Origin of the sequence: Bacillus sp. FSL K6-1012 (assembly GCF_037964915.1) — a bacterium.
GTDB classification, from domain to species: domain Bacteria; phylum Bacillota; class Bacilli; order Bacillales; family Bacillaceae; genus Bacillus; species Bacillus halotolerans.
This window is the reverse complement of sequence record NZ_CP150175.1, coordinates 35001-150343: the sequence shown is the minus strand read 5'-3', so window position 1 is coordinate 150343 and position 115343 is coordinate 35001. Positions and strand designations below refer to the sequence as shown.

General features: G+C 43.6%; 121 protein-coding genes, 11 tRNA genes, 6 rRNA genes, 2 pseudogenes and 2 other annotated features (1 of these 142 only partly in view). Of the genes and pseudogenes, 1 reads left to right on the top strand and 139 read right to left on the bottom strand.

Annotated elements, in window-relative coordinates; all coding sequences use genetic code 11:
• From NSS75_RS00875 to metG, 126 genes and pseudogenes are all read right to left on the bottom strand, one after another.
• Positions 1–360: the 5' end (the start) of an energy-coupling factor ABC transporter ATP-binding protein gene (locus NSS75_RS00875; RefSeq protein WP_339235331.1), read on the bottom strand. It extends 486 nt beyond the left edge of the window; 360 of the gene's 846 nt are visible here — the first part of the coding sequence; it begins with the start codon at positions 358–360; its stop codon lies off the left edge, out of view.
• 129 nt (positions 361–489) lie between these two features.
• Entirely contained in the window at positions 490–852 is a 363-nt protein-coding gene (gene rplQ / locus NSS75_RS00870) for a 50S ribosomal protein L17 (RefSeq protein WP_003225836.1), read from the bottom strand.
• A gap of 77 nt (positions 853–929) precedes the next feature.
• On the bottom strand, positions 930–1874 hold the full coding sequence (locus NSS75_RS00865) for a DNA-directed RNA polymerase subunit alpha (RefSeq protein ID WP_010332783.1): 945 nt from the start codon (positions 1872–1874) through the stop codon (positions 930–932).
• A gap of 176 nt (positions 1875–2050) precedes the next feature.
• Complete coding sequence (gene rpsK, locus NSS75_RS00860; RefSeq protein WP_010332782.1) at positions 2051–2446, bottom strand: 30S ribosomal protein S11; 396 nt, start codon at positions 2444–2446, stop codon at positions 2051–2053.
• A gap of 20 nt (positions 2447–2466) precedes the next feature.
• Positions 2467–2832: a 30S ribosomal protein S13 gene (rpsM, locus tag NSS75_RS00855; protein WP_003156545.1), complete on the bottom strand. Its 366-nt coding sequence runs from the start codon at positions 2830–2832 to the stop codon at positions 2467–2469.
• A 22-nt stretch (positions 2833–2854) separates the two neighbouring features.
• Positions 2855–2968 carry a 50S ribosomal protein L36 gene (gene rpmJ / locus NSS75_RS00850; protein WP_003156543.1) on the bottom strand — a complete coding sequence of 38 codons (114 nt, stop codon included), beginning with the start codon at positions 2966–2968 and terminating at the stop codon, positions 2855–2857.
• A gap of 33 nt (positions 2969–3001) precedes the next feature.
• A complete protein-coding gene (gene infA, locus NSS75_RS00845; RefSeq protein WP_003156508.1) occupies positions 3002–3220 on the bottom strand; it encodes a translation initiation factor IF-1 in 219 nt (72 codons plus the stop codon).
• Positions 3198–3484: pseudogene (locus NSS75_RS00840) on the bottom strand (KOW domain-containing RNA-binding protein). The gene infA and the pseudogene NSS75_RS00840 overlap by 23 nt, the downstream one beginning before the upstream one ends.
• Before the next feature lie 64 nt (positions 3485–3548).
• Entirely contained in the window at positions 3549–4295 is a 747-nt protein-coding gene (map, locus tag NSS75_RS00835) for a type I methionyl aminopeptidase (RefSeq protein WP_044153406.1), read from the bottom strand.
• A complete protein-coding gene (locus tag NSS75_RS00830; RefSeq protein WP_010332780.1) occupies positions 4292–4945 on the bottom strand; it encodes an adenylate kinase in 654 nt (217 codons plus the stop codon). The genes map and NSS75_RS00830 overlap by 4 nt, the downstream gene beginning before the upstream one ends.
• A gap of 54 nt (positions 4946–4999) precedes the next feature.
• Positions 5000–6295, bottom strand: a complete 1296-nt coding sequence (secY, locus tag NSS75_RS00825; protein WP_044153408.1) for a preprotein translocase subunit SecY — start codon at positions 6293–6295, stop codon at positions 5000–5002.
• Position 6296: 1 nt separating this feature from the next.
• A complete protein-coding gene (gene rplO, locus NSS75_RS00820) occupies positions 6297–6737 on the bottom strand; it encodes a 50S ribosomal protein L15 (RefSeq protein ID WP_003225819.1) in 441 nt (146 codons plus the stop codon).
• A 30-nt stretch (positions 6738–6767) separates the two neighbouring features.
• Positions 6768–6947 (bottom strand): 50S ribosomal protein L30, encoded by a 180-nt coding sequence (rpmD, locus tag NSS75_RS00815; protein WP_003156497.1) that lies wholly within the window; start codon positions 6945–6947, stop codon positions 6768–6770.
• Positions 6948–6960: 13 nt separating this feature from the next.
• Positions 6961–7461, bottom strand: a complete 501-nt coding sequence (rpsE, locus tag NSS75_RS00810; protein ID WP_003156493.1) for a 30S ribosomal protein S5 — start codon at positions 7459–7461, stop codon at positions 6961–6963.
• Positions 7462–7485: 24 nt separating this feature from the next.
• Complete coding sequence (gene rplR / locus NSS75_RS00805) at positions 7486–7848, bottom strand: 50S ribosomal protein L18 (protein WP_044153410.1); 363 nt, start codon at positions 7846–7848, stop codon at positions 7486–7488.
• A 32-nt stretch (positions 7849–7880) separates the two neighbouring features.
• Positions 7881–8420: a 50S ribosomal protein L6 gene (rplF, locus tag NSS75_RS00800; RefSeq protein WP_010332777.1), complete on the bottom strand. Its 540-nt coding sequence runs from the start codon at positions 8418–8420 to the stop codon at positions 7881–7883.
• A 29-nt stretch (positions 8421–8449) separates the two neighbouring features.
• The gene (gene rpsH / locus NSS75_RS00795; RefSeq protein WP_010332776.1) at positions 8450–8848 is read right to left on the bottom strand and encodes a 30S ribosomal protein S8; all 399 of its coding nucleotides are present in this window, start codon (positions 8846–8848) and stop codon (positions 8450–8452) included.
• Positions 8849–8879: 31 nt separating this feature from the next.
• Positions 8880–9065 carry a 30S ribosomal protein S14 gene (gene rpsN, locus NSS75_RS00790; protein ID WP_003156488.1) on the bottom strand — a complete coding sequence of 62 codons (186 nt, stop codon included), beginning with the start codon at positions 9063–9065 and terminating at the stop codon, positions 8880–8882.
• 22 nt (positions 9066–9087) lie between these two features.
• Positions 9088–9627 (bottom strand): 50S ribosomal protein L5, encoded by a 540-nt coding sequence (gene rplE / locus NSS75_RS00785; protein ID WP_044153413.1) that lies wholly within the window; start codon positions 9625–9627, stop codon positions 9088–9090.
• A gap of 25 nt (positions 9628–9652) precedes the next feature.
• Positions 9653–9964, bottom strand: coding sequence for a 50S ribosomal protein L24 (gene rplX, locus NSS75_RS00780; protein ID WP_003156486.1), 312 nt, complete (start codon positions 9962–9964; stop codon positions 9653–9655).
• Between the two features lie 36 nt (positions 9965–10000).
• A complete protein-coding gene (gene rplN, locus NSS75_RS00775) occupies positions 10001–10369 on the bottom strand; it encodes a 50S ribosomal protein L14 (RefSeq protein ID WP_003225805.1) in 369 nt (122 codons plus the stop codon).
• A 41-nt stretch (positions 10370–10410) separates the two neighbouring features.
• Positions 10411–10674, bottom strand: coding sequence for a 30S ribosomal protein S17 (rpsQ, locus tag NSS75_RS00770; RefSeq protein WP_003178345.1), 264 nt, complete (start codon positions 10672–10674; stop codon positions 10411–10413).
• 22 nt (positions 10675–10696) lie between these two features.
• Positions 10697–10897 (bottom strand): 50S ribosomal protein L29, encoded by a 201-nt coding sequence (rpmC, locus tag NSS75_RS00765; protein ID WP_003156482.1) that lies wholly within the window; start codon positions 10895–10897, stop codon positions 10697–10699.
• Entirely contained in the window at positions 10887–11321 is a 435-nt protein-coding gene (gene rplP / locus NSS75_RS00760; protein ID WP_003225801.1) for a 50S ribosomal protein L16, read from the bottom strand. The genes rpmC and rplP overlap by 11 nt, the downstream gene beginning before the upstream one ends.
• Position 11322: 1 nt before the next feature.
• Positions 11323–11979: a 30S ribosomal protein S3 gene (gene rpsC / locus NSS75_RS00755; protein WP_010332773.1), complete on the bottom strand. Its 657-nt coding sequence runs from the start codon at positions 11977–11979 to the stop codon at positions 11323–11325.
• A gap of 3 nt (positions 11980–11982) precedes the next feature.
• Positions 11983–12324, bottom strand: coding sequence for a 50S ribosomal protein L22 (rplV, locus tag NSS75_RS00750; protein WP_003156475.1), 342 nt, complete (start codon positions 12322–12324; stop codon positions 11983–11985).
• Positions 12325–12340: 16 nt separating this feature from the next.
• On the bottom strand, positions 12341–12619 hold the full coding sequence (rpsS, locus tag NSS75_RS00745; RefSeq protein WP_003156472.1) for a 30S ribosomal protein S19: 279 nt from the start codon (positions 12617–12619) through the stop codon (positions 12341–12343).
• 57 nt (positions 12620–12676) lie between these two features.
• Entirely contained in the window at positions 12677–13510 is an 834-nt protein-coding gene (gene rplB / locus NSS75_RS00740; protein ID WP_003225795.1) for a 50S ribosomal protein L2, read from the bottom strand.
• A 31-nt stretch (positions 13511–13541) separates the two neighbouring features.
• Positions 13542–13829, bottom strand: coding sequence for a 50S ribosomal protein L23 (gene rplW / locus NSS75_RS00735; RefSeq protein WP_003225793.1), 288 nt, complete (start codon positions 13827–13829; stop codon positions 13542–13544).
• On the bottom strand, positions 13829–14452 hold the full coding sequence (gene rplD / locus NSS75_RS00730) for a 50S ribosomal protein L4 (RefSeq protein WP_003242004.1): 624 nt from the start codon (positions 14450–14452) through the stop codon (positions 13829–13831). Before rplD ends, rplW begins: the two co-directional genes overlap by 1 nt.
• Before the next feature lie 27 nt (positions 14453–14479).
• Positions 14480–15109, bottom strand: a complete 630-nt coding sequence (rplC, locus tag NSS75_RS00725) for a 50S ribosomal protein L3 (protein ID WP_059291697.1) — start codon at positions 15107–15109, stop codon at positions 14480–14482.
• 39 nt (positions 15110–15148) lie between these two features.
• Positions 15149–15457, bottom strand: a complete 309-nt coding sequence (gene rpsJ / locus NSS75_RS00720) for a 30S ribosomal protein S10 (RefSeq protein ID WP_003156464.1) — start codon at positions 15455–15457, stop codon at positions 15149–15151.
• Positions 15458–15716: 259 nt separating this feature from the next.
• The gene (locus NSS75_RS00715) at positions 15717–16655 is read right to left on the bottom strand and encodes an alpha/beta hydrolase (protein WP_286109127.1); all 939 of its coding nucleotides are present in this window, start codon (positions 16653–16655) and stop codon (positions 15717–15719) included.
• A gap of 98 nt (positions 16656–16753) precedes the next feature.
• Positions 16754–17944, bottom strand: a complete 1191-nt coding sequence (tuf, locus tag NSS75_RS00710; RefSeq protein WP_010332768.1) for an elongation factor Tu — start codon at positions 17942–17944, stop codon at positions 16754–16756.
• Between the two features lie 119 nt (positions 17945–18063).
• The gene (gene fusA, locus NSS75_RS00705) at positions 18064–20142 is read right to left on the bottom strand and encodes an elongation factor G (protein ID WP_095714790.1); all 2079 of its coding nucleotides are present in this window, start codon (positions 20140–20142) and stop codon (positions 18064–18066) included.
• 52 nt (positions 20143–20194) lie between these two features.
• Complete coding sequence (gene rpsG / locus NSS75_RS00700) at positions 20195–20665, bottom strand: 30S ribosomal protein S7 (RefSeq protein WP_003225784.1); 471 nt, start codon at positions 20663–20665, stop codon at positions 20195–20197.
• A gap of 41 nt (positions 20666–20706) precedes the next feature.
• Entirely contained in the window at positions 20707–21123 is a 417-nt protein-coding gene (gene rpsL, locus NSS75_RS00695) for a 30S ribosomal protein S12 (RefSeq protein ID WP_003156445.1), read from the bottom strand.
• A gap of 114 nt (positions 21124–21237) precedes the next feature.
• Positions 21238–21486, bottom strand: coding sequence for a 50S ribosomal protein L7ae-like protein (locus NSS75_RS00690; RefSeq protein ID WP_059291694.1), 249 nt, complete (start codon positions 21484–21486; stop codon positions 21238–21240).
• 179 nt (positions 21487–21665) lie between these two features.
• The gene (gene rpoC / locus NSS75_RS00685; protein WP_044153421.1) at positions 21666–25265 is read right to left on the bottom strand and encodes a DNA-directed RNA polymerase subunit beta'; all 3600 of its coding nucleotides are present in this window, start codon (positions 25263–25265) and stop codon (positions 21666–21668) included.
• A gap of 61 nt (positions 25266–25326) precedes the next feature.
• A complete protein-coding gene (rpoB, locus tag NSS75_RS00680) occupies positions 25327–28908 on the bottom strand; it encodes a DNA-directed RNA polymerase subunit beta (protein ID WP_044153423.1) in 3582 nt (1193 codons plus the stop codon).
• 249 nt (positions 28909–29157) lie between these two features.
• Positions 29158–29763 (bottom strand): class I SAM-dependent methyltransferase, encoded by a 606-nt coding sequence (locus NSS75_RS00675; RefSeq protein ID WP_286109126.1) that lies wholly within the window; start codon positions 29761–29763, stop codon positions 29158–29160.
• 90 nt (positions 29764–29853) lie between these two features.
• Positions 29854–30225 carry a 50S ribosomal protein L7/L12 gene (rplL, locus tag NSS75_RS00670; RefSeq protein ID WP_003156436.1) on the bottom strand — a complete coding sequence of 124 codons (372 nt, stop codon included), beginning with the start codon at positions 30223–30225 and terminating at the stop codon, positions 29854–29856.
• A gap of 43 nt (positions 30226–30268) precedes the next feature.
• Entirely contained in the window at positions 30269–30769 is a 501-nt protein-coding gene (gene rplJ, locus NSS75_RS00665) for a 50S ribosomal protein L10 (protein WP_044153425.1), read from the bottom strand.
• A 64-nt stretch (positions 30770–30833) separates the two neighbouring features.
• Positions 30834–30973: a sequence feature (ribosomal protein L10 leader region), on the bottom strand.
• A gap of 47 nt (positions 30974–31020) precedes the next feature.
• Positions 31021–31719: a 50S ribosomal protein L1 gene (gene rplA, locus NSS75_RS00660; protein ID WP_003225765.1), complete on the bottom strand. Its 699-nt coding sequence runs from the start codon at positions 31717–31719 to the stop codon at positions 31021–31023.
• Positions 31720–31813: 94 nt separating this feature from the next.
• On the bottom strand, positions 31814–32239 hold the full coding sequence (rplK, locus tag NSS75_RS00655) for a 50S ribosomal protein L11 (RefSeq protein ID WP_003156430.1): 426 nt from the start codon (positions 32237–32239) through the stop codon (positions 31814–31816).
• Positions 32240–32406: 167 nt separating this feature from the next.
• The gene (nusG, locus tag NSS75_RS00650) at positions 32407–32940 is read right to left on the bottom strand and encodes a transcription termination/antitermination protein NusG (protein WP_010332761.1); all 534 of its coding nucleotides are present in this window, start codon (positions 32938–32940) and stop codon (positions 32407–32409) included.
• Positions 32941–33123: 183 nt separating this feature from the next.
• Positions 33124–33303, bottom strand: a complete 180-nt coding sequence (secE, locus tag NSS75_RS00645) for a preprotein translocase subunit SecE (protein ID WP_010327716.1) — start codon at positions 33301–33303, stop codon at positions 33124–33126.
• Positions 33304–33336: 33 nt separating this feature from the next.
• Entirely contained in the window at positions 33337–33486 is a 150-nt protein-coding gene (gene rpmG / locus NSS75_RS00640) for a 50S ribosomal protein L33 (RefSeq protein ID WP_003156421.1), read from the bottom strand.
• A gap of 92 nt (positions 33487–33578) precedes the next feature.
• Positions 33579–34235 (bottom strand): RNA polymerase sporulation sigma factor SigH, encoded by a 657-nt coding sequence (gene sigH / locus NSS75_RS00635; RefSeq protein WP_003225758.1) that lies wholly within the window; start codon positions 34233–34235, stop codon positions 33579–33581.
• A 62-nt stretch (positions 34236–34297) separates the two neighbouring features.
• A complete protein-coding gene (rae1, locus tag NSS75_RS00630; RefSeq protein ID WP_044153431.1) occupies positions 34298–34810 on the bottom strand; it encodes a ribosome-dependent mRNA decay endonuclease Rae1/YacP in 513 nt (170 codons plus the stop codon).
• 6 nt (positions 34811–34816) lie between these two features.
• The gene (gene rlmB, locus NSS75_RS00625) at positions 34817–35566 is read right to left on the bottom strand and encodes a 23S rRNA (guanosine(2251)-2'-O)-methyltransferase RlmB (protein ID WP_198097890.1); all 750 of its coding nucleotides are present in this window, start codon (positions 35564–35566) and stop codon (positions 34817–34819) included.
• Positions 35550–35982, bottom strand: a pseudogene (locus NSS75_RS00620) (mini-ribonuclease 3). The gene rlmB and the pseudogene NSS75_RS00620 overlap by 17 nt, the downstream one beginning before the upstream one ends.
• Positions 35983–35985: 3 nt before the next feature.
• Positions 35986–37386 carry a cysteine--tRNA ligase gene (gene cysS, locus NSS75_RS00615; protein ID WP_101861386.1) on the bottom strand — a complete coding sequence of 467 codons (1401 nt, stop codon included), beginning with the start codon at positions 37384–37386 and terminating at the stop codon, positions 35986–35988.
• Positions 37383–38036: a serine O-acetyltransferase gene (cysE, locus tag NSS75_RS00610; protein WP_059336716.1), complete on the bottom strand. Its 654-nt coding sequence runs from the start codon at positions 38034–38036 to the stop codon at positions 37383–37385. Before cysE ends, cysS begins: the two co-directional genes overlap by 4 nt.
• 80 nt (positions 38037–38116) lie before the next feature.
• Positions 38117–38347: a binding site (T-box leader), on the bottom strand.
• A gap of 2 nt (positions 38348–38349) precedes the next feature.
• Positions 38350–39801: a glutamate--tRNA ligase gene (gene gltX, locus NSS75_RS00605; RefSeq protein WP_044153440.1), complete on the bottom strand. Its 1452-nt coding sequence runs from the start codon at positions 39799–39801 to the stop codon at positions 38350–38352.
• 88 nt (positions 39802–39889) lie between these two features.
• A complete protein-coding gene (ispF, locus tag NSS75_RS00600) occupies positions 39890–40366 on the bottom strand; it encodes a 2-C-methyl-D-erythritol 2,4-cyclodiphosphate synthase (RefSeq protein ID WP_095714845.1) in 477 nt (158 codons plus the stop codon).
• Positions 40359–41057 carry a 2-C-methyl-D-erythritol 4-phosphate cytidylyltransferase gene (ispD, locus tag NSS75_RS00595; protein WP_268498699.1) on the bottom strand — a complete coding sequence of 233 codons (699 nt, stop codon included), beginning with the start codon at positions 41055–41057 and terminating at the stop codon, positions 40359–40361. The genes ispF and ispD overlap by 8 nt, the downstream gene beginning before the upstream one ends.
• A 14-nt stretch (positions 41058–41071) precedes the next feature.
• Positions 41072–42172: a PIN/TRAM domain-containing protein gene (locus NSS75_RS00590; protein WP_059291688.1), complete on the bottom strand. Its 1101-nt coding sequence runs from the start codon at positions 42170–42172 to the stop codon at positions 41072–41074.
• A 119-nt stretch (positions 42173–42291) separates the two neighbouring features.
• On the bottom strand, positions 42292–43374 hold the full coding sequence (gene disA / locus NSS75_RS00585) for a DNA integrity scanning diadenylate cyclase DisA (RefSeq protein WP_003242042.1): 1083 nt from the start codon (positions 43372–43374) through the stop codon (positions 42292–42294).
• A gap of 3 nt (positions 43375–43377) precedes the next feature.
• On the bottom strand, positions 43378–44754 hold the full coding sequence (radA, locus tag NSS75_RS00580) for a DNA repair protein RadA (RefSeq protein WP_044153447.1): 1377 nt from the start codon (positions 44752–44754) through the stop codon (positions 43378–43380).
• Between the two features lie 91 nt (positions 44755–44845).
• Positions 44846–47278 (bottom strand): ATP-dependent protease ATP-binding subunit ClpC, encoded by a 2433-nt coding sequence (clpC, locus tag NSS75_RS00575; protein ID WP_010332750.1) that lies wholly within the window; start codon positions 47276–47278, stop codon positions 44846–44848.
• Entirely contained in the window at positions 47275–48366 is a 1092-nt protein-coding gene (locus NSS75_RS00570; RefSeq protein ID WP_059291687.1) for a protein arginine kinase, read from the bottom strand. Before NSS75_RS00570 ends, clpC begins: the two co-directional genes overlap by 4 nt.
• On the bottom strand, positions 48366–48923 hold the full coding sequence (mcsA, locus tag NSS75_RS00565; RefSeq protein ID WP_103672506.1) for a protein-arginine kinase activator protein McsA: 558 nt from the start codon (positions 48921–48923) through the stop codon (positions 48366–48368). Before mcsA ends, NSS75_RS00570 begins: the two co-directional genes overlap by 1 nt.
• A gap of 13 nt (positions 48924–48936) precedes the next feature.
• Positions 48937–49401: a transcriptional regulator CtsR gene (gene ctsR, locus NSS75_RS00560; RefSeq protein WP_339235309.1), complete on the bottom strand. Its 465-nt coding sequence runs from the start codon at positions 49399–49401 to the stop codon at positions 48937–48939.
• Positions 49402–49645: 244 nt separating this feature from the next.
• Positions 49646–49761: ribosomal RNA gene (rrf, locus tag NSS75_RS00555) — 5S ribosomal RNA — on the bottom strand.
• 53 nt (positions 49762–49814) lie between these two features.
• Positions 49815–52742, bottom strand: a 23S ribosomal RNA gene (locus NSS75_RS00550).
• 169 nt (positions 52743–52911) lie between these two features.
• Positions 52912–54461 (bottom strand): 16S ribosomal RNA (locus tag NSS75_RS00545).
• A gap of 176 nt (positions 54462–54637) precedes the next feature.
• Positions 54638–54713 (bottom strand) — tRNA-Ala (locus NSS75_RS00540).
• 7 nt (positions 54714–54720) lie between these two features.
• Positions 54721–54797, bottom strand: a tRNA-Pro gene (locus tag NSS75_RS00535).
• 23 nt (positions 54798–54820) lie between these two features.
• Positions 54821–54897: transfer RNA gene (locus NSS75_RS00530), tRNA-Arg, on the bottom strand.
• Positions 54898–54906: 9 nt separating this feature from the next.
• A tRNA-Leu gene (locus NSS75_RS00525) sits at positions 54907–54992 on the bottom strand.
• A gap of 14 nt (positions 54993–55006) precedes the next feature.
• A tRNA-Gly gene (locus tag NSS75_RS00520) sits at positions 55007–55081 on the bottom strand.
• A 40-nt stretch (positions 55082–55121) separates the two neighbouring features.
• Positions 55122–55204: transfer RNA gene (locus tag NSS75_RS00515), tRNA-Leu, on the bottom strand.
• A gap of 7 nt (positions 55205–55211) precedes the next feature.
• A tRNA-Lys gene (locus tag NSS75_RS00510) sits at positions 55212–55287 on the bottom strand.
• A 37-nt stretch (positions 55288–55324) separates the two neighbouring features.
• A tRNA-Thr gene (locus NSS75_RS00505) sits at positions 55325–55400 on the bottom strand.
• A gap of 3 nt (positions 55401–55403) precedes the next feature.
• Positions 55404–55479: transfer RNA gene (locus tag NSS75_RS00500), tRNA-Val, on the bottom strand.
• A 22-nt stretch (positions 55480–55501) separates the two neighbouring features.
• Positions 55502–55617 (bottom strand): 5S ribosomal RNA (gene rrf / locus NSS75_RS00495).
• Positions 55618–55670: 53 nt separating this feature from the next.
• Positions 55671–58598 (bottom strand): 23S ribosomal RNA (locus tag NSS75_RS00490).
• 169 nt (positions 58599–58767) lie between these two features.
• A 16S ribosomal RNA gene (locus NSS75_RS00485) occupies positions 58768–60317 on the bottom strand.
• Together the 16S, 23S and 5S rRNA genes with 9 tRNA genes alongside form the textbook arrangement of a ribosomal RNA operon.
• Before the next feature lie 312 nt (positions 60318–60629).
• Complete coding sequence (gene lysS / locus NSS75_RS00480; protein WP_339235306.1) at positions 60630–62129, bottom strand: lysine--tRNA ligase; 1500 nt, start codon at positions 62127–62129, stop codon at positions 60630–60632.
• Between the two features lie 91 nt (positions 62130–62220).
• On the bottom strand, positions 62221–63222 hold the full coding sequence (gene dusB / locus NSS75_RS00475) for a tRNA dihydrouridine synthase DusB (RefSeq protein ID WP_024123646.1): 1002 nt from the start codon (positions 63220–63222) through the stop codon (positions 62221–62223).
• A 13-nt stretch (positions 63223–63235) separates the two neighbouring features.
• Positions 63236–63454: a helix-turn-helix transcriptional regulator gene (locus tag NSS75_RS00470; protein ID WP_024123645.1), complete on the bottom strand. Its 219-nt coding sequence runs from the start codon at positions 63452–63454 to the stop codon at positions 63236–63238.
• A complete protein-coding gene (gene folK, locus NSS75_RS00465) occupies positions 63406–63909 on the bottom strand; it encodes a 2-amino-4-hydroxy-6-hydroxymethyldihydropteridine diphosphokinase (protein ID WP_339235302.1) in 504 nt (167 codons plus the stop codon). The genes NSS75_RS00470 and folK overlap by 49 nt, the downstream gene beginning before the upstream one ends.
• A complete protein-coding gene (gene folB / locus NSS75_RS00460; protein ID WP_024123643.1) occupies positions 63906–64268 on the bottom strand; it encodes a dihydroneopterin aldolase in 363 nt (120 codons plus the stop codon). Before folB ends, folK begins: the two co-directional genes overlap by 4 nt.
• Positions 64261–65118: a dihydropteroate synthase gene (folP, locus tag NSS75_RS00455; protein WP_101860936.1), complete on the bottom strand. Its 858-nt coding sequence runs from the start codon at positions 65116–65118 to the stop codon at positions 64261–64263. The genes folB and folP overlap by 8 nt, the downstream gene beginning before the upstream one ends.
• Before the next feature lie 14 nt (positions 65119–65132).
• The gene (gene pabC, locus NSS75_RS00450; protein WP_106021683.1) at positions 65133–65981 is read right to left on the bottom strand and encodes an aminodeoxychorismate lyase; all 849 of its coding nucleotides are present in this window, start codon (positions 65979–65981) and stop codon (positions 65133–65135) included.
• A complete protein-coding gene (pabA, locus tag NSS75_RS00445; RefSeq protein ID WP_185848356.1) occupies positions 65981–66565 on the bottom strand; it encodes an aminodeoxychorismate/anthranilate synthase component II in 585 nt (194 codons plus the stop codon). Before pabA ends, pabC begins: the two co-directional genes overlap by 1 nt.
• Before the next feature lie 13 nt (positions 66566–66578).
• Positions 66579–67988, bottom strand: a complete 1410-nt coding sequence (locus NSS75_RS00440) for an anthranilate synthase component I family protein (protein ID WP_095714740.1) — start codon at positions 67986–67988, stop codon at positions 66579–66581.
• Between the two features lie 163 nt (positions 67989–68151).
• Positions 68152–69078, bottom strand: coding sequence for a cysteine synthase A (gene cysK, locus NSS75_RS00435; protein ID WP_024123638.1), 927 nt, complete (start codon positions 69076–69078; stop codon positions 68152–68154).
• A gap of 75 nt (positions 69079–69153) precedes the next feature.
• Positions 69154–70047 (bottom strand): peptidyl-prolyl cis-trans isomerase, encoded by an 894-nt coding sequence (locus NSS75_RS00430; RefSeq protein WP_339235291.1) that lies wholly within the window; start codon positions 70045–70047, stop codon positions 69154–69156.
• A 48-nt stretch (positions 70048–70095) separates the two neighbouring features.
• Positions 70096–70971, bottom strand: a complete 876-nt coding sequence (gene hslO / locus NSS75_RS00425; protein ID WP_024123636.1) for a redox-regulated molecular chaperone HslO — start codon at positions 70969–70971, stop codon at positions 70096–70098.
• Positions 70972–70982: 11 nt separating this feature from the next.
• Positions 70983–71759, bottom strand: a complete 777-nt coding sequence (locus tag NSS75_RS00420; RefSeq protein WP_024123635.1) for a type III pantothenate kinase — start codon at positions 71757–71759, stop codon at positions 70983–70985.
• Between the two features lie 189 nt (positions 71760–71948).
• Positions 71949–73865 carry an ATP-dependent zinc metalloprotease FtsH gene (gene ftsH / locus NSS75_RS00415; protein ID WP_024123634.1) on the bottom strand — a complete coding sequence of 639 codons (1917 nt, stop codon included), beginning with the start codon at positions 73863–73865 and terminating at the stop codon, positions 71949–71951.
• 97 nt (positions 73866–73962) lie between these two features.
• Positions 73963–74505, bottom strand: a complete 543-nt coding sequence (gene hpt, locus NSS75_RS00410; protein ID WP_339235286.1) for a hypoxanthine phosphoribosyltransferase — start codon at positions 74503–74505, stop codon at positions 73963–73965.
• 2 nt (positions 74506–74507) lie between these two features.
• Entirely contained in the window at positions 74508–75920 is a 1413-nt protein-coding gene (gene tilS, locus NSS75_RS00405) for a tRNA lysidine(34) synthetase TilS (protein ID WP_095714738.1), read from the bottom strand.
• 103 nt (positions 75921–76023) lie between these two features.
• On the bottom strand, positions 76024–77046 hold the full coding sequence (locus tag NSS75_RS00400) for a serine/threonine-protein kinase (RefSeq protein WP_106021680.1): 1023 nt from the start codon (positions 77044–77046) through the stop codon (positions 76024–76026).
• Positions 77012–77749, bottom strand: a complete 738-nt coding sequence (locus tag NSS75_RS00395) for a VWA domain-containing protein (RefSeq protein WP_024123631.1) — start codon at positions 77747–77749, stop codon at positions 77012–77014. The genes NSS75_RS00400 and NSS75_RS00395 overlap by 35 nt, the downstream gene beginning before the upstream one ends.
• A gap of 84 nt (positions 77750–77833) precedes the next feature.
• The gene (spoIIE, locus tag NSS75_RS00390) at positions 77834–80317 is read right to left on the bottom strand and encodes a stage II sporulation protein E (protein ID WP_024123630.1); all 2484 of its coding nucleotides are present in this window, start codon (positions 80315–80317) and stop codon (positions 77834–77836) included.
• Positions 80318–80516: 199 nt separating this feature from the next.
• Positions 80517–80588, bottom strand: a tRNA-Glu gene (locus tag NSS75_RS00385).
• A 9-nt stretch (positions 80589–80597) separates the two neighbouring features.
• Positions 80598–80674 (bottom strand) — tRNA-Met (locus NSS75_RS00380).
• Between the two features lie 167 nt (positions 80675–80841).
• Positions 80842–81228, bottom strand: coding sequence for a S1 domain-containing RNA-binding protein (locus NSS75_RS00375; protein WP_003218379.1), 387 nt, complete (start codon positions 81226–81228; stop codon positions 80842–80844).
• An 80-nt stretch (positions 81229–81308) separates the two neighbouring features.
• A complete protein-coding gene (gene divIC, locus NSS75_RS00370; protein WP_010332711.1) occupies positions 81309–81686 on the bottom strand; it encodes a cell division protein DivIC in 378 nt (125 codons plus the stop codon).
• Between the two features lie 17 nt (positions 81687–81703).
• Positions 81704–82339: a spore cortex biosynthesis protein YabQ gene (yabQ, locus tag NSS75_RS00365; RefSeq protein ID WP_024123629.1), complete on the bottom strand. Its 636-nt coding sequence runs from the start codon at positions 82337–82339 to the stop codon at positions 81704–81706.
• Positions 82336–82638, bottom strand: coding sequence for a sporulation protein YabP (gene yabP, locus NSS75_RS00360; RefSeq protein ID WP_024123628.1), 303 nt, complete (start codon positions 82636–82638; stop codon positions 82336–82338). The genes yabQ and yabP overlap by 4 nt, the downstream gene beginning before the upstream one ends.
• Before the next feature lie 78 nt (positions 82639–82716).
• The gene (locus tag NSS75_RS00355) at positions 82717–82977 is read right to left on the bottom strand and encodes an RNA-binding S4 domain-containing protein (RefSeq protein ID WP_024123627.1); all 261 of its coding nucleotides are present in this window, start codon (positions 82975–82977) and stop codon (positions 82717–82719) included.
• 1 nt (position 82978) lies between these two features.
• Complete coding sequence (mazG, locus tag NSS75_RS00350) at positions 82979–84448, bottom strand: nucleoside triphosphate pyrophosphohydrolase (RefSeq protein ID WP_339235279.1); 1470 nt, start codon at positions 84446–84448, stop codon at positions 82979–82981.
• The gene (locus NSS75_RS00345; RefSeq protein ID WP_339235276.1) at positions 84438–86036 is read right to left on the bottom strand and encodes a polysaccharide biosynthesis protein; all 1599 of its coding nucleotides are present in this window, start codon (positions 86034–86036) and stop codon (positions 84438–84440) included. The genes mazG and NSS75_RS00345 overlap by 11 nt, the downstream gene beginning before the upstream one ends.
• 181 nt (positions 86037–86217) lie before the next feature.
• Positions 86218–86754, bottom strand: a complete 537-nt coding sequence (gene spoVT, locus NSS75_RS00340; protein WP_024123624.1) for a stage V sporulation protein T — start codon at positions 86752–86754, stop codon at positions 86218–86220.
• Between the two features lie 135 nt (positions 86755–86889).
• Positions 86890–90423: a transcription-repair coupling factor gene (gene mfd, locus NSS75_RS00335; RefSeq protein WP_339235273.1), complete on the bottom strand. Its 3534-nt coding sequence runs from the start codon at positions 90421–90423 to the stop codon at positions 86890–86892.
• 69 nt (positions 90424–90492) lie between these two features.
• The gene (locus tag NSS75_RS00330) at positions 90493–90723 is read right to left on the bottom strand and encodes an anti-sigma-F factor Fin family protein (RefSeq protein ID WP_024123622.1); all 231 of its coding nucleotides are present in this window, start codon (positions 90721–90723) and stop codon (positions 90493–90495) included.
• A 60-nt stretch (positions 90724–90783) separates the two neighbouring features.
• Entirely contained in the window at positions 90784–91350 is a 567-nt protein-coding gene (gene pth, locus NSS75_RS00325) for an aminoacyl-tRNA hydrolase (RefSeq protein WP_339235271.1), read from the bottom strand.
• 105 nt (positions 91351–91455) lie between these two features.
• The gene (locus NSS75_RS00320; RefSeq protein WP_024123620.1) at positions 91456–92073 is read right to left on the bottom strand and encodes a 50S ribosomal protein L25/general stress protein Ctc; all 618 of its coding nucleotides are present in this window, start codon (positions 92071–92073) and stop codon (positions 91456–91458) included.
• Positions 92074–92157: 84 nt separating this feature from the next.
• Positions 92158–93111: a ribose-phosphate diphosphokinase gene (locus tag NSS75_RS00315; protein ID WP_003218353.1), complete on the bottom strand. Its 954-nt coding sequence runs from the start codon at positions 93109–93111 to the stop codon at positions 92158–92160.
• Positions 93112–93133: 22 nt separating this feature from the next.
• Complete coding sequence (glmU, locus tag NSS75_RS00310; protein WP_024123619.1) at positions 93134–94504, bottom strand: bifunctional UDP-N-acetylglucosamine diphosphorylase/glucosamine-1-phosphate N-acetyltransferase GlmU; 1371 nt, start codon at positions 94502–94504, stop codon at positions 93134–93136.
• Between the two features lie 191 nt (positions 94505–94695).
• Positions 94696–94989, bottom strand: coding sequence for a septation regulator SpoVG (gene spoVG / locus NSS75_RS00305; protein ID WP_003218346.1), 294 nt, complete (start codon positions 94987–94989; stop codon positions 94696–94698).
• A 194-nt stretch (positions 94990–95183) separates the two neighbouring features.
• The gene (gene ridA / locus NSS75_RS00300; protein ID WP_003226738.1) at positions 95184–95561 is read right to left on the bottom strand and encodes a 2-iminobutanoate/2-iminopropanoate deaminase; all 378 of its coding nucleotides are present in this window, start codon (positions 95559–95561) and stop codon (positions 95184–95186) included.
• Positions 95558–96415: a pur operon repressor gene (purR, locus tag NSS75_RS00295; protein WP_024123618.1), complete on the bottom strand. Its 858-nt coding sequence runs from the start codon at positions 96413–96415 to the stop codon at positions 95558–95560. Before purR ends, ridA begins: the two co-directional genes overlap by 4 nt.
• 55 nt (positions 96416–96470) lie before the next feature.
• Positions 96471–97340 carry a 4-(cytidine 5'-diphospho)-2-C-methyl-D-erythritol kinase gene (gene ispE / locus NSS75_RS00290; protein WP_024123617.1) on the bottom strand — a complete coding sequence of 290 codons (870 nt, stop codon included), beginning with the start codon at positions 97338–97340 and terminating at the stop codon, positions 96471–96473.
• A 147-nt stretch (positions 97341–97487) separates the two neighbouring features.
• Complete coding sequence (locus NSS75_RS00285) at positions 97488–97673, bottom strand: small, acid-soluble spore protein, alpha/beta type (protein WP_010332697.1); 186 nt, start codon at positions 97671–97673, stop codon at positions 97488–97490.
• Positions 97674–97834: 161 nt separating this feature from the next.
• Complete coding sequence (locus NSS75_RS00280) at positions 97835–98095, bottom strand: Veg family protein (RefSeq protein ID WP_024123616.1); 261 nt, start codon at positions 98093–98095, stop codon at positions 97835–97837.
• Between the two features lie 201 nt (positions 98096–98296).
• Positions 98297–99169, bottom strand: a complete 873-nt coding sequence (gene prtG / locus NSS75_RS00275; protein WP_024123615.1) for a sporulation-specific protease PrtG — start codon at positions 99167–99169, stop codon at positions 98297–98299.
• Positions 99170–99329: 160 nt separating this feature from the next.
• Positions 99330–100208, bottom strand: a complete 879-nt coding sequence (gene rsmA / locus NSS75_RS00270; protein WP_095714729.1) for a 16S rRNA (adenine(1518)-N(6)/adenine(1519)-N(6))-dimethyltransferase RsmA — start codon at positions 100206–100208, stop codon at positions 99330–99332.
• On the bottom strand, positions 100201–100761 hold the full coding sequence (gene rnmV, locus NSS75_RS00265; RefSeq protein ID WP_044153503.1) for a ribonuclease M5: 561 nt from the start codon (positions 100759–100761) through the stop codon (positions 100201–100203). The genes rsmA and rnmV overlap by 8 nt, the downstream gene beginning before the upstream one ends.
• Positions 100762–100905: 144 nt before the next feature.
• Positions 100906–102129, bottom strand: coding sequence for a G5 and 3D domain-containing protein (locus NSS75_RS00260; RefSeq protein ID WP_024123612.1), 1224 nt, complete (start codon positions 102127–102129; stop codon positions 100906–100908).
• Positions 102130–102374: 245 nt separating this feature from the next.
• Positions 102375–103142: a TatD family hydrolase gene (locus tag NSS75_RS00255; RefSeq protein ID WP_326231374.1), complete on the bottom strand. Its 768-nt coding sequence runs from the start codon at positions 103140–103142 to the stop codon at positions 102375–102377.
• Between the two features lie 78 nt (positions 103143–103220).
• The gene (gene metG, locus NSS75_RS00250; RefSeq protein ID WP_339235265.1) at positions 103221–105215 is read right to left on the bottom strand and encodes a methionine--tRNA ligase; all 1995 of its coding nucleotides are present in this window, start codon (positions 105213–105215) and stop codon (positions 103221–103223) included.
• Between the two features lie 496 nt (positions 105216–105711).
• Here metG and abrB point away from each other — a divergent pair, with 496 nt between their 5' ends.
• On the top strand, positions 105712–106002 hold the full coding sequence (gene abrB, locus NSS75_RS00245) for a transition state genes transcriptional regulator AbrB (protein WP_003226760.1): 291 nt from the start codon (positions 105712–105714) through the stop codon (positions 106000–106002).
• A gap of 49 nt (positions 106003–106051) precedes the next feature.
• Here the strand turns inward: abrB and rsmI are convergent, their stop codons facing one another.
• The 13 genes from rsmI to NSS75_RS00180 all read right to left on the bottom strand — a co-directional run bounded on the left by rsmI (position 106052) and on the right by NSS75_RS00180 (position 115340).
• The gene (rsmI, locus tag NSS75_RS00240; RefSeq protein WP_059334656.1) at positions 106052–106930 is read right to left on the bottom strand and encodes a 16S rRNA (cytidine(1402)-2'-O)-methyltransferase; all 879 of its coding nucleotides are present in this window, start codon (positions 106928–106930) and stop codon (positions 106052–106054) included.
• Complete coding sequence (locus NSS75_RS00235) at positions 106905–107204, bottom strand: GIY-YIG nuclease family protein (protein WP_010332689.1); 300 nt, start codon at positions 107202–107204, stop codon at positions 106905–106907. The genes rsmI and NSS75_RS00235 overlap by 26 nt, the downstream gene beginning before the upstream one ends.
• The gene (locus NSS75_RS00230) at positions 107191–107934 is read right to left on the bottom strand and encodes a tRNA1(Val) (adenine(37)-N6)-methyltransferase (protein ID WP_024123608.1); all 744 of its coding nucleotides are present in this window, start codon (positions 107932–107934) and stop codon (positions 107191–107193) included. The genes NSS75_RS00235 and NSS75_RS00230 overlap by 14 nt, the downstream gene beginning before the upstream one ends.
• Positions 107935–107994: 60 nt before the next feature.
• Positions 107995–108354, bottom strand: coding sequence for a replication initiation-control protein YabA (yabA, locus tag NSS75_RS00225; RefSeq protein WP_010332687.1), 360 nt, complete (start codon positions 108352–108354; stop codon positions 107995–107997).
• Positions 108355–108368: 14 nt separating this feature from the next.
• Positions 108369–109196 (bottom strand): competence/sporulation regulator complex protein RicT, encoded by an 828-nt coding sequence (gene ricT, locus NSS75_RS00220; RefSeq protein WP_010332686.1) that lies wholly within the window; start codon positions 109194–109196, stop codon positions 108369–108371.
• Positions 109197–109198: 2 nt separating this feature from the next.
• Positions 109199–110188, bottom strand: coding sequence for a DNA polymerase III subunit delta' (gene holB, locus NSS75_RS00215; RefSeq protein WP_024123607.1), 990 nt, complete (start codon positions 110186–110188; stop codon positions 109199–109201).
• A gap of 11 nt (positions 110189–110199) precedes the next feature.
• Complete coding sequence (locus tag NSS75_RS00210; protein WP_024123606.1) at positions 110200–110640, bottom strand: YaaR family protein; 441 nt, start codon at positions 110638–110640, stop codon at positions 110200–110202.
• Positions 110641–110652: 12 nt separating this feature from the next.
• On the bottom strand, positions 110653–110982 hold the full coding sequence (gene darA / locus NSS75_RS00205) for a cyclic di-AMP receptor DarA (RefSeq protein WP_003218295.1): 330 nt from the start codon (positions 110980–110982) through the stop codon (positions 110653–110655).
• A gap of 74 nt (positions 110983–111056) precedes the next feature.
• On the bottom strand, positions 111057–111695 hold the full coding sequence (gene tmk / locus NSS75_RS00200; RefSeq protein ID WP_101860946.1) for a dTMP kinase: 639 nt from the start codon (positions 111693–111695) through the stop codon (positions 111057–111059).
• Entirely contained in the window at positions 111692–113131 is a 1440-nt protein-coding gene (locus NSS75_RS00195; RefSeq protein WP_339235255.1) for an aminotransferase class I/II-fold pyridoxal phosphate-dependent enzyme, read from the bottom strand. The genes tmk and NSS75_RS00195 overlap by 4 nt, the downstream gene beginning before the upstream one ends.
• Before the next feature lie 83 nt (positions 113132–113214).
• Positions 113215–114372, bottom strand: a complete 1158-nt coding sequence (locus tag NSS75_RS00190) for a toxic anion resistance protein (protein ID WP_216395008.1) — start codon at positions 114370–114372, stop codon at positions 113215–113217.
• Between the two features lie 17 nt (positions 114373–114389).
• Entirely contained in the window at positions 114390–115004 is a 615-nt protein-coding gene (locus NSS75_RS00185) for a 5-bromo-4-chloroindolyl phosphate hydrolysis family protein (protein WP_339237522.1), read from the bottom strand.
• Between the two features lie 141 nt (positions 115005–115145).
• Entirely contained in the window at positions 115146–115340 is a 195-nt protein-coding gene (locus tag NSS75_RS00180) for a sigma factor G inhibitor Gin (RefSeq protein ID WP_339235251.1), read from the bottom strand.
• Positions 115341–115343 lie beyond the last annotated feature (3 nt).

The window sequence follows — 115343 nt, the reverse complement described above, 5'->3', positions numbered from 1 at the left end:
AATCATTTCTTCCCGCAGTACACCATTGTTTTCTAAACCAAAAGCCACATCATCGCGAACTGTCGTTCCGACAAATTGGTTATCCGGATTTTGAAAGACCATTCCAATCTTCTTACGCACTTCCCACACTGACTCCTCTGTCAGTTGAATTCCAGCAACCTTTATGTCGCCTGATTCAGGAAGGATTAAACCATTCAATGCCCGGGCCAGTGTTGATTTCCCTGAACCGTTATGACCTACAATTGCAAGCCATTCACCCTCATACACCTGCAGGGAGACGCCATCTAGTGCTCGTCTTTCTGCGTCTTTCCGATATCGAAAAACGATATCCTCTACCGATATCAACTGATTTTGATTCACGGACAACCGGCCTCCTCTCAGCTCATACTCTGCTTGTCTCTCTATTGAAAAAGTTGCAGTATCTAAAAAAAGGGCATAGATCCAGTTAGAAACTGTCCCGCCCTTCTTTAGATACACAAAAATATGTGATTAAACCAATTCGATAATTGCCATTGGTGCTCCGTCACCACGGCGAGGACCAAGCTTCATAATACGTGTGTATCCACCTTGGCGCTCCTCGTAACGAGTTGCAATGTCAGAGAATAATTTTTGAAGTGCATCTTGGTTATTTTCTTCGTTAGCAACCTCGTTGCGGATGTATGCAGCAGCTTGACGGCGAGCGTGAAGATCACCGCGTTTGCCAAGCGTGATCATTTTTTCAACTACAGAGCGAAGTTCTTTCGCACGTGTTTCAGTTGTTTCGATTCTTTCGTTGATGATCAAATCAGTTGTAAGATCACGAAGCATAGCCTTACGCTGTGCACTCGTACGTCCTAGTTTTCTGTATGACATGTGATGTCCCCTCCTTTATTGGAATGCTTTTTCTGAATTATAAACACACGAAAATCCTAGTTCACAAGGGAAACTAGTCAATCGTCTTTGCGAAGTCCGAGTCCAAGTTCTTCTAGTTTCGCTTTCACTTCTTCAAGTGATTTACGTCCTAGATTACGAACTTTCATCATATCTTCTTCCGTCTTGTTCGCAAGCTCTTGAACCGTGTTGATACCCGCACGCTTTAAGCAGTTGTAAGAACGAACAGAAAGATCCAATTCTTCAATCGTCATTTCAAGAACTTTCTCTTTTTGATCTTCTTCTTTTTCAACCATGATTTCAGCATGCTGAGCTTCGTCAGTTAAACCAACGAATATATTAAGGTGTTCAGTTAAAATCTTTGAACCAAGCGCAATCGCTTCTTTAGGTCCAGTGCTTCCATCAGTCCAAACATCAAGTGTAAGTTTGTCATAGTTTGCAACCTGGCCTACACGAGTGTTCTCTACTTGATAAGATACACGAGAAACTGGCGTATAGATTGAATCGATCGGAATCACGCCGATAGGCTGATCGTCTCTTTTGTTTGCGTCAGCAGGCGTATACCCACGTCCTCTTTGAGCAGTAAGGCGAACTCGGAAACTCGCATTCTCACCAAGAGTCGCGATATGAAGATCAGGATTTAAGATCTCTACATCACTATCGTGTGTAATATCAGCTGCTGTTACAGTTCCATCACCCTGTACATCAATTTCTAGCGTCTTCTCTTCATCAGAGTAGATTTTCAATGCAAGCTTTTTAATGTTTAAGATAATCGTTGTAACATCTTCCACAACGCCTTCAATTGTCGAGAATTCGTGCAGTACACCATCTATCTGGATTGATGTTACAGCGGCACCAGGGAGTGAGGATAAGAGGATACGACGTAAGGAGTTACCCAGAGTTGTACCATATCCACGCTCAAGTGGCTCTACGACAAACTTACCAAATTTGGCATCGTCGCTGATTTCAACCGTTTCGATTTTTGGTTTTTCAATCTCGATCATTACTTAAAACCCTCCTTCAAAACGTCGAAACCTCGAATAGAATCATATGAGATTCCATCCGAAATTCCCCATTGTTTAGTCCCGTATGTGCTCAGGCAACGAGTCGGTGCATTCGTTTAATAAATAACTGTATCATAACCCATTATTGACAGGGACACAAAATCTATACAAACAAATTACACGCGGCGACGTTTTGGTGGACGGCATCCGTTATGAGGAACAGGAGTTACGTCTCTGATAGCAGTGACTTCTAATCCAGCAGCTTGAAGCGCACGGATAGCAGCTTCACGACCTGAACCAGGGCCTTTTACAGTAACCTCAAGAGTTTTAAGTCCATGTTCGATTGAACCTTTAGCAGCTGTTTCTGCAGCCATTTGTGCAGCAAAAGGAGTAGATTTACGAGAACCTCTGAATCCTAGAGCTCCGGCACTAGACCAAGAAAGAGCATTACCATGAGTGTCAGTGATCGTAACGATCGTGTTATTGAAAGTTGAACGAATATGAGCAATTCCAGACTCAATATTCTTTTTCACGCGACGTTTACGCGTGTTAGATTTACGAGCAGCAGCCATTGTTTAGGTACCTCCCTTACTTATTTTTTCTTGTTAGCTACAGTACGACGCGGACCTTTACGAGTACGCGCATTGTTTTTAGAGTTTTGTCCGCGAACAGGCAAACCTCTGCGATGACGGATTCCGCGGTAGCTTCCGATTTCGATCAGACGCTTAATGTTAAGAGAAACTTCACGGCGAAGGTCACCTTCTACTTTCAGTTTGTCAATAACATCACGGATTTTACCAAGTTCTTCTTCAGTAAGATCACGCACACGAGTATCTTCTGAAACACCAGCCTCTTTCAAGACTTGCTGAGCCGTTGTGCGGCCAATTCCGAAGACATATGTTAAAGAAATAACAACACGTTTGTCACGTGGGATATCTACACCAGCAATACGAGCCATTCTCTGGGCACCTCCTTATAAATTATCCTTGTTTTTGTTTATGCTTTGGATTTTCACAGATCACCATTACTTTTCCTTTTCTGCGAATAACTTTACATTTTTCGCAGATTGGTTTAACTGATGGTCTCACTTTCATGTGTTTCCAACCTCCTTCAGTTTCCGGAGTGCTTTATTTGTAACGGTACGTAATCCTGCCACGAGTTAAGTCATATGGAGATAATTCTACCGTAACTTTGTCTCCAGGTAAAATGCGAATGAAGTGCATGCGGATTTTACCAGATACGTGAGCCAAAACAGTGTGTCCATTTTCGAGTTCAACTTTGAACATCGCGTTTGGCAATGTTTCGACTATCGTACCTTCCACTTCAATTACATCGTCTTTCGCCATTCAAGTGTTCTCCCTTCTTCAAATCAGTAACTTGCTTTCTGACAAATTTCAAAAGAGAAAATCTCAGTTTTCCGTTTGTCACACGCCCTGTTTCGTTTATACTGTTCTGAACTTCCGGAGATACGCAATCATAAAGGGTTAAATGATTGATATTCTATTTCTTAGGAGAATGAAATGTACGCTTTTCTCCGTCTGCTATTAGTACATGATGATTACAATTCCACCGACAACCGACAACGGCAAGATGAATTCGTTCCTGCCAATGTTAAACCGAACCTTCTGCCCTATCAAGCCGGAAAAACATCTGCCTTCGGAATGATGTCATCATCTAGACTTTTGTCAGTATATCAAAACCCGTTTCCGTAATCGCAATTGTATGTTCAAAATGAGCACACTTTTTCCCATCTACCGTTACAACCGTCCAGTTATCAGCCAAAGTTTTCACATAGCGGCTGCCAGCGTTCACCATAGGTTCAATAGCGAGAACCATGCCAGGTTTAAGCCGTGGTCCTTTGTTGGGCGGACCGTAATGAGGAATTTGCGGGTCCTCATGCAAGTCTTGACCAACACCATGTCCGACATACTCCCTAACAACTGAAAACTGCTCATTTTCGACATACGTTTGTATTGCGTGGGAAATATTCGACAAACGTTCACCTGGTTTTGCTTCCTGCAAGCCTTTATATAAAGATTCCTCTGTCACTTCCAGAAGTTTTTTATCATCATCACTGATGTTTCCTACCGGATATGTCCATGCAGAGTCACCATGATAACCATTTAATTTAGCACCGATATCAATACTGATGATGTCACCGTCACGCAGCACCCTGCTGCCAGGAATGCCGTGAACGAGCTCTTCATTCACTGATACGCAAATGCTCCCGCGAAACCCATTATACCCCTTAAAAGATGGGATTGCACCCTGCTTCTTAATAAAACGTTCGGCAATTTGATCCAATTCTTTTGTCGAGATTCCTGGTTTAATGTGCTTTTTTAACTCTTCGTGAGTCAAAGCCACGATTCGCCCTGCTTCCCGCATGATACCAAGTTCACGTGGGGTTTTACAGATAATCATTTTTTTAATCCTCCAAGAAGATCCTTCACATCTGCATAAACATCTTGAATGTCCTGCTGGCCATTCACGTTTACAAGATAACCTTTCTCAGAATAGAAATCGAGTAAAGGCTGAGTCTGCTTCATGTTTACCTCAAGCCGTTTAGAGACTGTTTCCTCATTATCATCTGCCCGTTGATAGAGTTCGCCTCCGTCTTTATCACAAACACCCGGCGTTTTCGGCGGATTAAAGACTAAATGATAGGTTGTGCCGCAAACACTGCAAATTCTGCGTCCAGTCAGACGTTCCATTAAAGAATCTTTATCAACTTTAATGTTAATGACATAATCAATCGGCTTGCCGTATTCTTCAAGAATTTCTTCAAGAGCTTCGGCTTGAGCGACTGTTCGCGGAAATCCGTCCAGAAGAAAACCTCTTTCACAATCATCTTTGCCAAGTCTTTCTTTGACAATTCCAATTGTGACTTCATCAGGTACGAGCTCTCCCTTATCAATATAAGATTTTGCTTCGAGTCCGAGTGATGTTTCCTCTTTCATAGCAGCACGGAACATATCTCCTGTTGAGATGTGAGGTATTCCATAATCCTCAACAATTCGTTCGCCCTGTGTACCTTTACCGGCACCAGGAAGCCCCATTAAGACTAAGTTCATTCGGATTTCCCCCGTCCTCTCTTAATTAAGAGGGAATGGATAAATCCATTTCCTCTAGTTTTTCATAAATCCACGGTAGTTTCGTTTCACCAACTGGCTTTCTAGTTGTTTCATTGTCTCCAAGGCTACCCCGACAACAATTAACAAAGATGTTCCGCCAATTTGTGCACTTTGAGGCAATCCAGCGAATTGAATGAAAAAGATAGGAAGAATGGAAATCACGGCTAAGAATAAAGCACCCACAAACGTAAGTCGATACAAAATGCTCGTAATTCTATCTTGAGTCATTTTCCCTGGACGAACCCCCGGGATATAGCCACCCTGTTTTTTAAGGTTATCAGCCATTTGTTCAGGATTAACCTGGACAAAAGCATAAAAGTACGTAAAGGCAATAATTAACGCAACATATATAGTCATCCCCACCGGATGTGTATTGTCAAAGTTGGCTTGAATCCACTTTGTCACATCGTTTGTTCCAAAGAATGACGCGATCGTACGCGGTGTTATTAAAAACGCAACCGCAAAGATTACTGGAATAACACCGGCAGGATTCACTTTCAATGGAAGGTGAGTAGACTGACCTCCGCCAGCAGGTGAACGACCTGTGCCTTTAGCATATTGAATCGCAATTTTCCGTACAGCTTGCTGAATGAAAATAACTCCAACAATAACTGCTAAAATCGCAATCACAAGAAGAGCGACTTTCACAATATGAATAAACAGCTGATCGTTGCTGCCGACAAATTGAGTCTCATATATTTGTCCAACCGTTTTCGGAATACTAGACACAATCCCCGCGAAGATAATGATCGATATTCCGTTGCCTACTCCATGAGAAGTGATTTGTTCTCCAAGCCACATTAAAAAGGCAGTTCCGCCAGTGAGTACTAAAGCGATAATCAGATATGTGGATACGCCGGATTTTTCAATCAGCAATCCGTTAGCCAAATTGTTAAATCCGTATGACATACCCAACGCTTGGATAAATCCAAGGACAATCGTAAAGTATCTTGTGAACTGAGCCAATTTACGGCGGCCGACTTCACCCTGCTTAGACCACTCAGTAAACTTCGGCACAACATCCATCTGAAGCAGCTGGATGATGATTGAAGCTGTGATATAAGGAGTAATCCCCATTGCGAAAATAGAGAATTGGTAAAGCGCACCGCCGCCAAATGTATTAAGAAGATCAAATACTCCCATTTGAGACTGTGCCTGTAACACATCAGCGTTAACATACGGCACAGGAATAAACGCACCTATGCGAAAGACGATAAGCATGAGTAAAGTGAATATGATTTTATTCCGGATATCACTCACACGCATAAAGTTGGAGATTGTTTTAAACAAGTTAGATCACCTCAGCTGTACCGCCAGCAGCTTCAACAGCTTCTTTCGCAGAAGCAGAGAATTTATTGGCTTTTACAGTTAATTTTTTCTCTAATTTACCGTTGCCAAGAATCTTTACTCCTGCATTAAGTTTGCTTATAACACCAGTCTCAAGAAGAAGTTCAGGAGTGACTTCCGTTCCTTCTGCAAAACCGTTCAATTTGTCTAGGTTGACTACAGCGTATTCCTTACGGTTAATGTTAGTAAAACCGCGTTTAGGAAGACGTTGGAATAAAGGCATTTGTCCCCCCTCGAACCCTGGGCGTACACCGCCGCCAGAACGAGCGTTTTGACCTTTGTGACCTTTACCAGCTGTTTTACCGTTGCCAGAACCAATACCACGACCTACGCGATTACGCGTTTTGCGTGAACCTTCTGAAGGTTTTAATTCATGAAGTTTCATTAGGACACCTCCTTATCCGATCAATTATTTTTATTGTTCTTTAACAGAAACTAAATGAGATACTTTATTAATCATACCACGAATCGCAGCGTTGTCTTCATGAACAACAGTTTGGTTTGTTTTCTTTAAACCAAGTGTTCTCACAGTAACGCGTTGATCTTCCGGGCGACCGATTACACTTCGTTTGAGGGTAATTTCTAATTTAGCCATTAATATTCCCTCCTTATCCTAACAGTTCTTCTACAGATTTTCCACGAAGCTTCGCAACCTCTTCAGCACGCTTAAGTTCACTTAAGCCTTGAAGTGTTGCACGAATCATGTTGATCGGTGTGTTAGAACCTAAAGACTTAGAAAGGATGTCAGCTACACCAGCAAGCTCAAGTACCGCACGTACAGGGCCTCCAGCGATAACTCCAGTACCTTCAGAAGCAGGTTTTAACAAGATGTTACCTGCACCGAAACGTCCGATGATTTCATGTGGAATTGTAGTTCCAACCATTGGTACTTCAATTAAATTCTTTTTCGCATCTTCAACAGCTTTGCGGATCGCTTCTGGTACTTCTTGTGCTTTACCAGTACCGAATCCTACGTGTCCGTTTTTGTCACCGACAACGACTAGAGCTGCGAAGCGGAAACGACGACCACCTTTAACAACTTTCGCTACGCGGTTAACCGTAACTAAGCGTTCTTCTAACTCTAATTTGCTTGGGTCAATACGACGCATAATCATGTGTCCCTCCTTCTTTTATTAAAATTTAAGTCCAGCTTCACGAGCGGCATCAGCCAAAGCTTTTACACGTCCATGGTATAAGTATCCGCCACGGTCAAATACTACGTCAGAAACGCCTTTTTCAGCAGCGCGTTTTGCAACTAATTCTCCAACTTTAGCAGCAGCTGAAGTATCTCCAGTGCTTTCAACGTTCAAGTCTTTATCGAGAGTAGATGCACTAGCAAGTGTTACACCATTTACATCATCGATGATTTGAGCGTAAATGTGCTTGTTTGAACGGAAAACGTTAAGACGCGGTCTTTCAGCAGTACCAGAAAGTTTAGCGCGAACACGAGCGTGTCTTTTAAGACGAGCAGCATTTTTGCTAGTTTTCGTAATCATCTAGGTCACTCCTTTCTTCACTTTAAGCGATCTTACTTAGCAGATTTACCTTCTTTACGGCGAACAACTTCACCTTCGTAGCGGATTCCTTTACCTTTGTAAGGCTCTGGAGAACGGACAGCGCGAATGTTAGCAGCAATAGCTCCTACACGTTCTTTGTCTGTACCTTTAACGACTACTTTAGTTTGAGAAGGAACTTCGATATCGATGCCTTCTTCAGGGACGATCTCAACAGGGTGAGAGTATCCAACGTTTAAAACAAGTTTATTTCCGGATTTAGACGCACGGTAACCGACACCGACTAATTCCAAACCTCTTTCAAATCCTTTAGATACGCCTTCCACCATGTTGCCAAGCAGACTGCGAGTCGTACCATGCAGGGCACGGTGCTCTTTTTGATCAGAAGGACGAGCGACTGTAAGCACATTGTCCTCTATTTTAATCTCCATATCAGGGTGAAACGTACGAGTTAATTCTCCTTTTGGTCCTTTCACAGCTACAGTATTGTTATCGTTTAACGTTACTGTAACATCAGAAGGAATCTCAAGTAGCTTCTTACCTACACGAGACATACCAAACACCTCCATTCATGTTAAACTTTTTACCAAACGTATGCTAATACTTCTCCACCAGCTTGTTTTGCACGGGCTTCTTTGTCCGTTAAAACGCCATGTGATGTAGAAAGAATTGCGATTCCTAGACCGTTAAGTACACGCGGTACTTCATTAGATTTAGCATAAACACGCAAACCAGGTTTGCTGATTCTTTTAAGACCAGTGATTACGCGCTCGTTATTTTGTCCGTATTTCAAGAAAACGCGGATGATACCTTGTTTACTGTCTTCTACGAACTCAACGTCACGAATGAAACCTTCACGCTTTAAAATTTCAGCAATTTCTCTTTTCAATTTAGAAGCAGGAATTTCAAGCTTCTCATGACGTACCATGTTTGCATTACGAATACGAGTCAGCATATCTGCAATTGGATCTGTCATAACCATTATATAATTACCTCCTTCCCTTTCTTGGGGATTACCAGCTGGCTTTTTTCACGCCAGGAATTTGTCCTTTATATGCAAGCTCACGGAAACAAATACGGCAAAGTTTAAATTTACGAATGACTGAATGCGGACGTCCGCAGCGTTCACAGCGAGTGTACTCTTGTACTTTAAACTTTGGTGTACGTTGTTGTTTCGCAATCATTGACTTCTTAGCCACGATTTCGCCTCCCTTTCATTGATTATTTCTGGAACGGCATACCTACTTGAGTTAATAGCTCACGAGCCTCTTCATCAGAATTAGCAGTCGTTACAATAACGATGTCCATTCCGCGAACCTTTGTTACTTTATCGTAGTCAATTTCAGGGAAGATTAACTGTTCTTTGATACCAAGTGTGTAGTTACCGCGACCGTCGAAAGATTTTTTAGAAACCCCGCGGAAGTCACGTACACGCGGTAAAGATACAGAAATAAGTTTATCAAGGAAATCATACATGCGCTCTCCGCGAAGAGTTACTTTCGCACCGATAGGCATTCCTTCACGAAGACGGAATCCAGCAATTGATTTCTTCGCACGAGTAACGACAGGTTTTTGACCTGCGATAAACGTTAATTCTTCAACAGCACTGTCGATTGCTTTTGCGTTTTGAACAGCGTCACCAACACCCATGTTGATTACGATTTTTTCAATTTTAGGCACTTGCATAACTGAGTCATAGTTGAACTTAGTCATTAAAGCAGGTGCAATTTCTTTATTGTACTTTTCTTTAAGGCGGTTCATGAGATAGACCTCCCTTCCTTTAATACTATTTATCTAGAACTTGCCCAGATTTTTTTGCTACACGAACTTTTTTGCCATCTTCCACTTTGTATCCTACGCGAGTCACTTCACCTGTTTTAGGATCGAGCGGCATAACGTTTGATACATGAATTGGCGCCTCTTGATTAGAAATACCGCCTTGAGGGTTAGCTTGAGTTGGTTTAGAGTGTTTCTTTACCATGTTAACACCTTCAACTAAAACGCGGTCCTTTTTAGGGAAAGCAGCAAGGATCGTTCCTTGTTTGCCTTTATCTTTACCAGAGATAACCATAACTTTATCGCCTTTTTTTACATGCATCCTGATCGCACCTCCTTGAATAAGGCATTTATTTCATTAGATAACTTCTGGAGCTAGAGAAACAATTTTCATAAAGTTGTTTTCACGCAATTCACGAGCAACTGGTCCGAAGATACGAGTTCCACGCGGGCTCTTGTCGTCACGGATGATAACACATGCATTCTCATCGAAGCTGATGTATGAACCGTCACTTCTGCGCGCTCCGCTTTTAGTGCGAACGATAACAGCTTTTACGACTTCACCTTTTTTGACAACGCCTCCTGGTGTTGCTTGTTTAACCGTGCAAACAATTACATCACCAATGTTAGCTGTTTTACGACCAGAACCACCAAGAACTTTAATAGTAAGTACTTCACGTGCGCCAGAGTTGTCAGCTACTTTTAAACGAGTCTCTTGTTGAATCATTATTTGTTACCTCCCTTCGGAAAAAAGAATTCCGAACTTTATTAGATAATAACAGCTTCTTCGACAACTTCAACTAGACGGAAACGCTTAGTTGCAGACAATGGACGAGTTTCCATGATCTTTACGATGTCACCGATTTTCGCTTGATTATTTTCATCATGTGCTTTGAATTTCTTTGAGTATTTTACGCGTTTACCGTAAAGTGAATGTTTCTTGTATGTTTCAACAACAACAGTGATGGTTTTATCCATTTTGTCAGAAACAACACGGCCTTGGTAAACTTTGCGTTGGTTACGTTCGCTCATGCTCACGACCTCCCCTCAGTGATTATTTATTAGCAGCAATTTCTCTTTCACGAATCACAGTTTTCATGCGCGCGATAGCTTTGCGCACTTCACGAATGCGAGCAGTATTTTCAAGTTGTCCTGTCGCTAATTGAAAGCGAAGATTGAAAAGTTCTTCTTTAAGAGACTTTACTTTTTGTTCAATTTCAGCAGTGGTAAGGTCACGAATTTCATTAGCTTTCATTTGATTCACCACCAATTTCTTCACGTTTTACGAACTTCGTTTTAATTGGCAATTTGTGAGATGCAAGACGAAGTGCTTCACGAGCAACCTCTTCAGACACACCAGAAATTTCAAATAAAACTTTGCCCGGTTTTACAACAGCTACCCAACCTTCTGGAGCCCCTTTACCGGATCCCATACGTACCTCAAGTGGTTTAGCAGTGTAAGGTTTAGAAGGGAAAATTTTGATCCAAACTTTACCGCCACGTTTCATGTAACGAGTCATCGCAATACGGGCAGCTTCGATTTGACGGTTAGTGATCCAAGAAGCTTCTAGAGCTTGGATACCGAACTCACCGAAATGTACTTCAGTACCGCCTTTCGCACGGCCACGCATTTTTCCGCGATGCTCTCTGCGATATTTAACGCGTTTAGGTAATAACATATTATTTTCCTCCTTCCTCAGTTTTCTTCTTAGTAGGAAGAACCTCTCCACGATAGATCCAGACTTTTACACCAAGCTTACCGTAAGTAGTGTCAGCTTCAGATGTTGCATAGTCAATGTCCGCACGTAATGTGTGCAATGGAACAGTTCCTTCACTGTAGTATTCAGAACGAGCGATATCTGCACCGCCAAGACGACCAGAAACCATTGTTTTCACACCTTGTGCTCCAGCACGCATTGTGCGTTGGATTTGTTGTTTCTGCGCACGGCGGAAAGAAACACGGTTTTCTAATTGACGAGCGATGTTGTCAGCAACTAGCTGTGCATCAAGATCTGCTCTTTTGATTTCAAGAATGTTAATGTGTACACGCTTGCCAGTAAGGCTGTTAAGGGCTTTACGAAGTGCTTCAACTTCAGAACCGCCTTTACCGATAACCATACCAGGCTTAGCTGTGTGGATCGTAATGTTAACACGATTTGCTGCGCGCTCGATTTCAACTTTAGAAACAGAAGCGTCAGAAAGTCGTTTGCTAATGTATTCACGAATTCTTAAATCTTCGTGCAGGAAGTCAGCGTAATCTTTACCAGCGTACCACTTAGATTCCCAATCACGAATGACTCCGATACGAAGACCGACTGGATTTACCTTTTGACCCACTACTTATCCCTCCTTCTTTTCTGATACAACGATTGTAATGTGGCTCGTACGTTTGTTGATTTGGCTCGCACGTCCCATAGCACGTGGGCGGAATCTTTTTAACGTAGGGCCTTCGTCAACGAATGCTTGAGAAATAACCAGGTTATTAGCGTCCATTTCATAGTTATGCTCAGCATTTGCAATAGCGGATTTTAATACTTTCTCGATAATTGGAGAAGCAGCTCTCGGTGTTAGGTTCAAGATTGACACTGCTTCACCTACTTGCTTGCCTCGAATCAGGTCCATTACTAGACGTGCTTTACGAGGAGCAATACGGACTGTTCTTGCAACAGCTTTAGCTTGCATTTAAAAGCCTCCTCTCTTAGCGTCTTGTTTTTTTGTCATCACTAGCATGACCTTTGTACGTACGAGTTGGAGCGAATTCACCCAACTTATGCCCTACCATATCTTCAGAGATGAATACAGGCACGTGTTTACGTCCGTCATAGACTGCGATTGTGTGACCAATAAACTGTGGGAAAATAGTAGAACGACGAGACCAAGTTTTTACGACTTGTTTCTTGTCTGTTTCATTTAATTTCTCGATTTTTGTCATCAAGTGTCCATCGACAAATGGTCCTTTTTTCAAGCTGCGAGCCATTTTGGAACCTCCCTTCGTGATTGCACTACGGTCCGAAGTGAACCGTAGACAACCCCGTTATTTATTTTTGCGACGACGTACGATAAATTTATCAGATTTGTTCTTTTTCTTACGTGTCTTGAATCCAAGAGTTGGTTTGCCCCATGGAGACATTGGTGATTTACGTCCGATTGGCGCACGTCCTTCACCACCACCGTGTGGGTGATCGTTAGGGTTCATTACAGAACCACGAACTGTTGGACGGATGCCTTTCCAGCGAGAACGTCCAGCTTTACCAATGTTGATAAGTTCGTGCTGTTCGTTACCTACTTGACCGATAGAAGCACGGCAAGCAGAAAGAATCATGCGAACTTCTCCAGAGTTAAGACGTACAAGAACGTATTTACCTTCTTTACCAAGAACCTGAGCAGATGTACCAGCTGAACGTACAAGCTGTCCGCCTTTTCCAGGTTTTAATTCAATGTTATGCACAACTGTACCAACAGGGATGTTGATAAGTGGAAGTGCATTACCTACTTTGATGTCAGCTTCTGGACCTGACATGATTTCAGTACCCACTTGAATTCCTTTTGGAGCAAGAATGTAACGTTTTTCTCCGTCTGCATAGTTGATTAGAGCGATGTTAGCTGAACGGTTTGGATCGTATTCAACTGTAGCAACGCGTCCAGGTATACCATCTTTATCGCGTTTGAAGTCGATAACACGGTATTGGCGTTTATGTCCGCCACCTTGGTGACGTACAGTCAATTTACCTTGGTTGTTACGTCCGCCTTTTTTGTGAAGGGGAGCAAGCAAGGATTTTTCCGGCTTGTCAGTCGTGATTTCAGCAAAATCTGAAGTTGTCATGCCACGACGTCCATTAGAGGTCGGTTTATACTTTTTAATCGCCATTTTGAATTTCCCTCCTTCTTTTTACAGATAATTAAGCTTCAAAAATTTCGATTTCTTTGCTGTCTGCAGTAAGTTTTACGATCGCTTTTCTGCGACGGCTAGTCATACCAGTGTAGCGTCCAACACGTTTTGATTTACCTTTGTAGTTCATGATGTTGACTTTGTCAACTTTCACTCCAAAGATGCTTTCAACCGCGTCTTTCACTTCTGTTTTGTTAGCTCTTACATCAACTTCAAAAGTATATTTCTTTTCAGCCATTAAATCAGCAGAACGTTCAGTAATGACGGGGCGCTTTAGAACATCACGAGGATCTTTCATTATGCAAGCACCTCCTCTACTTTTTCAACCGCTGCTTTTGTAATCAGAAGCTTCTCGTGGTTGACAACGTCTAAAACGTTGATTCCGTTAGCTTCAACTACAGTAACTCCAGGAATGTTGCGAGCAGATAAAGCTACTGCTTCGTTAGCATCTGCAGTTACGATTAAAGCTTTTTTCTCAACAGATAATCCTTTAAGGATAGCTGCCATTTCTTTTGTTTTAGCCGTATCAAGAGTAAGATCTTCAAGTACGATGATGTTGTTGTCGTTTACTTTAGAAGACAATACTGATTTGATTGCCAAGCGGCGAACTTTTTTAGGTAATTTATAAGAATAGCTGCGTGGTGTTGGGCCGAATACGACACCACCTCCGCGCCATTGCGGTGAACGGATAGAACCTTGACGGGCACGTCCAGTACCTTTTTGACGCCATGGTTTACGACCTCCGCCGCGTACTTCAGAACGATTTTTTACTTTGTGAGATCCTTGACGTAAGGAAGCTCTTTGCATAAGAATAGCGTCGAATACAACACTTTCATTTGGCTCAATTCCAAATACAGAAGCGTTTAATTCGATGTCACCAGCAGTAGAACCGTTTTGGTTGTATAATGCTACTTTTGGCATGATCAATTTCCTCCTTTCCTAAGAGAGTTATTTAGATTTAACAGCACTTTTAACAGTGATTAAAGATTTTCTCGCACCAGGTACGTTACCTTTGATCAAAAGAAGATTGCGTTCCGCATCAACTTTTACGACTTCAAGGTTTTGAACAGTGATCTGCTCTCCGCCCATACGTCCAGGTAATAATTTACCTTTGAATACACGGTTAGGATCTACAGGTCCCATTGAACCAGGACGACGGTGGTAGCGTGAACCGTGAGACATAGGTCCGCGAGATTGTCCGTGGCGCTTGATCGCACCTTGGAAACCTTTACCTTTAGATACTCCTGTTACATCTACAATTTCTCCAGCAGAGAAAATTTCAACCTTGACTTCCTGACCAACTTCATACGCATCCATTTCCACTCCGCGTAATTCTTTTACGAAGCGCTTAGGAGCAGTTTCCGCTTTAGCAACGTGTCCTTGTTCAGGTTTGTTAGAAAGCTTTTCGCGCTTGTCGTCAAAACCAAGCTGGATTGCTTCGTAGCCGTCGTTTTCAGCTGTTTTCTTTTGGAGAACAACGTTCGGAGCAGCTTCAATAACAGTTACCGGAATAAGATCACCGTTTTCTGCGAATACTTGCGTCATACCAATTTTTCTTCCTAAGATTCCTTTGGTCATTCGTCACACCTCCTATTAAGATCATTCTATATTTTAGAATTAAAGTTTAATTTCGATATCGACACCAGATGGTAAGTCTAATCGCATGAGCGCATCAACAGTTTGTGGTGTTGGGTTCACAATGTCGATTAAACGTTTATGTGTACGCATTTCAAATTGCTCACGAGAATCTTTGTATTTGTGCACCGCACGAAGGATTGTGTAAACTGATTTTTCAGTTGGCAACGGAATCGGACCAGATACGCTGGCACCAGAACGTTTTGCCGTTTCAACAATCTTCTCTGCAGATTGATCAAGGATTCTATGATCATATGCTTTCAAACGAATACGAATTTTTTGTTTTGCCATTATTTTCCCTCCTTTTCGCCTACTTCACGTTAGACAGTTCTCCGTGAGAAAAACCTGAACACCTTGCCATGGCAAAGCGGCCGGGTGTGTCAGCAACCTCTCACTTCATCGCAGTCAAAGACCAACATACACCATTATACAGAAAATAGACGTATGTTGCAAGACTTATTTAGAATATGCATGATTTGCACACTTTTAGTATTATACAGGTGTTTTTCTTATTTATCAAGAAGCGAGTGAATAAGGGAATTTTCTTCTCTCATAAGTGGTACACTGCGTGTTTACTCAGAGTATTGGCAAATAATGAAGGCTCCTCGATATGCGGCGTGTGGGCGGAGTTTTTAAAATAATGCCAGCGCTTTTCAGGAGCATCCACAAACAGATAATACTGTTTCGATGTTTCAGCAGGAACGATCAAATCATGTCTCCCCGAAATAAAAAAGCTCGGTACTTTAATAGAAGAAACTGATTTAAATGCATCAAAACGAAATAAATCATCAGTTAAATACTTTGCGCTGAAAAGCTGTCCTCTGATGAAACGAGAGATGTTTTTTATTCCATACTCATTTCCAGCAAGCAACTGACACAATACTGTAAGAATGTGCCGGCGATGATGAGTGAATCCTCCCCTGCTCAGTTCAATACAGACTCGAAAGATGAAGTGCTGAATTTTCTTGTTCCAAGGTGGAGGGCCGAGTAAGCCTAAGGCTACTGAAAGAAAGCGATTTGTCTTGCGCAGAGAATCATAGGCCGTTTTTTCTTCCATCTGAGTATTAGTGACCTGACTGATTCCATAATAAGCGTGAAAAAGATCCGGCCTCTCTTGCAGAACATGAAGAGCCAGCAGCGAACCCCAAGAATGTCCTGCAAGGTACACTTTTGTTTTTGAGAAATGGTCTAAAAGCCATTCGGTTACTTGAATTGTATCTTTAATGATTTGACTGATTGTCATTGAACTCTGCGGAATCTGTTTAGTATAGGAAAGACCTGAACCCCTTTGATCCCAATTTACAACTGTAAAGTGCTGTTCCAGTTCCTTTTGATAGCTCCTGATAAATCCGATTTGGGATGCTCCGGGTCCACCATGTAAAAAAAGCAGCAATGGGTTCGCTATATCATTTCCATTGATCATGAGCATTTGCTTCGTATTTTCGATCCTCAGTTTTTTCATGAAAGAAATTGATGTGTTTTCACTCATAACCCATAGCTCCTCAAATAAGATAAACCTTATTATACAAGCAAACAAAAAAGTACACAAAAAAACGAGACCCAAAGGATCTCGTTTTCAATATACTATTACTCAGTGATTGTAGAAACAACGCCTGAACCAACAGTACGTCCGCCTTCACGAATAGAGAAACGAGTTCCTTCTTCGATAGCGATTGTAGAGATAAGCTCAACGTTCATTTCAGTGTTGTCTCCAGGCATAACCATTTCTACGCCTTCTGGAAGATGGATGATACCAGTTACGTCAGTTGTACGGAAGTAGAACTGAGGACGGTAGTTAGAGAAGAATGGAGTATGACGTCCACCCTCTTCTTTAGAAAGAACGTAAACTTCAGCTTTGAATTTGCTGTGTGGAGTGATTGTACCTGGTTTAGCAAGTACTTGACCACGTTGGATATCTTCACGAGCTACACCGCGAAGAAGGGCTCCAATGTTGTCTCCAGCTTCAGCGTAATCAAGAAGCTTACGGAACATTTCAACACCAGTAACAGTTGTTTTGCTGTTTTCTTCTTGAAGACCGATGATTTCAACTTCGTCACCGACTTTAACTTGTCCACGCTCAACACGTCCAGTAGCAACTGTACCACGACCAGTGATTGAGAATACGTCCTCAACTGGCATCATGAATGGTTTTTCAGTGTCACGTTCTGGAGTTGGGATGTACTCATCAACTGCATCCATAAGTTCGAAGATTTTAGCTTCGTACTCAGCATCTCCTTCAAGAGCTTTAAGAGCAGAACCTTTGATAACTGGTACATCATCACCAGGGAAGTCGTATTCGCTAAGAAGATCGCGAACTTCCATTTCAACTAGTTCAAGAAGCTCTTCGTCGTCTACCATGTCGCATTTGTTTAAGAATACAACGATGTATGGTACACCAACGTTTTTAGAAAGAAGGATGTGCTCACGAGTTTGTGGCATTGGGCCATCAGCAGCAGATACTACTAGGATAGCTCCGTCCATTTGCGCAGCACCAGTGATCATGTTTTTAACATAGTCAGCGTGTCCTGGGCAGTCAACGTGTGCATAGTGACGAGTTTCAGTTTCATACTCAACGTGTGCAGTAGAGATTGTGATACCGCGCTCACGTTCTTCTGGTGCACCATCAATTTGATCGTACGCCATAGCTGTACCTTTACCAGATTTCTTATGAAGTACTGTTGTGATAGCAGCAGTTAAAGTTGTTTTACCATGGTCAACGTGTCCAATTGTACCGATATTGGCATGTGATTTGGAACGGTCGAATTTTTCTTTAGCCATTCTAAAATCCTCCTTAAGAGCTTTTAATTAATAATGTATAGAGTGATAGGAAGTGAAAGAAAGCTTTCACTTCCTCATCTTACAATAGTAGTTATACTTGAGTTAAGAGGCAAAATCAATTATTCGCCTTTATTTTTTTTGATAATTTCTTCAGCAATGCTCTTCGGCACTTCTTCGTAGTGATCCATGTGCATAGTGAACGTACCGCGACCTTGCGTGTTAGAACGAAGGGCAGTAGCGTAACCGAACATTTCAGCAAGAGGAACCATCGCACGAACAACTTGCGCGTTACCGCGAGCTTCCATACCTTCTACGCGTCCGCGACGAGAAGTAACATCACCCATGATATCTCCCATGTATTCTTCAGGAATAACCACTTCTACTTTCATGATTGGTTCAAGAAGAACTGGGTTACATTTGCTGACTGCATTTTTCAATGCCATAGAAGCAGCAACTTTAAATGCCATTTCGTTTGAGTCAACATCATGGTAAGATCCATCAAAAAGTTTTGCTTTAATGTCGATAAGCGGGAATCCAGCTAATACACCATTTTCAAGTGAATCTTCTAGACCTGCTTGAACAGCTGGGATGTATTCACGAGGAACAACCCCACCGACAATCGCATTTTCGAATTCAAAGCCAGCGCCTTCTTCGTTTGGTTCGAATTCAATCCAAACGTGACCGAACTGACCGCGTCCACCAGACTGACGTACGAATTTACCTTCAACTTTTGCACCGGAACGGAATGTTTCACGGTACGCAACTTGAGGAGCACCAACGTTAGCTTCTACTTTGAATTCACGCTTCATACGATCAACAATGATATCAAGGTGAAGCTCACCCATACCAGAGATGATTGTCTGACCAGTTTCCGGGTTTGTTTGAGTACGGAATGTTGGATCCTCTTCAGCAAGTTTTGCTAAAGCGATACCCATTTTATCTTGGTCAGCTTTTGATTTAGGCTCAATTGCAACGTCGATAACTGGTTCTGGGAATTCCATTGATTCAAGGATAACTAGATCCTTTTCATCACATAGAGTATCTCCAGTAGAAGTATCTTTTAGACCTACAGCAGCTGCGATATCTCCTGCATATACAGTAGAGATTTCTTCACGGCTGTTGGCGTGCATTTGAAGGATACGTCCAACACGCTCACGTTTGCCTTTAGTTGAGTTTTTCACGTATGAACCAGAATCAAGTGTTCCAGAGTACACACGGAAGAACGTCAGCTTACCAACGTAAGGGTCAGTCATAACTTTAAATGCTAATGCAGAGAATGGCTCGTCATCAGAAGAATGACGCTCAATCTCTTCATTTGTATCAGGACGTATACCTTTGATTGCAGCAACGTCTGTTGGTGCAGGAAGGTAGTCAAGAACAGCATCAAGTACTAATTGAACACCTTTGTTTTTGAAGGCAGAACCCACAAGAACTGGGTAGAATTCAACATTTAAAGTACCTTTACGGATACCTGCTTTTAACTCGTCAATAGTGATCTCTTCACCCTCAAGGTATTTGTCCATAAGCTCTTCATCAAGCTCACATACAGCTTCAATGAGGCTGTTGCGAAGCTCTTCAGCTTGCTCTTTGTACTCTTCAGGGATTTCTTTCGCATCAGAACGAGTTCCGAGATCATCTTCGTAGAAATACGCAACGTTTTCTACTAGGTCAATGATACCTTCGAAGTTGTCTTCAGCACCGATCGGCAATTGAATTGCATGAGCGTTAGCTTGAAGACGATCTCTTAAAGTTCCTACAGAGTAAAGGAAGTCTGCACCGATTTTGTCCATTTTGTTGACGAAAACGATACGCGGTACTCCGTAAGTTGTTGCTTGACGCCAAACAGTTTCTGTTTGAGGCTCAACGCCAGACTGTGCGTCAAGTACAGCAACAGCACCATCAAGTACACGAAGAGAACGTTCAACTTCAACTGTGAAGTCTACGTGTCCTGGAGTATCGATGATGTTTACGCGGTATCCTTTCCACTGTGCAGTTGTCGCAGCGGAAGTGATTGTGATACCACGTTCTTGTTCCTGCTCCATCCAGTCCATTTGTGAAGCTCCTTCATGAGTTTCACCAATTTTGTGGATACGACCAGTATAGAACAAGATACGTTCTGTAGTAGTCGTTTTACCGGCATCAATGTGAGCCATGATCCCGATATTACGAGTTTTGTCTAAGGAGAACTCTCTTGCCATTGGGTAATTTCTCCTTCCTTATTGGGAAATTGTGTTTTTTAGTATATAAATCCTACCAACGATAGTGAGCAAATGCTTTGTTTGCTTCAGCCATCTTATGAGTATCTTCACGTTTCTTAACAGCAGCTCCAGTGTTGTTAGCTGCGTCAAGGATTTCGTTAGCTAAACGCTCTTCCATCGTTTTTTCTCCGCGAAGACGAGCATAGTTAACTAACCAGCGAAGTCCAAGAGTAGTACGACGTTCAGGACGAACTTCTACAGGAACTTGGTAGTTCGCACCACCTACACGGCGTGCTTTTACTTCAAGTACAGGCATGATGTTTTTCAATGCTTGTTCGAAAACCTCCATTGCATCATTGCCAGTACGTTCTTTAATGATATCGAATGACTTGTATAGGATTGTTTGAGACTTACCTTTTTTACCGTCGATCATCATTTTGTTGATTAGACGAGATACAAGCTTAGAGTTGTAAATCGGATCAGGTAAAACGTCTCTTTTTGCTACAGGACCTTTACGTGGCATCTGAATATCCTCCCTTCATCAATTATACGTTTATACGTTTATTATTTTGCTTTAGGACGTTTAGTACCGTATTTAGAACGGCCTTGCGCACGGTTTTCAACTCCAGCAGTGTCAAGCGCACCACGAACGATGTGGTAACGTACCCCTGGTAAGTCTTTTACACGTCCGCCGCGGATAAGTACAACACTGTGCTCTTGCAGGTTGTGACCGATACCAGGAATGTAAGCAGTAACCTCAATTCCGTTAGTCAAACGAACACGAGCATATTTACGAAGTGCTGAGTTCGGTTTTTTCGGTGTCATTGTACCAACACGAGTACATACCCCGCGTTTTTGTGGAGAAGATACATTAGTGTGCTCTTTTTTAAAGCTGTTGTATCCTTTGTTAAGTGCAGGAGACTTTGAGTTTTCTACTTTACTCACGCGTCCTTTGCGAATTAGCTGATTAATTGTAGGCATGTTTTGTTCCTCCCTTCATTACGTTTTATAACCCACATACCCAGGTGGTTCATCAATAGGCAAAAAACAATGTCTTTACACGAGAATAAATCTCACGCAAAAACAAAAAGTACGTTATAACATAATGGCAACAGCTGCTGCTCCTACTTCAATTCCGCAGGCTTTGCCGAGCTTTTTCATGGATTCAACCATTGAGACAGCAATCCCATTATCTTTCGCAAGTGTTATCACACTTGACGTAAGAATAGGATCCGCGTCTTTTGCAACGACTACTTCCTTTACTGAACCTCGTTTTAGAGCTTTCACTGTTTGCTTCGTACCAATAATAATTGATTTGGCCTGTGATACTTTATCATAAGACATAAACATATCCTCCAAAGTAACAGGTTTATTTCGAGCACCTTGGTTATATTATCATTCTAGGAGACGAATGTCAACAAGGTATGACATTTTTTAGTTTCTATCTTCTCATAGAGTGATTTTTTTATTTAAATATGACTGCTGAAAGACTGTTTTGCAGTCTCTCAGCAGCATGATATCAGTTATTCAACCGGAACCATGTCCTCAGTCGGCTGAACATTTGAAACAGGTTTTACTTTTCGGTATTTCATCATTCCAGTACCAGCCGGAACAAGCTTACCGATGATAACATTCTCTTTCAGGCCGAGAAGTTCGTCACGCTTACCTTTGATCGCAGCGTCTGTAAGGACACGTGTTGTTTCCTGGAAGGAAGCAGCAGATAAGAATGAATCAGTTTCAAGAGAAGCTTTGGTAATACCGAGTAAGACAGGACGGCCTGTAGCAGGACGTTTGCCTTCCAGCAATACCTTTTTGTTCGCTTCAGTAAATTGGTGAATATCAAGTAATGAGCCAGGAAGCACATCAGTCTCACCGGCATCAATCACACGTACTTTGCGAAGCATTTGGCGAACCATTACTTCTACGTGTTTATCGCCAATTTCAACACCCTGCATACGGTAAACCTTTTGAACCTCATGAAGAAGATACTCTTGAACAGTAGTCAGGTCAGTCACTTTAAGAAGTTCTTTCGGATCGATTGAACCTTCTGTCAACACTTGGCCTCGAGTAATTTTATCTCCTTCCGCTACTTTTAAGCGGGAGTTATATGGTGCCGTATAAGAGCGTGTTTCAACTGCGCCTTGAACCACAATTTCCTGCTGTTTGTCGCGAACTTCATTAATTTCAACGACTGTACCGTCGATTTCGGTAATTGTTGCCTGACCTTTTGGATTACGCGCTTCGAAAAGCTCTTGGATACGCGGAAGACCCTGTGTGATATCGTCTCCTGCAACCCCGCCTGTATGGAATGTACGCATTGTTAACTGTGTACCAGGCTCACCGATTGATTGGGCAGCGATGATTCCAACTGCTTCTCCGACTTCTACATCGGTACCAGTCGCAAGGTTTCGGCCATAGCATCGTTTACATACACCATGAGGCGTATTACATGTGAAGGCAGAACGGATCCACACTTCTTCAATGCCGGCTTCAACGATTTCAATCGCTTTATCTTCATCGATCAGTTCGTTTTCGTTTACAAGCACTTCACCTGTTTCAGGGTGTTTCACTTGTTTTCTTGCAAAACGGCCGATTAAGCGTTCTTCTAAGCGCTCAATGATTTCAGTGCCTTCTCTAAGCGGTTGAGCAAGGATGCCACGGTCAGTTCCGCAATCAGTTTCACGGATGATAACATCCTGTGCAACGTCAACAAGACGGCGTGTAAGGTAACCTGAGTCAGCAGTTTTAAGGGCGGTATCGGCAAGACCTTTACGCGCACCGTGAGTGGAGATAAAGTACTCCAATACTGTCAGACCTTCACGGAAACTAGATTTGATCGGTAACTCAATGATACGTCCAGCCGGGTTGGCCATCAGACCGCGCATTCCGGCAAGCTGAGTAAAGTTAGACGCGTTACCACGGGCACCAGAGTCACTCATCATGTAGATCGGGTTGAGCTCATCAAGTGATTTCATCAGTTTGCCTTGGATAACGTCTTTTGCAGAACTCCAGATAGAGATAACTCTCTCATAGCGTTCTTCTTCAGTGATCAGACCGCGGCGGAACTGCTTCATAACGTTATCAACTTTGCCTTGTGCTTCTTCAAGAATTTCTTGTTTATCATCGAGAACGACGATATCAGAAACCCCAACTGTAATACCAGCTTTTGTTGAATATCTGAAACCTAGGTTTTTCATGCGGTCAAGCATTTTAGACGTTTCCGTAATGTGGAATCGTTTAAAGATTTCCGCGATGATTTTACCCAGAATACCTTTTTTAAACGGTGCATTGATTGGCTGCTGTGCGATGGCAGCTTTTACATCGGCACCTTTTTCTAAGAAGAAACGGTCTGGTGTTTTCTCTTCAATGTTGCTCTTCGTTGGTTCATTCATGTAAGGGAATGATTCTGGAAGAATTTCATTGAAGACCAATTTACCGACAGTTGTAATTAACAATTTTGAGCGCTGTTCTTCGGTAAATGTCACGTTCTTAAGGGAGTTCGCTGCAACAGCCACTCTCGTATGAAGGTGAACATATCCGTTTTGATAAGCAAGAAGTGCTTCATCCGTATTCTTGAAGACCATACCCTCACCAACAGCACCAGCACGTTCCAGAGTCAGGTAATAGTTACCCAGTACCATATCCTGAGACGGTGTTACAACTGGTTTACCATCTTTAGGGTTCAAGATGTTTTGAGCGGCAAGCATCAAGATGCGTGCTTCAGCTTGAGCTTCTGCAGATAATGGTACGTGAACCGCCATTTGGTCACCGTCAAAGTCAGCGTTATAAGCTGTACATACGAGCGGGTGAAGACGGATTGCGCGTCCTTCAACAAGTGTCGGTTCAAACGCTTGGATACCTAATCTGTGAAGCGTAGGGGCACGGTTCAGAAGGACCGGGTGCTCCTTGATAACTGATTCTAGTACATCCCATACTTCAGGCTGTACGCGCTCAATTTTACGTTTCGCACTCTTAATGTTGTGAGCAAGACCCTTTTCAACAAGCTCTTTCATAACGAAAGGTTTGAAAAGTTCGAGCGCCATTTCCTTCGGTAATCCGCATTGGTACATTTTCAGATGAGGACCAACGACGATTACAGAACGTCCGGAGTAATCGACACGTTTACCAAGAAGGTTTTGACGGAAACGGCCTTGCTTCCCTTTCAGCATGTGAGAAAGAGATTTTAATGGTCTGTTACCAGGACCTGTTACAGGGCGTCCGCGACGGCCGTTGTCAATTAAAGCATCGACAGCCTCTTGAAGCATACGCTTTTCGTTTTGAACGATAATGCTAGGCGCACCAAGGTCTAAAAGGCGTTTCAAACGATTGTTACGGTTGATGACACGACGATAAAGGTCGTTCAAATCAGAAGTCGCAAAACGTCCGCCATCAAGCTGAACCATCGGTCTGAGCTCAGGAGGAATAACAGGAAGCACATCAAGGATCATCCAAGAAGGCTTGTTTCCTGAGTTACGGAAGGCTTCCAAAACTTCAAGGCGTTTGATCGCACGAGTACGACGCTGTCCTTGAGATGTTTTCAGCTCTTCTTTTAACATATCAACTTCTTTTACAAGATCGATATCTTGAAGAAGTTTATGAATCGCTTCCGCACCCATAGATGCTTGGAACTTATTACCGTACTTATCAAGATACGCACGGTATTCCTTTTCTGATAGAAGCTGTTTCTTTTCAAGCGGTGTGTTTGCCGGATCAGTTACAACGTAAGAAGCAAAGTAAATAACTTCTTCCAGTGCACGAGGCGACATATCTAACACTAGACCCATACGACTTGGGATACCTTTGAAATACCAAATGTGGGAAACTGGGGCAGCCAGTTCAATGTGCCCCATTCTCTCACGACGGACTTTAGCCCGTGTTACTTCAACTCCGCAGCGGTCACAAACTACGCCTTTATAACGAACTCGCTTGTACTTCCCGCAATGACATTCCCAGTCCTTAGTCGGTCCGAAAATGCGTTCGCAGAATAGACCGTCCTTTTCAGGTTTTAACGTACGATAGTTTATCGTTTCAGGCTTTTTCACTTCACCAAAAGACCATGAACGGATTTTATCCGGTGAAGCAAGACCGATGTTCATATACTCAAAATTGTTCACATCTAGCAAGGGGCCTACCTCCCTTTTTATCTTCGGATTAACCGATGTCACTTGCCTTTATAACTAGAGATTATTCTTTTGTTACTACATCGCGTTCAACGTCTGCAGATGCTGTTTCTTCCGGCTCTTCATCACCTGATAACGCCAGGCCGTCAGCTTGTTTTGCATCTTCTTCGTCTTCTAAATCTCTCATTTCTATTTCTTCTTCATCGCTAGAAAGGATTTTCACATCCATACCTAAACTTTGAAGTTCTTTAATTAATACTTTGAATGATTCCGGAACACCAGGTTCAGGAACGTTGTCGCCTTTAACGATGGCTTCGTATGTTTTCACACGTCCAACCACGTCATCAGACTTAACAGTCAGAATCTCTTGAAGAGTGTAAGCTGCACCGTAAGCTTCAAGTGCCCAAACCTCCATCTCACCAAAACGCTGTCCGCCAAATTGAGCTTTACCGCCAAGAGGCTGCTGCGTAACAAGTGAGTAAGGACCTGTAGAGCGTGCATGAAGTTTATCGTCAACCATGTGAGCCAGTTTAATCATGTACATGATACCGACAGATACACGGTTATCAAACGGCTCTCCGGTACGTCCGTCGTAAAGAACGGTTTTAGCGTCACGAGACATTCCGGCTTCTTCAAGTGTTTCCCAAACATCCTCTTCACGCGCTCCGTCAAATACCGGTGACGCAATGTGGATGCCGAGGTAACGAGCGGCCATACCCATGTGAAGCTCTAATACCTGCCCGATGTTCATACGTGATGGTACGCCAAGCGGGTTAAGCATGATATCAATTGGTGTGCCGTCAGGAAGATAAGGCATATCCTCTTCAGGAAGAATCTTAGAAATAACACCTTTGTTACCGTGACGACCGGCCATTTTATCCCCTTCAGAAATTTTACGCTTCTGAACGATATATACGCGTACTAACTGGTTCACACCTGGAGGAAGTTCGTCTCCGTCCTCACGGTTGAAGACTTTAACATCGTGAATAATTCCGCCGCCGCCGTGAGGCACACGAAGAGAAGTATCACGAACCTCGCGGGCTTTTTCACCAAAGATGGCGTGAAGAAGGCGTTCTTCTGCAGTAAGTTCTGTTACACCCTTAGGCGTTACTTTACCAACGAGAAGATCTCCGTCTTTTACTTCTGCCCCGATACGGATAATTCCGCGGTCATCAAGATTGCGAAGCGCATCTTCACCGACGTTCGGAATATCGCGAGTGATTTCTTCAGGCCCGAGTTTAGTATCACGTGCTTCTGATTCATATTCTTCAATGTGAATAGATGTATAAACATCATCTTTCACAAGACGTTCACTCATGATGATGGCATCCTCATAGTTGTAGCCATCCCATGTCATGAAGCCGACCATTACGTTACGGCCAAGTGCAAGTTCACCAAGCTCCATAGAAGGACCGTCAGCAAGGATTTCTCCTTTTACCACTTCATCGCCGACACTTACGATCGGACGCTGGTTGTAGCAAGTACCTTGGTTAGAGCGGACAAATTTCAGCAAGCTGTATTTATCCAGGTTGCCTTTTACTTTTTGACCGTCTACTTCTTCATAGCGGCGAACCCAAACGTTTTTCGCTTCTACACGTTCAACGATACCAGGGTGTTTACAAATCACAGCGGCACCAGAGTCTTTACCTGATACGTATTCCATACCAGTTCCTACAAATGGCGCTTCCGGCTGCATCAAAGGCACAGCCTGACGCTGCATGTTCGCTCCCATTAGGGCACGGTTCGAGTCATCGTTTTCTAAGAACGGGATACATGCTGTCGCAGCAGATACTACCTGCTTAGGCGATACATCCATGTAATCAACACGGTTTCTAGGAACAACGGTGTTCTCACCGCGGAAACGGGCTACAATGCTGTCATCCACAAATGCACCTTCGTCATCGAGTCGTGCATTTGCCTGAGCGACAACGTAGTTATCTTCTTCATCAGCAGTTAAGTAATCGATTCTCGGCGTCACTTTTCCTGTTTCAGGATCAACGCGGCGATATGGCGTTTCAATAAAGCCAAAACGGTTTACTTTTGCATATGATGATAGTGAGTTGATCAAACCGATGTTCGGTCCCTCCGGCGTTTCAATCGGACACATACGGCCATAGTGGGAGTAGTGAACGTCACGCACTTCCATTCCGGCACGCTCACGTGTCAATCCGCCCGGTCCAAGAGCCGACAGACGGCGCTTATGTGTTAATTCAGCAAGCGGGTTCGTCTGGTCCATGAATTGAGAAAGCTGAGAGCTTCCAAAGAACTCTTTAATGGACGCAATAACAGGACGAATATTGATCAGCTGCTGAGGTGTAATTGTATTCGTATCTTGAATTGACATTCTCTCACGAACCACACGCTCCATACGGCTTAAACCGATACGGAATTGGTTCTGGAGAAGTTCACCTACAGAACGTAAACGGCGGTTTCCAAGATGGTCAATATCATCTGTGTCGCCTACTCCGTGCAGCAAGTTGAAGAAGTAGCTGATAGAAGAAATAATATCAGCAGGAGTAATGTTTTTAATCTCTTCTTCAACGTAAGCATTGCCGATGACATTAATAACCTGTTCTCCTTCTTGATCAGTAGGAGCAAAGATTTTAATGGATTGAAGCGTTACTTCATCCTCAACAACACCGCCGTTCGGATACAGCTTTCTGAAACCGATTCCGTTTTCTAAGTATGGCAGTACTTTATCAAGAGTTCTTCTATCAAGAATCTGACCTTTTTCAGCCAGGATTTCTCCTGTTTCAGGATCAACAAGCGTTTCAGCAAGTCTCTGATTAAAGAGGCGATTTTTAATATGAAGCTTTTTATTAATTTTATAGCGTCCTACATTGGCAAGATCGTATCGTTTCGGATCAAAGAAACGAGAATCAAGCAAGCTTTTCGCATTTTCCACTGTAGGCGGCTCTCCAGGACGGAGGCGCTCGTAGATTTCGAGCAGCGCTTTATCGCTGTTTTCTGTGTTATCTTTATCAAGCGTATTTCGCAGGTATTCGTTTTCTCCTACAAGATCAAGAATCTCTTGATCGGAGCCGAAGCCGAGAGCACGCAAAAGAACCGTAACCGGCAACTTACGTGTGCGATCAATGCGTACATAAACAACATCTTTCGCATCAGTTTCGTATTCTAACCATGCGCCACGGTTTGGAATGACAGTTGCGGTAAAACCTTTTTTACCGTTTTTGTCTACTTTACCACTGAAATATACACTTGGAGACCGAACAAGCTGGGAAACGATAACGCGTTCCGCACCGTTTATGATAAAAGTACCTGTATCTGTCATAATAGGGAAATCACCCATGAAGACATCTTGGTCTTTTACCTCTCCAGTTTCTTTGTTAATTAAACGAACCTTCACTCTTAGCGGAGCTGAGTAAGTCACATCACGTTCTTTTGATTCCTCTACAGGATATTTAGGCTCCCCTAAACTGTAATCAATGAACTCAAGAGAGAGGTTACCAGTGAAATCCTCAATTGGCGATATGTCTTGAAACATCTCTCTAAGACCCTCATCAAGAAACCACTGATAAGAAGAGGTTTGAATTTCAATGAGATTTGGTAATTCTAACACTTCGCTAATGCGAGCATAGCTTCTGCGCTGGCGGTGTCGTCCATACTGAACTAGTTGACCTGTCAACTGATTCACCCCTCAAATCATGCGTATTATATGTGTAATAAGCATTTCTTCCAAAGAAAGAAAGAAAACACTTTTACAAGACAAAAGAAAAAAGGGTTTCTAATTAAGAAAACCACATCCAAAAACAAATACCGATTTTATTAGCATTTCCATACTTGTATAATTTATACATAGATATTGACATTTCATCATATCAATCTAAATATATACATTGGCATTTTATAATATTAACATAGCCAAAATACCGAGTCAAACTTTTTTTGCTTTTATGATATAATAGCCTTTCTTTTTTTGAACGACAGAAACTTCTTCGAACAGTTCCTCAAGCTTTTCAATGGCAGAAGGCGCACCTTGTTTTTTCTGTATGACGATCCACAATTCACCTGAAGCTTTTAAGTGTTCAGCGCTTTTCTCAAAGATAGCATGGACAACTTTTTTTCCGGCTCGGATTGGGGGATTTGTAAGAATAGAAGCAAATGTTTGAGCAGAGTCAACGTTTGAAAACAAATCGCTTTGGTAAATCTCAACATTTGTTATTCCGTTTCGTTCTGCATTTTCATTTGATAACTCTACGGCTCTTTCATTAACATCAATCATGTGGATGGTCCGGTCTTTAAAGTCGCTGGCCAGCGATAATCCAATCGGGCCATAGCCGCAGCCTACATCTAGAAAGCCGCCCTCAACTTCAGGCTCTTCAAAAGATTCGACCAGCAGGCGCGAGCCAAAATCGACTTCCTTTTTAGAAAAAACACCGCTGTCGCTGGTAAACGTAAACTCCTTGTTTCGAAGCCTAAAAGACCATGTTTGTTTGTTGCTTTTTACTGAAGGTTTTTCTGAATAATAGTGCTCACTCATTATTAGAACCTCCTTTTTTTCATAACTTAAAGAATGGCAAAGAAAAAGCCCGCCTCATAAAAGCGAGCTTCCCCTACAGGCAAGTGAAGATTACTTAACTTCTACAGAAGCGCCAACTTCTTCAAGTTTAGCTTTAAGCTCTTCAGCTTCTTCTTTAGCAATACCTTCTTTAAGTGGTTTTGGAGTGTTGTCAACAAGTTCTTTAGCTTCTTTCAAGCCAAGACCAGTGATTTCACGTACAACTTTGATAACTTTGATTTTTTGAGAACCTGCACCAGCAAGGATAAGGTCGAATTCGCTTTGCTCTTCAGCAGCTCCGCCTGCAGCAGCTCCGCCAGCTACAGCTACAGGAGCAGCAGCAGTTACGCCAAATTCTTCTTCGATTGCTTTTACTAGGTCGTTCAATTCAAGTACAGTTGCTTCTTTAACGGAAGCAATGATTTCTTCGATATTTAAAGCCATTTGTAATTCCTCCATTTGTTTTGATTTTTAAAAACTGATTAGATTAAGCGCCTTGTTCTTCCTTTTGATCTGCCACAGCTTTTGCAGCAAGAGCAAGGTTGCGAACTGGAGCTTGAAGTACGCTAAGCAACATAGAAAGCAAGCCTTCGCGTGATGGAAGTTCAGCAAGAGCTTTCACTTCTTCAACAGTAGAAACTTTACCTTCGATAACGCCAGCTTTGATTTCAAGAGCTTCATGCTGTTTAGCAAACTCGTTAAGAACTTTAGCTGGAGCGACAACATCCTCAGTACTGAATGCAATTGCATTCGGTCCAGTTAAGACATCATTCAAACCATCAAGTTCAGCTTGTTCAACCGCACGGCGAGTCATTGTGTTTTTGTAAACTTTGAACTCAACGTTAGCTTCACGAAGCTGTTTACGAAGTTCTGTTACTTCAGAAACGTTAAGTCCGCGGTAATCAACGATGATCGTTGATTTGCTTTCTTTTAATTTAGAAGCAATTTCTTCAACAACAACTTTTTTTGTTTCAATTGCGCTGCTCATGGTTACACCTCCTGTAGATTCTTGTGTAACACTTATACCGTCAGGTGATCACGACTGAGAAACGGATTCCATATAAAAAGCCTCCATGAGACATGGAGGCTGTATATACAAGCATACGTAACGTAATAGCTGTGATAATATACACCTCGGTAGGATATTAAGCTGTTAAGCCCCTACTGTCTACGGTATAAATGATATATTATATTTTACAACATTTTGAATCATATCAGAATGTTGAATTCATGTCAATATTATTTTACGTTGAAAGTTGAAGCATCTACTTTGACACCAGGTCCCATAGTAGAAGTTACAGCAACGTTTTTCACGTAAACACCTTTTGCTGCAGCAGGTTTTGCTTTCAGGATTGTATCATACATTGTTGTGAAGTTCTCAACAAGTTTTTCATCCTCGAAAGAAACTTTACCGATAGGAACATGGATGTTTCCAGCTTTATCAACGCGGTATTCAACTTTACCAGCTTTGATTTCGCCGATTGCTTTTTCAACTTCGAAAGTAACTGTACCAGTTTTAGGGTTTGGCATTAAACCTTTTGGTCCAAGTACACGACCGATTTTACCAACTTCACCCATCATGTCAGGTGTAGCTACGATTACATCGAAATCGAACCAGCCTTGTTGAATTTTGTTGATGTAGTCAGTATCTCCAACGTAATCTGCACCAGCAGCTTCAGCTTCTTTCGCTTTTTCGCCTTTTGCGAAAACGAGAACGCGCTGAGTTTTACCAGTTCCGTTTGGAAGCACAACTGCTCCGCGGATTTGCTGGTCGTTTTTACGAGGGTCAACCCCTAGACGGAATGCAACTTCAACTGTAGCGTCGAATTTAGCTGTGTTTGTTTTTTTAACGAGAGCTACTGCTTCAGAAACATCGTAAGCTTTCGCACGATCTACAAGCTTAGCAGCTTCTGCGTACTTTTTACCTTTTTTAGCCATTTTAAAATTTCCTCCTTATGTGGTTATAGCGGAATAACCTCCCACGAATAAGGGTTGCGAACTTGTGAAAACTCGCAACCCGACAAGAAACAAATTAATCCTCGATTACAATACCCATACTGCGTGCAGTACCTTCAACCATGCGCATTGCCGCTTCAACGTCTGCTGCGTTTAAGTCAGGCATTTTCGTTTCAGCGATTTCGCGTACTTTATCGCGCTTAACGGTTGCCACTTTATTACGGTTTGGTTCACCAGAACCAGACTCAATTCCAGCTGCTTTTTTAAGCAATACTGCAGCAGGTGGAGTTTTTGTAATAAATGTAAATGAACGGTCTTCGTAAACCGAAATTTCAACAGGAATGATTAAACCAGCTTGGTCAGCTGTACGAGCGTTAAACTCCTTACAGAATCCCATGATATTAACACCGGCTTGACCTAGTGCAGGTCCAACTGGCGGCGCTGGGTTAGCTTTTCCAGCAGGAATTTGCAATTTTACAACTTTTACTACTTTTTTAGCCACGAGACACACCTCCTTAAGTCCGTGATGTGGTAATAGGGTAAACCCTCCCACTCAAGGTTTCATTCTTTATATGAATGATGAAATATCAAGCTAGCTGCCTTGGATAAGTCCAAGACGTACCTTTGCTATATTATCATTTATATATAGCAATTTCAAGTTTTTTCACATTACAATTTGTCGATCTGGGTAAATTCCAGCTCAACCGGCGTTTCACGGCCGAACATATTAACGAAAACTTTAACCTTGCTTTTATCGTAGTCAATCTCTTCAATTGATCCCGTAAAGTTGGCAAAAGGTCCGTCTATCACTTTCACTGTCTCTTTTAATTCAAAGTCAATGTCAGTTTTGCGTTCGTCCATACCCATTCTCTTCAGAATGGTTTCTGCTTCGCCAGGAAGAAGCGCCGTCGGTTTTGAACCAGAGCCGGCAGAACCTACGAATCCAGTAACACCAGGTGTGTTGCGGACAACATACCAAGAATCATCCGTCATGACGATTTCAACAAGGACATAACCAGGGAATACTTTCTTTTTGACGACTTTTTTCTTGCCGTTTTTGATATCCGTCTCTTCTTCTTCAGGTACGACTACACGAAAAATCTTATCCTGCATCCCCATTGATTCAACACGTTTTTCCAAGTTGGCTTTTACTTTGTTCTCATAACCAGAGTACGTGTGAACAACATACCAATTCTTTTCCATTCTCTTCAGGACTGTCCAGTCCTTCCCTCCCCGCATTTGGTTTTAGTGTACTACCATAACGCTTCATGCAATAAATAGGCGGTAAGCCTATGATAACTTTCATTTTTAACCCACAATAAAAAACCCGCTGAACGGGTTTTGGCAAGTGATATTATGATCTATTATAGCACGTATTGCTGATCATTATTCAACTATTAAACGAATTAATTGAGAAATTCCTGTGTCAAGGAGGGCAAAAAAGATAATAAAAAAGATAACTGTTGAAATAACCGTGATGGTATAGCGAGTTAACTCTTTTCCTTTAGGCCAGCTTACCTTTTTCATTTCTTTCCCAACATCTTTAAAGAATCTCATAATACGCATGTAAAAGACCTCCACAATTTAAAAGCGCAAACACTATTTTGTTTCAAGATGAGCTGTATGTGAATTGCAAGTACTGCAGTATTTCTTTACTTCTAATCGCTCAGCCGCTGATGCAGAGCTCTTCATTGTCGTATAGTTACGGTTTCCGCATGTCTTGCATGCTAACGTAATCTTTTTTCTCATGTCATTACACCTTTTTCTAAATAGACATTAGTTCTTATCTTAAGTAACATATCATAGTCAGAAAAATACTGTCAATATACCATAAATCCCTATTACAAACTGATCTCGCGAATTTCCAGGTACTTCTCCAGCTTGCGTTTGACTCGCTGAAGGGCGTTATCGATCGATTTGACATGGCGGTTCAGCTCATCTGAAATCTCTTGGTAGCTTCTTCCGTCTAGATATAATACAAGTACTTTTCTCTCTAAATCACTTAAAAGTTCTCCCATTTTCATTTCAATATCATCAAATTCTTCCTGATTGATAATCATTTCTTCTGGGTTTAACGTTTTCGCTCCCGAAATGACATCAAGCAGCGTTCGATCTGATTCTTCATCAAAAATCGGTTTATCTAATGAGACGTAGGAATTCAAAGGAATGTGTTTCTGGCGAGTAGCTGTCTTTATTGCGGTAATAATTTGGCGGGTAATACATAATTCTGCGAAAGCTTTGAAAGAGGTAAGCTTGTCCTCTTTGAAGTCACGAATAGACTTATAGAGGCCTATCATTCCTTCCTGAACAATATCTTCTCTGTCCGCACCTATTAAAAAATAGGATCTTGCTTTTGCACGAACAAAGTTTCGGTACTTCGTAATCAAGTAATCTAACGCATCACTGTCCCCAACATGAACCTTTTCAATGACCTGCTCGTCCTCCAACTGGCAAAACTGCTCTTTGTTGAATTTTCCCTTGTTGTTCTGTAGATTCACTCCGATCCCCCCGGCGCACGTAGATAGAAATATTATACATTACTGGACAAAAAAGCGTCAACTTAATCTAAGTCGCCCCTCCGCCATTTTTCAAACGTTTTCAAAACCTCTTCCGATAAAGCAATTTTACCCGCTGGCTTTTCGGAAGTGATCTTTCTTACCCGCCTTTCGATTCGCCTTTCTATCGCTTCTACCTCTCTCAAGAGCTCCCGGGCCGATTTTCGCAATGCCCCTTGTCCGAAAATCGCCCACTGCTCAGTGTAGTCAGAGGTCGCAACATGAATTTGAGTCGCAATGTTATTCAGATCCTGTGCCAGCTTTTCTATCCGCTCATCCGCAGTCTCATTTTCTTTTGTGAAAATCACTTCAACTCTGTGGTTAGTCTGTTTTTTCTCAATTCCCTTCACAAGATGCGCGTCAAATACGACAATAACCCTGTTTCCTGTATACGATTGATATTCCGCCATTTTCTGAATCAGTACGTCTCTCGCCTCTTCAAAACTATTCGCTTTTAAATCCTTCAGCTGCGGCCAGGCTCCAATCATGTTGTATCCGTCTACTAACAGGATATCCATTGATCATTATTCTCCCAGAGGGTTTCGCTTCCGGTAGACTTCATACATCAAAAGCCCCGCCGCTACAGATGCATTGAGTGAAGTAACTTTACCTGCCATCGGGAGTTTAATAAGAAAATCACATTTTTCTTTAATCAGGCGTCCCATTCCTTTTCCTTCACTTCCGATGACGAGAGCCAAAGGCATGCTGCCGTCCATTGTGCGGTAATCCTCCCGCGCGGATGCATCCGTTCCGACAACCCAGATTCCCCGCTCTTTCATTTCCTCTAGCGTTCGCGCCAAATTGGTGACCTTCGCCACTGGAATATGCTCAATTGCGCCTGTTGAAGCTTTTGCCACTGTAGTTGTCAGACCGACAGCTCTGCGTTTTGGAATGACAATGCCATGGGCGCCGACTGCATCAGCTGTTCTCATAATTGAACCGAGATTATGAGGGTCCTCAAGCTCGTCCAGAATGAGAAAGAAAGGCTGTTCATTTCTTCCCTCTGCCGCTTTATATAAGTCGTCCAGTTCCGCGTACTCATACGCTGCGACCTGCGCCACTACACCTTGGTGCTGCCCCGTCACCATTTGGTCGAGTTTTTTTCTAGGGACGTATTGAATGGTGATGCCCTGCTTTTTCGCAAGCTCAATCACCTGCTGTGCTTGTCCCTTTACGGTGTTTTCCGCCATCCACAGCTTATACAGCTTGCGATCTGATTTTAACGTCTCGATCACTGCATTTTTTCCTATGACGTAATCATGTTGCTGACTCATTTGTTTTCCTCCCTGACCGTTCCGAATTGTATAGCTTCAGCAACAAGCTGATTCAGTCTTTCTTCTTTTTTCTCAAGAAAAAGATAGCCCAGCAGTGCTTCAAATGCTGTACTATAGCGGTACGTCTGCACATCTGTATTTTTAGGAATCGTTCCCGACTTGGCATTTCTGCCTCTTTTCAGCACCGCTTCCTCTTCTTCCGTGAAAAATGATTGATTCCGCAGAAAGAAAAGGATCTCAGCCTGTGACTTTGCCGATACGATCCGGCTTGATTTCTTGTGAAGATCATTTGGTTTGGTAAATCCCTGCTTAAGCAGGTGATGCCTCACATAAACTTCAAAAATGGCATCACCTATATAAGCAAGCGCAAGGCCGTTAAGCTGCTTTGAATCTTTTATCGTTTCAAAATCAAGCATCCGTTATTCTCCCCGTTTCCAGCGAGTGCCTTGAGCCGTATCTTCAAGAATGATATTCATGCTTTTCAGCTGGTCGCGGATCTGATCAGACAGAGCAAAATCACGATTGCGTCGCGCTTCATTTCTTTTTTCAATCAAATCTTCAATCTCTTGATCCAGAAGCTCCTGCTCACCCAGTGAGAAACCGAGGACAGAAACAATTCGGTCAAACATGTCAATAAACGCTGTAATAACGTGATCTGCCGTATGATCTTCCTGAAGATAATAGTTCGCATTCTTCGCCAAATCGAATAAAACAGAAATGGCATTCGCTGTATTAAAATCATCATCCATTGCTTCTTCAAATGCTGTTCGATGTTCTTCAATCTTTGCAAGCCATTTATCATCATCTTCTGTTAAATTCGTGCTGCTGTTTAAACGGTGCTGAAGGTTGCTGTACGCTGTTTTCAACCGGTTAAACGCGCTCTTTGTGTTCTCCAGAAGCTCTTCTGAATAGTTAATTGGGTGACGATAGTGAACAGACAGCATAAAGAATCTGAGCAGCTGCGGATCATGCTGTTTAATAATGTCATGCACAAGCACAAAGTTGCCGAGTGATTTTGACATTTTTTCATTATCGATATTGATATAGCCGTTATGAAGCCAGTATTTCGCAAATGTTTTGCCAGTCAGCGCTTCTGATTGAGCAATTTCATTTTCATGGTGAGGGAATGTTAAATCCTGGCCGCCTGCATGGATATCAATTTGATCACCTAAGTACTTTTTCACCATCGCAGAGCATTCAATGTGCCAGCCCGGACGTCCTTTCCCCCAAGGGCTTTCCCAAGAGATTTCTCCTTCTTTAGCCGCTTTCCACAGAGCGAAATCAAGAGCATCTTCTTTTTTCTCGCCAACTCGGATGCGTGCGCCAGATCTCAATTCATCAATCGATTGCTGCGAGAGCTTTCCGTATCCCTCAAATGCTCTTGTTTTGAAATAAACATCTCCTTCAGATTCATAAGCATAGCCCTTTTTCACCAGCTGATCTATGAAATCAATAATCGCATCCATGTTTTCCATGACGCGCGGATGAAGGTCCGCTTTTCTGCAGCCAAGAGCGCCCACATCTTCAAAGTATGCCTTAATAAAACGCTCAGAAATGGTCGGAACATCTTCACCAAGTTCATTTGCCGCTTTAATTAATTTATCATCTACATCTGTGAAGTTAGAGACATATTGGACATCGTAGCCTTTATACTCCAAATAGTTTCGAACCGTGTCATAAACGATGGCCGGACGGGCATTTCCAATATGAATATAATTGTAAACCGTCGGTCCGCACACGTACATTTTTACTTTTCCCTCTTCAAGAGGAACGAACGTTTCCTTCTGTCTAGTCAATGTATTATAAAGAGTGATTGTCATTTTTGATTAATCCTTTCTTTTCTGTCTTCAAGTTCCGTCTTCAGCTCTAAAATCTGCTGTTCCAAAGACTTAAACCGGTCAGCAACCGGATCGGGTAAATCCTGATGGTTTAAATCCCGTTTGATTTTCTTGCCGTTTTGCACGACAACCCTTCCCGGGATGCCGACAACTGTAGAGTAGTCCGGAACATCGTGTAGCACAACTGAACCAGCCCCTATTTTAGAGCCTTCACCGACAGTTATTGAACCGAGCACTTTAGCACCTGTCGCTATCAAAGCGTCATCTTTAATTGTCGGATGCCTTTTGCCCCTTTCTTTCCCCGTTCCTCCAAGAGTAACCCCCTGAAAAACGGTTACGTTATTGCCGATTTCACATGTCTCCCCAATGACAACCCCCATCCCATGGTCTATGAAAAATCTTCTTCCGATCGTAGCCCCTGGGTGGATTTCAATTCCTGTAAAAAATCGGCTCACCTGAGATATAAGGCGTGCAAGGAAATAAAATTTTCGTTTATATAAAGCATGTGCAATCCGATGCGCCCATATAGCATGTAAACCGGAATAAGTTAAAATCACTTCAAAATAACTTCGTGCTGCAGGATCTTGATCGAACACCGTATCAATGTCTTCTTTGAGCATTTTAAAAAACACATGCTTCCCCCCATTCTACCCGCTATCATCTATCTATTTCCTCTAGACCCAATAAAAAAAGCGCCTCTGCATGTAAACATGACAGAGACGCTTTGACCGCGCGGTTCCACTCTGTTTGAAAAGCAGACTCCTGCTCTCCCAACTTCAGCCTGTAACGGCGGCGGCCGCCTTTGAATACTGGTTTCGAAAAACGTTCTTCAAAGGTCTTAAGGGCGCACTTCTAAAACCCGACTCCTGGATCTCTCTCAGCCAATGAAGATCCTTTCTGTATTGGTCTAAAGCTTTATACTCTTCCCTGTCAACAATCATCTATTTAGATATTTTTCAACCGCTGAATTGCAGATTCTTTTCCGATCAGTTCAATTGATTGCGGAAGCTCAGGACCGTGAGTTTGGCCTGTTACAGCAACACGGATCGGCATAAACAGTTTTTTCCCTTTATGACCTGTTTCTTTCTGCACTGCTTTGATAGAAGCTTTGATCTGGTCCGGAGTGAACTCCTCCAGCTCTTCAAGCTTCGCAGCGAATGTGCTGAGTACTTCAGGCACCTGTTCTTCTTCTAGAACAGCTTTTGCTTCTTGATTATACTCGATCTCATCCGTAAAGAACAAATCAGTCAGCTCAACAATTTCCGCACCGTAGCTCAATTGCTCATGATATAGAGAAATCAGTTTGCGAACCCATTCTTGTTCTTCAGGAGATAGTTCATTGCCAACTTTGCCGGCTTTTTGAAGATGCGGGAGCGTAAGCTCAACAACCTGATCAAGATCCAATTTTTTCACATATTGGTTGTTGACCCATTTCAGCTTATGCATATCAAACAGAGCTGGTGATTTAGATAAACGATTTACATCAAAAATTTCAATAAACTCTTCTTTTGTGAAAAGCTCTTCTTCTCCCACCGGCGACCAGCCCAGCAGGCCGATAAAGTTGAACAGCGCCTCCGGCAAGTAGCCAAGCTCTTTATATTGCTCAATGAATTGAATAATCGATTCATCACGTTTGCTGAGCTTTTTACGGCTTTCATTTACAATCAACGTCATGTGGCCGAACTGAGGAATATCCCAGCCGAACGCTTGAAAGATCATGATCTGTTTTGGTGTATTCGAAATATGGTCCTCACCGCGCAGCACGTGCGTCATTTTCATTAGATAGTCATCCACAGCTACTGCAAAGTTATAAGTCGGCGTTCCGTCTTTTTTCACAATAACAAAGTCGCCGATGCCATCAGATTCGAAAGAAATTTCACCTTTTACAATATCATTAAACGCAATGATTTTTCCTTCAGGGACACGGAAACGAATACTCGGCTTTCTGCCCTCTGCAAGGAATTTTTCCTGTTCTTCCTGAGTCAGATCTCTGTGCTTTCCGGAATAACGCGGCATCTCTCCGCGGGCAATCTGCTCTTCACGTTCTTTTTCAAGTTCTTCTTCTGTACAGAAACATTTATAAGCAAGCCCTTTTTCAAGCAGCTCTTCATAGTAAACCTTATAGATATCGTTACGCTCGGACTGACGGTATGGGCCGTACTCTCCGCCGACATCCACACTCTCATCCCAGTCGATGCCAAGCCATTTTAAATAGTTGAGCTGGCTTTGTTCTCCGCCCTCAATGTTGCGTTTTTTATCAGTGTCCTCAACACGAATAATAAACTTGCCGCCTTGGTTGCGGGCAAATAAATAATTAAAAAGCGCCGTTCTGGCATTTCCAATATGCAAATGTCCTGTTGGACTCGGTGCATAACGGACGCGTACTTCGTTTCCCATTTCATATACTTCCTTTCATCTCATGTATGGCCTCAGGCTAAATATATGCATCTATTCTACCACCAAATAGACCGGGCATCAAAACAAGTTAGCCTTTTTGTATCAGCACTGTGGCTTGAGCCGCTATTCCTTCCGCTCTTCCTGTAAATCCAAGCTTTTCGGTCGTGGTCGCTTTAACATTCACTTGGGAAACCTCTGCCTCAAGCCCTTCAGCGATTCTTTTTCTCATGTCTTCTATGTACGGCGCCATCTTCGGCTTCTGTGCAATGATCGTACAGTCAATATTTCCAAGTACATACCCTTTCTGTTTCACAATCCCCCAGACATGCTGAAGTAATTTAAACGAATCAGCATCCTTGAACTCCGGATCTGTATCAGGGAAATGCTTGCCGATGTCGCCCTCCCCGACAGCTCCGAGACATGCATCAGCAACGGTGTGCAATAATACATCCGCGTCAGAATGTCCGAGCAATCCTTTTTCATACGGGATTTCAACTCCGCCGATAATGAGAGGCCGGCCCTCTACTAATTGGTGCACATCAAAACCTTGTCCGATTCTAAACATGATTATTCCCACTTTCTGCTTCCATGATAGCTTCAGCTGACGTTAAATCATCAGGAGTCGTCAGCTTAATATTTGTATAGTTACCTTCTACAACACGAACCGAACGGCCCTCCAGCTGTTCGACGAGACTGGCGTCATCCGTTCCTAAAAACCCTCTGCGCTCTGCCTCAGCGTGAGCCTCCATCAATAAAGAAAGACGAAAAGCTTGTGGCGTTTGGACAGCCCACAAGCTTGAACGTTCAATCGTCTCACTGACTTCTAAATCTTGAACGCGTTTAATCGTATCTTTTACCGGAACAGCCAGGATGGCCGCTCCGGTCTGCTCCGCTTCAACAATCAGTTCATCAATCTGGTCATGCTTTATAAAAGGACGAGCGCCGTCGTGAACGAGGACAATCTTTTCTTGTTTAACGGCTTTGAGCCCTTTATAAACACTGTGCTGGCGTTCATCTCCGCCTGCTACAAGCTCGATAGCGGTTTGAAACGGATATTGGTTCAGCAATTGCTGAAAGTCGTCCCGTTCGCGCTCGTTAATCACCAAAATGATTCTGCCGCACGGACGATGGCTGTCAAACACCCTTAAAGTGTGAATGATAACCGGGTCTCCTTTCAGCTCGATAAACAGTTTATTTCTCCCTGCCTTCATCCGTTTCCCCTGTCCGGCCGCAAGAATTACCACATCATAATTCATTGTTCTTTCTCCCTTTACAGCGCCTTCTCCAACAGCTTAGGCTTGGCAAAAATCATTCGTCCCGCTGCTGTCTGCAGCACGCTTGTGACGAGAACATCAATGTGTTTGCCGATATAATTCCGTCCTTCTTCAACGACAATCATAGTGCCGTCATCCAAGTAAGCGACTCCCTGATTATGCTCTTTGCCGTCTTTAATGACCTGAACATTCATTTCCTCACCCGGAAGCACAACAGGCTTGACCGCGTTGGCAAGGTCATTAATGTTTAACACTGCTACCTTCTGAAGCTCGCACACTTTATTTAAATTAAAATCATTCGTCACAACGACTCCGGATGTCAGTTTAGCGAGTTTGACCAGCTTGCTGTCAACCTCCTGGATATCTTCAAAGTCACCTTCATAAATTTCAACTTTAATATCTAATTCTTTTTGAATGCGGTTCAGGATATCAAGACCGCGGCGCCCTCTGTTGCGTTTTAACACATCTGAGGAGTCAGCGATATGCTGCAATTCCTCAAGGACAAACTGCGGAATCACGATAATTCCCTCTAAAAAACCAGTCTGACAAATATCTGCAATTCTCCCATCAATAATAACACTTGTGTCCAGGATTTTCAGCTTTTTGTCTTGGACCTCGTGCTCTTCATCAGCTGTTCCTTTTTTCTTTTGCATTCTGGCGGAAATGGAGAATAGGCTGATCAATTCATCCTTTTTCTTAAAGCCCACCTGAAAGCCAAGATAACCGAGAAAGAAAGCTAAAAACACAGGGATGATTGTGCTGAGTATGCGGTAAGGTATATTGTCTAAAGGAATAACGTTTACGATAAGATAAGCAATTATAAGTCCAAATACTAAGCCAAGACTTCCAAATAACAAATCTGGGACCGGCGCTTTTAATAATGAATCCTCTATCCACTTAACCCAGTTCACAACGTAATCTGTACCCCATATACTGATGAGAAAAAAGATAATTGCACCTATTGCCGCAGACGTATATGCGTTTGTTATTAAAGGTATGTCCTGTAAACTTAACAGTACAAACAATTCAGGTATTAAAAATATACCAACAACGCCGCCGAAGATAATGAAGAACGCCTGAACTATTCGTTTTAACATACCCCCACCTCCTTTAAAGAAAATTATTGTATTTCACAAGATTTTACGCAACCTACGAATATCAGAATAAACAAAAACCAACAATAATATACCCGTAAAGATATGGTTTTAACCGAAAATCATAGCTGTCTGTCTAAATAATGCTTCTCTTGAAGGCGTTTTAAGCCCTTTTTGATTTTTTGGGCTCGTACTTCACCGATACCCTCTACTTCATCTAATTCTTCTGCGCTGGCCTCAATAATTCTCGGCAGTACGCCAAATGCCTCCACCACATTCTCCACAATCGGCATCGGAAGGCGCGGAATCTTATTTAGCAGCCTGTATCCTCTAGGCAGAACATAGTCATCAAGATTTGTAGAAGCCGGATAACCAAGCAGCTTATAAACAATGGAATCATCAAGCAAATCGTAGCTGGACATATCCTGCAGTTCTTTTAAAAGGACAAATGGATCTTTAATCTTTTCTTTCACATAATCCTTAATAAATAAAGCAGCCTCTTCTTCCATATCAGTAATCAGTTCGATGACCTGCAGTTTAATCAAATGACCTTCTGTTCCCAGTTCCCTGATATACATGTTGATTTCATTTTTGATTCGCAGCACCATTTCATAACGGTGCATCACAGACAGAACATCGCTGAATGTAACGAGTTCCTCAAACTCTAATGCGTTTAGTGCATTAATCGTTTTGTCCAGAATTGTTTTATATTTTTCTAGAGTTTGAATGGCTTGGTTCGCTTTTGTTAAAATAAATCCTATGTCTTTAAGTGTATACTTCATACTTTCCTGATATAACGTTATGACATTTCTTCTCTCAGAAATTGCGATAACGAGACAGCCGGTTTGCTTAGCTACTCTTTCGGCGGTGCGGTGCCGCATTCCTGTTTCTGACGAAGAAATTGTGGCTTCAGGCATCAATTGTGTATTGGCATATAGGATTTTTTGACCAGAATCACTTAAAATAATCGCACCATCCATTTTAGCCAGTTCATATAAATGCGCCGGAGAAAAAGCAGTGTTAATGTGGAAACCGCCATCCACCACTTCTTTTACTTTATCATTATATCCAACAACAATCAGACCGCCTGTATTTGCTCTCAGTACATTTTCTATCCCCGCTCTGAGCGGTGTTCCAGGAGCAACAAACTGCAAAATAGAAGACAGGTCTAACTCATGTTTCGCCCCTTTTTTCTCTTTTTCCATCTATTATCCTCCTAATGAAGTACGAAGTGCCTCTGCAACATTTGCTACTCCGATGACCTCAATCCCTTTTGGTTTCGTCCATCCATCCAGATTTGCCGCAGGTATGATCATGCGTTTAAAACCAAGCTTTGCCGCTTCTTTTACACGCTGTTCAATTCTTGATACCCGGCGGACTTCTCCTGTTAATCCCACTTCTCCTATAAAGCAATCTGCAGGATTTGGAGGTGTGTCTCTAAAGCTTGATGCGATACTGACCGCTATAGCAAGATCAATCGCAGGTTCATCAAGTTTGACGCCGCCCGCTACCTTCAAATATGCATCCTGATTTTGCAGCAGCAGCCCTACTCTTTTTTCTAACACAGCCATTAACAGTGACACCCTGTTATGATCTATCCCTGTTGCCATGCGCCGCGGATTGCCAAAGCTTGTTGGCGAGATGAGTGCCTGAATTTCTACAAGAATCGGCCTTGTACCTTCCATAGAAGCCGTTATGCTCGACCCCGCAGATCCCGCCGAACGCTCTTCTAAGAAGATTTCCGAAGGATTCAGTACCTCAGTAAGCCCTTCTTCCCGCATTTCAAAAATACCCATTTCGTTTGTAGAACCAAAGCGGTTTTTTACAGCCCGTAAGATTCGGAAAGTATGGTGACGTTCTCCTTCAAAGTATAAAACAGTGTCAACCATATGCTCCAGCAGTCTCGGCCCCGCGATGGATCCTTCTTTCGTTACGTGACCTACAATAAATATCGGAATACCTTTTGTCTTTGCAATTTTCATCAGCTCGGCTGTACATTCTCTTACCTGTGACACACTGCCGGGAGCCGATGTAATATCGCTTTGATAGACCGTTTGAATAGAGTCAACAACCACAAACGCTGGATTCATCTCTTCTATAGCAGACGAAATATACTCCATATCGGTTTCGGATAAAACATGCAGTGAGGGATTATTTATGCCCAGACGGTCTGCTCTTAATTTAGTTTGTTTTACCGATTCTTCTCCTGAAATGTACAGAACATGACGTGTTGAACCAGATAACTGAGCGGATACTTGCAGTAATAAGGTCGATTTTCCGATGCCGGGGTCCCCGCCAATTAAAACAAGTGAGCCCTTCACCACACCGCCGCCGAGCACTCTGTTAAACTCGCCGAGCTGTGTTTTAACCCGGGGTTCTTCTGATGTTTCGATTGATGTTATGGGGGAAGGTTTCTGTACGGTTTGAACAGAATGAGAAAAAGCCGCTCTCCGATTGGCCGGTGCTTTTTTAATCATTTCTTCCACCATTGTATTCCAAGCACCGCAGCCCGGACATTTCCCCATCCATTTTGGAGACTCGTAGCCGCAGGATTGGCAGATGAATTTGGATTTTGTTTTAGCCATAAATAGTGTAAGACCTCTCCCTTGTTCTATTTCTTGATACGAAATTGAGGCATACACTTACATGCTGTATGCCTCATTTTCGTCTTCTATATTAATTCGTTTTAGCAGTCGTTTTTACGACAAATTCGCCATCTTCTACATCAAGAACGATATGGTGTCCTTTATGAATGTTACCTCTGAGCAGCTCTTCAGATAAACGATCCTCCACATGTTTTTGAATGGCTCTTCTGAGCGGGCGGGCACCATATTCAAGGTCCACGCCCTCTTCTGCGACTTTTGCTTTCGCAGCTTCCGTCAATTCAATAGAAAGATCCTGTTCTTTAAGACGTTTCGTTAATTGATCAGACATCAATGACACGATTTCAGCCAGATGTTTTTTCTCGAGTGAATGGAAGACGATAATTTCATCAATACGGTTGATGAATTCCGGTCTGAACGCACGTTTCAGCTCACCCATCACTTTATCCTTCATGTCTTTATGATTTTGCGTCTCATCCTGAACGTTGAAGCCGACATATTTGTTGCGTTTCAGCTCACTTGCTCCGACGTTTGACGTCATGATCAGAATCGTGTTGCGGAAATCAACTGTACGGCCTTTAGAATCAGTCAATCGTCCGTCCTCAAGTACTTGAAGGAGGATATTGAAGACGTCAGGGTGCGCTTTCTCAATCTCATCAAGAAGCACAACAGAGTATGGTTTTCTTCTTACCTTCTCTGTTAATTGGCCGCCCTCATCGTATCCCACATACCCTGGAGGTGAACCTACAAGTCTAGAAGTCGAGTGTTTTTCCATGTATTCAGACATATCAATTCTGATCATGGCTTCTTCATCACCGAAGATAGACTCAGCAAGTGCCCGTGCAAGCTCCGTTTTACCTACACCTGTAGGGCCTAAGAAAATGAATGAGCCGATTGGGCGTTTAGGGTCTTTTAGCCCTGCTCTTGCACGTCTGACCGCTTTAGCAACGGCTACAACAGCTTCATCTTGGCCGATGACACGGGAATGAAGAATGCTCTCCATATTAAGAAGCTTATCAGTTTCAGTTTGAGCGATTTTTGATACAGGCACCCCAGTCCAGCTGGATACAACCATCGCAATATCATCCACAGAAACCTCTGAGTTTTCCTGTCCCTGCTTCTCTTTCCATGATTTTTTCGTATCTTCCACTTGTTCACGCAAACGCTGTTCCGTATCACGCAAGGAAGCCGCTTTTTCAAATTCTTGGCTTTGCACCGCAGCATCCTTCTCTTTACGAACTTCATCAAGTTTCTGTTCAAGCTCTTTTAAATTAGGAGGCGTTGTAAAGGAACGCAATCTGACCTTTGAACCCGCTTCATCGATCAAGTCAATAGCTTTATCCGGAAGGAAACGGTCAGAGATATATCTGTCAGAAAGCTTAACCGCAGCCTCAATGGCTTCGTCAGTGATAGAAACGCGGTGGTGGGCTTCATATCGGTCACGCAAGCCTTTTAGGATTTGAATGCTTTCGTCTACAGACGGCTGATCAACCTGGATTGGCTGAAAACGGCGTTCCAGAGCTGCATCTTTTTCAATATATTTACGGTACTCATCAAGAGTTGTCGCACCAATGCACTGAAGTTCTCCGCGAGCAAGTGAAGGTTTCAAAATGTTGGATGCATCAATGGCACCTTCTGCTCCGCCCGCTCCGATTAGTGTATGGAGCTCATCAATGAATAGAATGATATTTCCTGCCTGACGGATTTCATCCATCACTTTTTTCAAGCGGTCCTCAAATTCACCGCGATATTTTGTACCGGCAACCACTGTTCCCATGTCTAATGTCATAACGCGTTTATCCCGTAAAATTTCGGGAACTTCATTATTGATAATTTGCTGTGCAAGACCTTCTGCGATAGCCGTTTTCCCTACGCCCGGTTCCCCAATCAGAACAGGATTGTTTTTCGTTCTGCGGCTCAGCACTTCAATGACACGCTGAATTTCTTTGCTTCTGCCGATAACCGGATCAAGGCTGTCTTCCTTCGCAATCGCTGTTAAATCTCTTGCCAGGCTATCTAGTGTAGGCGTATTCGCATTGCTGTTTGTTCCAGCCGCTGATGAACCTGTTTCATTACTTCCAAGAAGCTGAAGCACTTGCTGTCTTGCTTTATTTAAGCTGACTCCGAGATTGTTAAGCACTCTCGCAGCCACACCTTCACCTTCGCGAATAAGTCCAAGAAGAATATGCTCTGTTCCCACATAAGAATGGCCGAGTTTTCTGGCCTCATCCATTGATAGCTCAATGACTTTTTTAGCTCTCGGAGTATAATGAATCGTTTGAGACATTTCCTGTCCGCGCCCAATTAAGCTCTCAACTTCTTTTTGGATTTTATCTGAACCAAGTCCAAGCGCTTGAAGTGCTTTAGCAGCGATACCCTCTCCTTCTCGCACCAGTCCTAATAAAATATGCTCAGTGCCGATATTATTATGACCTAAACGAAGTGCTTCTTCCTGTGCAAGCGCCAGTACCTTTTGAGCTCGTTCTGTAAATCTTCCAAACATCATATCGATTCATCCTCCTGTCTATTCCCATTCATTTCTAAGTGAAGCCGTTCTCTGATAAGAGCCGCTCTTCGTATATCTCTTTCGTTCGGACGCAAAGCGCCTCCCGAGTACTGCTGTAAAAATCCCGGCTGTGTTAAAATCATCAGTTCATTAAGTATATTGCTTGAAAGTCCTTTTATAATGCCTAGGTCTATACCCAACCGAACATCTGAAAGACACTTTGCAGTTTCTTTCGATTCTATCATTCGGCAATTGGACAAGACTCCATAGGATCGATACACACGATCCTCAAGCTCAATCTTAGAGGTTTGGTAAAGCGCTTCTCGGGCAGATCGTTCCTGTTCAATCAGTTGGGCAGCTACGCTGTTAAGGTCATCGACAATATCCTGCTCCGACTTTCCAAGCGTGATTTGATTTGAAATTTGAAAGATATTTCCTACTGCTTCGCTGCCTTCCCCATAAATTCCTCTAACAACTAAGCCTAATTGATTAATAGCCGGTATAATTCGATTTATTTGCCTAGTTAAAACCAGTGCCGGAAGATGCATCATGACTGAAGCCCTTAAGCCCGTACCTACATTTGTAGGACAGCTGGTTAAGTAACCTCTTTGCTCACTAAATGCATAATCAACCTTTTCCTCAATCCAGTCATCAACTTGGTTTGCGGCTTTCATTGCTTGCGGAAGCTGAAATCCTGGGAAAAGACACTGAATTCTTATGTGGTCCTCCTCATTCAACATGACGCTTACTTCCTCATTTTCAGAAAGCAAACAGCCGCCAAAAGGAGACTCTGTCAAATTAGGGCTGATGAGATGCTTTTCAACAAGCACCCGTTTTTCTAAAGGCTGTGCGTCGTTCATTCTGATCAAAAGGAATTTGCCGACACCGGGAATTTCTTGTTCTGAAAACTGTTCTTCAAACTGTTGTAAGATGGATGAGGCTTCTTCATTGGAATATCGCGTAGGGAACCGAATATTTTCAAAGTTCCTAGCTAAACGTATGCGGCTGCTGAGTACAATGTCACTTTCAGGGCCTTTCTGCTTCATCCAACTGCTTAATGCGTCCTGAATAAAATGCTTTAGCGACATTACCCCTGTTCCTCCTCACTATCTGTACTTTTGAGTGACTGTTCTAATGAACGAATTTGATCTCTCACATGGGCTGCATTTTCAAATTCTTCTTGTTGTATTAAAGCTTCTAATTCTTTTTTCAGCATATCGATCTGTCGTCTGACATGCAGGTTGCCGCCTATACGTTTCGGTATTTTCCCGCCATGCACAGTGTTTCCGCTGTGAACTTTGCGTAAGATCGGTGTAATGTTGCTATGAAATGTTTTATAACATTCGGCACAGCCAAATCGGCCGGTTTTTCTAAATTGCTGAAATGTCATTCCGCACTTCGGACAAGCAGATATTTGCTCGGAATGGCTGAACATTTGAGTTCCAGCATTCTGAAATGAAGAATCCATGTTCAGTAAACCTGATAGTAAATTATGAATAGAGAAACCATGACTTGCACTTATACCATATGAATCGCTATGTTCTTTTGCACATTGTTCGCAGATGTGAACCTCTTTTTTCTCTCCGTTAACAACCTTTGTAAAGTGAAAAGTGGCTGGTCTCTCATTGCACTCTTGACAAATCAATCTTTTCACCCGCTTATTTTAATTTTAAAGCGGTCAGCATAGCTTTCATCATTCTCGCTCTTAATTCATCACGTTCAGGCAAATCAATGTACAGTACTGAGCGATCCATCACGCTGACCATCATTTTTGCTTCTCTTTCAGAGATCACCTTGGCTTCTAATAGCCTTAAAATAATGTCATCAGAGGCTGCTTGAGACAAATGGGTATTAATTTGAGAAATAATATTATTGATTAGGACAACTTCATTATTCATTTTAATTTTAATGATTCTGATGTAACCGCCGCCCCCGCGTTTGCTCTCAACAATATATCCCCTCTCGCTTGTAAATCTGGTGTTGATGACATAATTTATTTGGGAAGGAACACATTGAAATTTATCTGCAATTTCACTACGTTTAATTTCTAAAATTTCCTTGCCATTTTGATCTAACACTTGTTTCAAGTACTGTTCAATGATGTCAGAAATATTATGTCCCACTCAACCCCCTCCTTTATTGACTTTGACTATATTTGACTTTAATCTTACTATAAGGTGTTTTTCGAGAATTTTCAACTTTCTCGCTCTATCTTAAGTATTTCCATTTTCTAAATCCATAAAACCTGATTATTCACTTAAAATTTCTCTGTGAAGTTATTATATTATATAACTAAATGAACTTTTATGATACCAATAAGCAGAACGCAAAAAAGGGCAGCTCATATGAGCTGCCCTTTTGTTAATTGCTTGGCGGCGTCCTACTCTCACAGGGGGAAACCCCCGACTACCATCGGCGCTGAAGAGCTTAACTTCCGTGTTCGGCATGGGAACGGGTGTGACCTCTTCGCTATCGCCACCAAACAATTGAGAGTGTTCTCTCAAAACTAGATAACAGGTGTGACATCATTAGAAATTAGGTTAAGTCCTCGATCGATTAGTATCTGTCAGCTCCATGTGTCGCCACACTTCCACCTCAGACCTATCAACCTGATCATCTTTCAGGGATCTTACTTCCTTGCGGAATGGGAAATCTCATCTTGAGGGGGGCTTCATGCTTAGATGCTTTCAGCACTTATCCCGTCCGCACATAGCTACCCAGCGATGCCCTTGGCAGAACAACTGGTACACCAGCGGTGCGTCCATCCCGGTCCTCTCGTACTAAGGACAGCTCCTCTCAAATTTCCTGCGCCCGCGACGGATAGGGACCGAACTGTCTCACGACGTTCTGAACCCAGCTCGCGTACCGCTTTAATGGGCGAACAGCCCAACCCTTGGGACCGACTACAGCCCCAGGATGCGATGAGCCGACATCGAGGTGCCAAACCTCCCCGTCGATGTGGACTCTTGGGGGAGATAAGCCTGTTATCCCCGGGGTAGCTTTTATCCGTTGAGCGATGGCCCTTCCATGCGGAACCACCGGATCACTAAGCCCGACTTTCGTCCCTGCTCGACTTGTAGGTCTCGCAGTCAAGCTCCCTTGTGCCTTTACACTCTGCGAATGATTTCCAACCATTCTGAGGGAACCTTTGGGCGCCTCCGTTACCTTTTAGGAGGCGACCGCCCCAGTCAAACTGCCCACCTGACACTGTCTCCCCGCCCGATAAGGGCGGCGGGTTAGAAGGTCAATACAGCCAGGGTAGTATCCCACCGATGCCTCCACCGAAGCTGGCGCTCCGGTTTCCAAGGCTCCTACCTATCCTGTACAAGCTGTACCAACATTCAATATCAGGCTGCAGTAAAGCTCCACGGGGTCTTTCCGTCCTGTCGCGGGTAACCTGCATCTTCACAGGTACTATAATTTCACCGAGTCTCTCGTTGAGACAGTGCCCAGATCGTTGCGCCTTTCGTGCGGGTCGGAACTTACCCGACAAGGAATTTCGCTACCTTAGGACCGTTATAGTTACGGCCGCCGTTTACTGGGGCTTCAATTCGCACCTTCGCTTACGCTAAGCGCTCCTCTTAACCTTCCAGCACCGGGCAGGCGTCAGCCCCTATACTTCGCCTTACGGCTTCGCAGAGACCTGTGTTTTTGCTAAACAGTCGCCTGGGCCTATTCACTGCGGCTCTCTCGGGCTTGCACCCTAACAGAGCACCCCTTCTCCCGAAGTTACGGGGTCATTTTGCCGAGTTCCTTAACGAGAGTTCTCTCGATCACCTTAGGATTCTCTCCTCGCCTACCTGTGTCGGTTTGCGGTACGGGCACCTCTCACCTCGCTAGAGGCTTTTCTTGGCAGTGTGGAATCAGGAACTTCGCTACTATATTTCGCTCGCCATCACAGCTCAGCCTTATGGGAAACGGATTTGCCTATTTCCCAGCCTAACTGCTTGGACGCGGATATCCAATACCGCGCTTACCCTATCCTCCTGCGTCCCCCCATTGCTCAAATGGTGAGGAGGTGGTACAGGAATATCAACCTGTTGTCCATCGCCTACGCCTTTCGGCCTCGGCTTAGGTCCCGACTAACCCTGAGCGGACGAGCCTTCCTCAGGAAACCTTAGGCATTCGGTGGAGGGGATTCTCACCCCTCTTTCGCTACTCATACCGGCATTCTCACTTCTAAGCGCTCCACCAGTCCTTCCGGTCTGGCTTCACAGCCCTTAGAACGCTCTCCTACCACTGTTCGAAGAACAGTCCGCAGCTTCGGTGATACGTTTAGCCCCGGTACATTTTCGGCGCAGAGTCACTCGACCAGTGAGCTATTACGCACTCTTTAAATGGTGGCTGCTTCTAAGCCAACATCCTGGTTGTCTAAGCAACTCCACATCCTTTTCCACTTAACGTATACTTTGGGACCTTAGCTGGCGGTCTGGGCTGTTTCCCTTTCGACTACGGATCTTATCACTCGCAGTCTGACTCCCAAGGATAAGTCATTGGCATTCGGAGTTTGACTGAATTCGGTAACCCGGTAGGGGCCCCTAGTCCAATCAGTGCTCTACCTCCAAGACTCTTACCTTGAGGCTAGCCCTAAAGCTATTTCGGAGAGAACCAGCTATCTCCAGGTTCGATTGGCATTTCACCCCTACCCACACCTCATCCCCGCACTTTTCAACGTGCGTGGGTTCGGGCCTCCATTCAGTGTTACCTGAACTTCACCCTGGACATGGGTAGATCACCTGGTTTCGGGTCTACGACCACGTACTCATGCGCCCTATTCAGACTCGCTTTCGCTGCGGCTCCGCATCTTCTGCTTAACCTTGCACGGGATCGTAACTCGCCGGTTCATTCTACAAAAGGCACGCCATCACCCGTTAACGGGCTCTGACTACTTGTAGGCACACGGTTTCAGGATCTCTTTCACTCCCCTTCCGGGGTGCTTTTCACCTTTCCCTCACGGTACTGGTTCACTATCGGTCACTAGGGAGTATTTAGCCTTGGGAGATGGTCCTCCCGGATTCCGACGGAATTTCACGTGTTCCGCCGTACTCAGGATCCACTCTGGAGAGAACAAAGTTTTGACTACAGGGCTGTTACCTCCTATGGCGGGCCTTTCCAGACCTCTTCATCTACCTCGTTCCTTTGTAACTCCGTATAGAGTGTCCTACAACCCCAAGAGGCAAGCCTCTTGGTTTGGGCTAATCCCGTTTCGCTCGCCGCTACTCAGGGAATCGCATTTGCTTTCTCTTCCTCCGGGTACTTAGATGTTTCAGTTCCCCGGGTCTGCCTTCTCATATCCTATGAATTCAGATATGGATACCACTCCATTACGAGTGGTGGGTTTCCCCATTCGGAAATCTCCGGATCAAAGCTTGCTTACAGCTCCCCGAAGCATATCGGTGTTCGTCCCGTCCTTCATCGGCTCCTAGTGCCAAGGCATCCACCGTGCGCCCTTTCTAACTTAACCGTTAAAAAGAATCACTATGTGATATCTTGTGTTACTAATTGAATGTGATGTCTACTGTTATCTAGTTTTCAAAGAACACGTTTCGAAGGAATGATCCTTCAAAACTAAACAAGACAGGGAACGTTCTGTTTATAAGACCCAAGGTCTTATATTCCGTAAATATCCTTAGAAAGGAGGTGATCCAGCCGCACCTTCCGATACGGCTACCTTGTTACGACTTCACCCCAATCATCTGTCCCACCTTCGGCGGCTGGCTCCATAAAGGTTACCTCACCGACTTCGGGTGTTACAAACTCTCGTGGTGTGACGGGCGGTGTGTACAAGGCCCGGGAACGTATTCACCGCGGCATGCTGATCCGCGATTACTAGCGATTCCAGCTTCACGCAGTCGAGTTGCAGACTGCGATCCGAACTGAGAACAGATTTGTGGGATTGGCTTAACCTCGCGGTTTCGCTGCCCTTTGTTCTGTCCATTGTAGCACGTGTGTAGCCCAGGTCATAAGGGGCATGATGATTTGACGTCATCCCCACCTTCCTCCGGTTTGTCACCGGCAGTCACCTTAGAGTGCCCAACTGAATGCTGGCAACTAAGATCAAGGGTTGCGCTCGTTGCGGGACTTAACCCAACATCTCACGACACGAGCTGACGACAACCATGCACCACCTGTCACTCTGCCCCCGAAGGGGACGTCCTATCTCTAGGATTGTCAGAGGATGTCAAGACCTGGTAAGGTTCTTCGCGTTGCTTCGAATTAAACCACATGCTCCACCGCTTGTGCGGGCCCCCGTCAATTCCTTTGAGTTTCAGTCTTGCGACCGTACTCCCCAGGCGGAGTGCTTAATGCGTTAGCTGCAGCACTAAGGGGCGGAAACCCCCTAACACTTAGCACTCATCGTTTACGGCGTGGACTACCAGGGTATCTAATCCTGTTCGCTCCCCACGCTTTCGCTCCTCAGCGTCAGTTACAGACCAGAGAGTCGCCTTCGCCACTGGTGTTCCTCCACATCTCTACGCATTTCACCGCTACACGTGGAATTCCACTCTCCTCTTCTGCACTCAAGTTCCCCAGTTTCCAATGACCCTCCCCGGTTGAGCCGGGGGCTTTCACATCAGACTTAAGGAACCGCCTGCGAGCCCTTTACGCCCAATAATTCCGGACAACGCTTGCCACCTACGTATTACCGCGGCTGCTGGCACGTAGTTAGCCGTGGCTTTCTGGTTAGGTACCGTCAAGGTACCGCCCTATTCGAACGGTACTTGTTCTTCCCTAACAACAGAGCTTTACGATCCGAAAACCTTCATCACTCACGCGGCGTTGCTCCGTCAGACTTTCGTCCATTGCGGAAGATTCCCTACTGCTGCCTCCCGTAGGAGTCTGGGCCGTGTCTCAGTCCCAGTGTGGCCGATCACCCTCTCAGGTCGGCTACGCATCGTTGCCTTGGTGAGCCATTACCTCACCAACTAGCTAATGCGCCGCGGGTCCATCTGTAAGTGGTAGCCGAAGCCACCTTTTATGTTTGAACCATGCGGTTCAAACAAGCATCCGGTATTAGCCCCGGTTTCCCGGAGTTATCCCAGTCTTACAGGCAGGTTACCCACGTGTTACTCACCCGTCCGCCGCTAACATCAGGGAGCAAGCTCCCATCTGTCCGCTCGACTTGCATGTATTAGGCACGCCGCCAGCGTTCGTCCTGAGCCAGGATCAAACTCTCCGATAAAGTAGTTTGACTGACTACGCACATCACTGTGCGATTTTATAATAAAACTTGAATTAACAGGTACGTTTTGTCTTGTTTAGTTTTCAAAGATCATTTTGTTATCGCTTTGTTAAAGCAACTTTATTAGTATACAATGTCGCTTTTTCAAAGTCAACAACATTTTTTAAATCTTTTTTTGGTGGAGCCTAGCGGGATCGAACCGCTGACCTCCTGCGTGCAAAGCAGGCGCTCTCCCAGCTGAGCTAAGGCCCCGTAAAAATGGTCGGGAAGACAGGATTCGAACCTGCGACCCCATGGTCCCAAACCATGTGCTCTACCAAGCTGAGCTACTTCCCGATTTCCCATATTGATAAAATATATGGCGCGCCCGAGAGGAGTCGAACCCCTAACCTTTTGATCCGTAGTCAAACGCTCTATCCAATTGAGCTACGGGCGCAAATTATAATGCCGAGGGCCGGACTTGAACCGGCACGGTAGTCACCTACCGCAGGATTTTAAGTCCTGTGTGTCTGCCAATTCCACCACCCCGGCGTGGATGGTATAGTTGGAGCGGAAGACGGGATTCGAACCCGCGACCCCCACCTTGGCAAGGTGGTGTTCTACCACTGAACTACTTCCGCAGACAGGATGTCCAGTTTTTATAAATGTCATCCTATATAATGCGGGTGAAGGGACTTGAACCCCCACGTCATAAAGACACTAGATCCTAAGTCTAGCGCGTCTGCCAATTCCGCCACACCCGCTTGAAAATGGTGAGCCATGAAGGACTCGAACCTTCGACCCTCTGATTAAAAGTCAGATGCTCTACCAACTGAGCTAATGGCTCTTCTTACAAGAGACTTGAATATTATATCATATAAAAGTGGTGCCGGCAAGAGGACTTGAACCCCCAACCTACTGATTACAAGTCAGTTGCTCTACCAATTGAGCTACACCGGCAAATGGTGGAGGATGACGGGCTCGAACCGCCGACCCTCTGCTTGTAAGGCAGATGCTCTCCCAGCTGAGCTAATCCTCCATAATTGCACTAACGTGCAATTGCTTGGCGGCGTCCTACTCTCACAGGGGGAAACCCCCGACTACCATCGGCGCTGAAGAGCTTAACTTCCGTGTTCGGCATGGGAACGGGTGTGACCTCTTCGCTATCGCCACCAAACAATTGAGAGTGTTCTCTCAAAACTAGATAACAGGTGTGACATCATTAGAAATTAGGTTAAGTCCTCGATCGATTAGTATCTGTCAGCTCCATGTGTCGCCACACTTCCACCTCAGACCTATCAACCTGATCATCTTTCAGGGATCTTACTTCCTTGCGGAATGGGAAATCTCATCTTGAGGGGGGCTTCATGCTTAGATGCTTTCAGCACTTATCCCGTCCGCACATAGCTACCCAGCGATGCCCTTGGCAGAACAACTGGTACACCAGCGGTGCGTCCATCCCGGTCCTCTCGTACTAAGGACAGCTCCTCTCAAATTTCCTGCGCCCGCGACGGATAGGGACCGAACTGTCTCACGACGTTCTGAACCCAGCTCGCGTACCGCTTTAATGGGCGAACAGCCCAACCCTTGGGACCGACTACAGCCCCAGGATGCGATGAGCCGACATCGAGGTGCCAAACCTCCCCGTCGATGTGGACTCTTGGGGGAGATAAGCCTGTTATCCCCGGGGTAGCTTTTATCCGTTGAGCGATGGCCCTTCCATGCGGAACCACCGGATCACTAAGCCCGACTTTCGTCCCTGCTCGACTTGTAGGTCTCGCAGTCAAGCTCCCTTGTGCCTTTACACTCTGCGAATGATTTCCAACCATTCTGAGGGAACCTTTGGGCGCCTCCGTTACCTTTTAGGAGGCGACCGCCCCAGTCAAACTGCCCACCTGACACTGTCTCCCCGCCCGATAAGGGCGGCGGGTTAGAAGGTCAATACAGCCAGGGTAGTATCCCACCGATGCCTCCACCGAAGCTGGCGCTCCGGTTTCCAAGGCTCCTACCTATCCTGTACAAGCTGTACCAACATTCAATATCAGGCTGCAGTAAAGCTCCACGGGGTCTTTCCGTCCTGTCGCGGGTAACCTGCATCTTCACAGGTACTATAATTTCACCGAGTCTCTCGTTGAGACAGTGCCCAGATCGTTGCGCCTTTCGTGCGGGTCGGAACTTACCCGACAAGGAATTTCGCTACCTTAGGACCGTTATAGTTACGGCCGCCGTTTACTGGGGCTTCAATTCGCACCTTCGCTTACGCTAAGCGCTCCTCTTAACCTTCCAGCACCGGGCAGGCGTCAGCCCCTATACTTCGCCTTACGGCTTCGCAGAGACCTGTGTTTTTGCTAAACAGTCGCCTGGGCCTATTCACTGCGGCTCTCTCGGGCTTGCACCCTAACAGAGCACCCCTTCTCCCGAAGTTACGGGGTCATTTTGCCGAGTTCCTTAACGAGAGTTCTCTCGATCACCTTAGGATTCTCTCCTCGCCTACCTGTGTCGGTTTGCGGTACGGGCACCTCTCACCTCGCTAGAGGCTTTTCTTGGCAGTGTGGAATCAGGAACTTCGCTACTATATTTCGCTCGCCATCACAGCTCAGCCTTATGGGAAACGGATTTGCCTATTTCCCAGCCTAACTGCTTGGACGCGGATATCCAATACCGCGCTTACCCTATCCTCCTGCGTCCCCCCATTGCTCAAATGGTGAGGAGGTGGTACAGGAATATCAACCTGTTGTCCATCGCCTACGCCTTTCGGCCTCGGCTTAGGTCCCGACTAACCCTGAGCGGACGAGCCTTCCTCAGGAAACCTTAGGCATTCGGTGGAGGGGATTCTCACCCCTCTTTCGCTACTCATACCGGCATTCTCACTTCTAAGCGCTCCACCAGTCCTTCCGGTCTGGCTTCACAGCCCTTAGAACGCTCTCCTACCACTGTTCGAAGAACAGTCCGCAGCTTCGGTGATACGTTTAGCCCCGGTACATTTTCGGCGCAGAGTCACTCGACCAGTGAGCTATTACGCACTCTTTAAATGGTGGCTGCTTCTAAGCCAACATCCTGGTTGTCTAAGCAACTCCACATCCTTTTCCACTTAACGTATACTTTGGGACCTTAGCTGGCGGTCTGGGCTGTTTCCCTTTCGACTACGGATCTTATCACTCGCAGTCTGACTCCCAAGGATAAGTCATTGGCATTCGGAGTTTGACTGAATTCGGTAACCCGGTAGGGGCCCCTAGTCCAATCAGTGCTCTACCTCCAAGACTCTTACCTTGAGGCTAGCCCTAAAGCTATTTCGGAGAGAACCAGCTATCTCCAGGTTCGATTGGCATTTCACCCCTACCCACACCTCATCCCCGCACTTTTCAACGTGCGTGGGTTCGGGCCTCCATTCAGTGTTACCTGAACTTCACCCTGGACATGGGTAGATCACCTGGTTTCGGGTCTACGACCACGTACTCATGCGCCCTATTCAGACTCGCTTTCGCTGCGGCTCCGCATCTTCTGCTTAACCTTGCACGGGATCGTAACTCGCCGGTTCATTCTACAAAAGGCACGCCATCACCCGTTAACGGGCTCTGACTACTTGTAGGCACACGGTTTCAGGATCTCTTTCACTCCCCTTCCGGGGTGCTTTTCACCTTTCCCTCACGGTACTGGTTCACTATCGGTCACTAGGGAGTATTTAGCCTTGGGAGATGGTCCTCCCGGATTCCGACGGAATTTCACGTGTTCCGCCGTACTCAGGATCCACTCTGGAGAGAACAAAGTTTTGACTACAGGGCTGTTACCTCCTATGGCGGGCCTTTCCAGACCTCTTCATCTACCTCGTTCCTTTGTAACTCCGTATAGAGTGTCCTACAACCCCAAGAGGCAAGCCTCTTGGTTTGGGCTAATCCCGTTTCGCTCGCCGCTACTCAGGGAATCGCATTTGCTTTCTCTTCCTCCGGGTACTTAGATGTTTCAGTTCCCCGGGTCTGCCTTCTCATATCCTATGAATTCAGATATGGATACCACTCCATTACGAGTGGTGGGTTTCCCCATTCGGAAATCTCCGGATCAAAGCTTGCTTACAGCTCCCCGAAGCATATCGGTGTTCGTCCCGTCCTTCATCGGCTCCTAGTGCCAAGGCATCCACCGTGCGCCCTTTCTAACTTAACCGTTAAAAAGAATCACTATGTGATATCTTGTGTTACTAATTGAATGTGATGTCTACTGTTATCTAGTTTTCAAAGAACACGTTTCGAAGGAATGATCCTTCAAAACTAAACAAGACAGGGAACGTTCTGTTTATAAGACCCAAGGTCTTATATTCCGTAAATATCCTTAGAAAGGAGGTGATCCAGCCGCACCTTCCGATACGGCTACCTTGTTACGACTTCACCCCAATCATCTGTCCCACCTTCGGCGGCTGGCTCCATAAAGGTTACCTCACCGACTTCGGGTGTTACAAACTCTCGTGGTGTGACGGGCGGTGTGTACAAGGCCCGGGAACGTATTCACCGCGGCATGCTGATCCGCGATTACTAGCGATTCCAGCTTCACGCAGTCGAGTTGCAGACTGCGATCCGAACTGAGAACAGATTTGTGGGATTGGCTTAACCTCGCGGTTTCGCTGCCCTTTGTTCTGTCCATTGTAGCACGTGTGTAGCCCAGGTCATAAGGGGCATGATGATTTGACGTCATCCCCACCTTCCTCCGGTTTGTCACCGGCAGTCACCTTAGAGTGCCCAACTGAATGCTGGCAACTAAGATCAAGGGTTGCGCTCGTTGCGGGACTTAACCCAACATCTCACGACACGAGCTGACGACAACCATGCACCACCTGTCACTCTGCCCCCGAAGGGGACGTCCTATCTCTAGGATTGTCAGAGGATGTCAAGACCTGGTAAGGTTCTTCGCGTTGCTTCGAATTAAACCACATGCTCCACCGCTTGTGCGGGCCCCCGTCAATTCCTTTGAGTTTCAGTCTTGCGACCGTACTCCCCAGGCGGAGTGCTTAATGCGTTAGCTGCAGCACTAAGGGGCGGAAACCCCCTAACACTTAGCACTCATCGTTTACGGCGTGGACTACCAGGGTATCTAATCCTGTTCGCTCCCCACGCTTTCGCTCCTCAGCGTCAGTTACAGACCAGAGAGTCGCCTTCGCCACTGGTGTTCCTCCACATCTCTACGCATTTCACCGCTACACGTGGAATTCCACTCTCCTCTTCTGCACTCAAGTTCCCCAGTTTCCAATGACCCTCCCCGGTTGAGCCGGGGGCTTTCACATCAGACTTAAGGAACCGCCTGCGAGCCCTTTACGCCCAATAATTCCGGACAACGCTTGCCACCTACGTATTACCGCGGCTGCTGGCACGTAGTTAGCCGTGGCTTTCTGGTTAGGTACCGTCAAGGTACCGCCCTATTCGAACGGTACTTGTTCTTCCCTAACAACAGAGCTTTACGATCCGAAAACCTTCATCACTCACGCGGCGTTGCTCCGTCAGACTTTCGTCCATTGCGGAAGATTCCCTACTGCTGCCTCCCGTAGGAGTCTGGGCCGTGTCTCAGTCCCAGTGTGGCCGATCACCCTCTCAGGTCGGCTACGCATCGTTGCCTTGGTGAGCCATTACCTCACCAACTAGCTAATGCGCCGCGGGTCCATCTGTAAGTGGTAGCCGAAGCCACCTTTTATGTTTGAACCATGCGGTTCAAACAAGCATCCGGTATTAGCCCCGGTTTCCCGGAGTTATCCCAGTCTTACAGGCAGGTTACCCACGTGTTACTCACCCGTCCGCCGCTAACATCAGGGAGCAAGCTCCCATCTGTCCGCTCGACTTGCATGTATTAGGCACGCCGCCAGCGTTCGTCCTGAGCCAGGATCAAACTCTCCGATAAAGTAGTTTGACTGACTACGCACATCACTGTGCGATTTTATAATAAAACTTGAATTAACAGGTACGTTTTGTCTTGTTTAGTTTTCAAAGATCATTTTGTCACTTCGTTTAAGCGACTTTATTATTATAACTCGTTGACTTATTGAAGTCAATAACTTTTTTTGAAGTTGTTTTTTTGTCATCGCCTTGTTTAGCGGCAACGAATAATAATATACCACCTTGTAAATAATAGTGCAATAGTTTTTTGAAGAAAAAACTAAGGAATTATAAAAGAGCGTCATCCTTCTATTAGAAAGGTTGACGCTCTTTTAAATTAGCGCTGTCTCATTTGCGGGAATAACAGTACATCTCGGATCGAAGGAGCATTCGTAAGCAGCATGACCAGGCGATCGATCCCGATGCCTAAGCCTCCTGTTGGCGGCATGCCATACTCCAGGGCTTCAACGAAGTCTTCATCCATTAAATGAGCTTCATCATTACCCTCTTCTCGTTCTTTTAATTGGGCTTCAAAGCGTTCTCTTTGATCAATAGGATCATTTAGCTCTGTGAATGCATTTGCGTGCTCACGGCCTACGATAAACAGTTCAAAACGGTCTGTGAAGCGCGGATCCTCTGGATTTTTCTTAGCAAGAGGAGAAATTTCTACTGGATGTCCATAAATAAACGTTGGCTGGATAAGCGTTTCCTCGATTTTTTGTTCGAAGAATTCGTTTATAATATGGCCCACTGTCATAGAGTCTTTAATCTCTACACTATGCTCTTTTGCATATTCACGGGCTTGCTCAACAGTTACATCTTCCCAGAAGTCAACGCCTGTCGCTTCTTTGACTGCGTCAACCATATGGATTCTTTTCCACTCAGGTTTCAGTTCGATTTGCTCTTCCCCGTATTGGATTGTCGTCGTGCCAAGCACCTCTTGTGCGATATGAGCGACAAGGTTTTCAGTTAAACTCATGATATCTTTATAGTCAGCATACGCTTCATATAATTCAATCATTGTAAATTCAGGGTTATGGCGTGTAGAGACGCCTTCATTACGGAAAACACGGCCGATTTCATATACTTTTTCTAAACCGCCGACAATCAAGCGTTTCAGATGCAGTTCAATCGCAATACGCATGTAGAGCGGAATATCTAAAGCATTATGATGGGTAATGAACGGACGCGCGGAGGCTCCCCCTGGAATGCTGTGCATAGTTGGTGTTTCTACTTCTAAGTATCCATGATCATCAAGGTATCTTCTCATCGCTTGAATGATCTTGCTGCGTGTGATGAACGTATGTTTGCTTTCTGGATTTACGATAAGATCCAAGTAACGTTGACGGTAGCGCTGCTCAACGTCTTTTAAACCATGGTATTTATCCGGCAGCGGACGAAGCGCTTTTGTCAGCAAATCAAATGATGTTGCTTTTACAGACAGTTCGCCTACATTTGTTTTGAACACTTTTCCGGTTACGCCAATAAGGTCGCCAAGGTCGGAAGATTTGAAGATTTCATATTGGTTGTCACCGACACTGTCTTTTCTTACGTAGATTTGAATTTGACCTTCTAAATCCTGAAGGTGCGCGAAGCCGGCTTTTCCTTTGCCGCGTTTTGTCATCATACGGCCTGCGATTGTCACTTCAATCGCTTTTTCTTCTAACTCTTCTTTCGTTAGATTTTGATATGCCGCAATAATTTGCTCAGATTGATGAGTTCTTTCAAAACGTGCGCCGAATGGATCTATACCGTTTTCTCTCATCTGATTCATTTTGTCGCGTCTGACTTGCAGCTGGTCGTTCAATTCTTCATGATTATGCTCTTCTTGACTCATTGTTATCACTCCATTACAGATATTGTTTCATGAAAAAAGCAGAAAAACTGCCAGCGTAAAACTGGCAGTGAGCAGCAAATAGAGGTGAATGTTATCCTACTTTTGCGTCTTGAAGCTCTTTTGCCTCAACTTCAACAGTAAATGCATCTAAAAGCTGTACAAGCTCTTCTCTTGTCTCGCAATGATTGATTCCATTACGAACCTCCGCATTGCCTCTTATGCCTTTCAGATACCATGCAGCGTGTTTTCTCATTTCTCTTACCGCTACATTTTCACCTTTTAAGTTAATCAGGCGGTCAAGATGCAGTTTGCATACCGCCATTTTTTCGCGTACTTGCGGCTCTTCTTTTAATTCACCTGTTTCAAGGTATTGAACCGTACGGTAAATCATCCACGGATTGCCTAACGCGGCACGGCCGATCATGACCCCGTCTACTCCTGTTTCATCAAGCATACGCTTAGCATCCTGCGGCGTCTTGACATCGCCGTTCCCGATAACCGGAATCGATACAGATTGTTTTACTTCTTTGATAATATCCCAGTTTGCAGTTCCTTCGTACATCTGCACTCTTGTACGGCCGTGAAGCGCAACTGCTTTTCCGCCCGCACGCTCGACAGCCTGTGCGTTTTTCACCGCGAAAATATGGTCTTCATCCCAGCCCATTCTCATTTTCACTGTGACTGGTTTATCGACGGCATCCACTACTGCAGAAACCATTTCATAAATCTTATCGGGATCGAGAAGCCATTTTGCTCCCGCATCACATTTTGTAATCTTTGGTACTGGGCATCCCATGTTAATATCAATGATATCAGCAGTTGTGTTCTGGTCTACAAACTTCGCCGCTTCCACAAGGGTTTCCTTTTTTCCTCCGAAGATTTGAAGGCTGAGCGGTTTTTCACGTTCATCAATGTAAAGCATACCCATTGTTTTGGCATTGTTGTAAAGGATCGCTTTGTCACTGATCATTTCAGCGCAGACCAATCCGGCTCCGAATTCCTTTACAGTCAATCTGAATGCTGAGTTGCAGACACCAGCCATAGGGGCCAGCACAACCCGGTTTTTTAATTGAATATCACCGATTTTAAACATTTTTCCCCTCCTTTCATTTGTTATTATTTTCTGGCGGCGCTAATTCGTCCGCGCTTATATTTAAAACATCTGCTGCACTTTGAATGATGGCAGCTGACGGCAATCGGTTTCCGCGTTCAATTTCGCCGAGAATAGAAACTGATATACCTAACGCTTTCGCAAATCCTTCTTGAGTATAACCTTTCAGCTTTCTGAATGCACGAATTCGTCTACCCCAGATTTCTGCTTCCATACTCTTACACCTTCTTGGTCGGTTTCCGCGCTTTTTGCCTCTTTTTCAACCCGCGTGCATATTTCCGCAAGCGGCGCGAGGACAAATAAACGCTCATACATTCTCGGATGCGGAACAATTAGTTGCTCTGTTTCAATATTTTCACGATTAAACAGTAAAATGTCAAGGTCTGCCGTCCGCGGACCCCATCTGACTTCTCTCGTCCTGCCTAATTCATTTTCTATATGCTGCGTGAGCTCCAGGAGCTGAAACGGATTCAGCGACGTCTCGATTTCAACTGCCACATTTAAAAATTCATCTTGAGCTTCGTATCCGACTGGGTCTGTTTCGTAAATAGAAGACACTTTTGTGACTGTCACTGCCTCATGTTGATGCAGCATCGCCACCGCTCGCCGTAAATACGTTTCTCTATCTCCAATATTAGATCCAAGTGCTATATAAGCTGTATTGTTCATGATTTTTTTCTCGTGATTTCTATTGCTACTGATTTATAGTGGCCGGGAATTGGCGGATCTGGCTTAATCACTTTTACAGTACATTGCTGCACCTGATGAAATTTCTTCAGGACAGTGTCCGCAATACGTTCTGCCAGTGTTTCCACTAGTTTCACAGGCTCACCTTCGACGATATCTTTACATACGTGGTAAAGCTCGGCATAGTTAATGGTTTTCTCAAGGTCGTCTGTTTGTCCGGCTTTGCTTAAATCCAATTCTGCGGTTAAATCGACTTTAAAACGCTGTCCGAGCTTGTTCTCCTCTTTTAACACACCGTGATAGCCGTAAAACTCCATGCCTTCTACGTAGACTTTATCCATGATGCATCCCTCCCTTGTTCAGCATTGCATCCATCATTTTCGCCATTCTGGCTATTTGTTTTACATCATGGACTCTCACAATGTCACAGCCTTTTTGAATGCCTAGACACACGGTTGCGCCTGTGCCCTCAGCCCGCTCCTCAGGCGGAAGATCCAGGACACGGCCGATAAATCTTTTTCGGGAGGTTGCAAGAAGAACCGGATAGCCAAGTCCGCTGAAAACTTCGAGTTTGTTCATGACTGCCAGATTATCGTGATAGTCCTTCGCAAAACCAATACCGGGATCGAGGATAATGTTCTTTTCCTCTACACCTGCTTCAACAGCAATCTTTACACTTTCCATTAAGTCCGACAGCATATCCGGTATTAAGTCGTTGTAGTTTCTCTCTTTGCGGTTATGCATGAGAACGATCGGCACATTGTGTTCAGCTGCCACAGAAGCCATTTTCGGGTCATACTTTGCTCCCCAAATATCATTGATGATTGAAGCGCCGGCTTTAACAGCTTCATCTGCGACAGAAGCCTTGTACGTATCTACAGAGATCGGCACTGCGAGCTCTTTTGTAATCCGCTCAATCACAGGAATCACTCTGGACATTTCTTCGTCCTCGGACACATATTCGGCGCCGGGTCTTGTCGATTCGCCTCCGATATCAATGATATGCGCACCGTCATCAATCATCTCTTTCGCATGCAACAGGGCATTGTCCAGGCTGTCATATTTTCCGCCATCCGAGAAAGAGTCAGGCGTTACGTTTAAAATACCCATCACCAGCGTCTTTTCTCGATATGATAATGCGCTGGGTTTGGTATGGATTACTTGTGTTTGGTCTATCGTTTGCCGCGCCATTCTCTTCCTCCCTGTCATGAATTCATGTTCTTTATTTCTTGGTGGTATAGCGTTTGTAAAGCGGAAGTTATTTCTCCGTTTTGGCCCGGATAGTTCACTTCTTCTATTTTAGAAAACGGAATGATCTCAAGAACCGAGTTGGTCATCCATGCTTCATCTGCCGTCAAAAGGGCTTCAAGCTGGTAGCGGCCTGTTTTGACATCCATCCCTATTTTCTTTGCGTTCTCCATGACAAAACGTCTCGTGACGCCGTCAAGAATTCCGGTATCAAGTGATGGTGTATAGATAGAGCTGCCTTTTCTCCAGAAGACATTTGAAATGATGCCCTCTGCTACAGCGCAATCCTCCGTTAAAAAGATCCCTTCAAACCGCGGATCATTTCCGATCTCCCGTTTCGCATACATATTATTTAAATAGTGATGTGATTTTAACCGGAACGGCCCCTCCGGTGTGTTTCTCCGTATCGATAAAACCTTTCCTTCCTTTTGCAAAGGAAGACTTTCTGGTTTTAGCTGGTTAACAAAACATAAGACAGTCGGGTTATCGTAAGTTTGAGCAGCGAAACCTTTATCACTGATGCCGGCTGATATGTTCAGCCTGACGCGGGCATTGCCGTCTTTGATATCATTCAGCCCGAGCAGCTTGTCCAGCATTTCAATCATCTCTTGTTTTGTCACAGTGTATTCGATTTGCAGATCCTTAAGTGCGCGTTCAAGCCGTTCTATATGCCAATCAAGCAGGAACGGCCGGCCTTCATAAAGCCTGAAGGTCTCAAAAACACCGATCCCATATAAAAAACCATGGTCAAAAGGAGAAAGAACTGCATCTTTCTCCTCTATAAATCGGCCGTTTACATATATCATCACGCAATGACTTCCTTGCGGTACGTTTCAATAAAATTTCTGAGCATTTCTTTTCCAAAGGAAGTCATAATAGACTCTGGATGAAATTGAACGCCTTCTATCGGAAGATCATTGTGCCGAATAGCCATGATTTCTCCTTCTTTTGTTTGTGCGGTTACTGTGAAACAGCTTGGCAGCGTCTCAGGTTTTACGATCAGTGAGTGGTATCGTGTCGCCACAAGCGGGTTTTGCAAACCTTTAAAGATCGTCTTGCCGTCATGCTCGATTTCTGAGGTTTTTCCGTGCATCAGCCGCTCTGCTCTGACCACGTCTCCGCCAAACACCTGTGCGATAGACTGATGTCCGAGACACACGCCAAAAATGGGAATTTTGCCTGCGAAGTATTTAATTGCTTCAAGGCTGATTCCAGCTTCATCAGGACTGCACGGTCCGGGTGAAATCATTAAGAAATCCGGTGACAGTTCTTCAATTTGCTCTATTGTGATATCGTCATTGCGTTTTACAATCAGCTCTTCTCCAAGCTCGCCCAAATACTGTACTAAGTTGTACGTGAAAGAATCATAGTTATCAATCATTAAAATCATTTCTCCGCTCACCTCATCTAATTTTTGTCTCTGCTTCGCTCAGCTCTAACGCCTTTTGCATCGCAAAAGCTTTTTTGAATGATTCTCTGTATTCATGCTTAGGTACAGAATCAATCACAACCCCTGCTCCGGATTGCATAAACGCCTGCCCTCCGGCTGCATAAATGGTTCGGATCACGATATTAAACTGAAGATCCTGATTATACCCAAACCACCCTATAGATCCAGTATAAAGCCCACGGCGTGTCGGCTCAAGTTCTTCTATAATTTCCATTGTCCTTACTTTAGGAGCACCTGTAATCGTTCCTCCAGGAAATACAGCATGAATAATATCTACAGCGTCGTATCCATCCTGCAGTTCACCTTGGACATTAGACACAATGTGCATGACGTGGGAGTATTTTTCAATTGCCATGAATTCATTAACCCGCACTGATCCGTAACGGGAAACTCTGCCGAGATCATTTCGTTCTAGATCAACCAGCATGACATGCTCAGCGCGTTCTTTTTCATTATGGATTAATTCATTTGCGAGCGCTTCGTCTTCCTCATCCGTTTTCCCTCTGGAACGAGTGCCCGCGATCGGTCTTGTCTCTAACAGTTTGCCCTTTTTGCTGACAAGAAGTTCAGGAGATCCGCAAATAATTTGGAAATCTGGTGTTTCTAAATATGCCATATATGGAGAAGGATTCACTTCTCTCAGCTTTTTGTAGATCTCATACGGGTGAGCAGACAGCGGCTGCGACTGCCTGATCGATAGATTGACTTGAAAAACATCTCCGCTGGCAATGTATTGCTTGATTTTCTCTACAGCCTGAGAAAAGCCTTCTTCAGTAAAAGGCGCTGCAAAGGAACCGTCAGCTGTATATGTCATCTCTTGTAACGGCTCACCGGGAAGCTCAGTCAGCCACATATGTTCGAGCTGGGACAGCTTTTCGTCCGCTGATTCGTTCTCATCATTCACATGAGTGACCAGCCAAAGAGCCTGTTCTTCATGGTCATAGACGGCGATATCATCAAAGACAAGAAAATAGATATCAGGTGTCTCCAGGTCATCTAATGAGAGCATTTTAAAATTTTCAATGTAGCGTGCGTAATCATAGCTAAGAAAGCCGATTGCTCCCCCTTGAAAATCAGGCAATTCTTCATCCGTTTCTGTTTCCAGCGTTTTAAACCAACTGTGGAAGGCGCGTAATGGGTCACCCTCTTTAAACAGTGTCTCATCCCCATGCTTAATGGTTGTAATTCCGTCTTTTCCCTTGACAGCCGCAATTGGATCAAGACCGGCTATACTGTATCTGCCGCCTCTTGCACTTTCAAGAAGCACGTGCTGTTTTCTGGATTGTGAAAGTTTCTCATATTGTTGCAAGAATGAATCTTTTTGAAAAGGTACTTTTCTGCCTGCCGGTCTGCGTTGTGCCATTTATATCATTCCTCTGTTTTCTTTTTCTGCTTTTTTTATTGTAAAGCAATATCATGAGTGAAAAAAGTGAATTTCTCTTCCAAGGATAAGATTCGTCGCGGACACGGCATATTTGATGCACAAATAAAAAAACTCCCGTGCACCGGGAGTTTTTTCGAGCTTTTTAATCGAATTGATACAGCGGCGTACTCAAATAACGTTCGCCGTTACTCGGAATGATAGCTAATACTTTTTTGCCCTTTCCGAGTTTTTTCGCTACTTCAATAGCAGCATAAATGGCCGCACCTGATGAGATGCCTCCGAGAATTCCTTCTTCACGTGCAGCTCTGCGTGCATATTCAAATGCTTCTTCATTCTTCACAGGGAAAATTTCATCGTATACTTCAGTGTTTAAGATGTCGGGCACAAAGCCAGCTCCGATTCCCTGAATTTTATGAGGGCCTGGTTTTCCTCCTGAAAGCACTGGGGAATCTGACGGTTCAACAGCGTAGATTTTGACGGAAGGATATGCTTCCTTCAGGACTTCACCCGCTCCTGTAATCGTTCCGCCTGTTCCGATTCCGGCTACAAATGCATCAAGCTGGTCATCACCGAATTGCTCAACGATTTCTTTACCTGTTGTTTGGCGATGGATTTCAGGGTTCGATGGATTGTTAAACTGCTGCGGCACGAAGTATCCGTGTTTTTCAGCAAGCTCCTCCGCTTTCTTAATGGCGCCTTTCATGCCTTCCGCACCCGGAGTCAGCACAAGCTCAGCACCATATGCGCGAAGAAGGTTGCGGCGCTCCATGCTCATTGTGTCAGGCATAACCAAAATCGCTTTTAAACCTTTAGCAGCAGCAACCATTGCCAGCCCGATTCCTGTATTTCCGCTTGTCGGTTCAATGATTGTATCGCCAGCTTTTAATTTCCCTTCTTTTTCAGCCGCTTCAATCATCGCTAAACCGATACGGTCTTTTACACTGCTTCCAGGGTTCATGTATTCAAGCTTCAAATATACATCCGCACTGTTTTCATCAACAAGGCGATTTAATTTAACGATTGGCGTATTCCCAATTAATTCAGTAATGGAGTTTGCTACACGTACCATTCTCGACACCTCAATTTCCGACTATTTGTATTGGTATTATGTATATAATCTATCAATTTCAAAATTTTTTGTCAATCATTTAGTACTTTTTTCCCCATAGAACCAAGACACGTCAGCTTCTTTCCAAAGCGATTTTACAGTTGCTTTATCACCTAACTGGTCCATTGCGATCTGGCGTTTAATCTGATTCTTCACTTCATCATATGAGAACGTTCTCGCATTTAACTTTTCTTTCAGTTGTATAATTGCATAACCGTTGTTTACCTTTATCGGTTCGTTTGACCATTTATCTTGTTTTAGTGTCTTTGCTTCTTCAATGTATGATGACGGAATGTTGTCTGATGCCTCGGTGACAAACCCTAAATCTCCCCCGTACGGTGACGTATACCTGTCTGTGGACCGTTCCGCCGCAACAGCTTCAAAGCTCGAGCCGCCTTCAAGCTCTTTTAAAACTTGTTTGGCTTCCTCTTCATCCTTTACAACAATATGCCGAATACGATACGAATCATCAAACTGATACAGTTCTTTATTTTGATTATAAAATGATTTCATTTCTGTCTTTGAAATATCAATATCCTTTGTTAATAATTCCTCAAGAAGAATATTATAGCGAATTTGGTCTTTCCACTCTTTTTCAGTTGTATGCTCGTCTTCGTAAAATGAATTATTCACCGCCTTAATCAGCAGAAATTCCCGATCAATTTCACTTTTAGATACTTTGAGATTGTTCTTTTTGGCAAGCTGCTCTACCACTCGGACATTGATCATATCTTCAAGTGTTGATTTTCCGTATTCATCTTCCATTTCCTTCAGCCATTCTTCTCTTGTGACGCTTTTGCCTCCAATAGTAGCAATGGACTCGTCGGACGGGGAAGCACTGGCTTGAGATTTCGTCAGTGTATATGCCACTGCGATACAGCATACCAGCAGCGCGCCCCAAATGATTGTCCAGATTGTTCTTGATTTCAAATTTACTGTCAGCCCCTTTTCTTAAATTCAAAAAACCCGCTAAAGAGCTTAGCGGGTCGTTTGATCTCGAAGCTCTTCCAGCTCTTCTTTTGTAAATAAGTACTTTTCATTACAAAAATGGCATACTGCTTCGGCTTGTCCATCTTCTTCTATCATATCTTGAATTTCTTTTTTGCCTAGTCCTAAAACGGCTGTTTCAAAACGCTCTTTTGAACAAGGGCAATGGAATTTAACAGGCATGGTTTCCAAAATCTCAGGCTTTTCTCCTAAGACTTCTTCCAAAATTTCTTCCGGTGCAAGCCCTTTTTGAATCAGTTTAGAAATAGGTTCTACTACAGATAAACGCTGTTCAATTTTTGTAATGGTTTCATCATCTGTTCCCGGAAGGAGCTGAAGAATGAAACCTCCTGCCGCCAAAATGGTGTTGTCTGGGTTAACAAGCACGCCGACACCTACAGAAGAAGGAACCTGCTCCGATGATACAAGATAGTACGTAAAATCTTCCCCCAGTTCTCCGGAAACGATTTCTACTTGCCCTGTGAAGAACTCGCGCAGGCCTAAATCTTTTACAACACTTAATGTTCCATCTGTTCCAACAGCTCGTCTGACATCCAGCTTGCCGTGTTCATTCAAGTCAAAATGAACATGCGGGTTTGAGACATATGCCCTGACTTCCCCTTTAGCATTCGCATCAGCAACAATCGCGCCGATTGGCCCGCCGCCTTCCACTTTCACTGTCAGCTTATCATCACCTTTCAGCATAGAACCAAGCATTAGTGAAGCTGTCATTGTACGGCCCAGTGCAGCGGATGCTGTCGGCCATGTATCATGCCGTCTCTGTCCTTCATTCACCATATCTGTCGTTTTTGCAGCATATGCGCGAACTTTTCCGTCATACGCCAGCGCTTTTACTAAATAATCCATTGCAAAACCTCCTATACACTTCCCACGCGGTTTCGTTCATAAATCAATTCCAGCCCTTTTAGGGTTAAGAATGGATCAACGATGTCTATACAATCTGATTCGTTTGCGATTAATGGCGCAAGACCGCCTGTCGCAATGACTTTCGGTTCTTGTTTTGCCTGCCATTTCATTCGTTTTACGATTCCTTCCACTTGGCCAACATAGCCAAATAAAATCCCTGATTGCATCGCGCTTACAGTGCTTTTTCCGATAATATTGTCAGGCCGGGCGATTTCAATACGCGGAAGCTTCGCCGCACGCGAGTACAGCGCCTCAGTCGAAATTGTAATTCCAGGCGCAATCGCTCCGCCCATATATTGTTTGTTTTCATCGATATAACAGTACGTTGTGGCTGTACCGAAATCAACAACAATCAAAGGATTGCCGTACAAGTGAATGGCCGCAACAGCATTTACGATTCTGTCAGCGCCTACTTCTTTCGGATTGTCGTACTTTATATTTAAACCGGTTTTCATACCAGGACCGACAATTTGCGGTTCGATATGAAAGTATTTTGTGCACATTCTCTCTAACGCAAACATGATTGGCGGCACAACTGAAGAAATAATAATGCCTTCTATTTGTTCAAACATGAGACCTGAATGATCAAATAAAGAGCGCAGAATCATCCCAAACTCATCTTCTGTTTTATGCCTGCTTGTTTCTATACGCCAGTGATATTCTAATTCACCCTCATGATATACACCAAGTACAGTATTGGTGTTCCCCACATCAATAACAAGTAACAACCTCTATCACCACTTTTGAATAGTTTCTCTATCATTACTTTTACAAACATTCTACAATACCATACACGATCGGCGGCTCATTTGTAAACAAATCGATACCATAATTGGATGATTGAAAAGAGGAGCAGCAGAGGCGGGATTCACATAAAAAAACTGCCAGCGTCAGCCGGCAGTTTTTATCAGAAAGCGTTACTCTTTCGTATCGTCTTTCTTTTCTTCTTCTGTTTTTGACAGAATGTTTACTTTGACATCATCGTTCTTCTCATCATCAGAGAACTTACGCTCAGGCAATGTTCCGTGATCGACAAGATGTTTGATTTGTTCAGCATCCAGTGTTTCAACTTCCAGAAGCGTCTGAGCAATCAATTCAAGCTTGTCACGATTTTCTGTCAGGATTGTTTTCGCACGCTCGTAACACTCTTTGATAATGCGCTGAATTTCCTGATCAATTTCGTAGGCAATTTGATCACTGTAGTTTTGTTCGTTGTTGAAATCACGGCCTAAGAATACCTGGCCACCCTGAGACTGTCCAAATTGCAGCGGTCCCAGTTTTTCTGACATACCGAATTCTGTAACCATTCGTCTTGCAATATTTGTCGCACGCTGGAAGTCATTGTGCGCTCCTGTGCTGACTTCGCCAAAGATAATTTCTTCAGCAACACGCCCGCCCAAGAGACCAACAATTTTATCAAGCAGCTCCGGCTTTGTCTGGAAGTAACGGTCTTCTCTTGGAAGCATAACTGCATAACCGCCAGCCTGGCCCCGAGGAACAATCGTTACTTTATGAACCATATCAGCCTCATCTAAAACGAGTCCGATAACGGTGTGTCCGCCTTCGTGATATGCCACGATATTACGTTCTTTCTTGGAGATGACGCGGCTTTTCTTAGCTGGTCCGGCAATAACACGGTCCGTAGCTTCATCAATGTCGCGAGCATCGATTTTTTTCTTGTTTTGACGAGCCGCCACAAGAGCAGCTTCATTCAATAGGTTTTCTAAGTCAGCGCCTGAGAAACCAGGTGTTCTCATGGCAATCGATTTCAGATTTACCGTTTCATCCAGCGGTTTATTTCTCGCATGGACTTTCAATACAGCTTCACGTCCAATTACATCTGGGCGGTCCACTGTGATTTGACGGTCAAAACGTCCCGGACGAAGTAAGGCTGGGTCCAAGATGTCCGCACGGTTCGTTGCGGCAATGATGATAATTCCTTCATTGGCACTGAATCCGTCCATTTCAACAAGCAATTGGTTGAGCGTCTGTTCACGTTCATCGTGTCCGCCGCCGAGACCCGCTCCACGCTGGCGTCCGACTGCGTCAATTTCATCAATGAAGATCAAACAAGGCGCATTCTTTTTCGCGTTTTCGAACAAGTCACGCACACGGGAAGCACCGACACCTACAAACATTTCAACGAAATCAGATCCGCTGATGCTGAAGAATGGTACACCTGCTTCACCGGCTGATGCTCTTGCAAGAAGTGTTTTACCGGTACCCGGAGGTCCGACTAAAAGCACACCTTTAGGGATTCTTGCGCCAAGCTCGGCAAACTTGCGGGGATCTTTCAGAAATTCAACAACTTCCACAAGTTCTTGTTTCTCCTCGTCTGCCCCTGCAACGTCTTTAAATTTGACGCGTTTCTTTTCCTCTGTATATAGCTTCGCCTTACTCTTACCAAAGTTCATGACACGGCTGCCGCCGCCTTGAGCTTGATTGAGCAGGAAGAAGAACAGAATAAAGATAATGACAAATGGGATGATGGTCGTCAGGAACGTCACCCATCCGCTTGTTTCTTGAGCGGGATCAACCTTTACATCTGTCTTTTTTATAGCATTAAAGATCTGGTCTGCTCCCTTTCCTTCAGGAACATGAGTCAAAAAGTATTGATCCTTGTCGTAATTTTTCAGCTGTCCTTTTACCTCATAAACACCTCTGACAGGCTGAACCGACACGCTATCAACTTTCCCGTCATCCAGGTTTTTGATGAACGTGCTGTACGACATATTTTCTGTTTTCGGATTTGAGGTCTGGAAGTAGCTCACAACCCCGATTACTACTAATAAAATAAGTAAATAAAAAATGGTATTACGGAAGACCCGATTCATTCCTTACCTCCTCCCACAGTAAGCACAACTATGTTCAATAGTACCATAGAAAATCATTCCAATACAACCAATAACCATCTCGGAAGCAGGCTGCCGATCAGCTTTCATAAACTGCCGGTTTTAACACTCCGATATAAGGCAGATTGCGATAGCGCTCAGCATAATCAAGTCCGTAACCCACTACAAACGCGTCAGGAACTTTAAAGCCGACGAAGTCTGCTTTAATGTCCGCTTTTCTTCCGCTTGGTTTATCCAAAAGGGTAACAATCTTAATTGATTTTGCTTTACGGTATCGGAAGAGCTCTACTAGATAACTTAAGGTTAACCCACTGTCGATGATATCTTCAATAATTAAGATGTCCCGGCCCTCTACAGATGTATCCAAATCTTTAATGATTTTTACTTCTCCAGATGAAACCGTAGATTTTCCGTAGCTTGATACATCCATGAAATCCATTTCCAAATATGTATCAATATACTTGATAAGATCCGCCATAAAAGGAAGAGCTCCTTTTAACACACCGATTGCCAACGGAAATTTATCTTGATACTCGCTTGTTAAGTCTGCACCTAACTCTTTTACTTTCTCTTGTATCTCTTCCTCTGAGATCAGAACTGTTTCAATATCATGTTTCATCATGATTATGCTTGCCCCCTACACTTTTCATGCTGTCTATATTGTAATACAATGCGGTCACTGTTTGGAATCACAAGATCTTCAAAAATGGATTTTTTCAAGCCCGGTATCCAGATAATTTCACCGCTTGCATCCGTCACAACCGGCCAGTTGTCTCTTTCTTGCAGAGGCAATTTCTTATCAATAAATATATCCTTTACCTTTTTCGAGCCGTTCATCCCTTTTAGTTTTATCCGATCGCCGGCTTTTCTTGTCCGGATCGTCAAGGGAAATCTCACCTTATCTTGACTTGTAATAAAAACAGAATTCCCATGACCTTCAAGAGATTCCGCGTTACGCTTTGCCTCTATCAGAAATCCGTTTGGGAGCACTGCCGTCTCATCGGCAGCTCCGCTTATTTGATATTCAAAGGGAACATTTTTGCACTGCCATTGTTCAAATGTAAACAAACATGTCTGATATGATTTGACCACCTTCAGTCCTTTCGGAAAGTCCAGTACTCCTGAAGGACCGCCCTTATCCGCCCAATCTAAAAACTGCTGAATATGATGAGCTGAAAAGGATGATGGAACGTTTTCATAAAGATAGTTTAATATTAGTTGAACTCCTCTTCTTTGTAAAGGCATCGGGAGGGCAAGCAATTGAGAGGAATTGATTTCAACTGATATTTTAGACTGGCTTGTGATTACTTTATTCATTTCTTCTTTCGTTAATGACTGTAAGAATTGCTCATCTTCAGTCAGTGCTTCGCTTACTTTCTGAAACCTTTTATGCACATCCGGTGATTCCTGTTTCAAAAAAGGGAGCACTGCTTTTCTGAATCTGTTTCTAGTGTAATCATCTTTGGCGTTGCTTTCGTCCGTCCGGTAGCTCAAAGCGTTTTCATGGCAATAATGAAGAATCTCTTCTTTTGTAATGGCTAGAAATGGTCTGATCATCTGTCCCGTTTCAAACCGTCTTACCGGCTGCATGCCGGCAAGTCCAGCTCCGAGTATGCCTTTGGCCAGTCTCATAAGCATTGTTTCAACCTGATCATCTCCATGATGAGCAAGTGCAAGATAATCCGCTTGATGCTTGGACATCACTTCCTTAAAAAACTGATATCGGCAATCACGGGCAGCTGCCTGCTTGTTGAGACCGTTTTTCTCAGCATACGCAGTTACATTGATTTGAGCCGTTTCACATTTGATCTGTTCAGCCTCACAATATGCTTGGACAAAACGCATGTCTTCCTCAGATTGTGCCCCTCTGAACCGGTGGTCTACGTGAGCCGCAATCACATTGGCTGAACGGCCGTATAACGCATGAAGCGCGTGAAGGAGAGCCATCGAATCCGGACCGCCGGAAACGCCTACAATAATTGTCGCCCCTTTTAACGTAAGATTGTGTTTGATAAAAAAATCTTTGACACTGTTCACAATGTCCTCCTCACAATGAGCAGGTATTTTAAAGATATTCATATCCTATCACTTTCAATCCTTCCAAGCAAAGAAGAAGCATGGGTATTGCAGATTGCGGCTGTCAAATAAGGAAAAAGATAATGTAAGCGAAATAAAGCGCCAAAACACTGATTACGATAAGAGCGGTTTCGAATAACCCTCCGGACTTAGCGCCCTTCTTTTTAGGTGCATATCTCGTCTGTGTTACTTTTCCCTGGCGCATTTTTTGCTGTCTTTGTCTTGAGATAGGTTGCGCCGAAGTTGGCGTTTTTCCGGCCTGTTTTCTTTGCGCTGCCTTTTGCCCTGCTGCGAGCATCTCTCTTTTCATCTCGTCAGCGGAATCATAATGGCCATTTAAAGCAGAAATAAGCACTTTTTTATACTTTTGCAACACCGGACTGCCTTCGATTAAAGATCGCAGCTGTTCCTTTGGCTGGCTTGTTTTTTTGAATTCCTTTTTATGTACACAGTTGATCATAATCATAGCAACCGCAAACAAGTCGTAAGAGGGCTCTGCTTTTCTTGTCCCATACCCCCAATATCCTCTGTCGTAAAACTCGGTATACTCTTTTATCGCTCGGCCCTCCTTGGTTGTTCCGCCTACATCTATGCAGCGGATTCTGGCTGGCGGACCGGTGACAATCAGATTATCCGGCTTAAGGTCGCCGAATATCCACCCTTGCTGATGAAGCACGGATAAGCTGGTTAACAGCTGAATCATCAAGACCGGAATCCATTCTGCTCCTTTGTCACTGACGAATTGTAAAAGCAACGGGCCTTTTATGTATTCCATTGCATAAAATGAAACCTTTGTATTAGCACTGGGAATAAAGGCATCATCAGTGTCAAAAAAAGAAGGCCCCATCGTTACGGACTGGGCCTTAGAAAAAGATTTTAAGACATTCACTTCAGAAGTAATAGACAGGCTGTCATCACTTACCTTTAAGGCAACATGTCCATCTGATGCTTCTGCCAAATACACAATTCCATTGGCCCCTTTTCCAAGCTGTTTACGCAGTGTGTAAGTATTTCCATTCCACTTACCCTTTACTCTCGTTCCCGGCTTGAGGCTACATGCCAAACTCGTCAAAGTGTCGTTCATCATCTGCCAGCATGCTCCTTCTTGAGCGGATTTTTTCGAATTGCTGTGTCGCTTCACGAATCGCCGGACCTGTCGGCGTGATGCCGCCTGTCGATAGCTTCGCAAAGAGTGTGGAAAGAGATTGCAACTTCGGTGTCCAATTTAGCACAAGCTCGACCTCCTGTTTTTTCCCGGGAAATATACACATCGCAAATTCGTTATTCCCTATTCGGGAGTTAAGACTCACGGACAAGTCAATCAGCGCTTCTTTCACTGTAGGCAGCTTTGGCGCCATACTCGCGCTTGTATCAACGAGAACCAAAACCTGAAGATGCACCGTCTCTCCCAGTTCATCCACCACTTCCATGACTTCGCCGCGTTTTTCCGGAGAAAGCTCCTCCATTTCCACATTCTTTCCCAGGATTTGCTTCAGTTCTTGATTTACCACCCCTTGCAGGGTTTGCGTCATTGCTTTTTTCGTTACCATTTGAACCGTTTGCGAAAGCTGTGATGCGTAAACGACCTGATGCACGCCGCCTCCAGCAAGCGCAATCCCTTCGACTTCTTTCATAGCCTCGTGGTCAATTTTGTTTTCTTCCATTATACCTATGACATTTACTGTAATCCCTTGCTCTTTAGCAAAAGCAGCCATAGCAAGCGGATCTTCACCATGATTTGAGCAGCCATCCGTTATCAGCAGAATTTGATTTAAACGTCCGTTGTTCACATTCATTCCTCCTGGAGAATACGATGATTCTCAGATTCATATAGTTCCATCTTCGCCAGAAGAAAATTGATTTATACGGAAGCGTTATGAAATTTCTTGTTTGCTTTGAAAGATGGCCGGAACGGGAATAGACGCCCACTTTGGTGTATTGTGATCAATTCGGACGACAACAACCGTCATATCATCATCAATTTGGCCTGATCTTGTGCGAATCACTTCCTCCATGAGTAAGTCAGCAATTTCCTGCGGATCATCTGTTTTTAACCCTTTCATTTTGCGCTTCATCCATAAATCATGATTTTCCACGTGTTTAGGGCCTTCGAAAATACCGTCACTCATCATGATCAGGAGGTCTCCCGCCTTCAGCTGCTCACTCACAACCTCAACGTCGAATTCGTTAATAATGCCGATTGGCAGATTGCTCGCTTGGACTTTCATCACCTGCTCACCCCGTTTGATAAAGCTCGGTGTTGATCCAACCTTTAAAAACTTACAGCTCGCATCCTGAAGGTCGATAATAGAAAGATCGAGCGTGGAATATATTTCATCCGTTGTCCGCAGAGACAGTATGCTGTTGATCGTTTTGATTGCTATTTTTTCATCAATTCCTGATTCAAGGATCTTTTCAAGAAGTTTAATCGTTTCATTGCTTTCAAAGTGAGCCCTCGCGCCATTGCCCATGCCGTCGCTGATAGCAGCTGCATATTTTCTTGCGCCCAGCTCCATCATGCTGTAGCTGTCGCCGGAGACAAGGCCGCCGCCCTTCGCTGCATGAGCCGCACCCGTAGACACTCTGTACGATTTTGTTGATCCAAACGCGACATGGCTGTATCCATTTGGATGCGGCGAATGCTGCTCGGCTTTCACGAGAACTTGCTCTTCCAAAATGTCAGAAAGCATAGGCGCTATGATTTTTTCACTTTCTCCATGCCCGCTGAATGGGATTGTCATTTCAATATCAATGTTCCCCTGTTCAAGGCTGTAAATTTCCACCTGCTGAATCTCTATTCCAAAATGCTGAAGAGCCTCAATAATTTGTTCTTCTTGGATAAAGTGCTGTTCCCTCTCCCTTTTTATTTCCCGAGAAAAGTCTGCCATGACCTCTGAAACACCCAAGAGCTGTTCAGCCACAAGCCGCCTGCTGTCCTGCACTTTTTTCTTAAGGGTTAAATGCGCATGATGATAGGCAAGTTCATCCTCTATCAACTCTTCAACCTGACGTGATTTAGAGCAGTACTGGTGAAACTCTTTTTTCAGCCTTCGGTTTGAAGCATACTCTTTTTCCTCTGTTTCAAGCATAACTTGTTTCATTAAATCATATGTTTTATCAAAGTTCTGAACCCAGCACCTGTTTTTCTTGTAGCACGTTTGACAGGAATGCTCCGTAATTTTACTTAAAAACAGATCGACTTCGCTGTCATCTGTTTGTTCGTCAGACGCTTGATAAAAGGTTGCAAAGCTTTCTGACAATGCATGAAATACATTGGAGAACTGATCCACCTTTTGAGCAGTGACATCTCTGATTTTTCTCGCGTATTGCTGCTGCTCCTGAAGATGTTCCACAGTACCCGGAATATATCTCGCCACTTTTCTTGTGATGGACTGAGGCGTAAGCAGAAACAGGCCGACTGCTATCAATGACTCATAGAGCGTTGTCATCAGACCGGCAGAGCCTTCTCCATATAAAGAAATAAGAAGCGATCCGATAATCAGCCCGATTGCCGCACCTGCTTTTTTTCCTTCTTTCAGCAAGCCGCCTAATAAGCCAGAAAATGCGAGCAGACTCATTTGATAGAGATTTCCGATATTGGCTAAGCCGAGAATCAGGCCTGTCACGACACCCACTGTACAGCCGATGCTTGCACCGCCGATGAAGGAAAAGCTTAATACAACATAACGGGCCAGGATATGTTCTGCCTGCATCCCTTGATAGGACAAGCCTGCAAGTCCAGTCAGCACCGAAGCAATCAGAATCATAAAACAAATGATTTCTTCTATTTTTAAGGATTGTTTTACTTTCTTCACTGTGAAAATCGGAAGGCTTTGGAGGAAAATCAGCGTTAAAATAAAGGACAGCCCCGCTTCTACAACAGCCATCACATAATCATAGGTTGTAAACGCGCCATTCTGAGCGTAAACAAAACCCGCTCTTGCCGCCGCCATGGAGAAGAACACGACAATCGGAAGGGCTTTCACACGATCATCTGTGATGAAGGATGCTACTTTAGAAAACACGAAGAATGCAAGCAACGCCGCTAATATGAGTAATGAGTGCTTCGGAGAAATTGTCATTGCACCTGCAAGCACAGCCAGCACTGCATACAGCGCCTTGTCTCTTCTGATCAGAAGCATTGCCCCAAAGAAAGGAAGGGCGAAAGGAAGGACCTCGGATAATATGAAAGCTCGTCCAAGCAAAAACCCGATGACGACATAAATGAATCCTTTATAGAAAAACAGTGAATGCAAATGATGAGTCACCAGCTTCGCTCCCCTGTTAAAAAACGATTGGAGTTTTTCAAAAGCTTGTCCCGCCATTGGCCCGTTCACTCTTCTTTCTGCTTTTTCCATTTCTCTCATCTCCCACCTGTTATATTCGTTGCCTGTCATTATAGCGAAAGCACAGATAGGATTTTGTCAAAAGAAGGTAACTATACCAAAGAAGTCTTCGACGGTTTCTGCCCTGAAATTCGTTTATGCGGAGAATTTCCAGAAAGATGTCTAAAAATGAAAAAAATCGGTTTCTGTTACAGAAACCGATTTTTCAGTATGACCCGTACGGGATTCGAACCCGTGTTACCGCCGTGAAAGGGCGGTGTCTTAACCGCTTGACCAACGGGCCTAACAAATATGGTAGCGGCGGAGGGGATCGAACCCCCGACCTCACGGGTATGAACCGTACGCTCTAGCCAGCTGAGCTACACCGCCATATTGTTTTGTGCTTCTAAGCACAAGTTATATAATACAAAGGTTTGTCCTTTTCGTCAACAGAAACTTTAATGTTATAATTTTCTGACTCTTACCTTGAGAGAGCATATAAAAAAAGCACCCGTTGGGACGAACGGATGCTTCATTTATTTATAGAAAGCAGCAAGTTATCCTCTTCTTGCTCCGCGCCCTCCACGTTTTGATTCCGTATTGCGTTTTAAAGATGACAAGCGATCTTCGCTATCTTTTAAAAATTTGTTCATTTTCTGTTCAAAAGATTCTTTCGGACGGAAATCATTTCTAGGTCTGGCTTGCGGACGGTCTTTAGCTTTTTTAATAGATAAACCAATTTTCCCGTCTTTTTCAACGTTGATGACTTTCACTTCAACTTGGTCGCCGACTTTTAAGTGATCATTAATGTCTTTAACATAATTATCGGCTACCTCACTGATATGAACGAGACCGGTTGAGCCTCCAGGCAATTCAACAAATGCTCCAAAATTTGTAATACCTGTAATTTTCCCTTGCAACTTGCTGCCCACTTCAATCGACATAAAAAAAGTGCTCCTCCTTAGGCTTATAAAAAGATCGTTTGCTTAATTATACCTAAATAAAAATTTAAGTGTCAACAAGGCTACTTGTTCTTCTTCTCCACATTAAAGATTATTTCACCGTCTCCAGACATGAATAAGTCTCTTCTGGCAAGCTCTGTGACGTAATCTTCATCTTTTAATTTGGATATTTCTTCTTTTAAATCCGTTTGCTTTGTCTTTAAATTCTTCAGTTCTTTTTCAAGCTGTTCTTTCTTTTCTTCTTTTGCACTAAGGGAAGATGTTTGGCTCCATACAGAGCTTGCCAGTACAATTGCCGTCAGAAATACGAGGGCGCCGAATACAGTCAACCGTCTGTACAGCCCTTTTCTTCTTCTTTTCTTCAGCTGATTTTGCCGCTCTACTTTTTCTTTATAGTCGTTTTGTATTTCAGTTATCGTTCGTTCCCTGGAAAAATTCAAATCAGACGGTCCTCCTTTCATCTCTTCAAAAAACGTGTAATGGTCGTTCTTATGGTTACCAATAGTTTCTTCTTCTTTTTTAGAAATCCTGCACCTTTTTGAAAATATCGTCTGAAAGTTAGACGCAGTTTTTCAGGAAGAAGTTTCATACATTGTTTCACGATAAAGCGGATCGGAAAACACAGAACCATGACTATTTTATAAAGACATAACATGAGAAAACCGATCAGGCGGTATGTTCTCTGAAAGAGAAACGTGACCAGCCAGATGATGACTCCGCATGTCCACACAATAGGACGAAATAACACGTGCTGAATGAGCTTTTTTAAGAATTGATAAACAGAAACAACAAGATAAATGACGAATTTCAGTATTTTTATATAGATTCGTTTGCAAAGGCTTTGATACGTCGCAACGCCCAGCAGAACCGCCAAAAAAATGTACAGCCTGAATTCTCCCTCATTTACATGAAGCAAGACATAAAAGAAGAGCAGCCCCTGCAAAATCCAGAAAAGAATATCATGAATAAATAAAAGCCATCTGGCTGTTCTGGCACGGATGACAAAGAGCCTGTACGTATCAAGCGACGCGCCAAGCCAGAGGCCCATACCGGACATCGCCAGCATTGTATAGAATTGTGTCGTCAGCGTCATTTAAACAACTTGCTAAAAAACCCTTTAGCTTTATCCCCTTGTTGCTCGTCTAAATACACTAAATCAAATACCCTGCCTTTGATCGAAACAATCCCTTTTTCTACATCAAGATTTTTCATTTGAAGGTTTTCGCCTCTGACTGAGAGCATTCCCATCACTGTTTCCAGCAGGAATTCTTCGTTATCAAAGCTTTCAACTTGCTTAACCCCAGAAATATCTAAATGTTTCCGGCCTTTCATTGTCACATCGTGCTGTTCCGGAACAGAAGAAGAACCTTTTTGTTCATAATATGAATTCATCTATTCAGCCCCCATATCCTCGATACTTTTAGCATTATTACTGCATTGTATGAGGCGGGGGATTCTTTTAGAACAAGCCTATTCGCCGAGTTTTTCTTCCTTTAGCACCGTATACATATTTGCGGCTTCTTCTTTTTTCGTCGTGTCTTTGAGCTCATTCACTTGTACCGTTACAAGCTTTTGGCCGAAGCGGACCGTTAATTCATCTCCAGGTTTTACGTCTGAGCTTGCTTTAGCCTGATTTCCGTTAATGGAGATTCTGCCTTGATCAGCTACTTCCTTCGCTAGTGTACGTCGTTTAATCAGCCGTGATACTTTTAAAAATTTATCTAATCTCATATTATGATCTCCTCTCAGTTTCTTTTGCTTCATTCCACAGGTTGTCCATGTCCTCAAGAGACATATTAGCCAGCTCGATTCCCTTTTCCTTCGCTGTTTGCTCAATATAAGAGAAACGTCTCCGGAATTTATCGTTTGTCATCGCCAATGCTTCCTCCGGTTCTATTTTGTAGAAGCGGGCTACATTTACCAAGGCGAAGAGAACGTCGCCAAATTCGGCCTTGAGATTGTGTTCATGAGGGTCTTCAGAAACCTCCGAAGAAAATTCCTCCATCTCCTCATTCACCTTTTCCCAAATATCACTCACATCTTCCCAGTCAAAACCGACTTTTGCCGCTTTTTTCTGAAGTTTAGCAGCTTTAGAAAGAGCAGGAAGGGTTTTCGGGACGTTGTCTAACAAGGATTCTTCAGATGTATGTTTTTCTGCTTTTTTAATATCTTCCCAATTTGCCAAAACATCGTTTTCATCCTGAACCTTAACATCTTTAAACACATGGGGATGTCTTCGGACCATTTTTTCACTGATCCCTTTAATCACATCATCTATTGTGAAATAACCATCATCTTCACCGATTTGCGCGTGAAGCAGGACCTGAAGCAAAACGTCGCCAAGCTCTTCGATCATATGGTCTGTGTCTTCTTCGTCAATTGCTTCGAGAAGTTCATAACACTCTTCAATCATGTATTGTTTTAATGACTGATGAGTCTGCTTTTTATCCCACGGACAGCCGTTAGGCCCGCGAAGCTCTCTGATAATGCGCCGAAACGCGGAGAACTCCCGGTACAGCAGCTTCTCTTCTTTAATCGGCGGAATATACACACTTGTTAAGTTATTCATGGCGACATTACGGTCCAGTTCAAATAAAGGCACTCTCCGAATATCCTCATCCCGGCTTCCGGCTGCAGTTACAATCACAACTTCATAATCATCCGGCAGCTTCTCCATTAATGTCAGCTTCACTTCGGATGCAGTCATTTGGTCGTAAACCTGACAAATGATCAGGTGATGTCTGAGCTCAAGCTCATCCGCGCTCAATGTGCCGGCATCCACAAATTGAAAGCCTTCAATGGGATCAATTTGCAAGGCATTAAAAGTGGCATCAAGAAAACTTTGCCCTCCCGCGACTTTCACCTGAATGTTTTTTTCTTCCTGCCGCTCCGTCAGCAGCTGTACTGTTTTTTCTGCTACAAATGGATGCCCCGGAACCGCATAAACAACGTCCTGATGCTTCGCTTCTCCAAAGAGAATGTCAGCAATTTCTTCGTATACCGCATCAAACTGGTCGTGCTTCTCATATATATCATCAAAATAACGAATGTTCTTCGTTTCGCTTTCTAGCTCCTGAATTAAAGGATGGTCTTTTGTTCTGACAAACAGAGTGTCCACCTTTGTCAGCAGCTTATGTATGCCAATTGTCAACTGGTCCATGTCTCCGGCGCCAAGCCCGACGACTGTAATGTTACCTGCCATTTTGTTCTCTCCTTCTTGTGAGTTTGCTTAACTTGCTGCCAAAAGGCACACTGTTGAGCTCTTCATCCGTAAATATTCCCAATTTCATCATACAATAAATAAACACCGCGCCTCCAATGGCGACAGCAGAAAGACTTTCAACCGCCGCATATCCTCTTCCTTCCGCATCAAACAGAAAAGACCAAAGGCGTAAATAAGCAAGCAAGACAGCAGACATCAATAAAGCGGACCCAATAATCGGAAGCATAACGCCTCTCATCTTGTCCAGCCATTCTTTTTGCCGCAGGCGATATAAATTAAGGCCGGCGACAGCCGCAAAGGTAGCCGCTGTCGCAAATGAAGCCCCTTCAATTCCATAACTCGGAACCAAAAAGGTATTTAACACCCATTTCACAGCCACGCCTGCGCCTACCGCTATTGCAGGAAATACCGTGTTTCCCGTTCCCTGTAAGACAGCAGCAGCCGTGACCGCCAAGGACGCAAACAAAATGGAGCAGCTAAATATCTGTAACGCAGCTGTTCCTTCACCATTTTGAAACAGCATAATGTTGACCGGTTCGAGGATGCAGATGAGACCAGCAGACGCCGCAACGCCAATCGCAAGACACAGCTTTAAGGAAGACGTCACTCTTTGTTTCATCACCAGCACTTGATTGTCCTTTACCGCCCTTGAAATCAACGGTACGAGTGAGGTCCCGATGCTCATTGCGAAAACAGAACCGAGCTGCAAAAGAGGCTGCCCCCGGTCATAAATTCCTTTCAGCCGCTTTGCTTCTTCACTCACCTCACCGCCAGACAGCAAAGAATATAAATTCAGCGCATCGACAAGCTGAATAAACAAAAGCAGCAGGCTGCTTACACAGATCGTTACCGAATATAAAAGCAGTTTCTTAATTAATTGATTTGTTGTAATGTGATTTTCTTTTTCTATTTCCGCTTTTTCAGGCTTTTTCGTTTTGAACCAAAAAAAGACGAGGATGATAAGCGCAATCAAACTTCCGGCAAGAGAACCAGAAGCAGCTGCCGCTCCCGCAGTATAAAGCGAGGCACCCTTTTTGATGAGCCAAAAAGATAACCCTAAAAGCACCGCTACCCGCAGAAACTGTTCCATGATTTGCGATAAAGCGGATGGCAGCATATTGTGCCTCCCTTGAAAAACGCCCCTGAGCAGCGCGACAAATGGAAACAGAAGAAACGCATATGCAGTTACTTGAATTAACTGGGCGAGATGCGAGTCACCCATAAACAGAGCGATCGGAACAGCTCCCATATATAAACACAGAAATAAAAAAACACCTATTACCGATAAAACCAGCGCTGAAATTTTCATTATGGTGTTATGGTTTTTTTCACTATAATCATTCATCAGTTTAGAAATAATCACCGGAAATCCTGATGTTGAAAGCATGACGGCAATACCAAGAAAAGGGTATACCTGCTGATATATATAAAATCCAACATCGCCGACAATGTTTTGAAATGGGACTCTGTAAACGGCGCTTAATATTTTTGAAATAACGCCTGCCAGAATTAAAACAAAAGCCCCCTGCCACATCCAATGCCGTTTGACGCGTATTGAATCATCCATCCAAAAGCTCCTTCCCAACGTCAGGGGCCATGCAGAGTTCGCAATGACCTTGGCACAAATAAAAACGAGGTTATTATACCATACCCCAACCCTTGGAATCCTTTTTCAGCCTGCACAAAAAAGAACAGCGTCCCAAGGAGAGCTGTTCTTTCTATACCTATTTTGATAATTGTAATAAGACCTACTGTTCCATTTGACGAGCCAAAAACCCAGCTGCTGTTTCAACGGCTTTATGCTCTACTTCGCCCATCGTCTGATCCTTTGAAAAAATCACAACAGCACCTATCGGGTCGCCATTCGCCACAATCGGGCCGACAGTATACGAACTCATATCTTCATCAATGCCATTCACAAGCTGCACGGATTTTGCATCGCTCTCAAGCACGGAACTTCTCTGATCCATTGTTTTTTCCAGCATTTCGCTGATCGGCTTGTTTAAGTAGTCTTTTTTGGAACTTCCGGAGACGGCAATGTAGACATCACGGTCACAGATAAGCACTGAATGGCCAAGACTGTCATAAAGCGCGTCTGCATACTCCTTTGCAAAGTCTCCAAGCTCACTTATCGGAGAGTATTTTTTCAAAATAACTTCTCCGTCACGATCTACAAAAATCTCAAGCGGATCGCCTTCCCTGATTCTCAGCGTTCTGCGAATTTCTTTAGGAATCACGACCCGTCCTAAGTCATCAATACGACGTACGATACCGGTTGCTTTCATCTCTGGTGCCTCTCTTTCATTTGATGGTTATACAATGTGGGAAAGACCTAAAGCAGTTACTTTATGTACCTTCCGCCTCGCTTGAAATTAGTATCCGTCACATCAAATGTAATATACACCAGAGAGTAACAAAATTTACGTTGATGAAATGGTTTGTTTTTTCACATCTTTAAGGCCCTTCAGCATGCCCAGCACGGTTTCGAGCCATTCATCCGCAGTCTTGCCTTTCGTTTGAACGGAAATTTTGAGTTTTTTTCCTTCCATTCCCAGTCCGATTTGTCTGCCGTATTTGTTGCCAAGCTCAAACAGTTTCTGGCCGTCAATATCAGCACTAGCCTCTTCAGAAATGGTCAGCCTGACTGCATCTTTATCTTGCTTAATCAATTCGACCCGTTCATTTTTCGCATAAACCTTCATTTCAGCTACGGTAAACAAGTATTCAACTTCTTTTGGATAATTTCCAAACCTGTCAATCATCTCATCTTGAAGTTCATTTTTCTCTTCAATTGAAGCCACAGATCTGAAGCGTTTATACATATCAATTTTCTGTTTGCCGTCTTGAATGTAAGTTTCCGGAATGTACGCATCTAGCTCAAGATCAATTTCTGTTTCAAAATGCTCCGTTTTCGCTGTATCGCCTTTCCGCTCTTCTATGGCCTCTTTTAGCATTTGCGAATAGAGGTCAAATCCAACCGAATCGATAAAGCCGTGCTGCTGAGCGCCAAGGAGGTTTCCGGCTCCGCGAATCGTTAAGTCGCGCATGGCGATTTTAAAACCAGATCCCAGCTCCGTAAATTCTTTAATCGCCTGCAGTCTTTTTTCAGCTACTTCAGTAAGCACTTTATCCCGGCGATACGTGAAATACGCATACGCTACACGGTTAGAACGGCCGACACGTCCACGCAGCTGATAAAGCTGGGAAAGACCCATCTTGTCGGCGTCAAACACGATCAGCGTATTCACGTTTGGAATATCTACACCCGTTTCAATGATTGTTGTGCTGACGAGAACGTCTGATTCCCCTTCCAGGAAACTCAGCATGACAGCTTCTAATTCATTTTCTGTCATTTTCCCGTGGGCATACGCAACCTTCGCGTCAGGGACAAGCATTGAAATCTCATCTGCTTTCCGTTCGATATCCTCTACCCTGTTGTATAAGAAATAGACTTGGCCTCCGCGCGCAAGCTCGCGCTCAATCGCCTCTCTGACAAGGGCACCATTGTATTCCACAACATATGTCTGTACAGGGAAGCGGTTTTCCGGCGGCGTCTCGATCACCGAGAGATCCCTTACGCCAAGCATAGACATATGCAGCGTACGCGGAATCGGCGTCGCTGTTAATGTTAATACATCCACATTGGCTTTAATCTGTTTGATCTTTTCTTTATGGGTGACACCAAAACGCTGCTCCTCATCAATGATGAGCAGCCCTAAGTCTTTATAAACAACATCTTTTGATAACAGTCGGTGTGTCCCAATGACGATATCAACCGTTCCGTTTTTCAATCCTTTGATCGTTTCGTTTGCTTCTTTTCTTGTTCTGAATCGGCTAAGCAGGCCGATATTCATCGGGTAGTCCTGAAAGCGCTCTGTAATGGTCTCATAGTGCTGCTGAGCCAAAATGGTTGTCGGGACAAGCAGTGCGACCTGTTTTCCATCAGCGATTGCCTTAAACGCCGCACGGATGGCAACCTCTGTTTTCCCGTAACCCACGTCTCCGCAAAGCAGTCGATCCATCGGCCGCTCTCTTTCCATGTCTTTTTTGATTTCGTGAATAGAGCGGAGCTGATCTTCTGTCTCTTGATAAGGGAACGCCGATTCAAATTCACGCTGCATTTCATGATCAGGAGAAAATGCGTAGCCCTTGCTCGCTTCCCTTTCGGCATACAGTTTAATTAAGTCATCAGCGATGTCTTGAACGGATGTTTCTACTTTTTTCTTAACCCGCTTCCATTCGCTGCCGCCTAACTTATACAGCTTCGGTTCTTTTCCTTCTGATCCGACATACTTCTGTACCTGGTCAATTTGTTCAACCGGCACATAAAGCTTGTCGCTTCCCTGATAGTGAATGTTCAAATAGTCTTTGTGAATTCCATTGATCTCAAGGGTTTCGATCCCTAAATACTTTCCGATCCCGTGATTAATATGAACGACATAATCACCAATTTGAAGCTCAGAATAGCTCTTAATGCGCTCTGCATTCGTAAGCTTCTGTTTTCGAGGTTTCTTTTTCACGCGGTTTTTAAACAATTCTTCTTCAGTAATGACAGCAAGCTTCATTAACGGCAGCTCAAATCCTGATTGAAGCTCGCCTTCCATGATATAAACCTGTCCCTGAACAAGCGCCTTTTTGCTGTCAGTCATCGCCGCTTCGATTTCATAATCGGCCAAAACAGAAGACAGTCTTTGTGTACGTTCCTTATTTGCTCCCAAAAACACAACGGTGAAGTTTGATTTTTTAAACCGCTCCATTTCACCGGCAAGTACATTCATTTGCCCGTGGAAGCTCTGCATTTGTCTGCTGGATACATTTACGATATTTTGCGGGCTCGTATGCTGAACATGGCGTAAAAACAAAGAGTAGTACAGCAAAGGCCGTCTTTGTTCAGCAGCTATTTTTTGGAAGCTGAATGACAGACTGATGTCATGCAAAATTTTCCCTTCCTCCAGCAGATTTGTGACAAACTCCGCTTCTTCCTTTTGAAGCTGCTCTTCCATTTCATGAATCCGGCTGACTTCGTCCAAAATAAGCAGCGTGTTATCAGGTGTATAATCTAGCAAACTAGCAGGTTTTTCATAAAAATATGAAAGGTACTTCACCAGTTCTTGATCTGTCTGGCCTTCAGATAAACGCTCTTTATCATGAGAAATATTCATATGCAGGATTTCTTTTTGCTTGTCGAGCTTTAATTTTTTCAAGCTGTCGGCAAGGCCTTTATCCATCTTTTCTATTGCACGTGCTTTTTCTTCAGCTCTGATAATCAGTTCCTTTGCCGGACCGATACTGATGGAGGTCAAGGTTTCAATTGACCGCTGATCATCGGAGTTAAAGCTGCGGATGGAATCAACCTCGGTGTCGAATAATTCGATTCTGACCGGATGCTCAGAGGTCAGCGGATAAATGTCGATAATTCCGCCGCGAATACTGAATTCACCGGGTGCAGAAACCATATCAGACCGCTCGTATCCCACCTCTACCAGTCGGGTTGCCAGCTGATCCGGTTCGATATCATGACCCACCTGAATGATCATTTGGCTGTTTTTCCACACCTCTACCGGCGGCAGCATTCTTCTGACAGCCGCCACCGGAGCAACAACTATAGGCGTTTCTCCGTTTGTTAATCTATTAATGACATCTAAGCGCTGCGCCCGCAGTTCAGGGCTAGCCACCGCGATTTCTGATGATATGAGTTCATTGACGGGGTACAGAAGGACAGACCGATCTCCAAGAAGTGAAGTCAGATCATCCGTTACTTTCTGAGCTTGGTATAAATTATGGGTGATTAGAAAGATAGGCTTATTCGTTTCATTAGCCAGAGCAGAAGTAAAAACAGAACGCGCGGAACCTGAAATACCCGCGAGCAGTTGTTCCTTCAGCCCCTCGTTTAAACCGTTGACGATGGATTTGAAGTCATCGCTTTCTTTAATAAAGGTTTGAATGTTGTCCATATGGCCCCTCCTCTCTGTTTTCTGCAAGAACAGAAAAACGCTTTGGTCTAGTGTCTACACCAAAGCTTTTTATTGAATAAATGTGTGATGTTCGTGGTAATGCGGATTTCGTTCAAGCGCCTCTTGGCAATCTTCACATATTGTAAGAACATGGACATCTCCATTGTCTTTATATGAAATCATATCGTTTCTTTCCTCGTTTGTTAAGTGCTCAAATCCAAGTGAGTTTGTCGATACCATGGAAGATTCCAGACTTCCAACTTTTACTCCGCAATGACGACAATAATAATGCAAAGCCATACAAGGGACCCTCCTGATGAAAAAGTCATTTTGGTGTAGTATGGACTTTGATTATGTATTTTATACCTTCGCGTTGAATTCGTTCATAACCTCTAAAAATGGTTTGCTGAGAGAAGCCTCACAAGCCTTAACGGACCTTTCAATCGCTTCCTCAATTGCTGGTGTTTCATCCTTTGTAAAAGCGCCTAAAACATAATCAACCACCTTCATCCCGTTCGCTGGCCGCCCGATTCCGATGCGGATGCGATCAAACTCAGGCGTTCCGAGATGCTGGATCAGTGATTTGATGCCATTATGCCCGCCGGCACTGCCTTTCGTTCTTAGACGGATCTTGCCAGTCGGCAGATCAAGGTCGTCGTAAATGACTTTTAAATCTTCGTTGTCTACATCATAATAATCCATTAAAGGCCGCAAACATTCTCCTGATAAATTCATATATGTAAGCGGTTTAACAAGTAGAACCTTTTTGCCGGAAACAAATCCGGTTCCGTATAATCCGTTAAATTTGCTCTGGTTCAGCTCAATGTTCCATTCCTTCGAAAGCTGGTCTATTGCCATAAATCCGACATTATGCCTTGTATTTTCATAGTTCTTTCCCGGGTTTCCGAGGCCAGCAATTACAAGCATGGCAAATCCTCCCTTAGTCACATAAGCTCCCGCTCTAACACGGGCTATAATTCTTCTCATTCTAGCACAAAAGACGTAACCGCGGGAGGGTTACGCCTTAAGCTATTATTGATCTTCGTTTTCACCTTCAGGCTGAGCATCGGCAGTTTCCTCAGCGTCTGTTTCTGCAGCATCCTGCTGCTGCGGAGGAAGAATAGAAGCCACAACTTCATCTGATTCGTGATTATAGGAGTAGTCACCGCCGGCAGGCAAGTCCTCAATCGTGAGTACATCATTTACATCAAGACCAGAAATGTCTGCCTCGATCGATTGCGGAATTGCTTTTGGCTTCGCCTTCACGGTTAGAGCGTAAAGCGGCTGTTGCAATACGCCTCCATTTTTCACTCCAATTGCTTCTCCGGTCAGATGAATCGGCACTTCCACTTCAATTTCTTCACTCATATTGACTACTTGGAAGTCAGCATGAGTGACCTCATTTTTCAGCGGGTCCGTTTGCAGCTCTGTTACCATGACAGCGTGCTTCTCTCCGTTGACGTCGAGTGTAATGACTGTATTCTTGCCTTCATCCCTCAGTGTTTTGATAAGTTCCACACTGTCTAAGGATACCGGTTTGTTTGCCGTGTCTTTTCCATAAATGATACCTGGAACATGTCCTGAAGTACGGATATCCCGAAGAGACGAACGGGTGAAACCTGTTCTTTCTTTTGCCGTTAACGTTGCCATATTCAGCACCATCCTATTATCGTTTTATTGTCCTATTAGAAACAATACCCAAAACGATAAAGGTTTAAACCTTTCAAAATCGGTTTAGCTGAACAGGTAGCTGACAGATTGCTGCTCATGAACGCGAATAATCGCTTCAGCCAGAAGCGGTCCGACTGAAAGCTGCTTAAACCGTTCAATTTTCTTTTCTTCAGGAAGCTTGATGCTGTTTGTCACAACAAGCTCTTTAATTGTTGAGTTATTAATCCGTTCAACAGCAGGTCCTGATAGTACCGGATGTGTACAGCATGCATAAACTTCTTTTGCTCCGTTTTCAACGAGCGCATTAGCTGCAAGTGTAATGGTGCCGGCAGTATCAATGATATCATCGATAAGGATAGCGGTCTTCCCTTCGATATTACCTACAATATTCATGACTTCTGCCACATTCGGTCTCGGACGGCGCTTATCAATGATCGCAATCGGCGCTTTTAGTCTGTCAGCCAGTTTGCGGGCACGTGTCACACCGCCGTGGTCTGGTGAAACAATGACGATATCTTCAAGGTTTTTGCCTTCAAAATATTCTCCTAAAATCGGAACACCCATTAAGTGGTCAATCGGTATATCAAAGAATCCTTGAATTTGCGGTGCATGCAGATCAAGCGCAATGACACGAGTCGCACCGGCAGTTTCAAGCAGGTTTGCGAAAAGCTTTGCTGTGATTGGCTCACGGGATCTAGCTTTTCTGTCTTGACGCGCATAACCGTAATAAGGAATAACAATGTTAATGGTTTTTGCAGAAGCGCGTTTCAACGCATCTACCATAATCAACAGTTCCATAATATGCTCGTTAACGGGGTCACTTGTAGACTGGATGATGTAACAGTCACATCCGCGAATACTTTCTTCGATATTAATTTGGACTTCCCCATCACTAAATCTTGTGACAGAACACTTCCCTAATTGAACTCCAACTATATCTGCGATTTCTTTTGCAAGCTCTGGATTAGAATTCAAAGAAAAAATCTTTAAATTCTTATCTCCGTATTGATTAGACATGGATAAACCTCCGAATTTAGGATTATTTTTTATGAATATTTTTCACATAATCGTCTTTATTTACTTGTCTCGCTCTGGCAATAGCAAGTGCTTTTCCAGGTACATCTTCCGTAACAGTTGAGCCTGCCGCTACATAAGCGCCTTCTCCGACTGTGACAGGGGCAACCAAATTGGAGTTGCAGCCGATAAATGCGCCGTCTTCAATTTTCGTCAAATATTTATTCTTTCCATCATAATTGACAGTAATTGAACCGCAGCCCAAGTTGACGTCTGTGCCTACTTCAGCATCCCCGACATAGCTTAAATGAGAAGCCTTGCTTCGGTCTCCGAATTGCGTCTTTTTGATTTCAACAAAATTCCCGATCTTCACTTCATTCCCGATGACAGAATCAGGCCTGATGTGAGCAAAAGGTCCTATGTTTACATCATTCCCCACTTTACTGTTATTGACTACCGATTGTTTAATCACCGTACGGCTGCCAATTGAACTATTCATAATCTCAGTATGAGGGCCGATAATCGTATCTTCTCCGATTTGCACCTCACCTTTAATCACAGTTCCAGGATAAATCACAGTATCGCTTCCGATGACAGCTTCAGGAGAAATATACGTATTCATCGGGTCAATCAGCGTAACGCCATTTTGCATATGCCGTTTATTAATCCGCTCTTTCATAAACAATTCAGCCTGAGAAAGAGCAACTCTATCATTAACTCCGAGCGTTTCTTGGAAGTTACCAGTCTGGTAAGCGGCAACAGTTTCGCCTTCATTTTTGAGGATCTCTATCACATCCGGCAAATAATACTCGCCTTGAACATTATCGTTCGATACTTGGTCAATGGCCCGGAATAGAGCTTCATTATCAAAACAATACGTTCCAGTATTGATTTCAGTCACAAGACGTTCTTCCTCTGAAGCGTCCTTGTGCTCCACGATTTTTTGAACCGCTCCGCTCTCACCGCGAATGATTCGGCCGTATCCAGTCGGATCTTCTGCAACTGCAGTCAAGATCGTAGCTTTTGCTTCTTTTTGTGTATGTTCTTTCAGCATCGCTTCCATTGTCTCCGCTGTTAAAAGCGGCGTATCTCCGCAAATGACAATCGTTACACCTTTTTCGTCAGCAAGAAATGGCTGTGCCTGTTTTACAGCATGAGCAGTGCCAAGCTGTTCTGCTTGAAGCGCATACTCGCTTTTATCACCAAGCTGCTTTTTCACTTCTTCCGCACCATGTCCGACAATCGTGACAAGCTTCGTTAAAGATAACTTTAAGGCTTCGTCTACGACGTGCTCTACCATAGGCTTACCGCAAACTGGATGAAGGACTTTGTAAAGCTTTGATTTCATTCTTGTTCCTTGTCCAGCCGCTAAAACAACTGCAAACCGCTTATCCATTTAATGGCCTCCAATATCCCTTTTATCCATAGAAAAATATATCCTAAATATCAGTTGATTTCAAGGAGACTTCATGAAGTGCAAGAATTTTCTATGGGTGCATTTTAGTTAGAAAAATCAGAATTAAAAAAGGACTGCCGGAAAAAGGCTTGTCTCAGCCCTATCAGCAGTCCTTGCTTTTTGGTTATTTTTTAAGAAGCTCCAGCTTCTTCGAATTCTAATGCTTCAGTGTCACCCAGACGATGATACTCATTTAACACGGCATCTTGAATCTTTCCTCGCGTGCTTGAATTAATAGGATGAGCAATATCGCGGAACTCTCCATCAGGGGTGCGTTTACTCGGCATCGCAACGAAAAGACCATTGTTTCCATCAATCACACGAATATCATGAACAACAAATTCGTGATCCAGCGTGATGGATGCAATCGCTCTCATGCGACCATCGGTATTCACGCGGCGTAATCTTACGTCAGTAACTTCCACAGTAGTTCACCACCTTTTCCCTATATAAAAGCATTAGTGTATCAATTCCACGATTTTTTCTGAATTCCTGCTGTTTTTTAAAATATTTTTTGAAAAAATAGGATATACATACACAATTAGGTCATAACGCTTTTATTTCGGACATAAGGTAAATAAAAAAGTGATTCCGAGTTTACCCAGAATCACTTTTCTTATTATTTTACTAACGCAATCACTTCGATTTCGACTAATGCATCCTTTGGAAGTCTCGCAACTTCAACGCAAGATCTCGCCGGTTTGTGCGTGTCAAAATATTGTCCGTACACTTCGTTCACTTCCGCAAACTGTTCCATGTCCGCGATAAATACAGTTGCCTTTACAACTGTTTCAAAAGAAGCACCCGCTTCTTCCAACACCGCTTTTAAGTTGCTGAATACTTGATGCGTCTGCTCCTTAATATCACCGTTTACCATCTCGCCTGAAGGCGTCAAAGGAATTTGGCCTGAGCTGTAAAACATATTATTGACGATGATCCCTTGTGAGTAAGGTCCAATTGCCGCTGGGGCATGTTTTGTGTGGACTGCTTTTGTCATGATTCTGTCTCTCCATTCTTCAAAAGATTGTCTTTAAAAAAACGCAGAAAATTGCCATTCTGAATTTCAATGGACTTATCTTTCATGTTGATCGTTGAAAGAGTTAGAAGTGACATATATTCATCAACAAGACGTTCATCTACTCCTTCGGCTTCGACCAAGACGCCGATCCCCGCGACATTCGCATTAAACTCATCCAACAGGTTAATCATACCATTAATTGTTCCGCCTGCTTTCATAAAGTCATCAATAATGAGTACGTTTGAACCCGTTTTCATGCTTCTTTTTGCAAGTGACATCGTTTGAATGCGGTTTGAGGAGCCCGACACGTAATTAATGCTCACCGTGGAGCCCTCAGTTACCTTGTTATCCTTGCGCACAATGACGACAGGCACATTCAGATAACTCGCAGCTGCATACGCAAGAGGGATGCCTTTCGTGGCAACGGTCATGACAACGTCAATTTCGCGGTCCGCAAATACAGAAGCAAACAGCTTTCCAACCTTGGAGAGAACAGATGGCTTTCCTAAGATATCCGTTAAATACACATAACCGCCCGGAAGGATACGCTCAGGATTTGCCAATGACTGTCCAAGTGTCTGAACGAATTCTTCAGCTTCAGCCTGCTTCATCTTCGGAATATATTTGACACCTCCGGCAGCACCGGGAACAGTAAGCAAGGTACCAATCCCCTGCTGCTCAAAGGTTTGCTTTATAATTGTTAAATCTTCACTGATCGATGATTTTGCAGATTCATACCGCTCAGAAAAAAAGGTTAACGGTATTAACTCGTGCGGATGGGTTAACAAATAATTTGTTAAGTCCACCAATCTGCCGCTGCGACGAAACTTCATGAACTTACCCCCAAAATCCGAATATTTTAAGATCAATATAACTTAACATACGGATTTAATCAAGAGCGTTCTGTTCGCCGATCATTCTCACCGCATATACCTGATCGCAGAAGCCTCTTAACCCGTTATAAATCCTCTGTACCTTAGACTCATACTGAACCAGTCCAAACACAGTCGGACCGCTTCCGCTCATTAACACAGCATCTGCACCAAAGCGTTTCATCTGGTTTTTGATCATCGCAACTTCAGGATGCATATCAAGCGTGACAGACTCAAGCACATTGCCTAAACGGCTGCACATCTTTTGAAAGCTCTTTTCCTCAATCGCGTCAATCATACCGTTTACATCCGGGTGTTCCACCTCATCAAGCTTCAGCTGTCTGTAGACCTCGGCCGTGGAAACGCCGATTGTCGGCTTCGCCAAAATGACCCAGCAATGCGGAGGCGGGCTGATGTGTTTGATCTTTTCACCGCGTCCGGTGGCAAGCGCAGTTCCGCCATAGACGCAAAACGAGACGTCTGAGCCAATTTCCGCGCCCAGCTCCGCCAGCGTTTCTGCAGAAAGATTTAAATTCCACAGTCTGTTCAGTCCTCTGAGTGTTGCCGCCGCATCACTGCTTCCGCCAGCAAGGCCTGCAGCCACCGGGATCACCTTAGTGATCATGATGGAAACTCCCTTTTTCACGTTGTATCTGTCTTTGACGAGCTTGGCAGCCTGATAAGCTAAGTTTCTTTGGTCATCGGGCACAAAGCGGTTGTGGGATGAAACCCTCACTACATCTTCTGCCAGCTCCGTCAATTCAATCCGATCCGCTAAATCAATTGTCGTCATAATCATTTCGACTTCATGATAACCATCCGGGCGTTTTCGGGTAACGTCGAGTGACAGATTGATCTTGGCTGGCGCTTTTTCTAAAATACGCATAGCTTTCACCTACTTCTCCATCTAAACATAAGTATGAACATTGTATCACATTTGAAGTACGGGATGAACATATCCATATTGGAGCTATTATGTATTTACATCCAAAATCAAAAACCGGGGAACCATACGTCCCCCGGGTCACATTCCTTATCGGTTATTCTGATTCTGAGCCATTTGCTGTTCGGCGATTTCAATTGCCCGTTTTACCATGTTACCGGCATCGCGGGCACGAATGCCGCCCCAACCTTCATTTTTTACAGTGTCGTAAAAACCAAGGTCCTTAGCCAGCTCATATTTAAACTCATCTGACATAACTCCACGACGTCTGCCCAAACGAAACAACCCCTTTTTTAGAGATGATAACGATTCGTGCACGTCACGATAAAATGTGACCGTTTATATCTTTTGTTTAATGACAGTGAAAATATCGAGAGAATTAATGGAAACCAAAAAAAGGCAAAACAAAAAGCAGTAAACAAAAAGTTCACTGCCCGTTAAAATGCTACTGAACTTGCCGCGTCATCATTAAATGTCAGCTCAACAGTCTCAGTCAAAATATCAGCATAACTGTATGAAACTCTTTCAAACGAGTTCTCGTCTTGATCTAGTTGTATCACAAAAACAGCAGGGTACGTCTCAGCTAAAATGCCCGAGCGCTCAATCGTTTTTCGGCGGCCACCGTTTGCTTTTAACGTCAGCCTTTTACCTAAATTTCCATCAAGCGACCTTTTAATATCGGACAACGTCTTCGCCATTGCATCCACCTCACTACATTTATTGTACAACACGAGCCCATTTTTGTCAAATAAAATTTAAATTATATCAACGTTAATAAGACGTTGTCAACAAAATTATTTTGACAAAATTCTATGATTCCTCAAATATTTTCCGCAAGTTTCGGTAAATTATGTATCATTATGCAAAATAAAAACCCCGAATAAATCATCTATCCGGGGTTAATTGGACTTATAAGGCATTCCGACCCTCAGTACTCCTCTTGTTTCAATGCCTCCAAGTCCTTTCTCTCTTGTCAGTGTATTCCGAAGCACTTCCCATACATTGATTCGTTCCATAAAAGGCGTAAAGCTGATTTTCGCTACGATATATACAGGATCAAGAGCGTGAATGTTTACTCTTGAAGGAGAACTCGCGAAATTCGCCCCCGCTCTTATTAGTGATTCAAAGTGGGATTGGCAAGCCCCCGCAAAAATAACAAGCTGATCTAAGTGAGGGATTTTTTTTCGGGCTTTATGAACTGTTTCGACAAAGTGTTTTGAATGTCTGTATGCGCTCAAATCATCAATGCCGCCCTTTTGCTTGGAGTATGCATCATGCCCGGTAATCACCAGGATGTCAGGTCGATATTTGTCGAGCAATTCTTCTATAGAAGCAGACATTTTCTTTTCGTGGCAATGAATGCCGTAAACCGGCACACCGATTTTTTTATAGACACTCAGGCATTTTTTTAAATACGCCTCATCACCATCCATATGAAGCACCTTGCCCGGCATATGAAAATAGTGCTCCTGATGCTGATACTGGCTTGTTGCATAGTACTCCTGTTTCTCTCTCAGCAGTTTATAATCCTGACGGAGCAACTCAAGTGATTCATTCATTCTGCTTTCATCTTTCTTTTTTCGCATCAGCTGCTCATCTTTTTGCACGGCCACCAAATCAGAAAAATACGCATCAGCAATCAGCCTGACTTCGTCACCATGCAAAATGGCGATTGAATTCCCTGTACTTGTTTGCTCTATCCCTATAATGCGAAACAAAACATCCATTTGATAGGATTTTCTGGCTACCATATCCCCTATTTGAAATTGCACGTTCCTCACTCCACACATAGACTAAGCCTCATCATGAAAGAAAGAGCCTTGAGAAAAGCGCCTTTTTTCGCTGAGTGCAAGTTTTTCTTATCATTGAATTTTAAGTCCTTCTCTAGCCTATGTAGCGGCAGTCCATGTGGTGCGAAAACAAAAAGCCCTTTTAAAAAAGGGCTTTGTACAATCCGTTAGACAGCGCAGCGAACTCCTCAATAGACAAGGATTCACCTCGGCGCTTGCCGTCAATATTCGTTTCTTCCAGCACTTGCTCGATCGTTGGTTTTTTTGCTTTTCCATCAGGCAGATTGTTCACTAAGTTATTAAGCAATGTTTTACGGCGCTGAGCAAAACTCGCCTTAATTAACTGAAAGAAAAAGGCTTCGTTTTCTACATCCACTGCCGGGCCGTCGCGGCGAATCAGCCGAATGACTGCAGAATCTACATTAGGCTGAGGAACAAATACCGTTTTCGGAACGATCATCACCGTTTTGGCCTCTGTATAAAATTGCACAGCAATAGAAAGTGAACCGTATTCCTTAGATGAAGGATCAGCTGCCATACGTTCGGCCACTTCCTTTTGCAGCATAACGACAATCCCCTTCAGCGGAAGGTTTTCTTCAAGCAGCTTCATGATAATCGGCGTTGTCACATAATAAGGAAGGTTGGCTACAACCATCACCTCATCACAGTCCTTAAATTGCTCTTCAATGACCGATTTGACGTCAGCCTTAAGCACATCTTGATGAATGACAGTGACATTGTCATAAGGGGAGAGCGTGTCTTTAAGGATCGGCAATAAACGCTGATCAATTTCAAATGCCACGACCTTTTTCGCCCGCTTGGCAAGCTGTTCAGTCAAAGCCCCGATTCCCGGGCCGATTTCAATGACACCGGTTTTCTCTGTCACTTCGGCGTGGTCGACAATTCTGTCTAAAATGTTCGTATCGATTAAGAAATTCTGTCCCAAACTCTTTTTAAAAGAAAAACCGTATTTCTTCAGTATCTCTTTCGTTCTATTCGGTGTCGCAATATCTTTATTCATTCTGTTCCTCCCGCATGACGGTATCGAGCGCACTCATAAAATCACTTTTTTTAATTTGAAACATTTGCAGCCGTTTTTGAAGCTGTTTGCCATTTGTATATCCGATTTTCAGCAAATCACCAAGACGTTCACGGCGGCGCTTTGCTTCAGATCCGCCAATCAGCCCGGCGTGAATCAGGTCTTCAGCAGAAATTTCACTCGGCTGTGCTTCCATTTCTTCGTGCACGTTTTCTAAACATGCCCTGATGCTTTCAATCGATGCGTGTTCTACGCCAATTCCCCGTTTGTTCTTAGGTTTCGCAAGATGCTTTGGCAAAAATGCATGCTTACAGCCAGGTACAGCCTCGGAAATGGTTTTTCGTATTTTTTCTCCCGGGAAATCCGGATCCGTTAAGATAATGACTCCTCTGGTTTCCTGAGCCAAACGGATTTGTTCAATCACATGATCACCGATGGCTGAACCATTTGTTTCAATTGTGTCTGCATCAACAGCCAATTTGATGCGGGCCGTATCGTCACGCCCCTCGACCACAATGATCTCTTTAATTTTCATTATTTCCTCCAAGACAAAATAAAAACTTTTGTATATTGATGAAACTTTTTCATATTTCGAGCGTCTAATAAGCAGAAAATACACTTCGTCTATTATAACGAAAAAAACAGAGGGCGCAAAACCCTCTGTATAGATAAGTATATATTAATTCAAGATTTTAATTTTAACTGTTTTATTTCCCCATCGGTAAGCCGATGATTTCTCAGGGAAAAAGACATCTATTTTATTGCCTTTAATCGCTGAGCCCGTATCAGCAGCAACAGCGTATCCATATCCTTCAACGTGGACTTTTGAGCCTAGCGGAATGACATTTGGATCTACTGCGATGACTTTTGCATTAGGATTATTTTTCAGATTAACGCCTGTAGCCGTATGTCCTGAACATCCGCTGCAACTTGCCGTATAAGCCGTAGATGATACTGTCATGACTTTGCCGGTTGATTCATTGCTCCGAGACACAACTGGTTTTGAATCGCCAGAAGCACTGACCTTTTCAATCTTCGGACTGCTTTGCTTTGTGCCGATCGCAACCACTTTATCTTTGCTTTGCTCGGCTGTTTCTTCTTTTACAAGCTCTCTGGAAACTTCTTCGCCGTTTTCCTTTACGACTTCATAATGTTTTTTGAGCTTGCCTTCTTTTCCTTTTTGGACGACCTTTTCTTGCCCTTTTTCAAGAGAAGCGTCTTCTTGTTTTTTCACATCAAACGCTATTTTCTCTTCAACTACATCGGTGACCTTTTCGATACGAGTTATTGTAATATCAGCCTTTCCTTTCGTTAGCTTTTCGTCTAACGCAGGCTTGATTTTATCTTCGTCTTTTATGTTCATCTTTTGCTGTTTTAAAAAGTCAGCGACCGTAGTCGAAGTCGTCCAGATCTTCTTTTCTTTCCCCGCATCGTTCACAGTGACTTGGAACGCAGGTTCTATGTTAATTTTCATGTCTTTCGAAACTTCTGTATCTATTGCAGGATCAATTTGATCGTGTTCTTTCACATCAACATCTTGTTCGTCCAGTAATGCACCGACCGTTTTTGCTGTTGACCATAATGTCTTTTCTTCCCCGTTTAAAGTAAGCTTCACAGGTTTTGCAGCCTCATACACAACATTCATATCTGCTGTTATCTGTGTCTTTTTAGCAGGTGTGATCTTATCTTCGTCTCTTGTCTTTATATCGAGTGTTTCTAAAAGATCACCGACTGTTTTTGCATGTGTGCGTATATTTTTCTTTTTGCCGTTGATAGAAACTGAGACTGATTGTTTCGTCAGCTCATGAGCTGCGTACGCAGTCCCGCTTCCCGCCAGCAGCAAACAAGCAGCAACCAGAATGACTTTGCTTTTGCTAAGCTTTACGGAAAACAGCTTTTTCATTTTTTGTGTGATGAAAAACGCCTCCTTCTCCTCGGAGAGATTATATAGAGTATCTAAAAGGCTGTCAACCCTCCCTTCTCCTTCTCCTAAAAGCTCAGTGTCTTCTTCATTATCCTGAAACACACCGAGAAACGGAAGAAAGACTTGTCGACAAACCTATCCTATGAGGAGAAGAAAGCATGTAGAACTTTTATGGAAAAACGCCGGAACGGACAAGCTCTTACAAAACCTGCTAGCGTTTTTTGTCAGTTTATACGGAAAAGTCTTTTTGCATTTTCAGTCGTGATTGATGCAATTTCTTCAAAGGTTGTTCCTCTTAATTCAGCAATCTGCTCCGCCACATATTTTACATAGCTTGGCTCATTTCTTTTCCCTCGAAAAGGAGTTGGTGTAAGAAACGGACAGTCAGTTTCAATCAGCAGCCTATCATTCGGAATTTCCTTTACAACTTCCTTCGGTTTCTTCGCATTTTTGAAGGTGACAGGACCGCCAAATGACAAATAAAAATTCATCTTCATACATTCTCTTGCAACTTCGATACTGCCCGTAAAGCAGTGCATGATGCCGCCGACTTCGTCTGCGCCTTCCTCTTTCAAAATGGCAACAACATCCTCTGTCGCATCACGGTTGTGAATAATAATAGGAAGATTGACCTCTTTCGCCAAGGCAATTTGTTTTCTGAATACTTCTTTTTGAACATCTTTAGGAGATTTATCCCAATGATAATCCAGGCCCATTTCTCCTATCGCTACCACTTTTTCATGAGCAGAAAGCTCTTTAATCCAAGCCAAATCTTCCTCTGTCATGTCAATGGCATCAACTGGGTGCCAGCCGATGGCAGCATAAATAAAATCATATTCCTCAATCATTTCCATCGCCCGGGTAATGGTCGGCCGGTCAAAACCGACGACTACAATACGGTCCACTTTTTCAGCTTTCGCCCGCTCAATAACCTCATCTAGATCTGTGTTGTATTGTTCTGCATTTAAATGCGCATGTGTGTCAAATAACATAAATGAAAAACTCCTTTCTTGTCGAAACACAAAAGGTGTTCGACGAATTGTTACACGTGAAACACCTTTTGTTTATCATTATTTAATTCTTGTGCCTTTTGGTAAGGACTGATCGATGGATACGACTTTTAATACGCCGTCTGCTTCTCCTGCAAGGATCATTCCTTGAGAAAGCTCTCCTCTCAGCTTAACCGGTTTTAGATTTGTTACACATACGAGTTTTGTTCCAATAAGCTGCTCAGGCTTATAATGTTTTGCAATGCCGGATACGACTTGGCGTTTCTCAAAGCCTAGATCAAGCTGGAGCTTCAGTAAGCGGTCTGCTTTTTTCACTGGCTCTGCTTCGATGACCTCTGCCACACGAAGTTCTACATTCATGAACTGATCGATCGTAATTTCAGGTAAACGGTCTACCTCTTGCGGCTCTTCTTCTTTTTTCTCTTCTTTAGCTGGAGCTGAGCCTTGCATTTTCCCTTTGATGTACGCAATTTCTTCTTCTGCCTCTAAACGCGGGAATAACGGTTCGCCTTTTTGCACTCTTGTATCTTTAAGCTGGCCGAAAGCAGTAATGCTGTCCCAGGCTTTTAAAGCATCATCCGTGATGCCCAGCTGCTCAAACATTTTTACCGGTGTTTTTGTCAGGAACGGCTGAAGCAGTACGGCTGAAATACGCAATGATTCAGCAAGGTGATACATAACCGACTGCAGTTCTTTTTCTTTTTCAGGATCTTTGGCAAGAACCCATGGAGCCGTTTCGTCAATGTATTTATTTGTACGGCTGATCAACTGCCATAACGTTGAAAGAGCCACCGAGAATTCCATATTTTCCATTGCTTTTTCATATGATTTCACTGTTTCCTCAGCCACAGAAGAAAGCGTCTGGTCAAATTCCGTTACGGCACCTTTATAAGAACCGATTTGCCCGTCAAAATATTTATTGATCATAGCAACAGTACGATTCAAAAGGTTACCTAAATCATTCGCTAAGTCATAGTTAATCCGTTCAACAAAACCTTCCGGCGTGAAGACACCGTCAGATCCAAATGGCACTTCGCGAAGCAGGTAATAACGAAGCTCGTCTAAACCGTAGCGTTCGATGAGTGTGACTGGATCAACAACATTGCCTTTGGATTTCGACATTTTTCCGTCTTTCATCAAAAGCCAGCCATGCGCAAATACTTGCTTCGGCAGCGGAAGATCCAGAGCCATCAGCATAATCGGCCAATAAATGGTATGGAATCGCACAATTTCCTTACCAACTAAATGAACATCGGCAGGCCAATATTTTTGATATAGCTCATCATTTTCTGTATCATAACCGAGTGCTGTTAAATAGTTGAATAGTGCGTCGATCCAAACATACACAACATGTTTTGGATTTTCCGGCACCTTCACACCCCAGTCAAATGTGGTGCGTGAAACAGCTAAATCCTCAAGGCCGGGTTTGATGAAGTTGTTAATCATCTCGTTTTTACGTGACTCCGGCTGAATGAAGGTTGGGTTTTCTTCATAGAATTTTAAAAGACGGTCAGCATATTTCCCCATACGGAAGAAATAGGATTCCTCTTTGATCAATTCAACAGGGTGCCCGCTGTCAGGGCTTTTCCCGCCAATAACCTCACCCTTTTCATTTCGTTCAATATCCACAAGCTGAGTTTCCGTATAGAATGTTTCATCAGGGATACTGTACCAGCCCTCGTATTCATCAAGATAGATGTCCCCGTTATCAAGAAGCTTTTGAAACACCTTTTCTATGACGACTTTATGCCGTTTTTCAGTTGTGCGGATAAAGTCATCATTTGAGATTTCAAGTTGTTTCCACAGTTTCTGAATATCTGCCGCTGCGCGATCCACATACTCCTGAGGCGTAATGTTTTCCTGTTCAGCTTTTTGCTGAATCTTCTGCCCATGCTCGTCCGTTCCCGTTAAATAGCGAACATCAAAGCCTTTTAATCGTTTGTAGCGAGCCATTGCGTCACCCGCGACTGTCGTATACGCATGGCCGATATGTAATTTTCCGCTCGGATAATAAATCGGTGTTGTAATGTAAAATGTATTGTTTTCTTGCGGCATCTTGAAACCTCCCAATCAGAATGTCAAAAAGCTCCCGCCCAAAGGACGAGAGCGGCGATAAGTGCAAATCATATATGATTACCTATTTTTATATTTATCCTTTATCTATGATACCATCTTAGCCTTTAAGATCAAGGATATATACGTATGCCCCTAAAAAGAATAATTAAAATTAAAAATGTTTAATGAAAATAAAAAAAGTCTGTTCATGTCGAATTTTGTCGTATATAATCTTACGGTATAAAAAACCTTGGTTCGAAAGTCTTGATTTAAAAGGATTTTTCATAGGATAATAGCTTTATTAGAAAATTATAAAATGCTGTTATTCCGGTATTTTCAAAGCCATTACTGACTATAAGAACTAAATCTTACAATCAATAGTAAACAAAAGGATTGACGATTATTGGAAACCTTGTTATGCTATGAAGGTAAGGATTTTGTCGAATAATGACGAAGAAAAATATAATTTAAACAATAATTATCTCTTGGGAGGAGAATGTTTATGAAATCTACTGGTATTGTACGTAAAGTTGATGAATTAGGACGTGTAGTGATTCCTATCGAACTGCGTCGTACTCTTGGAATCGCAGAAAAAGATGCTCTTGAAATTTATGTTGATGATGAAAAAATCATCCTTAAAAAATATAAACCAAACATGACTTGCCAAGTAACTGGTGAAGTTTCTGACGATAACCTTAAACTTGCTGGCGGCAAATTGGTACTAAGCAAAGAAGGCGCTGAGCAAATCATCAGCGAAATCCAAAACCAGCTTCAAAACCTTAAATAATCATTTTTTACACAAAAAACGTTCTTGTTATGACACAAGAACGTTTTTTTTATTGCTGAATATGGTATGCATCATACATTTCACGTTTTGGGACGTTACGATCTACAGCCGCTTTTTTAATGGCTTCTTTTGATGTCGCTCCCTTTGAGATGTAATGCTCGACATGTTCTTTTGCAGATAGGTTCTCCCACCAATGTGTTTCTTCATCTGCTTCCTCAGCTTTATTGCCTTCGACCACAAGACAAAACTCACCGCGGATCTGATCCTCATTTGCCCAGTCTATCACTTCGGATATTGTTCCTCTTATAAACTCTTCATATTTCTTAGTAAGTTCACGCGTCACCGCAATGTCCCGATCTCCTAATATGTCTAACATCACAGACAGGGTTTCCTTCAATCGGTGAGGTGCTTCATAAAAAATAATCGTTTCTTGCCGTTTTTTGAGGACATCGAGTTCTTTCTTCTTTTCTTTTTTCTGCCTGTTGAGAAATCCGTAGAAAAAGAAAGGCTGCGGTACAATTCCTGAAGCGATCAGCGCTGTTAATGCGGCATTGGCTCCCGGCAGAGGAACAACATAACCGCCCATTTCCGTAAAGTCCTTGACGATTTCCGCTCCAGGATCAGAAATTGTCGGCAGTCCGGCGTCACTGACCAGCGCTATGTTTTTCCCGGACTTCAGCCATTCAATGATTTTGTGGCCGCTGCTTTCTTTATTGTGTTCGTGATAACTGACAAGCGGTGTTTCAATTTCATATACATGGCAAAGCTTTTTTGTTTGCCTCGTATCCTCTGCAGCGATCGCATCCACTGATTTCAGCGTTTCGATCGCTCGAAACGTCATATCCTCTAAATTTCCGATAGGTGTCGGAACCAAATAAAGAATCCCCATATCCGACTTACCATTAAAGCTCATCTGGCGCCTTAACATATACAGCCTCCTTGCTGTTCCGTTTTTCTTCTATATAAAGCTCTTTTTTTCTGCGGGTCAGTTTTTTAAAGTAATATTCCGCCTGCATGGCTTCCCGCTTCGTTGCAAATGCCTCAGCAAAAATTAAATCAACCGGGCGTCTCGCTTTTGTATACTTTGCGCCCTTTCCATCGTTGTGAGTTTTCAGCCGTTTCTGCAGATCGTTGGTATACCCTGCATACCAGCTGTTGTCTTTGCACTGTACAACATAAAAGAAATGGTTATTTGTCTCCATATAAAATGGTCCTGATTTCTTTTGTGTATTCGTTTTGTTCGTTATACACGAACAGCGGAGGAAGTATTTTCAAATCTGGCCGCCCGCCTTTTATGCCTTCAACCAAAATGGTATTGGCTTCTTTCCCTTGTTTCGGATAGACAAACTGAACACGCTTCGGCTCAATTTGATAAGCCTTCATCAATTCAAAAATTTCGAGAAGCCGGCCCGGACGGTGAACAAGCGCCGCCTTTCCTCCTTGCTTTAGCAATTTACTGCTGACTGAAATGACATCCTCCAATGTACAGTGAATTTCATGTCGTGCGATACGGAGATGTTCATTCAAATTTTGTTCGGCCTGTTTCGGTGTTTTAAAATAAGGCGGGTTGCAGGTAACAACATCATATCTATTATGCCCCAGCTTTTCAGGCATGTTTTTCAGATCATCATGTATGATTTGAATTTGATCCTGCAGCTCATTATACGCCACACTGCGGACAGCCATATCATGGAGTCTTTCCTGAATTTCAACTCCAAGAATGTCGGCTTTTGACCTTGTACTCAGCAGCAGCGGCACAATACCGTTGCCAGTGCACAGATCAACAATTTTCCCTTTTTGAATCGGAACATACGCAAATTTGGAGAGAAGCACAGCGTCCAATGAAAAAGCAAACACCGTTGGACTTTGTATAATCTTCATATCCTCTGCCAGCAAATAATCTAATCTTTCATCGTCATGTAATGAAACCATTTTCTTATCCTTTCCAGCACCTTTGAAAAAGGCTTCCGTCTGATGCGGAAGCCTTTTTCCTTATTTTTTATTTAAGAATGACAGACAGAAAAGACAATCTTCTTTTCTGACGCTTCCATAGTGGACGTTACAGATATGGAATCCTTCCTGATACAGACGTGCCAGATTATCATATCCTTCCCCTATATCAGCTTGCTCTGTTTTCTGTGTTTTTGATTCTTTTTTATCAGCTTTAAACTTTTCAATCTGCTGCGTCGTATCGTCCAGCCGTTTACGCAAATGCTTATTTTCAAGCTGTAAATGATGATTTTCTTCAATCATCTCACCGATATGCTGCTTTAAATCCCCCAGCTGCCGGTAAAGCGAGCCGATTTGTTCTTCTAAGTTAATGACGGTATCAAATAACTCTTTTTTATCCAAGGTTCCACACCTCGTTAATCTGTGGTTTGTGCGGATACGACGCCCTCTTCCAAGAGCTCTTCCCAAGTATATTCTATCACTTTTTCACGGTTCATCAGTTCCACCTGAAGCACCCGTTCCAGAATATTCAGCCCGACGACTTTTGCAGGCCCGTTTGCTGTCGTAATCATTTCCCCTATATCCGGAAGCTGTTCCTTTGCAGTCTCATACTCATCGTTTTCGTATTTCAGACAGCACATCAGACGTCCGCAAAGACCAGAAATCTTTGTTGGATTTAAGGATAGGTTCTGATCCTTCGCCATCTTAATGGACACAGGTTCAAAATCTCCGAGGAATGTTGAACAGCAAAGCATTCTGCCGCAAGGGCCGATTCCTCCGAGCATTTTTGCCTCATCTCTCACCCCAATCTGGCGAAGCTCAATCCTTGTTTTAAAGATGGAGGCTAAATCCTTTACAAGTTCTCTGAAGTCTACTCGGCCGTCAGCAGTGAAGTAAAAAATCACTTTATTACGGTCGAACGTAAACTCCACATCGACCAGCTTCATATCCAAGCCGTGATCTATCACTTTCTTTTGGCATATTTCAAATGCTGATAAAGCTTCTTGTTTGTTTTCTTCTACAATAAGAAGATCGCGCTCGTCAGCCACGCGTATCACTTTACGGAGCGGAAGCACAACATCATGCTCATCCACCTGTTTATTCGCGACAACAACCTGGCCGTACTCAACGCCTCTGACAGTTTCTACAATTACGCAGCTGTCTTGTTCTATATGAAATCCATTCGGATCGAAATAATATATTTTACCCGCTTTTTTAAAGCGGACGCCAATTACATTGTACAAGCTTATCCCTCCTGCAACATTAACACCAAGTGCTCCATTAATCCCTGCACATTCACATTGGAATGAAGCCGTTTCTTTGCTTCTAAAACAGCAAGTATCTGGTTCGTAACGCTTTGCTGTGTTGATTGTAGCGCATGCTGTTTTATTGATTGGAATAAGTCTTGATAAATCAATTTATCTTCATTTCCTATTTGGATGGACAACACATCGCGATATATCAATAAGAGCATATCAAGACCCATTTCTTGATGGGTTTTTTCTTTGAAAAAGGGCATCCATTGATCTTGAATAAAGAAAAAGGCATGTCCTTTCCGCTGGTGTAAGACTTCATACAATTTTATCACTTTCGCTCTAGACTCTGCAAACTCATCATTTCGACTTAATTCGACTGCTTCTGCTACATTGTTGGTCATGTTCGCCAGGAGCCTCGCCATATGAGGCAAGACATCCTGTTCTATCAGTCGGTCTTCAATTGCTTTGGGCTGCAAAGGCTGAAAAGGAAGGGTTTGGCATCTTGAAATGATGGTATCCAATAACCTTTGAGGCTGCTCAGTGATAAGGATGGCCATTGTGTCTCTGTTCGGTTCCTCTAAAAACTTCAGCAGGCTGTTTGCCGCATTAGCCGTCATTTGATCTGCATGGGATATGATGTACAGCTTTTTATGCGATTCAAGCCCTGTTTTAGAAAACTCTTCTTGCAGCGCTTGAATTTGCGCCTTTTTAATCGATAACCCATCAGGCTGGACCAGATGGAGATCAGGGTGGTTCCCCGACTCAATCCGCTTACAATTTCTGCAGTTCTCACAAGGCTCTGCTTCGTCTTCCAGACAAAAAAAGCTTTTCGCAAGAAGCATTGCGGCCTCCAGCTTGCCTGTTCCTTTTTTGCCCTCAAATAAATAAGCGTGTGATAGTCTGTCCTTCTCAATACTATTATATAAAAGCTTCATTACTCTGGGCTGAAGCTCGGTCATTTCCTTCCAGGATATTGCCATTGTATCACTCTCTATGTGTAAAGGTTAATCAATAAACCTTTTATTTCGCCAATACGCTCCAGCAAATCAATTGCCGGTTTTTCCTGATCCATCATCTCTTCAGTAAGCTTTATCAATTTCTCGTCTATTTCTTTCACAAGTCCCAGCGTTCTGCTGTTTCCGTAAAGATCAAAGCTTTTCGACGTTTCATGTGAAAGGCCGCTGTCAACAGCTTCTTTGACAAAACGTTTCACAAGCCCTTTAAATCTTGCCAAGTCTTTAAAATTCCGTGATTTCGTCAGTCTTTTCCCAAATGCTTCTATGTCCGTTAACATCCTGGTCAGCTGATCAAACTTCAATTTGCTGCTTTGGTTCTCCATTGATGTTTTAAAAGATGCTGAAATCTCAGCTGTTTTCATAGAAGGAAGCTGCTTATTATCTATAAATGTGCGTATATCTTTATTAATTTTCACAGTTTCAAATCCTTAAAATTGATGAAATTCATCGACTGGAAGGACAAACACTGTCGCTCCGCCAACTTCGACTTCGACTGGATAAGGGACATATGAATCAGCATTTCCGCCCATTGGAGATACAGGAGCAATCATCTGATCACGTTTCTGTCCGTTTTCTTTAATGAGGCTCAATGCTTTATCGACCCGAATATCCTCGACACCAATCATAAACGTTGTATTGCCTGATTTAAGAAATCCTCCCGTCGTCGCAAGCTTTGTGACTCTAAAGTTGTGATCTGTTAAAGTTTTCAAAAGTCTGTTGCTGTCCTGATCTTGTACAACTGCCACTATTAATTTCATCTGTAAAGGCCTCCTTTAGATTGGAAACAACAATGATCTCGTTTACATTATTATATCAACTAATGAGAAACAGGTCACAATTGAATTTTTTTCAACGCTTCTTTGATAACCTTTAGAACGTCCTGAACAACGAGGTCTTTCGATTGTGCTGCATCAACTGAATGAAATCTTTCTGGAAAACGTTTCATCAGCTCCCGATAACCTTCCTGAACCTTTGTATGGAAGCTCAACTTTTCCAGATCGAGCCGGTTTTTCTCCCGAGAGCCGTTCGCATCAATACGCTTCAGGCCCTCTTCCGGATCAATTGAAAAATAAATTGTGACATGAGGCATCATATCCCCAATGGCGAATTGGTTAATCGAAAGAACCTCATCAATCCCAAGGCCTCTTGCATATCCTTGGTATGCGAGTGAACTGTCTATGAATCTGTCACAAAGTACAATATGCCCCTGCTCTAAAGCAGGTGTTACTTTTTCAACTAAATGCTGACGTCTTGCAGCTGCATATAAGAGAGCTTCTGTTTTCGGATCCATTAACGTGTTGTTTTCGTTTAGAATAACTTCTCGAATTTGTTCTGCGATATCTATGCCGCCTGGTTCCCGTGTTGCTGTAACCTGAAGGCCTTCTGCTGCCAGTATCTTTTTTATTTCCTGCAATACAGTCGTTTTTCCCGCGCCTTCAGGACCTTCAAATGTAATAAATAAACCGCTCATGATCTCTCCTCTTCTATATAAACAAGTAATTGCTTCTCATTGATTTTCATATTCCCTTGAACATGCGTTTTCATGCTGATCAAGCGGCTGAGCTTTTGCACGCTTTCCCTTGTGATTCTTTCGCCTGCCATAATCATCGGAATTCCCGGCGGATAAGGTATAACATCCTCTGCATTCAGCCGGCCTGCCGCTTTATCAAAACCCACATATTCTTTCTGTAACGTGTTTAAAACCTTTTTTGAATAAGGCATTACAGTAATAGGCTGTGCTCCCCATTCTGCAGAAACATTCATCTGGTCCGATGGAGTCTTTTCGATCTCTTGATCGATTTTCTTAATCGTTTCAGCAGTAATTCTTCTTTTTCCTCCCAAGGGAAGAACAAGCAACACCTGATTTTCATCGGCAAGCTCTGTGAATATGTTGACACGCTCTAATATTTTTTGCAGTGTAAAACCTGAATGGCCGCATTTGGAACGAATGGTGAGCTTCAGCGGATCCGTTGTAATCCGTTGATTGGCCGGTTCAACCGCTTCAGCATATGCAAGTGAATCAAACGTTTGTTTAATCGATTGAATATGCTGCAGAACGTCAGAAAGCTTTTGTTCCTCTATCATATGCTGCAGATAAGCGCGGGCAAGATCCAATGAAGCCATTATCGGATAAGACGGGCTGCTGCTTTGTAAACGATTCAAGTAATCCGCTACCCGGTTCCGTTCAATCCTGTTGCTATTGAGGTGCAAATAAGACCCCATCGTCATGGCAGGCAGCGTTTTGTGCGCCGACTGAACAACAATATCCGCTCCCATTTGCAACGCTGAAGCCGGGAAAGGCTTCCCTAAAACAAAGTGCGCGCCATGCGCTTCATCCACCAGCACAGGAATCCCGTATTGATGGGCCTCTGAAATGATTTCAGTCAAATCTGCGCTATGTCCATAGTATGTGGGATTGGTCAGCACCAACCCCTTCGCATTTGGATATGCCTTTAGAGCTTCTTTTATCGTATCAAGCGAAACATGCGTAGGCACATGCATTATTTCATCAATGTCAGGTGCGAGATAAACCGGCTCAGCTCCAGCCAAATCAACAGCATGAAAGACAGATTTATGGCAGTTTCTTTGGATCAGGATCGTATCTCCAGGATCACAAACTGATAAAATCATCGCTAAGTTTCCGACAGTCGTGCCGTTCACAAGAAAAAAACTTTCTGCCGATCCATACAATTGGCTGACAAGATCTTGGGCTTCCTTAATCACACCTGAAGGATGATGCAAATCATCAAGCCCGGATAGTTCAGTCAGGTCAATTGTAAGAAGCGGGTTGTATATGGTCTTAGCCTCATCAAAAAAGACATCTCCATTGTGATGTCCCGGAACGTGAAATGAATGAGAATTCCTTCTCGCATGTTGAATCAGTGCATGATATAAAGGTGTGTTCATTAAAACAATCCCTTGAATGTGTATTCTTACTCTTTATTATATCGTTCCTATGACAGAACTTAAAGCTAAGACTTACTGGTAAACTACCTTTCCTTTATCGCGAGCAGCTTTTGCTTCAAATCGCCTTCCATCATCATGAGCTCTTCTTCAGCCTGTCGGCGTTTGAGCCGCCCTTCTTCTTGAATCGTCAGCGTTTCTTCAAGCGTACTGATTAAGCTTTCCTGCACCTTCTTTAACGTATCAATATCAACAATCCCTCGTTCGCTGGCTTTCACTGTTTCAATTGTATTCGTTTTTAAAAGCTCCGCGTTTTTTAGCAAAAGGTCATTTGTTGTATCGGATACTTTTTGCTGTGCATCCACAGCGTTTCGCTGCCGTAAGAGTGTCAATGCAATCGCTACTTGGTTTTTCCAAAGCGGGATTGCGGTTACAATGGATGACTGGATTTTTTCAGCTAATGCCTGATTCGTATTTTGAATTAACCTGATTTGCGGAGCGCTTTGTATGGTAATTTGCCTGCTCAAGAGCAAATCGTGCACTCTTTTATCCAGTCGGTCAGCAAATTGGATCAAATCGTTTACTTCTTGAACGGCCATTTGATTATGTTCATTTGACTCGGCCTGTCGTTTCAGTTCAGGAATTGTTTTCGTTCTTAATTCATCCAGCTTTAATTCACCAGCAGCAATATAAACATTCAGTGCAGAAAAATATTCTTTGTTTTTATCATATAACTGCTCTAACAGCTTATTATCACTGAGTAATGCATTTTTTGAATGCTCAAGTTTTAAACTGATTCTGTCTATCTGCACACTGGTCTTTTGATACTTTGACAGTACCTCCTGAAGAGAATGAGACACTTTCCCAAACATGCGTGCCAAGAAACCTTTTTTCTTAGACTGCAGTTCATCTGGATTTACTTGTTCCAGCTTTTTCATCAGCTCACCAAGGATTTCACCGATTTCCCCGACGTCCTTCTTTTGAACATGATCAATCATCGTATGAGAAAAATTCAGCAGCTTAGACTGAGCTTGTGAACCATATAAGACAATACTGTTCATATTGTTATGATCAATCTGTTCAGCCAGCTGGTATGCTTTTTCTTTGTTTTCTTCTGGCAGAACATCGACAAGCCGCACTGGCTGCTTCCCTGATTCGACAGCCTCCCCCTTTGGTATTTCGATATCTCCAAAAGGGTCTGCCAACAATCCGTCTATTTGAAGTTCGCTTCGATCTTTATTCACCGTCCTTGCCCCTTCCGTTATTTTTTCAAAGAATGCTTCGCTGCATCTAATTCAAATTGCAGTTCACCAATTTCGTCGCCCATTAATTGAGTTAAATCTTCTTCTAAACGCTTCGTCAATTCAGCAAGTGTGATACGCACTTCACTCAACGACATCGAAAGCTCTTTGTTTTTTTTCGGATGGGAAGAAAGAAAAGCATATTTCTCAGTCAGTTCCACAACAGAATCTAGAGTCTGATAAAAGAAACGCTCAGCCCGATAAAACCGTTTTGGCTCTTTTTTGGTTAATATATAGATCCTTCTGACAAGTCTCAGCATCTCTGCATTTTGCTTAAACATCTGGATACTTTTCGCCTGAAATAAAGCTTTTCTAAGACGGATTATTTTTTGCCTTGCTTCCTCAAGATTTTTCTTGATGTACGCATATTCTCTTCCCGTCAGTTCATGTTTTTTAAGAAATAACCGTCTTGCATTCCATAAACCCGCTGTGTATACGAGAGCTGCTGATGAGGCGCCATATACAAAAGATAAAAAAAGTGATTGGTTTAAACCAAAAAAACTCAATAATCCTATGAAAACAAAAGTCGCACTGCTTGTGAAACTCCATATCAAAAATTGAAGAAATTTATGCATCACTTCATCGACTCCTGTGAGTATTTCATATTTAACATTATTATCTACTACGTTTAGTCCCTAAACAAGTTTCATGTTCTTTTATCGTATCCATTGCTTTATATAAAGTGAAAAATGGTACAAAAAAAGACCTTCTCAGGTCTAAGAATATAATGGCGGTGTATGAATGCTCTTTAATTTTTTGACATAAAAGGCATAGTCAGGATCGGAAGTTGCTGTAGAAATTACTTTTCTCTCACAATCTAAGCATATGAATTTTGTATAAAGATGAATCCCTCTGCTTTTCTCTTGTTCGCAAATAATACATTTTTGATCGTGTTTAACCGTTTCGTCCATCGT

Coding starts and splice junctions, on each gene's coding strand:
- rplQ (WP_003225836.1), bottom strand. CDS start 852: ATGTCATACAGAAAACTAGGACGTACGAGTGCACAGCGTAAGGCTATG.
- NSS75_RS00865 (WP_010332783.1), bottom strand. CDS start 1,874: ATGATCGAGATTGAAAAACCAAAAATCGAAACGGTTGAAATCAGCGAC.
- rpsK (WP_010332782.1), bottom strand. CDS start 2,446: ATGGCTGCTGCTCGTAAATCTAACACGCGTAAACGTCGCGTGAAAAAG.
- rpsM (WP_003156545.1), bottom strand. CDS start 2,832: ATGGCTCGTATTGCTGGTGTAGATATCCCACGTGACAAACGTGTTGTT.
- rpmJ (WP_003156543.1), bottom strand. CDS start 2,968: ATGAAAGTGAGACCATCAGTTAAACCAATCTGCGAAAAATGTAAAGTT.
- infA (WP_003156508.1), bottom strand. CDS start 3,220: ATGGCGAAAGACGATGTAATTGAAGTGGAAGGTACGATAGTCGAAACA.
- map (WP_044153406.1), bottom strand. CDS start 4,295: ATGATTATCTGTAAAACCCCACGTGAACTTGGTATCATGCGGGAAGCA.
- NSS75_RS00830 (WP_010332780.1), bottom strand. CDS start 4,945: ATGAACTTAGTCTTAATGGGGCTTCCTGGTGCCGGTAAAGGTACACAG.
- rplO (WP_003225819.1), bottom strand. CDS start 6,737: ATGAAACTTCATGAATTAAAACCTTCAGAAGGTTCACGCAAAACGCGT.
- rpmD (WP_003156497.1), bottom strand. CDS start 6,947: ATGGCTAAATTAGAAATTACCCTCAAACGAAGTGTAATCGGTCGCCCG.
- rpsE (WP_003156493.1), bottom strand. CDS start 7,461: ATGCGTCGTATTGACCCAAGCAAATTAGAGTTAGAAGAACGCTTAGTT.
- rplR (WP_044153410.1), bottom strand. CDS start 7,848: ATGATTACGAAAACTAGCAAAAATGCTGCTCGTCTTAAAAGACACGCT.
- rplF (WP_010332777.1), bottom strand. CDS start 8,420: ATGTCTCGTGTAGGTAAGAAGCTACTTGAGATTCCTTCTGATGTTACA.
- rpsH (WP_010332776.1), bottom strand. CDS start 8,848: ATGGTTATGACAGATCCAATTGCAGATATGCTGACTCGTATTCGTAAT.
- rplE (WP_044153413.1), bottom strand. CDS start 9,627: ATGAACCGCCTTAAAGAAAAGTACAATAAAGAAATTGCACCTGCTTTA.
- rplX (WP_003156486.1), bottom strand. CDS start 9,964: ATGCATGTAAAAAAAGGCGATAAAGTTATGGTTATCTCTGGTAAAGAT.
- rplN (WP_003225805.1), bottom strand. CDS start 10,369: ATGATTCAACAAGAGACTCGTTTAAAAGTAGCTGACAACTCTGGCGCA.
- rpsQ (WP_003178345.1), bottom strand. CDS start 10,674: ATGAGCGAACGTAACCAACGCAAAGTTTACCAAGGCCGTGTTGTTTCT.
- rpmC (WP_003156482.1), bottom strand. CDS start 10,897: ATGAAAGCTAATGAAATTCGTGACCTTACCACTGCTGAAATTGAACAA.
- rplP (WP_003225801.1), bottom strand. CDS start 11,321: ATGTTATTACCTAAACGCGTTAAATATCGCAGAGAGCATCGCGGAAAA.
- rplV (WP_003156475.1), bottom strand. CDS start 12,324: ATGCAAGCTAAAGCTGTTGCAAGAACAGTCCGTATTGCTCCTCGTAAA.
- rpsS (WP_003156472.1), bottom strand. CDS start 12,619: ATGGCTCGCAGCTTGAAAAAAGGACCATTTGTCGATGGACACTTGATG.
- rplB (WP_003225795.1), bottom strand. CDS start 13,510: ATGGCGATTAAAAAGTATAAACCGACCTCTAATGGACGTCGTGGCATG.
- rplW (WP_003225793.1), bottom strand. CDS start 13,829: ATGAAAGATCCTCGTGATGTTCTAAAGCGCCCCGTCATTACTGAACGT.
- rplD (WP_003242004.1), bottom strand. CDS start 14,452: ATGCCAAAAGTAGCATTATACAACCAAAACGGTTCTACTGCTGGTGAC.
- rplC (WP_059291697.1), bottom strand. CDS start 15,109: ATGACCAAAGGAATCTTAGGAAGAAAAATTGGTATGACGCAAGTATTC.
- rpsJ (WP_003156464.1), bottom strand. CDS start 15,457: ATGGCAAAACAAAAAATTCGTATTCGTTTGAAAGCATATGATCATAGA.
- NSS75_RS00715 (WP_286109127.1), bottom strand. CDS start 16,655: ATGAGTGAAAACACATCAATTTCTTTCATGAAAAAACTGAGGATCGAA.
- tuf (WP_010332768.1), bottom strand. CDS start 17,944: ATGGCTAAAGAAAAATTCGACCGTTCCAAATCACATGCCAATATCGGT.
- fusA (WP_095714790.1), bottom strand. CDS start 20,142: ATGGCAAGAGAGTTCTCCTTAGACAAAACTCGTAATATCGGGATCATG.
- rpsG (WP_003225784.1), bottom strand. CDS start 20,665: ATGCCACGTAAAGGTCCTGTAGCAAAAAGAGACGTTTTACCTGATCCG.
- rpsL (WP_003156445.1), bottom strand. CDS start 21,123: ATGCCTACAATTAATCAGCTAATTCGCAAAGGACGCGTGAGTAAAGTA.
- NSS75_RS00690 (WP_059291694.1), bottom strand. CDS start 21,486: ATGTCTTATGATAAAGTATCACAGGCCAAATCAATTATTATTGGTACG.
- NSS75_RS00675 (WP_286109126.1), bottom strand. CDS start 29,763: ATGAGTGAGCACTATTATTCAGAAAAACCTTCAGTAAAAAGCAACAAA.
- rplL (WP_003156436.1), bottom strand. CDS start 30,225: ATGGCTTTAAATATCGAAGAAATCATTGCTTCCGTTAAAGAAGCAACT.
- rplJ (WP_044153425.1), bottom strand. CDS start 30,769: ATGAGCAGCGCAATTGAAACAAAAAAAGTTGTTGTTGAAGAAATTGCT.
- rplA (WP_003225765.1), bottom strand. CDS start 31,719: ATGGCTAAAAAAGGTAAAAAGTACGCAGAAGCTGCTAAGCTTGTAGAT.
- nusG (WP_010332761.1), bottom strand. CDS start 32,940: ATGGAAAAGAATTGGTATGTTGTTCACACGTACTCTGGTTATGAGAAC.
- secE (WP_010327716.1), bottom strand. CDS start 33,303: ATGCGTATTATGAGATTCTTTAAAGATGTTGGGAAAGAAATGAAAAAG.
- rpmG (WP_003156421.1), bottom strand. CDS start 33,486: ATGAGAAAAAAGATTACGTTAGCATGCAAGACATGCGGAAACCGTAAC.
- rae1 (WP_044153431.1), bottom strand. CDS start 34,810: ATGGATATCCTGTTAGTAGACGGATACAACATGATTGGAGCCTGGCCG.
- rlmB (WP_198097890.1), bottom strand. CDS start 35,566: ATGAGTCAGCAACATGATTACGTCATAGGAAAAAATGCAGTGATCGAG.
- cysS (WP_101861386.1), bottom strand. CDS start 37,386: ATGACAATCACTCTTTATAATACATTGACTAGACAGAAGGAAACGTTC.
- gltX (WP_044153440.1), bottom strand. CDS start 39,801: ATGGGAAACGAAGTACGCGTCCGTTATGCACCGAGTCCAACAGGACAT.
- ispF (WP_095714845.1), bottom strand. CDS start 40,366: ATGTTTAGAATCGGACAAGGTTTTGATGTGCACCAATTAGTAGAGGGC.
- ispD (WP_268498699.1), bottom strand. CDS start 41,057: ATGAATTATGATGTGGTAATTCTTGCGGCCGGACAGGGGAAACGGATG.
- NSS75_RS00590 (WP_059291688.1), bottom strand. CDS start 42,172: ATGTTAAAACGAATAGTTCAGGCGTTCTTCATTATCTTCGGCGGCGTT.
- disA (WP_003242042.1), bottom strand. CDS start 43,374: ATGGAAAAAGAGAAAAAAGGGGCGAAACATGAGTTAGACCTGTCTTCT.
- radA (WP_044153447.1), bottom strand. CDS start 44,754: ATGGCTAAAACAAAATCCAAATTCATCTGCCAATCCTGCGGCTACGAG.
- clpC (WP_010332750.1), bottom strand. CDS start 47,278: ATGATGTTTGGAAGATTTACAGAACGAGCTCAAAAGGTACTGGCGCTT.
- NSS75_RS00570 (WP_059291687.1), bottom strand. CDS start 48,366: ATGTCGCTAAAGCATTTTATTCAGGACGCATTAAGCAGTTGGATGAAG.
- lysS (WP_339235306.1), bottom strand. CDS start 62,129: ATGAGTCAAGAAGAGCATAATCATGAAGAATTGAACGACCAGCTGCAA.
- dusB (WP_024123646.1), bottom strand. CDS start 63,222: ATGTTTAAAATCGGTGATATTCAATTAAAAAACCGGGTTGTGCTGGCC.
- NSS75_RS00470 (WP_024123645.1), bottom strand. CDS start 63,454: ATGGAAGCAGAAATCTGGGGTAGACGAATTCGTGCATTCAGAAAGCTG.
- folK (WP_339235302.1), bottom strand. CDS start 63,909: ATGAACAATACAGCTTATATAGCACTTGGATCTAATATTGGAGATAGA.
- folB (WP_024123643.1), bottom strand. CDS start 64,268: ATGGATAAAGTCTACGTAGAAGGCATGGAGTTTTACGGCTATCACGGT.
- folP (WP_101860936.1), bottom strand. CDS start 65,118: ATGGCGCGGCAAACGATAGACCAAACACAAGTAATCCATACCAAACCC.
- pabC (WP_106021683.1), bottom strand. CDS start 65,981: ATGATATATGTAAACGGCCGATTTATAGAGGAGAAAGATGCAGTTCTT.
- pabA (WP_185848356.1), bottom strand. CDS start 66,565: ATGATTTTAATGATTGATAACTATGATTCTTTCACGTACAACTTAGTA.
- NSS75_RS00440 (WP_095714740.1), bottom strand. CDS start 67,988: ATGGCACAACGCAGACCGGCAGGCAGAAAAGTACCTTTTCAAAAAGAT.
- cysK (WP_024123638.1), bottom strand. CDS start 69,078: ATGGTACGTGTAGCAAACTCCATTACTGAATTAATTGGGAATACGCCA.
- hslO (WP_024123636.1), bottom strand. CDS start 70,971: ATGGATTATTTAGTAAAAGCGCTGGCGTATGACGGAAAAGTTCGCGCA.
- ftsH (WP_024123634.1), bottom strand. CDS start 73,865: ATGAATCGGGTCTTCCGTAATACCATTTTTTATTTACTTATTTTATTA.
- hpt (WP_339235286.1), bottom strand. CDS start 74,505: ATGATGAAACATGATATTGAAACAGTTCTGATCTCAGAGGAAGAGATA.
- NSS75_RS00400 (WP_106021680.1), bottom strand. CDS start 77,046: ATGATGAACGACACTTTGACGAGTTTGGCATGTAGCCTCAAGCCGGGA.
- spoIIE (WP_024123630.1), bottom strand. CDS start 80,317: ATGGAAAAAGCAGAAAGAAGAGTGAACGGGCCAATGGCGGGACAAGCT.
- NSS75_RS00375 (WP_003218379.1), bottom strand. CDS start 81,228: ATGTCGATTGAAGTGGGCAGCAAGTTGCAAGGGAAAATTACAGGTATT.
- yabQ (WP_024123629.1), bottom strand. CDS start 82,339: ATGACGCTGACGACACAATTCTATACAATGCTGGCGATGTCCGGTATG.
- yabP (WP_024123628.1), bottom strand. CDS start 82,638: ATGAATTCATATTATGAACAAAAAGGTTCTTCTTCTGTTCCGGAACAG.
- NSS75_RS00355 (WP_024123627.1), bottom strand. CDS start 82,977: ATGAGATTAGATAAATTTTTAAAAGTATCACGGCTGATTAAACGACGT.
- mazG (WP_339235279.1), bottom strand. CDS start 84,448: ATGGCAGGTAACATTACAGTCGTCGGGCTTGGCGCCGGAGACATGGAC.
- NSS75_RS00345 (WP_339235276.1), bottom strand. CDS start 86,036: ATGGATGATTCAATACGCGTCAAACGGCATTGGATGTGGCAGGGGGCT.
- spoVT (WP_024123624.1), bottom strand. CDS start 86,754: ATGAAAGCAACCGGTATCGTACGTCGTATTGATGACTTAGGACGGGTC.
- mfd (WP_339235273.1), bottom strand. CDS start 90,423: ATGGACAACATTCAAACCTTTATTAAAGAAAGCGATGACTTCAAATCC.
- NSS75_RS00330 (WP_024123622.1), bottom strand. CDS start 90,723: ATGGCTTTGCATTATTATTGTCGTCATTGCGGAGTAAAAGTTGGAAGT.
- pth (WP_339235271.1), bottom strand. CDS start 91,350: ATGCTTGTAATTGCTGGCCTCGGAAACCCGGGAAAGAACTATGAAAAT.
- NSS75_RS00320 (WP_024123620.1), bottom strand. CDS start 92,073: ATGGCAACGTTAACGGCAAAAGAAAGAACAGGTTTCACCCGTTCGTCT.
- NSS75_RS00315 (WP_003218353.1), bottom strand. CDS start 93,111: ATGTCTAATCAATACGGAGATAAGAATTTAAAGATTTTTTCTTTGAAT.
- glmU (WP_024123619.1), bottom strand. CDS start 94,504: ATGGATAAGCGGTTTGCAGTTGTTTTAGCGGCTGGACAAGGAACAAGA.
- ridA (WP_003226738.1), bottom strand. CDS start 95,561: ATGACAAAAGCAGTCCACACAAAACATGCCCCAGCGGCAATTGGACCT.
- purR (WP_024123618.1), bottom strand. CDS start 96,415: ATGAAGTTTCGTCGCAGCGGCAGATTGGTGGACTTAACAAATTATTTG.
- ispE (WP_024123617.1), bottom strand. CDS start 97,340: ATGCGTATTTTAGAAAAAGCGCCAGCCAAGATCAATCTGTCACTCGAC.
- NSS75_RS00280 (WP_024123616.1), bottom strand. CDS start 98,095: ATGGCGAAGACGTTGTCCGATATTAAAAGGTCGCTTGATGGAAATTTA.
- rsmA (WP_095714729.1), bottom strand. CDS start 100,208: ATGAATAAAGATATTGCGACACCGAATAGAACGAAAGAGATACTGAAG.
- rnmV (WP_044153503.1), bottom strand. CDS start 100,761: ATGAAAATTAAAGAGATCATTGTGGTCGAGGGGCGTGACGATACGGCC.
- NSS75_RS00260 (WP_024123612.1), bottom strand. CDS start 102,129: ATGAAAAAGCTGTTTTCCGTAAAGCTTAGCAAAAGCAAAGTCATTCTG.
- NSS75_RS00255 (WP_326231374.1), bottom strand. CDS start 103,142: ATGTTATTTGACACACATGCGCATTTAAATGCAGAACAATACAACACA.
- metG (WP_339235265.1), bottom strand. CDS start 105,215: ATGCCGCAAGAAAACAATACATTTTACATTACAACACCGATTTATTAT.
- abrB (WP_003226760.1), top strand. CDS start 105,712: ATGTTTATGAAATCTACTGGTATTGTACGTAAAGTTGATGAATTAGGA.
- rsmI (WP_059334656.1), bottom strand. CDS start 106,930: ATGTTAAGGCGCCAGATGAGCTTTAATGGTAAGTCGGATATGGGGATT.
- NSS75_RS00235 (WP_010332689.1), bottom strand. CDS start 107,204: ATGGAGACAAATAACCATTTCTTTTATGTTGTACAGTGCAAAGACAAC.
- NSS75_RS00230 (WP_024123608.1), bottom strand. CDS start 107,934: ATGGTTTCATTACATGACGATGAAAGATTAGATTATTTGCTGGCAGAG.
- holB (WP_024123607.1), bottom strand. CDS start 110,188: ATGGCAATATCCTGGAAGGAAATGACCGAGCTTCAGCCCAGAGTAATG.
- darA (WP_003218295.1), bottom strand. CDS start 110,982: ATGAAATTAATAGTGGCAGTTGTACAAGATCAGGACAGCAACAGACTT.
- tmk (WP_101860946.1), bottom strand. CDS start 111,695: ATGAGCGGTTTATTTATTACATTTGAAGGTCCTGAAGGCGCGGGAAAA.
- NSS75_RS00195 (WP_339235255.1), bottom strand. CDS start 113,131: ATGAACACACCTTTATATCATGCACTGATTCAACATGCGAGAAGGAAT.
- NSS75_RS00185 (WP_339237522.1), bottom strand. CDS start 115,004: ATGCATAAATTTCTTCAATTTTTGATATGGAGTTTCACAAGCAGTGCG.
- NSS75_RS00180 (WP_339235251.1), bottom strand. CDS start 115,340: ATGGACGAAACGGTTAAACACGATCAAAAATGTATTATTTGCGAACAA.